Origin of the sequence: Nocardioides turkmenicus, from assembly GCF_011045035.1 — a bacterium.
Lineage (GTDB): Bacteria > Actinomycetota > Actinomycetes > Propionibacteriales > Nocardioidaceae > Nocardioides > Nocardioides turkmenicus.
The window spans coordinates 112292-225127 of the sequence record NZ_JAALAA010000008.1 but is presented as its reverse complement, the minus strand read 5'-3'; the positions used below and the strand labels follow the sequence as shown (position 1 = coordinate 225127).

The 112836-nt window shown below is 70.1% G+C and carries 110 protein-coding genes (2 of these 110 only partly in view); 66 read left to right on the top strand and 44 right to left on the bottom strand.

The window, feature by feature from the left end; all coding sequences use genetic code 11:
- The 3 genes from G5C66_RS11755 to G5C66_RS11745 all read right to left on the bottom strand — a co-directional run.
- Positions 1-561, bottom strand: partial view of an NACHT domain-containing protein gene (locus tag G5C66_RS11755; protein ID WP_420901739.1) — the 5' end (the start) only. 2613 nt of this gene lie to the left of the window's left edge; the window shows 561 of its 3174 coding nt (coding positions 1-561); it begins with the start codon at positions 559-561; its stop codon lies off the left edge, out of view.
- A gap of 313 nt (positions 562-874) precedes the next feature.
- Positions 875-1603 (bottom strand): response regulator, encoded by a 729-nt coding sequence (locus G5C66_RS11750; RefSeq protein ID WP_165111138.1) that lies wholly within the window; start codon positions 1601-1603, stop codon positions 875-877.
- Positions 1600-3267, bottom strand: a complete 1668-nt coding sequence (locus G5C66_RS11745; protein ID WP_165111137.1) for a sensor histidine kinase — start codon at positions 3265-3267, stop codon at positions 1600-1602. Before G5C66_RS11745 ends, G5C66_RS11750 begins: the two co-directional genes overlap by 4 nt.
- 202 nt (positions 3268-3469) lie before the next feature.
- Between G5C66_RS11745 and G5C66_RS11740 the strand changes: the two genes are divergently transcribed.
- From G5C66_RS11740 to G5C66_RS11690, 11 genes are all read left to right on the top strand, one after another.
- The gene (locus G5C66_RS11740) at positions 3470-4417 is read left to right on the top strand and encodes a Bug family tripartite tricarboxylate transporter substrate binding protein (protein WP_338144151.1); all 948 of its coding nucleotides are present in this window, start codon (positions 3470-3472) and stop codon (positions 4415-4417) included.
- Positions 4414-4947 carry a tripartite tricarboxylate transporter TctB family protein gene (locus G5C66_RS11735; protein ID WP_165111136.1) on the top strand — a complete coding sequence of 178 codons (534 nt, stop codon included), beginning with the start codon at positions 4414-4416 and terminating at the stop codon, positions 4945-4947. Before G5C66_RS11740 ends, G5C66_RS11735 begins: the two co-directional genes overlap by 4 nt.
- A 10-nt stretch (positions 4948-4957) precedes the next feature.
- Positions 4958-6481, top strand: coding sequence for a tripartite tricarboxylate transporter permease (locus G5C66_RS11730; protein ID WP_165111135.1), 1524 nt, complete (start codon positions 4958-4960; stop codon positions 6479-6481).
- Entirely contained in the window at positions 6481-6903 is a 423-nt protein-coding gene (locus G5C66_RS11725; protein ID WP_206443969.1) for a universal stress protein, read from the top strand. Before G5C66_RS11730 ends, G5C66_RS11725 begins: the two co-directional genes overlap by 1 nt.
- Positions 6904-7021: 118 nt before the next feature.
- Positions 7022-8425, top strand: a complete 1404-nt coding sequence (gene rimO / locus G5C66_RS11720; protein WP_206444000.1) for a 30S ribosomal protein S12 methylthiotransferase RimO — start codon at positions 7022-7024, stop codon at positions 8423-8425.
- Between the two features lie 10 nt (positions 8426-8435).
- A complete protein-coding gene (gene pgsA / locus G5C66_RS11715; protein ID WP_338144150.1) occupies positions 8436-9068 on the top strand; it encodes a CDP-diacylglycerol--glycerol-3-phosphate 3-phosphatidyltransferase in 633 nt (210 codons plus the stop codon).
- A gap of 153 nt (positions 9069-9221) precedes the next feature.
- Positions 9222-11195 carry an ExeM/NucH family extracellular endonuclease gene (locus tag G5C66_RS11710; protein ID WP_165111132.1) on the top strand — a complete coding sequence of 658 codons (1974 nt, stop codon included), beginning with the start codon at positions 9222-9224 and terminating at the stop codon, positions 11193-11195.
- A 206-nt stretch (positions 11196-11401) separates the two neighbouring features.
- Positions 11402-13828 carry a beta-N-acetylglucosaminidase domain-containing protein gene (locus G5C66_RS11705; RefSeq protein WP_165111131.1) on the top strand — a complete coding sequence of 809 codons (2427 nt, stop codon included), beginning with the start codon at positions 11402-11404 and terminating at the stop codon, positions 13826-13828.
- 19 nt (positions 13829-13847) lie between these two features.
- Entirely contained in the window at positions 13848-14333 is a 486-nt protein-coding gene (locus G5C66_RS11700; RefSeq protein WP_165111130.1) for a CinA family protein, read from the top strand.
- Positions 14334-14393: 60 nt separating this feature from the next.
- Positions 14394-14681, top strand: a complete 288-nt coding sequence (locus tag G5C66_RS11695) for a helix-turn-helix domain-containing protein (RefSeq protein ID WP_040754988.1) — start codon at positions 14394-14396, stop codon at positions 14679-14681.
- Positions 14682-14798: 117 nt separating this feature from the next.
- A complete protein-coding gene (locus G5C66_RS11690; RefSeq protein WP_165111129.1) occupies positions 14799-15035 on the top strand; it encodes a hypothetical protein in 237 nt (78 codons plus the stop codon).
- Here G5C66_RS11690 and G5C66_RS11685 read toward each other — a convergent pair.
- Positions 15032-15784, bottom strand: a complete 753-nt coding sequence (locus G5C66_RS11685) for an Fpg/Nei family DNA glycosylase (RefSeq protein WP_165111128.1) — start codon at positions 15782-15784, stop codon at positions 15032-15034. The two genes, G5C66_RS11690 and G5C66_RS11685, sit on opposite strands and share 4 nt — an antisense overlap.
- A gap of 4 nt (positions 15785-15788) precedes the next feature.
- Positions 15789-20453: an Lhr family helicase gene (locus tag G5C66_RS11680; protein ID WP_165111127.1), complete on the bottom strand. Its 4665-nt coding sequence runs from the start codon at positions 20451-20453 to the stop codon at positions 15789-15791.
- A gap of 50 nt (positions 20454-20503) precedes the next feature.
- On the opposite strand from G5C66_RS11680, the gene G5C66_RS11675 reads away from it, so the two are divergent.
- A complete protein-coding gene (locus G5C66_RS11675; protein WP_165111126.1) occupies positions 20504-21076 on the top strand; it encodes a P-loop nucleotide/nucleoside kinase family protein in 573 nt (190 codons plus the stop codon).
- Positions 21077-21115: 39 nt separating this feature from the next.
- The gene (gene pdxR, locus G5C66_RS11670) at positions 21116-22507 is read left to right on the top strand and encodes a MocR-like pyridoxine biosynthesis transcription factor PdxR (RefSeq protein WP_338144149.1); all 1392 of its coding nucleotides are present in this window, start codon (positions 21116-21118) and stop codon (positions 22505-22507) included.
- On the opposite strand, the gene G5C66_RS11665 is transcribed toward pdxR, so the two are convergent.
- From G5C66_RS11665 to G5C66_RS11645, 5 genes are all read right to left on the bottom strand, one after another.
- Positions 22430-23740 carry an amino acid permease gene (locus G5C66_RS11665; RefSeq protein WP_165111124.1) on the bottom strand — a complete coding sequence of 437 codons (1311 nt, stop codon included), beginning with the start codon at positions 23738-23740 and terminating at the stop codon, positions 22430-22432. The two genes, pdxR and G5C66_RS11665, sit on opposite strands and share 78 nt — an antisense overlap.
- 78 nt (positions 23741-23818) lie before the next feature.
- Complete coding sequence (locus G5C66_RS11660) at positions 23819-24649, bottom strand: SDR family oxidoreductase (RefSeq protein ID WP_165111123.1); 831 nt, start codon at positions 24647-24649, stop codon at positions 23819-23821.
- On the bottom strand, positions 24646-26193 hold the full coding sequence (locus tag G5C66_RS11655; protein WP_165111122.1) for a class I adenylate-forming enzyme family protein: 1548 nt from the start codon (positions 26191-26193) through the stop codon (positions 24646-24648). The genes G5C66_RS11660 and G5C66_RS11655 overlap by 4 nt, the downstream gene beginning before the upstream one ends.
- On the bottom strand, positions 26190-27779 hold the full coding sequence (locus G5C66_RS11650) for a succinic semialdehyde dehydrogenase (protein ID WP_165111121.1): 1590 nt from the start codon (positions 27777-27779) through the stop codon (positions 26190-26192). Before G5C66_RS11650 ends, G5C66_RS11655 begins: the two co-directional genes overlap by 4 nt.
- On the bottom strand, positions 27776-29128 hold the full coding sequence (locus tag G5C66_RS11645; protein ID WP_165111120.1) for a cytochrome P450: 1353 nt from the start codon (positions 29126-29128) through the stop codon (positions 27776-27778). Before G5C66_RS11645 ends, G5C66_RS11650 begins: the two co-directional genes overlap by 4 nt.
- A gap of 124 nt (positions 29129-29252) precedes the next feature.
- On the opposite strand from G5C66_RS11645, the gene G5C66_RS11640 reads away from it, so the two are divergent.
- Positions 29253-30416, top strand: a complete 1164-nt coding sequence (locus tag G5C66_RS11640) for an NAD(P)-binding domain-containing protein (RefSeq protein ID WP_338144148.1) — start codon at positions 29253-29255, stop codon at positions 30414-30416.
- Here G5C66_RS11640 and G5C66_RS11635 read toward each other — a convergent pair.
- The gene (locus G5C66_RS11635) at positions 30326-30745 is read right to left on the bottom strand and encodes a pyridoxamine 5'-phosphate oxidase family protein (protein ID WP_165111119.1); all 420 of its coding nucleotides are present in this window, start codon (positions 30743-30745) and stop codon (positions 30326-30328) included. The two genes, G5C66_RS11640 and G5C66_RS11635, sit on opposite strands and share 91 nt — an antisense overlap.
- 397 nt (positions 30746-31142) lie before the next feature.
- Between G5C66_RS11635 and G5C66_RS25985 the strand changes: the two genes are divergently transcribed.
- Both G5C66_RS25985 and G5C66_RS25980 read left to right on the top strand, forming a co-directional pair.
- Positions 31143-31841, top strand: a complete 699-nt coding sequence (locus G5C66_RS25985; protein ID WP_241248437.1) for a DUF222 domain-containing protein — start codon at positions 31143-31145, stop codon at positions 31839-31841.
- Positions 31760-32257, top strand: a complete 498-nt coding sequence (locus G5C66_RS25980; RefSeq protein WP_338144147.1) for an HNH endonuclease signature motif containing protein — start codon at positions 31760-31762, stop codon at positions 32255-32257. Before G5C66_RS25985 ends, G5C66_RS25980 begins: the two co-directional genes overlap by 82 nt.
- Positions 32258-32318: 61 nt before the next feature.
- On the opposite strand, the gene G5C66_RS11625 is transcribed toward G5C66_RS25980, so the two are convergent.
- A complete protein-coding gene (locus G5C66_RS11625) occupies positions 32319-32894 on the bottom strand; it encodes a CGNR zinc finger domain-containing protein (RefSeq protein ID WP_165111118.1) in 576 nt (191 codons plus the stop codon).
- An 81-nt stretch (positions 32895-32975) separates the two neighbouring features.
- Between G5C66_RS11625 and G5C66_RS11620 the strand changes: the two genes are divergently transcribed.
- Positions 32976-34151: an epoxide hydrolase family protein gene (locus G5C66_RS11620; protein WP_165111117.1), complete on the top strand. Its 1176-nt coding sequence runs from the start codon at positions 32976-32978 to the stop codon at positions 34149-34151.
- A 4-nt stretch (positions 34152-34155) separates the two neighbouring features.
- Positions 34156-34893: an aspartate/glutamate racemase family protein gene (locus G5C66_RS11615; protein WP_165111116.1), complete on the top strand. Its 738-nt coding sequence runs from the start codon at positions 34156-34158 to the stop codon at positions 34891-34893.
- Here the strand turns inward: G5C66_RS11615 and G5C66_RS11610 are convergent.
- Together G5C66_RS11610 and G5C66_RS11605 are read right to left on the bottom strand one after the other, a co-directional pair.
- Positions 34854-35441 (bottom strand): GNAT family N-acetyltransferase, encoded by a 588-nt coding sequence (locus G5C66_RS11610; protein ID WP_165111115.1) that lies wholly within the window; start codon positions 35439-35441, stop codon positions 34854-34856. The genes G5C66_RS11615 and G5C66_RS11610 overlap by 40 nt on opposite strands.
- Positions 35438-37477, bottom strand: a complete 2040-nt coding sequence (locus tag G5C66_RS11605) for a HelD family protein (RefSeq protein ID WP_165111114.1) — start codon at positions 37475-37477, stop codon at positions 35438-35440. Before G5C66_RS11605 ends, G5C66_RS11610 begins: the two co-directional genes overlap by 4 nt.
- Before the next feature lie 154 nt (positions 37478-37631).
- On the opposite strand from G5C66_RS11605, the gene G5C66_RS11600 reads away from it, so the two are divergent.
- The 8 genes from G5C66_RS11600 (at position 37632) to G5C66_RS25970 (ending at position 43283) form a co-directional block, all read left to right on the top strand.
- Entirely contained in the window at positions 37632-37988 is a 357-nt protein-coding gene (locus G5C66_RS11600; protein ID WP_338144146.1) for a hypothetical protein, read from the top strand.
- A gap of 53 nt (positions 37989-38041) precedes the next feature.
- Positions 38042-38971, top strand: a complete 930-nt coding sequence (locus tag G5C66_RS11595; RefSeq protein ID WP_478354318.1) for an ABC transporter ATP-binding protein — start codon at positions 38042-38044, stop codon at positions 38969-38971.
- Positions 38971-39801 carry an ABC transporter permease gene (locus G5C66_RS11590; protein ID WP_165111113.1) on the top strand — a complete coding sequence of 277 codons (831 nt, stop codon included), beginning with the start codon at positions 38971-38973 and terminating at the stop codon, positions 39799-39801. Before G5C66_RS11595 ends, G5C66_RS11590 begins: the two co-directional genes overlap by 1 nt.
- A 1-nt stretch (position 39802) precedes the next feature.
- Positions 39803-40615, top strand: a complete 813-nt coding sequence (locus tag G5C66_RS11585) for an ABC transporter permease (RefSeq protein WP_165111112.1) — start codon at positions 39803-39805, stop codon at positions 40613-40615.
- 71 nt (positions 40616-40686) lie between these two features.
- Complete coding sequence (locus G5C66_RS11580) at positions 40687-41829, top strand: DinB family protein (protein WP_165111111.1); 1143 nt, start codon at positions 40687-40689, stop codon at positions 41827-41829.
- Between the two features lie 25 nt (positions 41830-41854).
- Positions 41855-42049 (top strand): DUF3046 domain-containing protein, encoded by a 195-nt coding sequence (locus G5C66_RS11575; protein WP_165111110.1) that lies wholly within the window; start codon positions 41855-41857, stop codon positions 42047-42049.
- Complete coding sequence (locus G5C66_RS26795) at positions 42046-42798, top strand: MFS transporter (protein ID WP_165111109.1); 753 nt, start codon at positions 42046-42048, stop codon at positions 42796-42798. The genes G5C66_RS11575 and G5C66_RS26795 overlap by 4 nt, the downstream gene beginning before the upstream one ends.
- Entirely contained in the window at positions 42786-43283 is a 498-nt protein-coding gene (locus G5C66_RS25970; RefSeq protein ID WP_338144145.1) for an MFS transporter, read from the top strand. Before G5C66_RS26795 ends, G5C66_RS25970 begins: the two co-directional genes overlap by 13 nt.
- Positions 43284-43344: 61 nt before the next feature.
- On the opposite strand, the gene G5C66_RS11560 is transcribed toward G5C66_RS25970, so the two are convergent.
- Together G5C66_RS11560 and G5C66_RS11555 are read right to left on the bottom strand one after the other, a co-directional pair.
- Complete coding sequence (locus G5C66_RS11560; RefSeq protein ID WP_165111107.1) at positions 43345-43992, bottom strand: DUF305 domain-containing protein; 648 nt, start codon at positions 43990-43992, stop codon at positions 43345-43347.
- 50 nt (positions 43993-44042) lie between these two features.
- Positions 44043-44504 carry a DUF6153 family protein gene (locus G5C66_RS11555; protein ID WP_165111106.1) on the bottom strand — a complete coding sequence of 154 codons (462 nt, stop codon included), beginning with the start codon at positions 44502-44504 and terminating at the stop codon, positions 44043-44045.
- 132 nt (positions 44505-44636) lie between these two features.
- On the opposite strand from G5C66_RS11555, the gene G5C66_RS11550 reads away from it, so the two are divergent.
- From G5C66_RS11550 to G5C66_RS11515, 8 genes are all read left to right on the top strand, one after another.
- Entirely contained in the window at positions 44637-45374 is a 738-nt protein-coding gene (locus tag G5C66_RS11550) for a DUF4396 domain-containing protein (RefSeq protein ID WP_241248436.1), read from the top strand.
- A 252-nt stretch (positions 45375-45626) separates the two neighbouring features.
- Positions 45627-46676, top strand: a complete 1050-nt coding sequence (gene recA / locus G5C66_RS11545) for a recombinase RecA (protein WP_165111105.1) — start codon at positions 45627-45629, stop codon at positions 46674-46676.
- 58 nt (positions 46677-46734) lie between these two features.
- Positions 46735-47427 (top strand): RecX family transcriptional regulator, encoded by a 693-nt coding sequence (locus G5C66_RS11540; protein ID WP_165111104.1) that lies wholly within the window; start codon positions 46735-46737, stop codon positions 47425-47427.
- Positions 47424-47924, top strand: coding sequence for a phosphoribosyltransferase family protein (locus tag G5C66_RS11535; RefSeq protein ID WP_165111103.1), 501 nt, complete (start codon positions 47424-47426; stop codon positions 47922-47924). The genes G5C66_RS11540 and G5C66_RS11535 overlap by 4 nt, the downstream gene beginning before the upstream one ends.
- A 25-nt stretch (positions 47925-47949) precedes the next feature.
- On the top strand, positions 47950-48645 hold the full coding sequence (locus G5C66_RS11530) for a GNAT family N-acetyltransferase (RefSeq protein ID WP_165111102.1): 696 nt from the start codon (positions 47950-47952) through the stop codon (positions 48643-48645).
- Positions 48646-48685: 40 nt separating this feature from the next.
- Positions 48686-49528 (top strand): PPK2 family polyphosphate kinase, encoded by an 843-nt coding sequence (locus G5C66_RS11525; RefSeq protein ID WP_165111101.1) that lies wholly within the window; start codon positions 48686-48688, stop codon positions 49526-49528.
- Positions 49525-50307, top strand: a complete 783-nt coding sequence (locus tag G5C66_RS11520) for a HipA family kinase (protein ID WP_165111100.1) — start codon at positions 49525-49527, stop codon at positions 50305-50307. Before G5C66_RS11525 ends, G5C66_RS11520 begins: the two co-directional genes overlap by 4 nt.
- A complete protein-coding gene (locus G5C66_RS11515; protein WP_165111099.1) occupies positions 50307-50717 on the top strand; it encodes a DUF3037 domain-containing protein in 411 nt (136 codons plus the stop codon). Before G5C66_RS11520 ends, G5C66_RS11515 begins: the two co-directional genes overlap by 1 nt.
- 93 nt (positions 50718-50810) lie before the next feature.
- Here G5C66_RS11515 and G5C66_RS11510 read toward each other — a convergent pair whose 3' ends face one another.
- From G5C66_RS11510 to G5C66_RS11495, 4 genes are read right to left on the bottom strand one after another with little or no spacing between them, the layout of a single operon-like run.
- The gene (locus G5C66_RS11510; RefSeq protein WP_165111098.1) at positions 50811-51554 is read right to left on the bottom strand and encodes a sirohydrochlorin chelatase; all 744 of its coding nucleotides are present in this window, start codon (positions 51552-51554) and stop codon (positions 50811-50813) included.
- 55 nt (positions 51555-51609) lie between these two features.
- Positions 51610-52353: a phosphoadenylyl-sulfate reductase gene (locus G5C66_RS11505; RefSeq protein ID WP_008357240.1), complete on the bottom strand. Its 744-nt coding sequence runs from the start codon at positions 52351-52353 to the stop codon at positions 51610-51612.
- On the bottom strand, positions 52350-52520 hold the full coding sequence (locus tag G5C66_RS11500; RefSeq protein ID WP_165111097.1) for a hypothetical protein: 171 nt from the start codon (positions 52518-52520) through the stop codon (positions 52350-52352). Before G5C66_RS11500 ends, G5C66_RS11505 begins: the two co-directional genes overlap by 4 nt.
- Positions 52517-54241, bottom strand: a complete 1725-nt coding sequence (locus tag G5C66_RS11495; RefSeq protein WP_165111096.1) for a nitrite/sulfite reductase — start codon at positions 54239-54241, stop codon at positions 52517-52519. Before G5C66_RS11495 ends, G5C66_RS11500 begins: the two co-directional genes overlap by 4 nt.
- A 465-nt stretch (positions 54242-54706) precedes the next feature.
- On the opposite strand from G5C66_RS11495, the gene G5C66_RS11490 reads away from it, so the two are divergent.
- Genes G5C66_RS11490 through G5C66_RS11475 form a run of 4 tightly spaced genes read left to right on the top strand, consistent with a single transcriptional unit; the run spans position 54707 to position 57332 of the window.
- The gene (locus tag G5C66_RS11490) at positions 54707-56164 is read left to right on the top strand and encodes a glycine hydroxymethyltransferase (protein ID WP_165111095.1); all 1458 of its coding nucleotides are present in this window, start codon (positions 54707-54709) and stop codon (positions 56162-56164) included.
- Between the two features lie 4 nt (positions 56165-56168).
- A complete protein-coding gene (locus tag G5C66_RS11485) occupies positions 56169-56705 on the top strand; it encodes a GNAT family N-acetyltransferase (protein WP_165111094.1) in 537 nt (178 codons plus the stop codon).
- A gap of 20 nt (positions 56706-56725) precedes the next feature.
- Entirely contained in the window at positions 56726-57028 is a 303-nt protein-coding gene (locus G5C66_RS11480; protein WP_165111093.1) for a hypothetical protein, read from the top strand.
- A complete protein-coding gene (locus tag G5C66_RS11475; RefSeq protein WP_165111092.1) occupies positions 57015-57332 on the top strand; it encodes a hypothetical protein in 318 nt (105 codons plus the stop codon). The genes G5C66_RS11480 and G5C66_RS11475 overlap by 14 nt, the downstream gene beginning before the upstream one ends.
- Here the strand turns inward: G5C66_RS11475 and G5C66_RS11470 are convergent.
- Positions 57302-58045: a class I SAM-dependent DNA methyltransferase gene (locus tag G5C66_RS11470; protein ID WP_165111091.1), complete on the bottom strand. Its 744-nt coding sequence runs from the start codon at positions 58043-58045 to the stop codon at positions 57302-57304. The two genes, G5C66_RS11475 and G5C66_RS11470, sit on opposite strands and share 31 nt — an antisense overlap.
- Positions 58046-58195: 150 nt before the next feature.
- Between G5C66_RS11470 and G5C66_RS11465 the strand changes: the two genes are divergently transcribed.
- Entirely contained in the window at positions 58196-59557 is a 1362-nt protein-coding gene (locus tag G5C66_RS11465; RefSeq protein ID WP_165111090.1) for a cation:dicarboxylate symporter family transporter, read from the top strand.
- On the opposite strand, the gene G5C66_RS11460 is transcribed toward G5C66_RS11465, so the two are convergent.
- Both G5C66_RS11460 and G5C66_RS11455 read right to left on the bottom strand, forming a co-directional pair.
- Positions 59554-60246, bottom strand: a complete 693-nt coding sequence (locus tag G5C66_RS11460; RefSeq protein ID WP_165111089.1) for a response regulator — start codon at positions 60244-60246, stop codon at positions 59554-59556. The two genes, G5C66_RS11465 and G5C66_RS11460, sit on opposite strands and share 4 nt — an antisense overlap.
- A complete protein-coding gene (locus G5C66_RS11455; protein WP_165111088.1) occupies positions 60243-61847 on the bottom strand; it encodes an ATP-binding protein in 1605 nt (534 codons plus the stop codon). Before G5C66_RS11455 ends, G5C66_RS11460 begins: the two co-directional genes overlap by 4 nt.
- Positions 61848-61993: 146 nt before the next feature.
- On the opposite strand from G5C66_RS11455, the gene G5C66_RS11450 reads away from it, so the two are divergent.
- Complete coding sequence (locus G5C66_RS11450) at positions 61994-63346, top strand: cation:dicarboxylate symporter family transporter (RefSeq protein WP_165111087.1); 1353 nt, start codon at positions 61994-61996, stop codon at positions 63344-63346.
- Between the two features lie 55 nt (positions 63347-63401).
- On the opposite strand, the gene G5C66_RS11445 is transcribed toward G5C66_RS11450, so the two are convergent.
- Positions 63402-63737, bottom strand: coding sequence for a hypothetical protein (locus tag G5C66_RS11445; protein WP_165111086.1), 336 nt, complete (start codon positions 63735-63737; stop codon positions 63402-63404).
- A 256-nt stretch (positions 63738-63993) separates the two neighbouring features.
- Between G5C66_RS11445 and G5C66_RS11440 the strand changes: the two genes are divergently transcribed.
- Genes G5C66_RS11440 through G5C66_RS11430 form a run of 3 tightly spaced genes read left to right on the top strand, consistent with a single transcriptional unit; the run spans position 63994 to position 67126 of the window.
- Positions 63994-65295 carry an extracellular solute-binding protein gene (locus tag G5C66_RS11440; protein ID WP_165111085.1) on the top strand — a complete coding sequence of 434 codons (1302 nt, stop codon included), beginning with the start codon at positions 63994-63996 and terminating at the stop codon, positions 65293-65295.
- A complete protein-coding gene (locus tag G5C66_RS11435) occupies positions 65292-66287 on the top strand; it encodes a carbohydrate ABC transporter permease (RefSeq protein WP_165111084.1) in 996 nt (331 codons plus the stop codon). Before G5C66_RS11440 ends, G5C66_RS11435 begins: the two co-directional genes overlap by 4 nt.
- Positions 66287-67126, top strand: a complete 840-nt coding sequence (locus G5C66_RS11430) for a carbohydrate ABC transporter permease (RefSeq protein WP_165111083.1) — start codon at positions 66287-66289, stop codon at positions 67124-67126. Before G5C66_RS11435 ends, G5C66_RS11430 begins: the two co-directional genes overlap by 1 nt.
- 77 nt (positions 67127-67203) lie before the next feature.
- On the opposite strand, the gene G5C66_RS11425 is transcribed toward G5C66_RS11430, so the two are convergent.
- The gene (locus tag G5C66_RS11425) at positions 67204-68853 is read right to left on the bottom strand and encodes an acyl-CoA dehydrogenase family protein (protein WP_165111082.1); all 1650 of its coding nucleotides are present in this window, start codon (positions 68851-68853) and stop codon (positions 67204-67206) included.
- Positions 68854-68890: 37 nt separating this feature from the next.
- Here G5C66_RS11425 and G5C66_RS11420 point away from each other — a divergent pair, with 37 nt between their 5' ends.
- Positions 68891-69985, top strand: coding sequence for an NAD-binding protein (locus G5C66_RS11420; protein ID WP_165111081.1), 1095 nt, complete (start codon positions 68891-68893; stop codon positions 69983-69985).
- Positions 69986-70208: 223 nt separating this feature from the next.
- Positions 70209-70493 carry a DUF3263 domain-containing protein gene (locus G5C66_RS11415; protein ID WP_165111080.1) on the top strand — a complete coding sequence of 95 codons (285 nt, stop codon included), beginning with the start codon at positions 70209-70211 and terminating at the stop codon, positions 70491-70493.
- Positions 70494-70668: 175 nt separating this feature from the next.
- Here the strand turns inward: G5C66_RS11415 and map are convergent, their stop codons facing one another.
- Genes map through G5C66_RS11400 form a run of 3 tightly spaced genes read right to left on the bottom strand, consistent with a single transcriptional unit; the run spans position 70669 to position 73155 of the window.
- The gene (gene map, locus G5C66_RS11410) at positions 70669-71436 is read right to left on the bottom strand and encodes a type I methionyl aminopeptidase (protein ID WP_165111170.1); all 768 of its coding nucleotides are present in this window, start codon (positions 71434-71436) and stop codon (positions 70669-70671) included.
- Positions 71437-71473: 37 nt separating this feature from the next.
- The gene (locus G5C66_RS11405; protein WP_338144144.1) at positions 71474-72715 is read right to left on the bottom strand and encodes an RNA polymerase sigma factor; all 1242 of its coding nucleotides are present in this window, start codon (positions 72713-72715) and stop codon (positions 71474-71476) included.
- Entirely contained in the window at positions 72712-73155 is a 444-nt protein-coding gene (locus tag G5C66_RS11400) for a YciI family protein (protein ID WP_165111079.1), read from the bottom strand. The genes G5C66_RS11405 and G5C66_RS11400 overlap by 4 nt, the downstream gene beginning before the upstream one ends.
- Positions 73156-73269: 114 nt before the next feature.
- Here G5C66_RS11400 and G5C66_RS11395 point away from each other — a divergent pair, with 114 nt between their 5' ends.
- Complete coding sequence (locus G5C66_RS11395; RefSeq protein ID WP_165111078.1) at positions 73270-74040, top strand: GNAT family N-acetyltransferase; 771 nt, start codon at positions 73270-73272, stop codon at positions 74038-74040.
- A 9-nt stretch (positions 74041-74049) separates the two neighbouring features.
- Here G5C66_RS11395 and G5C66_RS11390 read toward each other — a convergent pair whose 3' ends face one another.
- Complete coding sequence (locus tag G5C66_RS11390) at positions 74050-74994, bottom strand: NAD(P)-dependent oxidoreductase (protein ID WP_165111077.1); 945 nt, start codon at positions 74992-74994, stop codon at positions 74050-74052.
- Positions 74995-75092: 98 nt separating this feature from the next.
- Between G5C66_RS11390 and G5C66_RS11385 the strand changes: the two genes are divergently transcribed.
- Positions 75093-75722: a ClpP family protease gene (locus G5C66_RS11385; RefSeq protein WP_165111076.1), complete on the top strand. Its 630-nt coding sequence runs from the start codon at positions 75093-75095 to the stop codon at positions 75720-75722.
- Positions 75719-76324 (top strand): ClpP family protease, encoded by a 606-nt coding sequence (locus G5C66_RS11380; protein ID WP_165111075.1) that lies wholly within the window; start codon positions 75719-75721, stop codon positions 76322-76324. Before G5C66_RS11385 ends, G5C66_RS11380 begins: the two co-directional genes overlap by 4 nt.
- 12 nt (positions 76325-76336) lie before the next feature.
- Here the strand turns inward: G5C66_RS11380 and G5C66_RS11375 are convergent, their stop codons facing one another.
- Together G5C66_RS11375 and G5C66_RS11370 are read right to left on the bottom strand one after the other, a co-directional pair.
- Complete coding sequence (locus G5C66_RS11375) at positions 76337-76657, bottom strand: helix-turn-helix domain-containing protein (protein WP_165111074.1); 321 nt, start codon at positions 76655-76657, stop codon at positions 76337-76339.
- A 328-nt stretch (positions 76658-76985) separates the two neighbouring features.
- Entirely contained in the window at positions 76986-77393 is a 408-nt protein-coding gene (locus G5C66_RS11370; RefSeq protein ID WP_165111073.1) for a hypothetical protein, read from the bottom strand.
- A gap of 137 nt (positions 77394-77530) precedes the next feature.
- Between G5C66_RS11370 and G5C66_RS11365 the strand changes: the two genes are divergently transcribed.
- Positions 77531-77992 carry a hypothetical protein gene (locus tag G5C66_RS11365; protein ID WP_165111072.1) on the top strand — a complete coding sequence of 154 codons (462 nt, stop codon included), beginning with the start codon at positions 77531-77533 and terminating at the stop codon, positions 77990-77992.
- Here G5C66_RS11365 and G5C66_RS11360 read toward each other — a convergent pair.
- Positions 77989-78690 (bottom strand): MBL fold metallo-hydrolase, encoded by a 702-nt coding sequence (locus G5C66_RS11360; RefSeq protein ID WP_478354317.1) that lies wholly within the window; start codon positions 78688-78690, stop codon positions 77989-77991. The genes G5C66_RS11365 and G5C66_RS11360 overlap by 4 nt on opposite strands.
- A 149-nt stretch (positions 78691-78839) precedes the next feature.
- Here G5C66_RS11360 and uvrA point away from each other — a divergent pair, with 149 nt between their 5' ends.
- Both uvrA and G5C66_RS11350 read left to right on the top strand, forming a co-directional pair.
- Positions 78840-81791: an excinuclease ABC subunit UvrA gene (gene uvrA / locus G5C66_RS11355; protein ID WP_165111071.1), complete on the top strand. Its 2952-nt coding sequence runs from the start codon at positions 78840-78842 to the stop codon at positions 81789-81791.
- 77 nt (positions 81792-81868) lie between these two features.
- Positions 81869-82306, top strand: a complete 438-nt coding sequence (locus tag G5C66_RS11350) for a Rieske (2Fe-2S) protein (RefSeq protein WP_165111070.1) — start codon at positions 81869-81871, stop codon at positions 82304-82306.
- 13 nt (positions 82307-82319) lie between these two features.
- Here G5C66_RS11350 and G5C66_RS11345 read toward each other — a convergent pair whose 3' ends face one another.
- Together G5C66_RS11345 and G5C66_RS11340 are read right to left on the bottom strand one after the other, a co-directional pair.
- A complete protein-coding gene (locus G5C66_RS11345; RefSeq protein ID WP_165111069.1) occupies positions 82320-83603 on the bottom strand; it encodes a tetratricopeptide repeat protein in 1284 nt (427 codons plus the stop codon).
- 61 nt (positions 83604-83664) lie between these two features.
- Positions 83665-84705 carry a LacI family DNA-binding transcriptional regulator gene (locus G5C66_RS11340; RefSeq protein WP_338144143.1) on the bottom strand — a complete coding sequence of 347 codons (1041 nt, stop codon included), beginning with the start codon at positions 84703-84705 and terminating at the stop codon, positions 83665-83667.
- 228 nt (positions 84706-84933) lie between these two features.
- Between G5C66_RS11340 and G5C66_RS11335 the strand changes: the two genes are divergently transcribed.
- The 10 genes from G5C66_RS11335 to G5C66_RS11290 all read left to right on the top strand — a co-directional run bounded on the left by G5C66_RS11335 (position 84934) and on the right by G5C66_RS11290 (position 98010).
- Positions 84934-88860 carry a GH92 family glycosyl hydrolase gene (locus G5C66_RS11335; protein ID WP_241248434.1) on the top strand — a complete coding sequence of 1309 codons (3927 nt, stop codon included), beginning with the start codon at positions 84934-84936 and terminating at the stop codon, positions 88858-88860.
- A 178-nt stretch (positions 88861-89038) separates the two neighbouring features.
- Positions 89039-91015 (top strand): excinuclease ABC subunit UvrC, encoded by a 1977-nt coding sequence (gene uvrC / locus G5C66_RS11330; RefSeq protein ID WP_165111067.1) that lies wholly within the window; start codon positions 89039-89041, stop codon positions 91013-91015.
- Positions 91016-91018: 3 nt separating this feature from the next.
- Complete coding sequence (gene rapZ / locus G5C66_RS11325; RefSeq protein ID WP_165111066.1) at positions 91019-91885, top strand: RNase adapter RapZ; 867 nt, start codon at positions 91019-91021, stop codon at positions 91883-91885.
- 2 nt (positions 91886-91887) lie between these two features.
- Positions 91888-92868 (top strand): uridine diphosphate-N-acetylglucosamine-binding protein YvcK, encoded by a 981-nt coding sequence (locus G5C66_RS11320; RefSeq protein WP_165111065.1) that lies wholly within the window; start codon positions 91888-91890, stop codon positions 92866-92868.
- Positions 92869-93013: 145 nt separating this feature from the next.
- The gene (gene whiA, locus G5C66_RS11315) at positions 93014-94000 is read left to right on the top strand and encodes a DNA-binding protein WhiA (protein ID WP_165111064.1); all 987 of its coding nucleotides are present in this window, start codon (positions 93014-93016) and stop codon (positions 93998-94000) included.
- A 187-nt stretch (positions 94001-94187) separates the two neighbouring features.
- Positions 94188-95186: a type I glyceraldehyde-3-phosphate dehydrogenase gene (gap, locus tag G5C66_RS11310; protein ID WP_165111063.1), complete on the top strand. Its 999-nt coding sequence runs from the start codon at positions 94188-94190 to the stop codon at positions 95184-95186.
- 38 nt (positions 95187-95224) lie between these two features.
- A complete protein-coding gene (locus tag G5C66_RS11305; RefSeq protein WP_165111062.1) occupies positions 95225-96448 on the top strand; it encodes a phosphoglycerate kinase in 1224 nt (407 codons plus the stop codon).
- Positions 96448-97257 carry a triose-phosphate isomerase gene (gene tpiA / locus G5C66_RS11300; protein WP_165111061.1) on the top strand — a complete coding sequence of 270 codons (810 nt, stop codon included), beginning with the start codon at positions 96448-96450 and terminating at the stop codon, positions 97255-97257. The genes G5C66_RS11305 and tpiA overlap by 1 nt, the downstream gene beginning before the upstream one ends.
- 30 nt (positions 97258-97287) lie before the next feature.
- Positions 97288-97518, top strand: a complete 231-nt coding sequence (gene secG, locus G5C66_RS11295; RefSeq protein WP_141780171.1) for a preprotein translocase subunit SecG — start codon at positions 97288-97290, stop codon at positions 97516-97518.
- Positions 97519-97650: 132 nt separating this feature from the next.
- On the top strand, positions 97651-98010 hold the full coding sequence (locus G5C66_RS11290; RefSeq protein WP_008357153.1) for an RNA polymerase-binding protein RbpA: 360 nt from the start codon (positions 97651-97653) through the stop codon (positions 98008-98010).
- 126 nt (positions 98011-98136) lie between these two features.
- Here G5C66_RS11290 and G5C66_RS11285 read toward each other — a convergent pair whose 3' ends face one another.
- The 6 genes from G5C66_RS11285 to tkt form a co-directional block, all read right to left on the bottom strand.
- A complete protein-coding gene (locus tag G5C66_RS11285; protein ID WP_165111060.1) occupies positions 98137-99105 on the bottom strand; it encodes a type IV toxin-antitoxin system AbiEi family antitoxin domain-containing protein in 969 nt (322 codons plus the stop codon).
- 169 nt (positions 99106-99274) lie between these two features.
- Entirely contained in the window at positions 99275-100465 is a 1191-nt protein-coding gene (locus tag G5C66_RS11280) for an endonuclease (RefSeq protein ID WP_165111059.1), read from the bottom strand.
- A 148-nt stretch (positions 100466-100613) separates the two neighbouring features.
- Positions 100614-101357, bottom strand: coding sequence for a 6-phosphogluconolactonase (gene pgl, locus G5C66_RS11275; RefSeq protein ID WP_165111058.1), 744 nt, complete (start codon positions 101355-101357; stop codon positions 100614-100616).
- On the bottom strand, positions 101354-103009 hold the full coding sequence (gene pgi, locus G5C66_RS11270; RefSeq protein ID WP_165111057.1) for a glucose-6-phosphate isomerase: 1656 nt from the start codon (positions 103007-103009) through the stop codon (positions 101354-101356). The genes pgl and pgi overlap by 4 nt, the downstream gene beginning before the upstream one ends.
- On the bottom strand, positions 103009-104112 hold the full coding sequence (gene tal, locus G5C66_RS11265) for a transaldolase (protein ID WP_165111056.1): 1104 nt from the start codon (positions 104110-104112) through the stop codon (positions 103009-103011). Before tal ends, pgi begins: the two co-directional genes overlap by 1 nt.
- Before the next feature lie 3 nt (positions 104113-104115).
- Positions 104116-106227: a transketolase gene (gene tkt, locus G5C66_RS11260; protein WP_165111055.1), complete on the bottom strand. Its 2112-nt coding sequence runs from the start codon at positions 106225-106227 to the stop codon at positions 104116-104118.
- Positions 106228-106411: 184 nt separating this feature from the next.
- Between tkt and G5C66_RS11255 the strand changes: the two genes are divergently transcribed.
- The gene (locus tag G5C66_RS11255; RefSeq protein WP_165111054.1) at positions 106412-107347 is read left to right on the top strand and encodes a heme o synthase; all 936 of its coding nucleotides are present in this window, start codon (positions 106412-106414) and stop codon (positions 107345-107347) included.
- 136 nt (positions 107348-107483) lie between these two features.
- On the opposite strand, the gene G5C66_RS11250 is transcribed toward G5C66_RS11255, so the two are convergent.
- From G5C66_RS11250 to G5C66_RS11240, 3 genes are read right to left on the bottom strand one after another with little or no spacing between them, the layout of a single operon-like run.
- Positions 107484-108386, bottom strand: coding sequence for a COX15/CtaA family protein (locus tag G5C66_RS11250; protein WP_206443967.1), 903 nt, complete (start codon positions 108384-108386; stop codon positions 107484-107486).
- Positions 108383-109174, bottom strand: coding sequence for an ABC transporter permease (locus G5C66_RS11245; RefSeq protein WP_165111052.1), 792 nt, complete (start codon positions 109172-109174; stop codon positions 108383-108385). Before G5C66_RS11245 ends, G5C66_RS11250 begins: the two co-directional genes overlap by 4 nt.
- The gene (locus G5C66_RS11240; RefSeq protein ID WP_478354316.1) at positions 109167-110126 is read right to left on the bottom strand and encodes an ABC transporter ATP-binding protein; all 960 of its coding nucleotides are present in this window, start codon (positions 110124-110126) and stop codon (positions 109167-109169) included. The genes G5C66_RS11245 and G5C66_RS11240 overlap by 8 nt, the downstream gene beginning before the upstream one ends.
- 259 nt (positions 110127-110385) lie before the next feature.
- Here G5C66_RS11240 and G5C66_RS11235 point away from each other — a divergent pair, with 259 nt between their 5' ends.
- Complete coding sequence (locus G5C66_RS11235) at positions 110386-111027, top strand: VOC family protein (protein ID WP_165111051.1); 642 nt, start codon at positions 110386-110388, stop codon at positions 111025-111027.
- Entirely contained in the window at positions 110993-111463 is a 471-nt protein-coding gene (locus G5C66_RS11230) for a PPOX class F420-dependent oxidoreductase (RefSeq protein ID WP_165111050.1), read from the top strand. The genes G5C66_RS11235 and G5C66_RS11230 overlap by 35 nt, the downstream gene beginning before the upstream one ends.
- Before the next feature lie 23 nt (positions 111464-111486).
- On the opposite strand, the gene G5C66_RS11225 is transcribed toward G5C66_RS11230, so the two are convergent.
- A complete protein-coding gene (locus tag G5C66_RS11225) occupies positions 111487-112083 on the bottom strand; it encodes a methyltransferase domain-containing protein (RefSeq protein ID WP_165111049.1) in 597 nt (198 codons plus the stop codon).
- 69 nt (positions 112084-112152) lie between these two features.
- Here G5C66_RS11225 and G5C66_RS11220 point away from each other — a divergent pair, with 69 nt between their 5' ends.
- Both G5C66_RS11220 and G5C66_RS11215 read left to right on the top strand, forming a co-directional pair.
- A complete protein-coding gene (locus tag G5C66_RS11220) occupies positions 112153-112536 on the top strand; it encodes a hypothetical protein (RefSeq protein WP_165111048.1) in 384 nt (127 codons plus the stop codon).
- A gap of 118 nt (positions 112537-112654) precedes the next feature.
- Positions 112655-112836, top strand: the start of a protein-coding gene (locus G5C66_RS11215) for a helix-turn-helix domain-containing protein (protein ID WP_165111047.1). The gene runs 550 nt beyond the window's last position; only the first 182 of its 732 coding nucleotides appear in the window; its start codon is at positions 112655-112657; its stop codon lies off the right edge, out of view.

Genomic DNA, 112836 nt, shown 5'->3' with positions numbered 1-112836 from the left:
TGGGGTTCGCGCGAGAACTTCGGTCAACTGGTCGGAGAGATTACTGGTTCGTCCAAGGATTTCTGCGAGAGCGTGATTGGCAAAGGGCTGGAGTTGAAGAACCACTTGGATCAAGTACCGGCAGGACTGGTCCAACGCGGTTTCGTAGAGTTGACAGGCGCCAGCGGACAGCGCAGCTTTGTCTGCTTGATCGGGTACTGTGGCGCGAACCTGCTTCGCAAGCGTATCGGGGTCGGCGTCGGCCGCGAAGATCATTGCGTCTGTGATCTCAACAGCGTTGATGGCGTCTGTCACTGCGAGAAGGGCTGCCTCCGTCTCGTGCGGGGGTAGGGCCGAAAATCTCTGTTCGAGTGTCTGACTCAGTTGGTCCGCTACGTTGGTGCCGACTTGGTTAACAAAGTTCGAAAACTTGTGCCTCTGAAGTGGTCCTTTGAGTTCGTGTGCGGCGATTTCGAGAAGGGTTGCGCCGCGTAGGAACTCTTTGTTTCGATGTTGGATCCATACCGTCATGCCGCGTGTCGCTATAGCGGCCCCCAACTTCAGCGCGAGACTCTCCAACATTTCCTTCGGACCCTTCGTCGGTTGTTCTTCCATGGTAAGGGACTGCTGCGGTAATGGGGGCCTATCGTTTAATGACAGGGAGGGACGCACAAGAGATCATAAGATGTATCCCTGATTTGGGGCATGGAATCTCTAGAGTCGGGTTGGGGTGACATATCCACTACGGCCAGGGTCAACGCATACCTGAAGCATCGCTAGTCTATGAGGTTGGTATGGCATGGGTGCTGCGATGTTTCCGAGGTCCCTTAGCACCGGCCGAGGTCGCGGCCCAGACCGGAGAGTCACAGCATGGTTGGCGCAAGCGCGCCCGGTACTATCCGTCGAACGTCGCCCGGTAGCGGCGCTCGGGCCGCCCGGCGGTGCCGTAGTTGAGACGTACGCCGATCCGGCCCGTGCTCGCGAAGTGCTCGAGATAGCGGCGCGCGCTGACCCGGGAGACCCCGATCGCGTCGGCGCACTCGGTGGCGCTCAGCTCGCCGGCCGACCGCAGCGCGGCCAGTACGGCCCGGGCGGTCTCGGCGCTGAGCCCCTTCGGCAGCCGCTCCCGTGCCTCGCGGGCGCCCTGGTGGCTGAACACCTCGTCGATGCCGGCCTGCACCACGTCGCGGTCGCCCGCGCCCTCGGACCCCTCGGTGCGTTGCCCGATCCGGGCGAGCGCCTCGCGGGAGCGGCGTACGTCGTCGAGCCGGGCCGCCAGGTCCTCGAACGGGAACGGCTTGACCACGTAGTGAGCGGCACCTCCGGCCGCCGCCGCGCGCACGGTGTCGGCCTCACGGGCGGCGGTGATGACGATGACGTCGGTGTCGTCGCCGCGTGCGCGCAGCCGGCGCAGCACCTCGATGCCGCTGAAGTCGGGCAGGTGCACGTCGAGCAGCAGCACGTCGGGGGAGAGGCGGGCGGTCTCCTCGAGCGCCTGGGATCCGGTGGCGGCCACGCCGACGACCCGGAACCCATCGACGCGCTCGACGAAGCGGGTGTGGATCGAGGCCACCATGAAGTCGTCCTCGACCACGAGCACGGTGAGCTCCGGTGTGGACGTCATCGGGTCTCCTCGGGGGCGGTGGTGGCGGGTGGTGCGAGCGGGACGGCGCCGGGGAGGGTGGCGATGAAGACCGCTCCGGGGCGCTCCGCCGACCCGGTATTCTCCACCTCGACCTCGCCTCCGCGCGTACGGCACACCAGCTGGACCAGCGCGAGTCCCACGCCGCGGCCGCTGGCATCGCGCGGCTTGGTGCTGAAGCCGCGCCGGAAGATCTCGGGCAGCCGCTCGGCCGGCACCCCGCCGCCGGTGTCGGAGACCCGGACGGTCACGGTCTCGCCCTCGGCCGTGAGGAGTACGCCGACGCGGCCGTCCATCGGTCCGACCAGCGCGGCCGCGTCGACGGCGTTGTCGACCAGGTTGCCGAGGACGGTGACGACGTCCGCGGAGCCGTCCGGGGTGAGCCGGGGGAGCGAGCTGGCGGAGTCGAGCTCGATGCTCACCCGCCGCTCGGCGGCCAGGCTGGCCTTGGCGATCAGCAGGGCCGCCACCGCCGGGTCGTCGATCCGCGAGGTGATGTGGTCGCTCAGAGCGGCCCGGCGGGCGGTCAGCCCGGTGACGAAGCGGCCCACCTCGGCGTACTCCTCCAGCTCGAGCAGCCCGGTGATCGTGTGCAGCTGGTTCGAGAACTCGTGGGTCTGCGCACGCAAGGTCTCGGTGACACTCTCGCGGGCGTTGAGCTCGCTCTGCAGCGCGACGAGCTCGGTGCGGTCGCGCAGGGTGGTGACGGTGCCGGCGGGGCGGCCGTCGTGGTGGACCCGGTTGCGGTTGAGCACGAGCACTCGGTCGCCGGCGACGAGCGGCGCGTCGTGCACCTCCTCGGTCCCGCTGAGCAGCGCGAGCGTCTCGGCGGGCAGACCGAGCCCGTCGAGGCGGCGCCCGGTCGGGTCCTCGCTCAGCCCGAGCAGCTCGCGGGCGCTGTCGCTCATCAGGCTGACCCGGCCGTCGGCGCCGACGGCCAGCACCCCCTCGCGGATCGAGCGCAGCAGGCCCTCACGGTGGTCGGCGAGGGCGGCGATGTCGCGGGGCTCCAGGCCACGCGTACGCCGCTTGATCAGCCGCGCCAGCAACCACGACCCCAGCACGCCGAGCGCGAGGCCGGCGAGCAGCACGGTCACGGCGTCGGCCCAGGTGCGCGCGATGCGCTCGGTGAGCGGCGGGTAGTCCTCGGTCACCACGACCACGCCGACGGGTCGTGGGGCCTGGGGGTCGGTGCCGGTCGAGCCGCCGCCGTAGACCGGGACCTGCGCCGCGATCGCGCGCCGGCCGGCGTCGTCGATGTCGCCCGACCAGGCCCGGCTCGCCTCGGCCCCGCCGAGATCGAGGGTCTCGCCGACGCGGGTCGGGTCGGTCGCGACGAGCACCTTGCCGTCCAGTCCGGTGAGGTAGGCGGTGTCGGCGCCGGCGTCGGCGGCGCGGGTCTGCAGGTAGAAGGCCAGCGCCAGCCGGTCGGGGGTGCCGGTCAGCCCGTCCTGCACGGCCGCGGTGCCGGCCAGGCTCTCCGCCGCGGCACGCAGCCGGTCCTCGCGGGAGTCACGGAAGTCGGCGTCGCTCTGCCGCAGCGACACGATGCTGGTCGCCACGACGACGAGCAGCAGCACCGAGAGCTGCAGCACCAGCACCTGCCCAGCCAGCGACAGGTGGCGGCGCGAACCCTGTGACCACAAGTTCCACAACCTCCTTTGGTTGCCCAATGGTGACGGCGGTCACCGCGGACTGTGACCATCGCCACTGACCGTTTCATCCCCTGAGTCTGGAGGCCAGCCGTTGTCGACGCCGACATCGCAGTCCCCGCCCGATCCGAGCCGGCAGAGGCCAACGCGTCGGGCAGCGAGCATACGCCGAACCCGCGCCCTCACCGTGGTGCTCGTGACCTGCCTGCTCGCCGCGGCATCCGCCTGCGGCGTGACCCGTGGCGAGGAGTCCCGTGACCTCGACATGTGGATCCCCAACAGCCCCGGCGGCGGCTACGACCAGACCGGCCGGGCGGCCGTGGGCGTCCTCGACCGCGACAACCTGACCGGCGGCGACATCCAGGTGACCAACATCCTGGGCGCCGGCGGCTCCGTCGCGATGTCCCGCCTCATGAGCGAGGAGGGCAACGGCAACCTGCTCATGACCATCGGCCTGGGCGTGGTCGGCTCGACCTACTCCTTCGGCGTGGACGCCCGCCCCCAGGACGCCACCCCGATCGCCCAGCTCATCGAGGAGCAGGAGGGCGTGCTGGTCCCGGCCGACTCGCCGTACAAGACCATCGACGACCTGGTGAAGGCCTGGCGCGAGGACCCCGACTCCGTCGTCGTCGGCGGCGGCTCCTCGCCGGGTGGCCCCGACCACCTCTTCCCGATGCAGCTGGCCGAGGCCGCCGGCATCGACCCGAAGGACGTCAAGTACGTCACCTACGACGGCGGTGGCCCGCTCACCAGCGCGCTGCTCGGCAACAAGATCGACGTCGGCTTCTCCGGTCTCGCCGAGTTCGAGGGCCAGGTGAAGGCCGGCGAGCTCCGGGTGCTCGCCACCTCCGGCGACGAGCGCGCCTCCGGCGTCTTCGCCGACGCGCCCACGCTGACCGAGAGCGGCATCGACCTGGTCTTCCTCAACTGGCGCGGCGTGCTCGCCCCGCCGGGCATCAGCGACGAGCGCCGCCAGGAGCTCATCGACCTGCTCACCCGCATGCACGACTCGAAGCAGTGGCAGCAGGCGCTGAAGGACAACGGCTGGACCGACGCCTTCGTGACCGGCGACGACTTCGACAAGCTGCTGGTCGAGCAGGACCAGCGCGTCGCCTCGACCCTGAAGGAGCTGGATCTGCTGTGAGCGTCCACGACACCCACCCCGAGACCCGACCCGAGAACCCGCCGGCCCGGCGCCGGGTCGACGTCGGCCAGTTCGGCCTGGCCGCCTTCATGGTCGTCGTCGGGATCTACACGATCATCGACGCCGCCGGCCTCGACGTCGGCTTCGCCGACCCGGTCGGACCCCGCGTCTTCCCGTACGTCATCGGCGCCGGCCTCGTCCTGGTCGGTGTGCTGCTTGCGGTCGCCACCGCCCGCGGCTCCCAGCCGGAGCCCGAGGAGGGCGAGGACGTCGACCTGAGCTCGTCGGCCGACTGGCTGACGGTCCTCAAGCTGGTCGCGGTCCTGCTGTTCACGGTCGCGACCGTCAACCTGCTCGGCTGGGCCATCTCGGGCGCGGTGCTGTTCGCCGGCGCCGCCTGGTCCCTCGGCAGCCGCACGATGGTGCGCGACGTGATCGTCGGGCTCGTCCTGGCGATCGGCAGCTGGTACGCCTTCTACGTCGGCCTGGGCATCCCGCTCACCCCTGGCGTACTCGACGGGATCCTGTGAGGACTGACTGATGGAGAACTTCGAACTGCTCATGGGTGGGCTCGAGTCCGCCCTGACCCCGATGAACCTGCTCTACGCCGCCATCGGCGTGCTGTTGGGCACCTTCGTCGGCGTGCTGCCCGGTATCGGGCCGGCGATGGCCATCGCGCTGCTGCTGCCGGTGACGTACCGGCTCGAGCCGACCAGCGCGTTCATCATGTTCGCCGGCCTCTACTACGGCGGCATGTACGGCGGCTCCACCACGTCGATCCTGCTGAACACACCGGGGGAGTCCGCCTCGGTGATGACGGCGCTGGAGGGCAACCGGATGGCCCGGGCGGGGCGTGGCGCGCAGGCGCTGGCGACCGCCGCGGTCGGCTCGTTCGTCGCCGGCACCATCGGCACGATCCTGGTGGCCTTCTTCTCGCCGGCCCTGGCCGACGTGGCCGTCGAGCTGGGTGCGCCGTCCTACTTCGCGCTGATGGTCCTGGCGCTGGTCATGACCACGACGGTGCTCGGTACCTCGGCCTTGCGCGGGTTCGCCGCGCTGTTCCTCGGGCTGACGATCGGCCTGGTCGGCCTCGACCTCAACACCGGTCAGCCGCGGCTCACCTTCGGGGTGACCCAGCTCGTCGACCGGCTCGACATCGTGGTCGTCGCGGTCGGCATCTTCGCCCTCGGCGAGGCGCTGTGGGTGGCCGCTCACCTGCGCCGGCGCCCGGCGCACGTGATCCCCGTCGGCCGTCCGTGGCTGTCGCGCGACGACTGGGGCCGCTCGTGGAAGCCGTGGCTGCGCGGCACCGCGTTCGGGTTCCCGTTCGGGGCGCTCCCGGCCGGTGGCGCCGAGATCCCGACCTTTCTCTCCTACCTGACCGAGCGGAAGCTCTCCAAGCACAACGAGTTCGGCAAGGGCGCCATCGAGGGTGTCGCCGGTCCGGAGGCGGCCAACAACGCCTCGGCCGCCGGCATGTTCGTGCCGATGCTGGCACTCGGGCTGCCGGTGACGGCCACCGCGGCGGTCATGCTCTCGGCGCTGCAGGGCTACGGCATCACCCCGGGTCCGCAGCTGATGACCGACCACGCCGACCTGGTGTGGACGCTGCTGGCCAGCCTGCTGATCGGCAACACCCTGCTGCTGGTGCTCAACCTGCCGCTGGCGCCGCTGTGGGCCCGGCTGCTGCGGATCCCGCGTCCGCAGCTCTACGCGGGGATCCTGTTCTTCGCCTGCCTGGGTGCGTACGCCACCAACCTGGACCCGTTCGACATCGGGCTGCTGGTCGCGTTCGGTCTGCTCGGCCTGATGATGCGCCGCTTCGGCCTGCCGGTGCTGCCGCTGATCCTCGGCGTCATCCTGGGCCCGCTGATGGAGACCAAGCTGCGTGAGGCGCTGACCATCTCGGGCGGCGACTACGGTGGGTTGCTGAACGAGCCGCTGGCGGTGGTCGTCTACGTGCTGATCGCGTTGTTCATCCTGGGCCGGCCGTTCATCGCCCGGGCCCGGGCACGGGCCGACGAGTCGGCCTCCGTCGAGGACGAGAAGGAGCAGGTGCACTGATGAGTGAGACTCCCGCAGGTGGCTGGGTGGTCGTGGCGTGGGCGCCTGACGTCTACGGCTCGGTCGCGCTCGACTGGGCGCTGGCCGACGCCGAGCGTCGCGACCGTGGTGTCGTGGTCGTCAACGCCTCCCGGGGCGACGCCCTGGTCGACGACCGGTTCGCGCTCGAGGAGCAGGTCAGCGAGCTCGAGCGCCGGCTGACCGAGTCCGGCCGGCCCCACGAGATCCGGCAGTCCATCGACCCGGATGTCGCCGGAGCCGTCCTCGACGCCGCCGAGCAGCTCGAGGCCAAGCTGATCGTGGTCGGTCTGCGGCGGCGTACGCCGGTCGGCAAGCTGCTGATGGGCAGCGTCGCCCAGCGGATCCTGCTCGGCGCGGCCTGCCCGGTCCTCTCCGTCAAGCCGGGCTCGGTGCCCGACTGATCCACCCGGCTCGACACAGGTCCCGGCGCGAGGGTTCGGTCTCAGGCGTGTGCGCCCGTCATACTTCACGGTGATGAGCACTGCGACCGAACCCTCCGCCGAGACCGACCAGCCCCTCCTGTCGGTCGCCATGGTGACCCTCGGATGCACCCGTAACGAGGTGGACTCCGAGGAGCTCGCCGGACGTCTGACCGCCGGCGGGTTCCGCCTGGTGTCCGACCCCGACGAGGCCGACACGGTGGTCGTCAACACCTGCGGGTTCGTCGAGCAGGCGAAGAAGGACTCCGTCGACACGCTGCTCGAGGCCGCTGACCTCAAGGAGACGGGCCGCGCTCAGGCGGTCGTGGCGGTCGGCTGCATGGCCGAGCGCTACGGCAAGGACCTGGCCGCCGAGCTGCCCGAGGCCGACGCCGTGCTCGGCTTCGACGACTACCCCGACATCGCTGCCAAGCTCCGCTCCATCCTCAGTGGCGAGACCCACCACCCACACACGCCCCAGGACCGGCGCCTGCTGCTCCCGATCTCCCCGGTCGAGCGCGACGCCTCCGCCATCTCGGTCCCCGGCATGGCCGCGGTCGACCAGGTGCCCGGCTTCGCGGGACGTACGCGGCTCGACGACGCCCCGTGGGCGCCGCTGAAGCTCGCTTCGGGCTGTGACCGGCGCTGCACCTTCTGCGCGATCCCGCAGTTCCGCGGCTCGTTCGTGTCGCGACGCCCCTCCGACGTGCTCCACGAGGCGCAGTGGCTGGCCCAGCAGGGCGTCAAGGAGCTCTTCCTGGTCTCGGAGAACTCCACCTCCTACGGCAAGGACCTCGGTGACATCCGGCTGCTCGAGACGCTCCTGCCGGAGCTGGCCGGCATCGACGGCATCGAGCGCGTCCGCGTCTCCTACCTGCAGCCCGCCGAGACCCGGCCCGACCTGCTGAAGGTCATCGCCACCACGCCCGGCGTGACGCCCTACTTCGACCTGAGCTTCCAGCACGCCTCCAACGCGGTGCTCCGGCGGATGAAGCGGTTCGGCGACCCGGAGAGCTTCCTGGGCCTGCTCGAGCAGATCCGTGCGTACGCGCCGGAGGCAGGGGTGCGGTCCAACGTCATCGTCGGCTTCCCCGGCGAGACCGAGGAGGACCTGCAGATCCTTACCGACTTCCTGGTCGCCGCGCGCATGGACGTCACCGGCGTCTTCGGCTACTCCGACGAGGAAGGCACCGAGGCCGCTGCGTTCTCCGACGAGATCAAGCTGGACGAGGACGAGATCCGCGCCCGCGTCGAGCACGTCAACGAGCTCGTCGAGGAACTCACCGCACAGCGCGCCGAGGAGCGGATCGGGGAGCAGGTCGTCGTGCTCGTCGAGGAAGTCGCCGACGGCGAGGTTCTGGGCCGAGCTGCCCACCAGGGCCCGGAGGTCGACGGGATGACGTCGCTCGAGGGTGATGTCGAGGACGTACGTCCGGGTGATCTCGTGACGGCCACCGTCGTCGCCTCCGAAGGCGTTGACCTGGTCGCGTCGGTGAACGGTTAGGGTGCAGCCCGTGAACGTCGAGCCCGAGAACGCTGCCGTGAAGACGAGCATCTGGAACATCCCCAACGCGCTGACCACGCTGCGGATCCTCGCTGTCCCGTTCTTCGCCTGGGCGCTGCTCGCCGACGGCGGCGACAACCCGACGCTGCGCTGGGTCGCCTTCGCGATCTTCGCGCTGGCCATGATCACCGACAAGATCGACGGCGACCTGGCCCGCAAGCACAACCTGATCACCGACTTCGGCAAGATCGCCGACCCGATCGCCGACAAGGCGGTCACCGGGATGGCGTTCATCGGGCTCTCGATCGTCGGCGACATCTGGTGGTGGGTCACCATCATCGTGCTGCTGCGCGAGTGGAGCGTGACGCTGCTGCGGCTCTCGATCCTCAAGAAGGTCGTGATCGCGGCCGACCAGCTCGGCAAGATCAAGACCACCGTTCAGGCGGTCGCGCTCGGCGGGCTCCTGCTGCCGCTGCCGCACGGTTCGGCTCACGGCGGGGCCTTCGGCGACACCCTGGTCTGGGAGCTGCTCTTCTACGCGTTCCAGGCCTGCCTCGCGGTCGCGGTCGCGCTGACGATGTGGTCCGGCGCGCAGTTCTTCCACGGCGTGTGGAAGCAGCGCGCGTCGCTCCGGTCCTCGTAGATCCTGAATTTCGGGTAGTTGTAACTCCGTTACCGGACGTTCATCGAAGATCCCCGCGAAGAAGGTGTACGCGGCGTTATTGTCGCGTCTCGGCCGGTGCTGAATCGGGCAGACCGCCATCGCCCTCTACCTTCCATACGCGGGGAGTCATCCATGTTCTCAGCACGTCAGGTGCTCGGCTCGATGGTCGGCCTGACGGCCGCCGTCGCCGGCATCGGCGCGGTCGCCATCCCGACCGCGCGCGCCACCACGACGGCCGATGCCGTCGCGATCTCCGACATCCAGGGCACGGGCACCACCAGCCCGCTCGCCGGCCAGACCGTCACCACCAGCGGCATCGTCACGGCGGCCTACCCGTCGGGCGGGTTCTTCGGGTTCTACCTGCAGACCCCTGGCACGGGCGGGTCGCTCGACCTCGGGTCCCACGACGCCTCCGACGCGCTCTTCGTCTACCAGCCCCGTTCGGCCGGTGCGGTCACCGTCAAGCCCGGCGACGCGGTGACGGTGACCGGTGAGGTGACCGAGTACGCCGGGATGACCCAGGTCTCGGTGCCCGTCGCGACCGGCATCGTCACCGACGGCACCGGCACCATCGAGCCGGTCGTCTCGCAGTGGCCGGCGACCGACGCCCAGAAGGAGTCGCTGGAGGGGATGCTCTTCGCTCCTCAGGGTGACGTCACGGTGAGCAACACCTACGGTGTCGAGAACTTCGGCGAGCTCGGCCTCGCCCACGGCGACCGCCCGCTGATCCAGCCGACCGAGGTGGCCCGTCCCGGGTCCGCCGAGGCCGAGGCCGTGAAGGCCGACAACGCCGCCCGCGGGATCATCCTCGACGACGGCTCCTCGACCACGCTGCGCCCGCCGACCAGCCGCACCATCCCCTACGTCTCCAACACCTCGCCCGTCGTGGTCGGCGCCTCCGTCGACTTCCGTGGCCCGGTGATCCTGTCCCAGGGCGGCTCGCCCTCGGCGCCCACCTACCGCCTCCAGCCGACCCAGGTCGCCACCGCCGACCCGGCGTCGTGGCCGGCCGACTTCGGTGCCGTACGCAGCGACGCCCCCGACGAGCGCAAGATCGGCCGCCGCGCCGATGTGAAGATCGCTTCCTTCAACGTGCTCAACTACTTCACCACGCTCGGCGACGCCGACGACGACAACGTCGGCGACGGTGGCTGCACCGCCTACAAGGACCGCGCCGGCGACGGCAACAACGTCAGCGGCGGCTGCGACCAGCGCGGCGCCTGGGACCCGGCCGACTTCGCTCGCCAGCAGGCGAAGATCGTCTCCGCGATCAACGCCCTCGACGCCGACGTCGTCGGCCTGATGGAGATCGAGAACTCCGCCCGCCTGGGCGAGACCGCCGACGAGGCGACCAACTCGCTGGTCGCAGCGCTCAACGCGGCCGCCGGCCGGAAGGTCTGGAGCGCCAACCCGTCCTCGGCCGAGCTGCCCGACGCCTCCGGCGCCGACGTGATCACCAACGCGATCATCTACAAGCGCTCGGCCGTACGTCGCATCGGCGAGTCCCGCGCACTCGGCGACCAGAGCGGCGACGACCAGGCCTTCGGCAACGCCCGGGAGCCGATCGGTCAGATCTTCAAGCCCGCCGACGGCGGTGCCCCGTTCCTCTTCGTGGTCAACCACTTCAAGTCGAAGGGCTCGCCCGGTCCGTGGCCGGGCGACGGCGACACCGGCGACGGCCAGGGCGCCTCCAACGAGTCGCGGGTCCGTCAGGCCACCGCGCTGGTCTCGTGGGTCTCCTCGATTCGTGCGGAGACCGGGGTCACCGACGTCGCGCTCGCCGGTGACTTCAACTCCTACACCCAGGAGGACCCGATGCAGGTCCTCTACGAGGCCGGCTATGCCGACTCCGAGACGCTGAGCGGCAACGAGGAGTACAGCTACTCCTTCTCGGGTCTGTCCGGGTCGCTCGACCACGTGCTGCTCAACCGGCACGCCCAGCGCCGCTTCACCGGCTCCGACATCTGGTCGATCAACTCGGGGGAGTCGCTGCTGCTGGAGTACAGCCGCTACAACTACACCGGCCTCGACCTGCACACCGACTCGCCGTTCCGCTCCTCCGACCACGACCCGGTCATCGTCGGGCTGACGCGCAACGCCGGCTAGCGCCACCTGCCGCCGAGTCGGCCCGTCTTGACAGACAAGACGCCGAGTCGACCCGTCTTGACGGGCCGACTCGGCGTCGATCTGTGTCAAGACGGGCCGAGTCGGCTGGGGTCGTCCGCACCGGACCGGTGCCCGGAACAATTTGCTCGGGCGCCTTGCTAAATCGGTTAAGGTCCTCGCGAGGTCATGTCGCGAGGGAGATTGCCATGCGTGAACGTTCCAGGAAGACCGTCGTCATCACCGCCTGCGTCGCCGCTGCGGCGGCGCTGGTCGCCACCGCAGCTTTCGTGCCGCCGAGTGCGGCCGGCGCCGGGTCGGGGCCGGTGAGCGCCGCGGCGCAACCGCTGCCGACGGTCTCACCGACACCACGCTCGATGACCCGGGCCGGAGCCGATCTGACGGTCCCCGAGCGGGTCGAGCTGGTCGTCGGTGACGACACCGACGCCCCCGCCCGGGAGCTGGTCGGCCGGCTGTTGCGCGAGCACGGGGCGACGCGTCTGGACGTGGTCGGCGAGGCGACCGGCACCGCCCCGCTGACGGTGCTGCTCGGCTCGGCGGACCGTGGTGACGTACGGGATGGGCTCGGGGGCGTCGAGGTCCCCGAGGTCGGCGAGGGCTATGCGCTCTTGGCCGACGCGTCCTCGGCCGGGGTCGGCACGGTGACGCTGGCCGGCCACGACACCACCGGGCAGTTCTACGCCGCGCAGACGCTTCGGCAGCTCTTCGTCGCCACCGACGACGGCTGGCGGATCGCCGGCGCCGAGGTGAGCGACGCGCCGCGGATGCCGCTGCGCGGCAGCATCGAAGGGTTCTACGGCAAGCCGTGGACCCACGCGGAGCGGGTCGACCAGCTGCGGTTCTACGGCCGGATCAAGGCCAACACCTACGTCTACGCGCCCAAGGACGACCCCTACCACCGCGAGCGCTGGCGGGAGCCGTACCCGGCCGACAAGCTCGCCGAGCTGAGCGACCTCGTCGACACCGCCACCGCCAACCACGTCCGGTTCACCTTCGCGCTCTCGCCGGGCAACACGATCTGCTACAGCGGCGCGAGCGACCGGGCGGCGCTGGTGGAGAAGTTCCAGGCGATGTACGACATCGGGGTGCGCGACTTCTCGCTGCCGCTCGACGACATCGCGCTCTCGTTCAGCTGTGCGGACGACACCGCGGCGTACGGTCAGGCCACTCAAGCCAGCGTCGGCCGTGCCCAGGCCGAGCTGCTGAGCTGGCTGCAGACCTCGTTCGTGGAGACCCACGAGGGGGCGCGGCCGCTGCAGACGGTGCCGACGCAGTACGGCGACCTGACCGAGACGCCCTACAAGCAGGCCTGGCGCGAGCACCTCGATCCCGAGGTCGTGGTGATGTGGACCGGCACCGACGTGGTGCCGCCGAGCATCACGGTCGACCAGGCCTCGGCCGCCAGCGACCTGTTCGGGCGCAAGGTGTTCGTCTGGGACAACTACCCGGTCAACGACTTCGGCCAGACCGCAGGCCGCCTGCTGCTCGGGCCGTACGCGAACCGCGAGGCCGGGCTCTCCGGTCACCTCGCCGGCATCGTCTCGAACCCGATGAACCAGGCGTACGCCAGCAAGCTCGTCGTCTTCACGATGATGGACTTCGCCTGGAACGACCTCGGCTGGGACCGGGCGACCTCCGCGCACCAGGCGGCTCGTGACCTCGCCGACGGCGACCCGCGGGTCACCGAGGCGGTGGAGATGTTCGTCGACCTCAACCATGCGGCGCCGACGTTCGGACCCGACCTGTGGCTGCCGCAGTCGCCCCGGCTGGCAGCGCGCACCGCCGCGTTCTGGCAGCAGTGGAAGACCCAGCCGCAGCGGGCGGTCCGCGGCCTGCGGCCGACGGCGCGGCTGATGGCCTCCACGCCCGAGACCATCCGGGCCGGTGTCGAGGACGGGTTCGTCGCCGACGCCGACCGCCACCTCCAGGCCACCGACCTGTGGGCGGACGCCATGGGTGCGGCGCTCGACGTGCTCGACGCGGTGCGTCGCGACGACGCGGATGCCGCCGGGGTCGCGCGGTCGCGGATGGAGGACCTGGCCGAGAAGGCGTCGCAGGTCCGCTCCGAACCCGGCAAGAACCGGGTCGAGGGTCTGGTGATGATCGGGGACGGAGTGCTCGACGCGTTCCTCGAGGACGTCGCCGCCGAGCACGACGCGTGGCTGGGCCTGCCGCCGCTGCGCAACGTCTCGGAGGGGAAGGCGGCCACCCAGGTCTCGGACTGGTCCGCGGCCTACGGCGCCGCCAAGGCGGTCAACGGCAGCATCTACGACTTCAGCACCACCTCGGGGCGCGAGGCGCAGCCGTGGTGGCAGGTCGACCTGGGGGAGTCCTTCGACCTCGAGGAGGTCAGGATCTACAACCGGGTGGACTGCTGCGCCGAGCGGGTCCGCGGCTACCACGTGCTCGTCTCCGACGCGCCGTTCCCGGCGACCCTGGCCGAGGCGCTGGCCGACCCGGCGGTGACCTCCCACTTCGAGGCCGACCAGGCCGGACGTCCGACGAGCATCGAGCTGCCGGCCCGAGGCAGGTACGTCCGGGTCTGGCTCTCCTCGCCGACCCCCACCGAGCTCAACGTGGCCGAGGTGCAGGTCTTGGGCCGGTCGGTGGGCTGAGGCCGCTACTGTCGGGTCCATGGAACAGGTCGAGGAGCTCCACGCCGCTCTCCGGGAGGCCGGCGCGACCCTGGCGACCGCCGAGTCGCTGACCGCCGGCCGCCTGGCCGCCATGCTCACCGATCCGCCAGGCGCGTCGAAGACATTTCGCGGGGGCTTCGTGACGTACGCGACCGAGCTGAAGCACCTCCTGCTGGGCGTCCCCGTCTCGGTGATCGAGACCGTCGGGGTGGTCTCGGCGGAGTGCGCGGCGGCGATGGCGGCGGGTGCGCGGGAGCGGTCGGGGTCGACGTACGGGCTCGCGACGACGGGCGTCGCCGGCCCCGAGGAGCAGGAGGGAAAGCCCGTGGGGACGGTATTTCTGGGTGTTTCCGGTCCGCACGGCGAAACAACGGCGCGTCTCGGGCTGTCGGGCTCGCGTGCGGAGATCCAGCGTGATACGTGTTTGTTCGCTGTTGATGAACTACTCGGACTACTTCGGCGGGAACATCGAAGGGTCAGGTAGCGTTGGAGCCAGACGTCACCCAGATGTCGGTGACTTGTGACCTGTAGGAGGCTGACCGCAATGGTGCTCTTCCGTCGACTTCTCGGCGAGGTGCTTCGTGCCCAGCGGCTCGAGCGTGGGATGACCCTGCGCGAGGTCTCCGCGGAGGCGCGAGTCAGCCTCGGCTACATCTCCGAGGTCGAGCGCGGTCAGAAGGAAGCCTCGTCCGAGCTCCTCGCCTCGCTCTGCAGCGCCCTCGACGTGGCTCTCTCCGACGTGCTCCGCGACGTCTCCGACGCGGTCGCCCTCGAAGAGGCCACCATTCTGCGGATGCCTGTTCGCGCTGCGGCCGACGCCGCTGCCGCCTGATCGTCCCCAATCTGGGGGACTTTCCCTCACCCGCGTCTCAAGCGCAACGCTGCCGTCTCCTTGGTGATGTGGGCCCGCGACGGGCCCGCGCATTCATGGGGAGATGGTGCGATGCGCATGGCAGTCGAGAACGAGCTTCCGGACCTGACGGTCCCGGGACCGCGATCCGGGGACGGCTCGGATTCCCCCGACCTGCTCGAGGCCGAGCTCTTCGGGCTGGAGGAGACGCTGAACATCCTTCGTGAGGAGTTCGCCTCGGTCGCGCCCGGTGAGCGCGCCCACGTCGCCCGCCACATGCGGGACACCCGGGTTCGGATCGCCCAGATCCGGATGCGGCTTCTGCGCGGACGCTAGGCCTGGCAGTTCGCGCAGTAGTAGGCCGGGCGCTCCTTGCCGGGCGGGCCGACCCGAGCGACGGTCACGGTGCCGCCGCAGCGTCGGCAGGCCCGGCGGCCGTAGACCCACATCTGGCGCGAGCGCGACCAGTCGGCCTGCATCAGGTCGCGGGCGCGTTGGAGGATCCTGGGGAGCCTGTCGTCGGCGTCCGCGACCGTACGCAGCGGGCTGATCCCGGCGATGAAGCAGGTCTCGGCGGCGTAGATCGTGCCGATCCCGGCGAGGTTGGTCTGGTCGCGCAGCGCCTCGAAGAGCAGGCGGTCCGGCTGGCTGCGGAGGCGTTCGAGGGCCGTGCCGGGGTCCCAGTCGTCGGCGAGGATGTCCGGGCCGAGGTGGGCGACCAGCCGTTCCTCCTGGTCGCGCGGGACGAGCTCGACGATGCCGAGCAGGAAGCCGACCGCCTCGGTCCGCTCGGTGCGGAGCACCACCCGCGCCTGGAACCCTGGTTTCGGCCAGCGGCGCCCCGCCTCGAGGACTCGCCAGGAGCCCTCCATCTTCAGGTGGGTGTGCAGCGTCCACGCGCCGGTGCGATGGTCGATCCGGGTCAGCAGGTGCTTGCCGCGGGTCACCGTGCCGAGGACCGTGCCGCCGGAGAGATCGGCGGTGGCCAGCTGCGGCACCCGGAAGTCCGTACGCGTCAGCAACTGCCCCGCCAGCCCCCGGTCGAGGGAGCGGGCGGTGCGGAGCACGGCGTCGCCTTCCGGCATGTCCTCACCTGCTCGTCGAGGTCAGGCGCAGGCCGCGCGGGGTGGCGATGAAACCGGCGTACTGCAGCGCCTGCCGCAACGGCGTCTCGCCGGACCCGAGCAGCGGGGCGCCGTCGGCCTTCTCGACCGTCAGCCGCCCGAGCGCTCCGCGGCGGACGGCGTCGGCGAGGGCCTCGGCGGCGGGCTCGAGGAGGTTGGGATCCTCGGACCACGTCAGCAGCGTGCGGCCGCCGCGCTCGACGTACATCGCCAGCTCGCCGTCGACCAGCACCACGATCGCGCCCGCCTTGCGGCCGGGCCGATGGCCCTCCTCCGAGACCGGCCAGGGGAGCGCGGCGCCGTAGGGGTTGGCGGGGTCGGTCGCGGCGAGCGCGAGGGCGACGGGCTTGTCGGAGGGTTCGACCCGGGAGAACGTACGCAGCCGGTCGACCGAGCCCGCGGTGCCGAACTGGGCGGCACCCAGGCCCTCGACGAAGTAGCCCCGCCGCGCCCGTCCGGACTCCTCGAAGGCGCTCAGGACCTTGTAGACGGCGGCGAAGCCTCCGGGGGTGCGCTCGGACTGGACCGCGCCGCGGGTGACCACGCCGTGGCGGTCCAGCAGCCGCTCGGCGGCGGCGTGGGCGCGCTTGGTCGGGTCGGGGTCCGGCTCGGGCAGGATCGTCCAGCGGCCGGCGGTCTCGGGAAGACTGGCCCGGGCCGGCATCCGTGCGCCGCCGGTGTAGCGACCGCCTCGGGCTCTGGGCGGTGGTCTCCGCGAGCGATGGGAGGGGGTGCCGGAGCGGGTCAGCGCCCGCAGCGGCAGCAGCGTGTCGTTGCTGACCCGGCCCGACCAGACCAGCTCCCACAGCGCCGCGCTCAGGTCGGCGTCGCTCGGTGTCTTCTCGTCGTCGGTCGTCACCGTCCGGGCGAGCTGATGGAAGAACCAGGCGCCGCCCGGCTCCAGGGCTTCGAGGAGCCGCTCGGCCAGCGGACCCGGCGGCATCTCGGCCGGCGGCGGCAGGGTCAGCTCGGCCGTGTCGGCCGGGTGCAGCGAGACCCAGCCGTCGGTGCCGGGCAGGGTGCCGTGGCCGGCCCAGAGCACCTCGCCGCCGGCGGTGAGCTCGTCGAGGAACGCCGGCTCGTAGTCGACCACCCGAGCCGGCAGGATCAGGCTCTCCAGCGCGCTCGCCGGGACCGGGCAGCCGGCGAGCTGGTCGACGACGCTCAGCACCCCGTCGACCCCGCGCAGCGCGCCCTTGCGTACGGATGTCTTCTGCCATGCCGGGAGGAATCTCCCCAGCGCGGCCGGCTCGACGGGCTCGACCTCCTTGCGCAGCCGGGCAAGCGAGCGCCGGCGCAGCATCCGGAGCACGTCGGCATCGCACCACTCCAGCCCGCTCCCACCCGGCCGGAACTCCCCGTCGAGCACCCGCCCGCGCGCCGAGAGCCGCGCCAGGGTGTGCCGGACCACCGCCTCGCCCAGCCCCAGCCTGGCTGCCACATCCGCTGCCGTGAACGGCCCGTGCGACCGCGCGTAGCGCGAGACCAGGTCGCCGACCGGGTCCTCGACGGGCTCGGTGAACGCAGACGGTACGCCCGGAGGGACCGCCACCCCCAGTCCGTCCCTGAGCCTGGCCACATCCTCGACCACCGCCCACCGGGCTTCTCCCGCGACCCGCACCTCGACCACCCGGCGAGCCGTCGCGAGGTCTGCGAGCACGACAGACACCTCACTGCCCACGCTGGTCGAGCCGGATTCGTGAGGTACGAACGAATCCGTGTCGAGACCAACACGGTCCATGTCGGCGCTCGAATCGACTGTGTTGGTCTCGACACCGCTCGCTTCGCTCGCGGGCTCGGCCGGAGTGGTCCGAGCGACGATCTCGTCGAGGGTGAGCGGGCCGATGGTGCGGATGAGATCGGTGATGCCCTCGGCGCCCCGGGCGCGACGGCCCGGAGCGAGTCGCTGGAGCTCGGACTCGACCTCGGCGAGGACCTCCGGGTCGAGGAGCTCCCGGAGCTCGGCACGGCCCAGGAGCTCGGCGAGGAGGCCCTGGTCGAGGGTGAGGGCGGCGGCGCGGCGCTCGGCGAGGGGCGAGTCGCCCTCGTAGAGGAACTGGGCGACGTAGCCGAACAGCAGCGACTGGGCATAGGGCGAAGGGGTCGGGGTGGCGACGTCGACGATCGAGATCTCGCGGCGCTCGATGCGCTGCAGCAGACCGACGAGCGAGGGGAGGTCGTAGACGTCGCGGAGGCACTCGCGTACGGCCTCGAGGATGATCGGGAAGCTCGGGTATTGCGAGGCGACCTCGAGCAGGGCGGCCGAGCGTTGGCGCTGCTGCCACAGCGGCGAGCGGCGGCCGGGGTCGCGGCGGGGGAGCAGCAGCGCTCGCGCGGCGCACTCGCGGAACCGGCTGGCGAAGAGCGCCGACCCACCGACCTCGGTGGTGACCAGGTCCTCGATCTCGTCGGGCTCGAAGACGATGATCTCGCCGGTCGGTGCCTCGGCATCGGTGTCGGGGAGCCGGATCACGATGCCGTCGTCGCTGTCGATCGCCTGCCCGTCGACGCCGTAGCGCTCCCGGATCCGGGCGTTGATCGCGAGCGCCCACGGCGCATGGACGGGGCGGCCGTAGGGGGAGTGGACCACCAGCCGCCAGTCGCCGAGCTCGTCGCGGAACCGCTCGACGACGATGTTGCTGTCGGAGGGGAGGACGTTGGTGGCCTCGGTCTGCTCGTGCAGGTAGGTGACCAGGTTGGCGGCGGCGTAGGCATCGAGACCGTCCTCCTGCGCCCGCGCCTCGGCCTGCTTCGCGGGCATCGCGGCGAGCTCGCGGGCGTAGGCGCCGACCGCCTCGCCGAGCTCGGCGGGCCGACCCAGCGAGTCGCCCTTCCAGAACGGCAGCCGGCCCGGGATCCCCGGAGCCGGGGTCACCAGCACCCGGTCGTGGGTGATGTCCTCGATCCGCCAGGACGTCGCGCCGAGCGCGAAGACGTCGCCGACCCGGGACTCGTAGACCATCTCCTCGTCGAGCTCGCCGACCCTTCGGCCGGTGCTCTCGCCCACCAGGTAGACGCCGAAGAGACCGCGGTCGGGGATGGTGCCACCGCTGGTGACGGCCAGCCGCTGCGCCCCCGGACGCCCGGTCACGGTGCCGGCGACGCGGTCCCACACGATCCGCGGCCGCAGCTCGGCGAACTCCTCGCTCGGGTAGCGCCCGGCGAGCAGGTCGAGGGTCGCGTCGTAGGCGGAGCGGGGGAGGGTTGCGTACGACGCCGTCCTCCGGACCAGCGCGAACAGCTCGTCGACGTCCCAGGTGTCCAGCGCCGTGGCGGCCACGATCTGCTGGGCGAGGACGTCGAGCGGGTTGGCCGGCAGGCTCATCGACTCGATCAGGCCGGCGCGCATCCGCTGCACCGAGACCGCGGTCTGGGCGAGGTCGCCGCGGTGCTTCGGGAAGAGCACCCCGCGGGACACCTCGCCGACCTGGTGGCCGGCCCGCCCGACGCGCTGGAGAGCCGAGGCGACGCTGGGCGGCGATTCGATCTGGACGACGAGGTCGACCGCGCCCATGTCGATGCCGAGCTCGAGGCTGGAGGTCGCGACCACCGCCGGCAGCCGTCCGGACTTGAGATCGTCCTCGATCAGCGCCCGCTGCTCCTTGGACACGCTGCCGTGGTGGGCCTTGGCGATCACCGGGGCGGCGCCGTGGGACTGCCCCGACTGCGCCATCACCTGCGCGGGCGGCGGCCCGGTCTGGAAGACCCGGTCGGAGGCGATCTCGTTGAGCCGGGCGGTCAACCGCTCCGCGATCCGGCGGGAGTTGGCGAAGACGATGGTGGAGCGGTGGGCGGTGACCAGGTCGGCGACGTGCTCCTCGACGTGCGGCCAGATCGAGGAGGCCCGCTGCGGATCGTCGTCGTCCTCCTCACCGTAGGGGCTCGGCGCGGTCATGTCCTCGACCGGCACGACGACGCTCAGGTCCCACCGCTTCTCCGCCGGAGGCGCGACGATGTCGACCGGCTGCGACCCGCCGAGGTAGCGCGCCACCTCCTCCAGGGGCCGCACGGTCGCGGAGAGCCCGATCCGCTGGGCCGGCCTCTCCAGCAGCGCGTCGAGGCGCTCCAGGGTCAGCGCCAGGTGGGAGCCGCGCTTGGTCGCTGCCACCGCGTGCACCTCGTCGACGATCACCGTCTCGACGCTGCGCAGTGTCTCGCGTGCCTGGCTGGTCAGCATCAGGAACAGCGACTCGGGCGTCGTGATCAGGATGTCGGGAGGCGTCGTGGTCAGGCGCCGCCGGTCGGCGGCGGTCGTGTCGCCCGACCGCACCCCGACGCGCACCTCGGGCGCCTCGACGCCCAGCCGCTCGGCAGTCTGCCGGATGCCGACCAGCGGGCTGCGCAGGTTGCGCTCGACGTCGACGCCGAGGGCCTTGAGCGGGGAGATGTAGAGGACCCGGCAGCGCTCCTTCTTCGGCGGCACCGGCTCGCTCAGCAGCTTGTCGATCGACCACAGGAACGCGCTGAGCGTCTTGCCCGACCCGGTCGGCGCGACCACCAGCGCGTTGCGTCCCGCACCGATCGCCTCCCAGGCACCGGCCTGCGCCGCGGTCGGCGCGGCGAAGGCAGCCGCGAACCAGGTACGTGTCGGGTCGCTGAACCGCGCCAACGCCGATGACGTGTCGCTCATGAGGACAAACCTAGTCGCGACCACCGACACTCAGCGGCCACACTGGCCTCATGCACCTCATCGTCCTCTTCGGCCCCCAGGCGGTCGGCAAGATGAGCGTCGGCCGGGAGATCGCGTCCCGGACGACGTACCGCCTCCTGCACAACCACGCCACGATCGAGCCGCTGCTGGAGGTCTTCGACTGGGGGACCGAGCCGTTCGACACGCTGAAGAGGGAGTTCCGCAGGCGGGTGATCGAGGAGGCGGTGGCCTACGACCTTCCGGGGCTGGTCCTCACCTTCGCCTGGGCGCTGGACGTCCCCGCGGACACCGAGGAGGTCGAGTGGATGATCGCGCCGGCGGTCGAGGCGGGCGCGCGGATCGACTTCGTCGAGCTGTACGCCGACGTGGCGATCCGGCTCGCCCGCGAGGGCACGCCCGAGAGGCTGGCCTCGAAGCCGTCCAAACGCGACACCGAATGGGCCCGCCGAGACGTCATCACGTCGAACGAGCGCTGGGTGCTCTCGACGGGTCCCGAGGTGCCGTTCCCGCTCGACCACCCGCACTTCGTCATCGACAACACCGATCTCTCGGCAGCCGAAGTGGCCGAGAAGATCATCGCGCGTCTGGGGCTGCCGACCTGAAAGCCCCCGTCACCGGCGGGGATGTGGTCCAATCCGGCTGTGGACCTCGCGCTTGACCTGACCGACCGCGCCGTACGATCCGCGTCGCTCTACGGGGCGCTGCGCGACGCCCTGGCCGACGGTCGGCTGAAGGTGGGCGACCGGCTGCCTGCGAGCCGCGCGCTGGCGTCCGATCTGGGGATCTCACGCAACACCGTCGCGACGGTCTACGAGCGCCTGGTCGCCGAGGGGTTCCTGGAGTCGCGCGTGGGCGCGGGGACGTACGTCACGACCGCCGCGCGGCGACCCCAGGGCGGCACCGTGGGAGCGCTGAGCCCGCGTCCGGGCTGGCGGTGGGCGCCGCGGCCGACGAGCGGGGAGGCGGCGGTCCCGGCGTACGACCTGCGGGTGGGCGTCCCCGACGCCGAGCTCTTCCCGTTCGACACCTGGCGGAGGATCCTCGCGGCCGAGTCGCGGCTGCGCGGCCACAGCCCCGGGACGTACGCGTCCCCGGCCGGTCTGCCGAGGCTGCGCGAGGCGCTCGCGCACACGGTCGCCTACCACCGCGGGGTGCGGGCCGACCCGGGGCAGATCGTGGTCACCAGCGGCACGCAGCAAGCGCTCGACCTTGTCGCCCGGGTGCTCCTCGAGCCGGGTGACGTCGTCGCCGTCGAGGACCCGGGCTACCCGTCCGCGATCGACCTCTTCGCCTCCCACGGCGCCCGCGTCGTGCCGGTCCCGGTCGACGAGGAAGGGCTGGTGGTCGACCACATTCCGGAGGAGACCAGGCTCGTCTACACGACCCCGAGCCACCAGTTCCCGCTCGGCGTACGCCTCTCCCTCCCACGCCGTCGAGCGCTCCTCGCCTTCGCGGAGGCCCACGACGTCGGCATCGTCGAGGACGACTACGACAGCGAGTTCCGGTTCACCGAGCGACCCCTCGAGCCGCTGCACGCCCTCGACGACCAGGGCCGGGTGATCTACGTCGGCACCTTCTCCAAGTCGCTGCTGCCCAGCCTGCGCACCGGCTACCTGGTCGCCCCGGGCTCCCTCGTCGACAGCCTCCTGGCCGCCAAGCAGCTCGGCGACGGCTTCGGCCCGGTCCAGCCACAGGCCGCCCTGGCCCGCTTCCTGGAGGAGGGCCTGCTCGCCCGCCACGTCCGCAAGGCGTCCAAGACGTACGCCGAGCGCCGCTCGATCCTGCTCCAGCACCTCGACTCCTGGCCGGTCGAGGTGCTCCCGTCGGCCGCCGGGCTGCACCTCTCGGCCTACGCGGAGCTCCCGGCCGACCTGTCCGAACGTGCCGCCACGGAAGGGCTGGCGCTGGACACGATCGCCACTCACCGTCTGCTGCCCGGTCGCGACGGTCTCTTCCTAGGCTACGGAGCCGTCCGGACCGACAGCCTCCCGCGCGGGCTCGAGCGCCTCGGCCAGCTCACGGGCTGGGCGTGAGGTGGCTCGGCGGGAGCGGGCCAGCGACCACACCAGCCCGGCGCCGCCGCCGAGCACCGGACCGAGCAGGTGAGCGCCGGTGAGGCCCAGCAGCACCAGTGCCGCGACCATCGAGCAGATCGCCGCCCACCAGGACCCGGTGCCACGGGGGAGCAGCCGCAGCGCGGCCGCCGCCCCCACCACGTAGAGCAGGGCGAAGGTCCCCGACGCCATCAGGAGGAGGGCGTCGGTCGACGCGCCGGCCGCCCAGATGGCGGTGAGGGAACCGAGCGCCACGGCAGCGATGGCGAGCAGGGAGCGGCGCGGGATGCCGGTCGCGGGGTCGGCCAGGAACCGGGGCAGCGCGCCCTCACGGGCCAACGACGCTCCCAGCCGGGAGCCTCCGGCGAAGTAGGCGTTGATCGCCCCGATGGTCAGCAACACGGCGACGACGGCGGTCACCGGCCGCGCGGGCTCGCCGAAGCCCAGGACGAGCAGGTCCGCCAGCGGCGCGGCGCCGGAGGTGGAGTCGAGCGAGGCGACGGTCGCGAACGCGATCCCGAGGTAGAGCACGGTCACGACGCCGAGCGCCAGGAACGTCGCCCGCCGGATGTCGCGCGCCGGGTCGCGATACTCGGCCGAGAGCGAGGACAGGATCTCCCATCCCGCGAACGCCCACACCAGCATCGCCGCGGCGGTGCCGACCGAGCCCCATCCGTGCGGCGCGAAGGGCGTCAGCCGCCCCAGCTCGGCGTGCGGCAGCGCCACCAGGACCGCCACGGCGAGCAGCACCGCGATCGCCCCGGCGATGCCGAGCTGCACGCCCCCGGACACCTTGATCCCGAACCAGTTCATGACCGTGACCAGCACGATGATCGCCGCCGTCGCCGCCAGCGACATGCCGTGGCCGCCACCGAAGGCGTCGGCGACGTACGCCCCGCCGAACCCCGCCGCGACCGGCGCCCCCACGCCGATGGTCAGGTAGAAGGCCCAACCCACCATGGTGGAGACGTGCGCGTTGAACGCGAGCCGGGCGTACGTCGCCACCCCGCCGCCGTCCGGGTGCCGGGCCCCCAGCGCGGCGAAGGTCGCCGCCAGCGGCACCGAGAGCACGATGAGCGCCAGCCAGGCCACCAGCGAGGCCGGTCCGGCCTCGCTCGCCGCCAGGGCGGGCAGGGAGATGACACCGGTGCCGAGCACCGCACCGAGGGTGAGGGCCGCGCCCTGGGGCACGGAGAGTCCGTCGTTCTTCACGACGGAGACGCTAGTGAGCGCGGAGCCCCTTCCGCCCGGCCAATCCGGCGCCGGTCTCCTGGGCCAATCCCGCCCCGCTCAACGGACGTTGCGCCGCACCCGTTCCTCGTACGCCGCCCGAGCCGCCGGGTCGACGCCGGCGAGCAGCTGCGAGGCGTTGGTCGCGCGGTCGACGAAGTCCTGGAACCGGCGCGGCATCGCCTGGGTGATCTTGGTCAGCGACTGGGCCCAACCAGGCACCCAGACCTCGGGCCGCGGCTCGCGGATGACCGACTCGATCGCCTCGGCGACGTCCTCGGCGGTGACCGGCTTCATCCCCTTGGCGGGCGGCACCCCGTCGGAGAGCTCGGTCTGCACGACCGCCGGCAGGATGAGCGAGACGTCGACCCCCGCGGGCGCCAGCTCGAGACGCAGCGCCTCGGAGAAGCCGACCACGGCGAATTTCGAGGCCGAGTAGGTCGCCGCGTCCGGCACCGGCACCCGGCCGACGGCCGAGGCCACGCTGACGATGTGGCCCTGGCCCCGGTCGACCATGGCCGGAGCGACGGCCTTGATCCCGTTGATCGGGCCGTGCACGTTGACCTCGAAGATCGCCCGGGTGAGCGCGTCGTCCTCCTTCAGGACCGAGCCGAGCGGCATGATCCCGGCATTGTTGACCAGCACGTCCCAGGGCCCCAGGTCGGCGACCGTGTCGAGGAAGCCGCGCCACGAGGCGGGGTCGGTGACGTCGAGGTGGGCCGCGCTGACGCGGGACCCGAACTCGGAGACCACGTCCGCGAGCAGGTCCGGGTCCAGGTCGCCCACGGCCACCCTCGCCCCGCCGCGCGCCAGCCGCTCCACGGTGGCGCGACCGATGCCCCGAGCGCCGCCGGTGACGATGACGGAGGTTCCCTCGATCTGGCGTGTCATGACTCTCCTTCGGTGGTGCGGACCATGCTGCGTACGGCTTTCCGGTCGGTCTTGCCCACGCTGGTGACGGGCACGGCGTCGAGGATCCGGACCTCGCGCGGGTACTTGTGGGCCGCGAGCCGCGTCTTCGCGAAGGCGATCAACTCCTCGGACGTGGTGCGGGCGCCGGGGTGGAGCGCGACGACCGCGACCACCTCCTCGCCGCGCTGGGCGTCGGGGCGGCCCACCACCGCCGCGGCCGTGACCGCCTCGTGGGCGAGGAGGGCGTCCTCGACGTCACGCGGGAAGATGTTGAACCCACCGCGGATGATCAGGTCCTTGATCCGGTCGTCGACGTAGAGGTAGCCGTCGGCGTCGAAGTGGCCGATGTCGCCGGTGTGCAGCCAGCCGTCGACGACGGTCGCGGCGGTCTGCTCCGGGTCGTTCCAGTAGCCCTGCATCACCCCGGGGCCACGCACCCAGATCTCGCCCTCCTCACCGGCGGGGACCGGCTCACCATCAGGGCCGGCGATGATCACCTCGGCGTGGGAAAGCGGCTTGCCGACACTGCCGGGCCGCGACTCCTCGATCGTCGAGGCGGCGATCACCGCGCTCGACTCGGTGCAGCCGTAGCCCTCCAGGATCGTCACCCCGAAGGCCTCCTCGGCCTTCTCCCGCAGGGCCGGCAGCAGCGGCGCGCCGCCGCTGCCGAAGGAACGCAGCGAGCTCAGGTCGTAGTCCTGGTAGGGCTGGTCGAGCAGCATCTGCAGCATCGACGGCACCACCGTGCTCGACTCCCCCCGGTGCTCCTGGGCGAGCTCGAGCCACCCCTTGGCGTCGAACCACCGCTGCAGCACCGAGGTCTGCGGGCGTGAGGAGTGCAGACCGCTGATGACCACGATCAGGCCGTACGCATGGGAGAGCGGCAGCGGCAGCAGCCACCGCGTCGTGCCCTGGCTCTCGCCGACACGGTGGAGGGCGTGCCCGGACTCCCACAGTCCGCGGTGGCTGAGCATCACGCCCTTGGCCCGCCCGGTCGTGCCGCCGGTGTAGAGCAGCGCCGCGAGGTCGTCGTCACCGCGAGGCGCGATGTCGATCGGGTCGGCGCTCTCCAGGCTCTCGTACGCCACCACGTCGGTCTCCTCGCCCGTGGGGCCGGCGACGATGACGGTGAGCCCGAGGCCGTCCCCGGCCGCCCGGACCAGCGGCAGCAGCTCGGGCGTGACGATGGCCGCCTTGGCACTGGAGTCCTCCAGGATGTGACGCAGCTCGGGCGGTGTCTGCAGGAAGATCACCGGCGTCACGACCGCGCCGACGCGCCACAGGGCGCGGTAGCTGACGAAGACCTCCGGGGTGTTCATGGTGAGCACCACGACCCGGTCGCCGGGCTCTATCCCGAGCTCCCGGAGGCCGCCGGCGACCCGCGCGGACCGCTCGGCGATCTCTGTGGAGGAGTGCCAGGTGCCCTCGAAGAAGACCATCGGGTGGTCGCCGTGGCGGGCATAGGACTGATCGGCCAGCACCGCCAGGTTGTGCTCGCCAGGTTGCGCGACGGGCGCGCTCATCGGACGCCCAGCTTCCGCAGCGCCTTGAGCTGGCCGTTGCCGAGCTGCACGAACTTCTCGATCGTCTGTCCCTTGAACGGCCCGATCGGCCCCATCCGGGAGGCGGCGAGGGTCTGGGCGTCGGTGAACTTGCGGATCCCGTCGGCGCCGTGGCGGCGGCCGAGCCCGCTCGATCCCATGCCGCCCATCCCGGCCTCGATGCTCCCGGCGGCGAGCGCGGCACCGTCGTTGATGTTCACCGCGCCCGCGCGGATCCGGCGGGCGATCATGTCGGCCTCGCGTACGTTCTTGCTGAACACGCTCGCCGAGAGCCCGGCCTCGCCCTGGTTGGCGATCCGGACCGCCACCTCGTCGGTGTCGGCGCGGTAGAGCGCGACGACCGGACCGAAGGTCTCGCCCAGGCACAGGTCCATCTCGGCGGTGACGCCTTCGAGAACCGTCGGGGCGAAGGCGAAGGGGCCGACCTCGGCGAGCGGCTCGCCCCCGGCCAACACGGTCGCGCCCTTCGCGACCGCGTCGGCGACGTGGGCGGTGACCTTGTCGAGCTGCGCCTGCGAGGCGAGCGACCCGACGTCGGCGGAGTAGTCGAAGGTCTGCGCGACCACCTGGCTCTCCGTCTCGGCGACCAGTGCCTGGCGGAAGGCGTCGTAGACGTCGGCGTGCACGACCACCCGCTCGATGTGGACGCACATCTGGCCGGTGTTGGCGAAGGCGGCCATCACCGTGCCGCGCGCGGCCTGGGCCAGGTCGGCGTCGCGGCGGACGATCAGCGGGTTCTTCCCGCCGAGCTCCAGAGAGGCGCCGATCAGCCGGCCGGCGGCACGCTGGGCCACGATCCGTCCCGTCGCCGTCGAGCCGGTGAAGGCGATGTAGTCGACGTTGTCGATGACCGCCTCACCGGTGGCCGCTCCCGGTCCGGTGACGACCTGCCAGACGTGCTCGGGCAGCCCCGCCTCGGCCATCAGCGCCCGTGCCCACAGCAGCGTCAGCGGCGCCTGTGGGTCGGCCTTGCTGATCACGGCCGCGCCGGCGAGGAGGGCCGGGATCGCGTCGCCGACCCCGAGGTAGAGCGGGTAGTTCCAGGGCGAGATGATCCCGACGACCTTCTTGGGGACCCGCACCTCCTTCACCGAGGTGACGCCGGGGACGGCCCCACGGACCCGCTTGTCGGCGAGGTAGGCCGGGCCGCGCTTGGCGTAGTGGCGGGCGATCGTGCCGACCTGCAGGATCTCCTGCCAGGCGTGGAAGCGGGCCTTGCCCATCTCCCACTGGATCAGGTCGAGCACCTCGTCCTGGCGCTCGACCAGCAGGTCGTGGAAGCGGAGCATGACCTCGGCCCGGTCCTGGAAGTCGAGCGTGGCCCAGTCCGGCTGGGCCGCCCGCGCGGCGGCTGCCGCCTCGGCGACGTCCGCGGCGGTGACCGACGGCACCGGGGCGGTCGGCTGCGCGTCGTAGGGTGCGACGGCGGTCAGGGTCCCGTCGCCGCCGGAGACCGGAGCCGACACCCACCGGGTCCAGGAGGCGAGCCGTGACTCGTCGATCCAGCCGGGACGTACGCTCGGGGCCTCGGTTGTCTTCGTCGTCATCGATCTCCTCGGATCCGGGTCAGGTGGATGGGGTTGCCGTCCTTCGGGAACGGCAGCGAGCTGTTGTCGAGGGGCGCGCGGTAGCCGGGGGCGACGCTCCACCGGTAGCCGCGCAGGAGCCGGTGGAGGATCGACTTGACCTCGAGGCCGGCGAAGTAGAGCCCGATGCACTTGTGCACGCCGCCGCCGAACGGCTCCCACGCCATCCGGTGGCTCTTGTCCTCGCGCAGGTGGGGCGCGAAGCGCTCCGGGTCGAAGACCGTCGGGTTGGTCCAGTAGTCCTCCATCATGTGGCTGAACTGGACCCCGACCATCACCGCGGTGTCCGCCGGGATGCGTACGCCGAGGAGGCGGGTCTCCTTGACCGTGCGCCGGATCAGCGCCGGCACCGGCGCGCGCAGGCGCAGCCCCTCCTTCATCACCAGGTCGAGGCTGGTGAGGCTCTCGAGCTCGGCCATCGTCGGCGCCGGGCCGCGAGCGAGGGACTCCTCGCGGCAGCGCTGCTGCCATCCCGGATGCTGGCCGAGGTACTGCAGCATCGTCGAGGTCGTGATGGTCGAGGTGTCGTGGGCGGCCATCATCAGGAAGATCATGTGGTTGACGACGTCCTCGTCGCTGAACCGCTCGCCATCGTCGGTCTCGATGTGGCACAGCACCGAGAAGATGTCGTCGGTCGCCTGCGCTCGTTTGGCCGGCAGGTAGTGGCGCAGGAAGCGCTCGAGCACCTTCCGGCCGCGGAAGGCGCGGCCCCAGCGGGTGAACGGCACGTCAGCGCGTACGACGCCCGCGGCTGCCTGCACGCAGGCGATGAACGCCCGGTTGACCCGGTCCATCTCCGCGCGGCTGGTCTCGGCCGCGCCACCCATGAAGATGTCCGCGGCGATGTCGAGGGTGAGCTGCTTGAGCCTCGGGTAGGCCGGGAACGCCGGCGCGTCGGGCCAGCCACGCATGCCCTGCGCGATCGCCGGGTGCATCGCGGTCGTGTAGGTGGCGAGCCGGTCGCGGGTGAAGGCCTCCTGCAGGATGCGGCGGTGGCTGTGGTGCTCCTCGAAGTCGAGCAGCATCAGACCCCGGTCGAAGAAGGGACCGACGATCTGCCCCCACGCCGGCCCGTTGGCGTACGCCTTGTCCTTGTTGCGCAGCACCGCCTCGCACGCGTCCGGCCCGAGCACGACCACGCCGGTCTCGCCGGCCCGGAAGAACGGCGAGACCGGGCCGTACGTCTCCCACTGGTGCCGGTAGAAGCCGACCGGGTCGCGGGAATAGTCCAGCAGCCGCCCGACCCAGGGGAGGCCGCGGTCGCCGGGCGCGAGTCGTGGGACCTCGCGAAGCGTCTCGGTGGCTGTCATGGCGTCTGATCCATCGTGTCCGACCTCCCGGTCCCGAGTGACGTGTCCGAGGTTAGTCAAGTAGAACGTGTTCCCGCAGGCGTTCGGCGGGCATGGATGCGACCCGGGCGTTGTTGAGGTGGACGTGGAGAGCTACGAGTCAGTGGTGATCGGTGCCGGTCAGGCCGGGCTGTCGGCGTCCTACCACCTCAACCGGCTGGGCGTACGCCACGTGGTGCTCGACGCCGAACGGCGCCCCGGTGGCGCCTGGCAGCACCGCTGGGACTCCCTGACCATGCACGACGTGCACGGCGTGGCCGACCTGCCGGACGGGCGGGCGCCGGGGGAGTCCGGTGAGCGGGCCAACGTGGCCGTGCCGAGCTGGTTCGGCATCTACGAGTCCCTGCACTCGCTGCCTGTGGTGCGTCCGGTCTCGGTGAGGTCGGTGACCTCGGTCGGGGATCTGCTCGCGGTGCACGCCGCCGACGGGCGGACCTGGTTCACCCGGACTCTCGTCAACGCGACCGGCACCTGGACGCGGCCGTTCGTCCCGCACTACCCGGGCGCCTCGACGTTCCTGGGGGAGCAGGTGCACACCCACGACTATCCGGGTGCTGCTCGCTTCGCCGGGAAGCGGGTCGCGGTGGTCGGCGGGGGCGCTTCAGCGGTGCAGTTCCTCGGCGAGCTCGCGCCGCTCACCTCGGTGCTCTGGATCACCCGGCGTGAGCCGGTCTGGCGCTCCGACTTCGACGCCGAGCGGGGACGCGAGGCGGTCACGCGGGTGGCCGAGCGCGTCGCGGCCGGCCTGCCGCCGGCGAGCGTCGTCAGCGTCACGGGGCTTTCCCTGCGCCCGCAGGAGCAGGAGGCCGCGCGGCTCGGGGTCTACGAGCGCCGGCTCCCGATGTTCGCCCGGATCGAGCCGACCGGGCTGCGCTGGGAGTCGGGCACCTTCGAGCCGGTCGACGCGATCCTGTGGGCCACCGGTTTCCGGCCCGCGATCACCCACCTCGCCCCGCTGCACCTGCGCAGCCCCCACGGCGGGATCCCGCTGCTGCGCGAGTCCGCCGACGTCCAGACCGCGGTCACGGCTGCGTACGACCCGCGCGTCCAGCTCGTCGGCTACGGGCCCTCGGCGAGCACCATCGGGGCGAGCCGCGCCGGCCGCGCCGCGGCGCTCGCCGTTCGGCGGCAGCTGACGGACTCCGGGAGTGGCGAGGCTCAGAAGGCGCCGAGGTCGGCGGAGAGCCAGTTCTCCGGCGACAGCCGCACTGTCACCTCGGGCGGGAAGTTCGCCGCCTCCGCCAAGTAGGCGTCGGCCGCTTCGGGAGGCAGGTACCGTCGCGCCATCGCCTCCGACTCGCTCGTGGTGGCATCGGCGATCCGCACCGGGCCCTCGACCGACACGTAGCGGACCGTCGGGTCTGTCCGCTCGACCATGATCGTGCACCGTCCGGCGGCCGCGAGCAGCCGGGCCTTCAGCGAGTCCTTCCCGGTCACGAACCACACGTCGCCGCCGGGGGTGTAGTCGTACCAGATCGGCACGGTCAGTGGCCCCTGTCCGTTCTCTCTGCTTACCGAGAGTGCTGCGATCAGGGGCTGGGTCAGGAGCTCTTGGCGGTCTGCTAGTGGGATTCCCATACTTTGACCGTACGTCGCGGGGGGTATCGCTGGTCGAGCCGCCGGAGCCGCTAGGCGGAGGCGTGTCGAGACCAACACAGTTCCCTGCCGGAACGTCCTGCCAAGGGCCGGTGTGGGCCGCCGACCCGTTCTCGAGGGTGTTCTCGCCGGACCCCGGAGTAAAGGACGGCCTTCGGCCGCCGGCTTCGCCGCCCGCTTACGCGGTCCTTGACACCGGGCCCGGCGAGAAAAAGATTTGGCTGGCTATCGGGGCGGCGGCCCGGGTGTGGCGCAGCAGAAGAGTGTCGTTCGCTGACCGCGAAAGTAGGCTTTGACCTGGGAAAATAGGTTCTCCCCGGGGGTGGTTCTGAAGTAGAATCAGGGCTACCGCAGCACACCCCTTGAAGGCGGGAAAGCGATGAGTCTCGGGCGCGGGATCGACCACTGGGGAACCAACCCCAGCGACTCGATCGACGCTGCCGTGACGGCCATTGAGTCCTCTGTTCAAGACCTGCTCGCCAGTGATCCGGCGTATTGGCGGACCGGGCAGAAGAAAGACCTCCTCCAGCGGCTCGAGAAGCTCCAAGCCCAACAGGCCGCGCTGAAGCTGCGGGTGCTCGCCGCGGCTGCTGACATCGTCGAGGAGACCGGTGCCCAGGACGCCTCCGGGTGGATGCGGACCGAACTGTTGGTCGACAAGACGGTCGCCCGCGCCCAGATCAAGCTGGCTGCCGGGATCGCGAAGTATGACCTCGTCGCCGAGGGTCTGGCCGAGGGTGTCGTGTCGCTGGACAAGGCGCGGGTGATCACCAAGGCCCTCGACAAGGTCGACAACGATCCGGTCGCCAGCGCCGACGACCTGACTCTCGCCGAGAAACTGATGGTCGACTACGCCACCCAGCTGACCGCCAACGAACTCCGGATCGTCGGCAACCGGATCCTGCGCGAGATCGACCCCACCCGGTTCGAGGACGCCGAAGCCAAAGTCCTGCTCGCTGAGGAAGAACGCGCCCAGCAGAAGACCGCGCTGCGGGTGTGGGACAACCACGACGGCACCATCGGATTCGACGGCGTCCTCCCGACCTGTGCGGGGATGCGACCACCATCAACGTCGTGATCTCCCTTGAGGAGCTCCGCAAAGACCTCGGAGTCGCCACCCTGGGTTACGACGAGACCAACGGCACGGTGATCTCCGCCGCCGAGGCCCGCAAGCTCGCGTGCAACGCCACCATCATCCCCTGGGTGCTGGGCGGCGACAGCGAAGTCCTCGACGCCGGTAGGGCCAGCAGGTTCTTCCAGCCCACCCAACGCAAAGCACTCCGGCTACAAGCCAAGTGCTGCCAAGCCGAAGGCTGTGACATGCCACCGGAGTGGTGCGACGCCCACCACCTCGAACCCTGGGCTGCCGGTGGGAAGACCAACCTCAACGAAGGGGCGCTGCTGTGCCCGCATCATCACCGCCTGGCGCACAACCCGGCCTACGTCCATGAGCGCCTTCCGGACGGCACCATCCGATTCACCCGCCGACCCTAGGCACGCGAGCAGGAAGCGGAAGGGTGGGCGCGGAGGGTGACAGGCCGCGTTTCGCCCGGCATCAGTCCGATGACGCGGGCTGCTTGCGGTGGGCGGCGTTGAAGCGGGCTTTCTTCTCGCGGTTGCCGCAGGTGTTCATCTCGCACCATCGGCGGGTGCGGCTCCTGCTGGTGTCGAAGACGGCGGCTTGGCACGTCGGCGACGCGCACAGGGCGAGTCGTCCGTCCCGCTCGCCGGAGATGATGCTGATCGCGTCGGAGGCGATCACTCCGAGTGTGTCCACGATCCCGGATCCCGATCGGAGCTGCCATCGGCGGGCGCCCTCGGCCGTCAGGATGGCTGAGGCCCGGCCGTCGGTGCTGCGCTCGTTGATGACACGGACCGCGGGCTCGGGGAGAGGCTCGTCGAGAGCGGCCGCTGTCGCCGCGGCGTGGATCGACTCCCGTAGCTCCACGGCGAGATCGAGCTGGGCGTGCGTGCAGGAGTCGACGGCGAGACCGCTCACGGCCAGCCAGTCGAGGAGTCGCTGCGGCGTGGGAATGCGCTCCACGGGATTGCCGCGACGCTCCGACAGGGTCCCGGTGAAGCTGGTCGCGAGGATGCTACCGAGACGGAACTCAGGGAATCCGGCGGGCATGGAACCACCATAGCCGGTTTTCGAGGTCCTTCCGCCGTGTTAGAACCATCTAAGACGGTTCAGCGAGTGCCAGGAGATCCCATGTCCGATCTGACCAGCGACGTACGTCCCTTCGAGCCCCACGCACCCGATGCCGATCTCGAGGATCTGCGGGCGCGACTGGGCGCGGCTCGGCTGCCCGAGGCCGAGACGGTCGATCGCACCGCTTCTGGCCGCCGACGATGGGACCAAGGCGTTCCGCTCGCCGACCTCGTCGATCTCGTGGAGCACTGGCGCACGGCGTACGACTGGCGGGCGTTCGAGGATCGCCTGAACCGGATCGGCCAGTTCCGGACGACCGTCGACGGGCTGGGGATCCACTTCCTGCACCGCCGGTCCCCGCGCGCCGACGCGACGCCGCTGCTCCTGACCCACGGCTGGCCCGACAGTGTCGTCCGGTACACCGACGTCGTCGACGAGCTGGCCGAACCGGCGGACGAGGACGCGCCGGCATTCCATGTCGTGGTGCCGTCGTTGCCGGGGTTCGGGTACAGCGACCGGCCGGGCTCGACGGGATGGGGGACCGAGAAGACCGCGGCGGCGTGGGTGGAGCTGATGGGGCGGCTCGGCTACGCCGAGTTCCTGGCCCATGGTGGGGACTGGGGCGGCAACATCACCACGGTGCTCGCCGGGCGGTTCCCGGACCACCTCCTCGGCATCCACTCCACGTTCGCGGAAGGGCCACCAGGGCTGACCATGGACGGGCTGACGCCCCAGGAGCGGGCCTGGGCTGAGGGGACACGTGACTTCTGGCGCCATCGGGCGGCGTACGCGAAGCAGCAGGCCTCCCGGCCGCAGACCATCGGCTACGCGCTCGTGGACTCGCCGGTCGGGCTGCTCGCCTGGCTCCTCGACAAGTTCGCCGAGTGGTCCGACACCGATGACAGCCCGTTCGAGACCATCTCCCGCGATCGCGTGCTCGACAACGTCACCCTCTACTGGCTGACCCGGACCGGGGCGTCGGCGGCCCGCATCTACCACGAGAGCCACAACGCGCTCGACCCCGGGCTCCGGGTCGACGTCCCGTCGGCGATCACCATCTACCCCGGCGACGTCGAGCGCTGTCCTCGTCCGTGGGCAGAGCAGCGCTACCGGCGGATCGTCCGCTGGGGGACGCCGGAGCGCGGCGGGCACTTCCCGTCGATGGAGGTCCCGGACGTGTTCGTCGAGGACCTGCGCGCGGGGCTCGCCGCCGTGTTGGCCGCCCCGGGAGACTGAAGGCATGCGACGGATCGGTGTGCTGGGCGGGATGAGCTGGGAGTCGACGGCGGAGTACTACCGCCTCCTCAACGAGATCGCCGCCAAGCGGCTCGGCGGGCTGCACTCGGCCGACCTGCTCGTACGCTCGGTCGACTTCGCCGAGATCGAGGAGATGCAGGTCGCCGGTGAGTGGGAGCGGGCCGGGGCGCGTCTGGCCGAGGAGGCGGCCACGCTCAGCGACGCCGGCGCGGAGGTGATCGTGCTGGCCACCAACACGATGCACAAGGTGGCCGGGGCGCTGGAGGAGACGTACGGGGAGCGGTTCCTGCACCTGGGCGACACCACCGCGGCCGCGGTGCGCGCGGCCGGTGTCGGCCGCGTGGGACTGCTCGGCACCGGCTTCACCATGTCGCAGCCGTTCTACGCCGACCGGCTCCGCGGCCACGGCCTCGACGTCGCCGTCCCGAACGAGCGGGACCAGGAGACCGTGCACCGGATCATCTACGAGGAGCTGTGCCTGGGGACGTTCCTGGACAGCTCCCGCGAGGCGTACCTCGAGGTCGTCGACCGGCTGGTCGCCGACGGTTGCGAGGGGGTCATCCTCGGCTGCACCGAGATCGAGCTTCTCCTGCCGATAGAGACGTACGCAGGTGTGCCGCTGTTCCCGACGACGCGGCTGCACTGCGAGGCCGCGATTGAGGCGGCCCTCAGGCCCCAGGATCAGCGCAGTGTCGCCCACTCCTCGGCGAGGATCGCGTAGGAGAGCCCGTCGAGCCAGCCGCGGGTGCGGTGCAGCGAGTCCTTGACGGTGTGGGACTCGCGGCGCATCCCGAGGCGCTCCATCAGTTTCCAGGAGGCCACGTTGTCGGCGAAGCACTCCGCGACGACGCGGCGCAGCCCGAGGGGTCCGAAGCAGACGTCGAGCACCGCGCGCACGGCCTCGGTGGCGTAGCCGTTGCCCTGGTGGTCGGGGGCGATGGTCCAGCCGAGCTCGGCCTGGGTGCCGCTGGCCTGCTCGCGCACCTCGGTCTGTGCCCACGGGTCGGTGATCCGCAGCATCAGGTCGCCGACGATGACGCCGTCGCGTTCGATCACCAGAGCGGGCTCGAGGACGTCGGGACGCTCGAAGATCCGGCGGTAGGCGTCGATGTCGGCGAACGCGCTCGTCACCCACTCGGACACCTCCGGAAGGCTCCGGAAGGCCCAGGTCGGCTCGATGTCGTCGAGGTCCATCCGGCGGATCACGAGCCGCTCGGTGTGCAGCGGCCACTCGGCCTTCACCAGCGGATCAGGGCGCGTGTCGATCATGCGCTCACCTTCGCATCTTCCTGCTCGGGGACGCCACCGAGTTCTTCGGGGAGCCCATCGTGGCGTACGACCAGGGAGGTGACCGCGCGGGTGAGACAGACGTAGAGGCGGCGCAGGCCGGTGTCGCGGTCGGGTTCGCCGGCGACGATCGCGGCCGGGTCGGAGACGACGACGTGGTCGAACTCCAGGCCCTTGGCGAGCGAGGCCGGCACCACGTCGAGATGCGCGTCGAACTCGGTCTCCTCATCCGCAGGCACCCCGATCTCGGCGAAGGCGAGCCCGGCCTCGGTCAGCTCGGCGCGCACCGCGGCCAGGGAGGCGTCGGGCACGATCAGGCCCACCGACCCGGGGCGCTCCAACGCCGCGGAGATCGCCTCGGTGACGGACGAGGTGGTGAACGCGAGGTCGCCGCGGGTGCGACGCACTGCCACCGGCGGCTCCAGGTCAGGCGCGATGTGGGGGAGGAGGCGCGCGGCGTAGGCGATCACGTCGGCCGGGACCCGGAACCCACGGGTCAGCTGCTCGACGTGGCCGTCCGGCTTGCCGAGATGGGCCAGGGCCTCCGCCCAGGACGAGGAGGCCCACGGCGTGGTCGCCTGGGCGAGGTCGCCCAGGATCGTCAGCGACCCGGTGGTCGAGCGGCGGCCGAGGGCGCGCAGCATCATCGCGGAGAGGTCCTGGGCCTCGTCGGCGACGATGTGGGCGACCGACGGGGTGCGGTCGAGGAGGTCGGCGATCTCGTCGAGGAGCACCAGGTCGGCCAGCGTCCATCGCGCCGCTCCTGCTGACCGCGGCACCTTCTCCCACAGCAGCGCCTCCTGCTCCGCCTCCGTCAGCACCCCGTCGGCGACCTCCGCCAGCCAGGCCGCGTCGGTGAACAGCCGGAAGAGCACCTTCCCCGGTTTGAGATCCGGCCACAGTGCAGCCGCATAGTCCTTGACCGGCTTGGCCCGCGCCACCGCGTCGTGCACCCGGTCGTCGGGGGAGTCGCCGGAGCGCTCCATCTGCACCAGCACCCGGTGGGCCAGGGCGCGCGGGAGCAGGGCCCGGCCAGCTGCGTACCTGAGGTCGTTGGCGCGCAGCCCCTCCAGCGCCTCCCGCGCCTCGTAGGACGGAACCCGCCAGCGCCGCGAGCCGCGTGGGACGACCAGGGCCTCCTCGGGCTCGCCGACGTGGGACCAGACCGCTCTGCGGAGCACCTCGGCCATGCGTACGTCACCCTTCAGCGTCGCCACCGGCGCGGACTCCTCCGCGCGGACGGTGCCATGCATGGCGACGAGCTCGGTGATCGTCGCCTGCTTGGCCTCGATCTCGCCGAGCGCGGGCAGCACGTCGCGGATGTAGCGCAGGAACGAGGCGTTGGGGCCGACGATCAGCACCCCGCGCCGGGTCAGCTGGTCGCGGTGCGCGTAGAGGAGGTACGCCGCGCGGTGCAGCCCCACGGCCGTCTTCCCCGTCCCCGGCGCACCCTGCACGACGATGGTCTGCGACAGGTCGGCGCGGACGAGGACGTCCTGCTCGGGCTGGATGGTGGCCACGATGTCGCGCATCGGCCCGACACGCGGCCGCTCGATCTCGGCCTCGAGGATCGCCGAGTGCTCCTGGGCGGGGCCGGCGTCGGTCAGCGACTCGTCCTCGAAGGCGGTCAGCTCCCCGTGGGAGAACCCGTAGCGACGCCTCCGCGTCAGGCCCATCGGCTCGGTCCGTGACGCCCGGTAGAACGGGACGCTGACCGGGGCCCGCCAGTCGACGACCATCGGGTCGCCGGCGCTGTCGGAGATGTGGCGCCGACCGATGTGGAAGCTCTCGCCACCCGCCGAGGCGGTCCGGTCGATGCGCCCGAAGAAGAGCGGCACCTCGGGATCGTCGGCGAGCTGCTCGAGCCGGTGCGCGAGGGTGGCGTCGAGGATCTCGGCGCTGACCCAGTTGCCGGCGGTGGAGGAGTCCAGCGACTCCACCCGCCGACGCATCCTGGCCAGGTCCTGCCGGGACGCGTCCAGGTGGGCACGCTCCGCGTCGAGGTCGTCTATGGGCATGGCTGGCTCATCGCTTCTCCGTCAGCTCTCGGTCGGCGGCCGGGTGGTTCGACCAGGGGAGTGGGGTCAAAGGCTCCAACATAGGTGACCACGAAGTGGCCGCCCAACAGGTTTATCGGCGCCACTGCTGGGCACGAGGATGCACACTTGCGTCGTGAGCCTGTTCGATCGTTTCCGACGCCGCAGCAAGATGAGCCGTCCCACGGGCGAGAGCCATACCGGGTCCACCAGGGTGCGTGCCTCGGACTCGACCGACCAGAAGCATCTCGAGCAGTTCGTCGCGACCCGGCGGGGAGTCGAGGGATTCGTCGAGCCGCGCACGGTCGTCAGCGAGGTGACCCTGCTGCTGGTCGCCCACGACGGCGAGTGGACCCGGCGGCGGGTGCCGTCGGCGCAGTGGGCGCACAAGTTCGCCAACAAGCACGGCGTCCCGTCCTACGACGCCGCGGTGGTCGGCATACCGCAGCGGATGCGCGACTACAACCGGCGCCAGAAGCAGCAGGGCTCCTAGCCGCTGCTCAACTCGCTCGAAACTGTCGGTGCCCGCATCTAGTCTTTGCCGACGTGGGTGAAGACCTGATGATCTCGGCGAGAGGGCTGCGCAAGTCGTTCGGCGACTTCGAGGCGGTGCGTGGCATCGACGTCTCGGTGCGGCCCGGGGTGGCCTTCGGCTTCCTCGGACCCAACGGCGCCGGCAAGTCCTCGACCATGCGGATGATCTGCTGCGTCTCCCCGCCGAGCGACGGAGAGCTCCGGGTCTTCGGGATGGACCCGGGCAAGGACGGGCCGAAGATCAAGGCCCGGCTCGGGGTGTGCCCGCAGGAGGACACCCTCGACGTCGAGCTCAACGTCTACGACAACCTCTACGTCTACGGCCGCTACTTCGGGCTGCCGCGGGCCGAGGTCAAGGGCCGGATCGAGGAGCTTCTCGACTTCGTCCAGCTCACCGAGAAGGCCAAGGCGAAGGTCGACGACCTCTCCGGCGGGATGAAGCGCCGGCTCACCATCGCCCGGAGCCTGATCAACCGGCCCGAGATCCTGGTGCTCGACGAGCCGACCACCGGTCTGGACCCGCAGGCCCGCCACGTCATCTGGGACCGGCTCTTCCGGCTCAAGCAGGCGGGCGTGACCCTGCTGCTGACCACCCACTACATGGACGAGGCCGAGCAGCTGTGCGATGAGCTCGTCGTGATGGACCAGGGCCGGATCGTCGCCCACGGCACGCCGCTGGGCCTGATCCAGGAGCACTCCACCCGCGAGGTCGCCGAGCTGCGCTTCGGCGTCGGCGAGCACGAGGCGCTCGCCGCCAAGGTCGAGGACCTCGCCGAGCGGATCGAGGTGCTGCCCGACCGGCTGCTGCTCTACAGCGACAACGGCGAGGCAGTCATCGAGGCCGTCCACAGCCGCGACCTGGCCCCCGTGGCGACCCTGGTGCGGCGCTCCTCGCTCGAGGACGTCTTCCTGCACCTCACCGGCCGGACGCTGGTGGACTGATGACCGACTACGCAGACGCGGGCCCGGCCACCGCGCCGACCGCGCCCTCGGGCCTGGTCGCCGGTGCGCTGAGGATGGGCGACTACTGGCTCACGGTCCTGGCGCGCACCTGGAAGGGCGGGGTGATCACCACCTTCGTGACCCCCTTCTTCTACGTCCTGGCGCTGGGGGTGCTGCTGGGTGGGTTCGTCGACGCCGACCCGGCCACCCTCGAGGGTGCCTCGACCTACCTGGCGTTCGTGGCTCCGGGCATGGTCGCCGCGCACGCGATGACCATCGCCTTCGCCGACCTCACCTATCCCGTCATGGGCATGCTCAAGTGGCAGCGGATCTACTACTCGATGATCGCCTCGCCTCTCGCGCCGTCCCACATCGTCCTGGCCCAGCTCGGCTGGGTGGTGCTGCGGGCGCTGTTCGCCTGTGGCGTGTTCCTGCTCGTCCTGGCTGCCTTCGGGGTCTTCGAGTCGGTGTGGGGCGTGCTGGCGGCCTGGCTGGTGCAGGGGCTGGTGGCGCTGGCCTTCGCCACGCCGGTGATGCTGTTCTCGCTCTCGATCAAGGGCGAGGAGTCCTTCGCGCTGATCTTCAGGCTGGGGATGATCCCGTTGACGCTGTTCAGCGGCACGTTCTTCCCGATCGGAAACCTCGGGCCGGTGCTCGAGGCGGTCGCGATGGCCTCGCCCCTGTGGCACGGCGTCGACCTGACCCGGATGCTCACCCTCGGCGAGCTCGACTGGGGACCGGTCGCGATCCACCTCGCCTACCTCGGCATCCTGGCGGCCGTGTGCTGGTGGCTGGCCATCCGCAAGCTCGCCGAGAGGCTGGTCTCCTGAGATGGCGATCTTGAATGCCGCGGTGAGCACCGCCGTCGCCCGTCCGCTGCGCGGGGGAGAGGCGGCCAGGCTGCTGCTGTGGCGCAACATCCTGGTCTACCGGCGGGCGTGGCTGGTGTTCGTCACCGGCTTCCTGGAGCCGGTCTTCTATCTGTTCTCGATCGGCATCGGCGTCGGCGCGATCGTCACCGGGTTCACCTACGCCGGCGAACCGATCGAGTATCGCGAGTTCGTCGCGCCCGGGATGATCGCGGCCTCGGCGATGAACGGGTCGCTGCTGGACGCGACGTTCAACTTCTTCTTCAAGCTGAAATACAACAAGCTCTACGACCAGATGCTGGCCACGCCGCTGCGCACGGTCGACATCGCGGTCGGCGAGATCCTCTGGAACCAGCTGCGCAGCGGCATCTACGTCGCCGCGTTCCTGGTGATCATGCTCGCGATGGACCTGGTGCACTCCTGGTGGGCGCTCCTCGTGGTGCCCGCGGCGCTGCTGATCGGGTCGGCCTTCGGGGCCGTGGGCATGGCCCTGACGACCTACATGACCTCCTGGCAGGACTTCGAGAAGATCACTCTCGCGATGATGCCGATGTTCCTGTTCAGCGCCACCTTCTTCCCGATCACGGCCTACCCGGAGTGGTTGCGCTGGATCGTCGAGCTCACGCCGCTCTACCGCGGGGTCGTCCTGTGCCGCGAGCTCACCCTCGGCGTGCCGTCATGGGGGTCACTGGTCTCGGTGGTCTACCTGCTGGCGTTCGGCGCGATCGGGCTCGTCGTCGTGCGGCGCCGGCTCGACGCCCTGCTCCTCACCTGAGTGACAGCAACTCGCGTCTCAAAGGCAGGATCTCCCTCGTGACGGCACGGGCGGGCCGTCAGGATTGACCCATGACCTATGACGCGATCACGCCCGACACCAAGGACTGGACCTGGGTCCTCGACCGGCCCTGCCCGGAGTGTGACTTCGTCGCCGGTGCCGTGACCGCCGACCAGCTTCCGGAGATCGTGCGCGACAACGCGACCTACTGGGAGATCTACCTCGCGGCGGAGAACGCGCGCGTCCGGCCGCGGCCGGGCGTGTGGTCGGCGCTGGAGTACGGCGCTCACGTACGCGACGTCCACCGCGTCTTCGGCGAGCGGCTGCGGCTGATGCTGGCCGAGGACGAGCCCCGGTTCGCCAACTGGGACCAGGACGCGACCGCCCGCGAGGACGACTACGCGAGCCAGGACCCGGCGGTCGTGGCCGAGGAGCTGATGGACGCCGCCGACGCGGTGGCCACCGTCTACGAGAAGGTCCCGCCGGACGCCTGGGGCCGCCGCGGGATCCGGTCCAACGGCGACGTGTTCAGCGTCGAGTCGCTGGGCCGCTACCACCTCCACGACGTCGTCCACCACCTGTGGGACGTACGCTCGGCCGCCAAGCAGGCGACCGTCGCCGCCTACGACGCCAGCGTCGCCACCTACGTCGCGGGCACCTCGTTCTCCGAGGAGAACCGTTCGGTCCTCGACCGGTTCCTGGCCGAGCTCGAGCCCGGCGACCACGTGCTCGAGATCGGCACCGGGCCGGGCCACGACGCGAAGGCCCTGGAGGCCGGGGGAGTGCGGGTGCGGCGCACCGACATCAGCGAGGGTTTCGTGGCCCACCTGCGCAAGCAGGGGTACGCCGCGGCCTGCCTGGACCCGCTGACCGACGACCTCCGTGACCCGGTGCACCCCGAGGTCCCCTACGCCGCGGTCTGGGCCTCGGCGACGCTGCTGCACGTGGCCCGCGACGACTTCGGGACCGTGCTCGGCCGGCTCGCGGAGGTCACCCGGCCCGGCGGCGCGCTGCACGTGTCGATGAAGGAGGGCGACGGCGAGGAGTGGACCAACCGCGGCCACGTCGAGGCGCCCCGGCTCTTCGTCTACTGGCGCGAGCCCGAGCTGCGGGCGGCGCTGGACGAGGCCGGCTGGGAGGTGCTCGAGGTCGGGCACGCCGACGGCCGGCTCGGCGACGTCTGGCTCGATGTGCTCGCCCGCCGTCGCGCCTGAGCGAGGCTGAGTAGCATTCGGGACGATGAGACACACGGAGTTCTGGGCGCGGATGGACGATGCGCTCGGCGAAGGCTACGCACGAGCGTGGGCCCGCCAGTTCGTGATGGGTGACCTGGACGGGCGCACCGCCCAGGAGGCCCTGGACGACGGCGTGCCGCCGAAGGAGGTCTGGGCCGCGGTCTGGAAGGCCCTGGAGCTGCCGGCGCGTGAGCGGTGACGCTCGTCGCGCCGACCGCGGTGGCCGCGGTCCAGAAGCGCACCATCCTCACCCTGGTCGCCACCCAGGCGGTCGGCGCGATGGGGATCACCATCGGCATCGCGACCGCCTCGCTGCTGGCGCGCGACCTGTCCGGCTCGGAGTCGATGGCGGGCCTCTCGCAGACGACCCAGGTGCTCGGGGCAGCCGTGGCGGCGTACGTCCTGGGGCGGGTGATGGATGCGCGCGGACGCCGCTTCGGGCTGCTGGCGGGCTACCTGCTCGGGGCGGCCGGGGGACTGCTCGCCGTGCTGGCCGGCGTGGTCGGCTCGATGACGCTGCTGCTGTTCGGCGCGGTGCTCCTGGGCGCGACCACCGCGGCCAACAACGGGGCGCGCTACGCGGCCACCGACCTGGCCCCTGCCCGGAGCCGGGCGCGGGCGCTCTCGGTCGTGGTGTGGGCGACCACGTTCGGAGCGGTGATCGGACCCAACCTGACCGGGGTGGCCGAGGTCTTCTCCGAGGCCGTGGGATCCCGGCGCTCACCGGCCCGTTCGCGATCGGGTCCATCGGGATGCTCGCCGCCGCGCTCGTGGTCGGGGTCTTCCTACGGCCTGACCCGCTGCTGGTCGCCCGGGAGGGCGCCCCGGTCGCGGAGAAGGCGACGGGGACGAGCTGGCGCCGGGCGCTCGCCGCGATCCGGGAGCGGCCGGCGCTCGCGGCGGCCGTCACCGGTCAGGCCGCGGCGCACGCCACGATGGTCGCGGTGATGGTGATGACCCCGCTCCACATGGAGCACGGCGGCGCCGGGCTGGAGGTCATCGGCCTGGTGATCAGCGGTCACGTGCTGGGCATGTTCGCCTTCGCGCCGGTCGCCGGCTGGCTCGCCGACCGCGTCGGCCGGGCCGACGTGATGGCGCTCGGCGGTGGGGTGCTCCTGGTCGCCCTGGTCCTGTGCGCGGCAGCGCCGCAGGGCAGCTCAGGGCGGATCTTCGCCGGGCTCTTCCTGCTCGGCCTCGGCTGGTCGTTCGCCATGATCGCGGCGGCCACCTCGGTCGCCGACCACACCCCGCTCGAGGTCCGCGCCGACGTGCAGGGCAGCGCCGACCTGATCATGGGCGTCGCCGCCGCGGGCGCGGGGGCGCTGTCGGGGGTCGTCGTCGACCTGGCCGGATATCCGGCGCTGGCGCTCGGCACGATCCTGCTGGTCGCGGTGCTGCTCGGGGCTGCGTACGTGGCTCGCCGGTCGGGCTGAGCCGGCCGGCCACACCGGTCGGACGGGCAGGGCCGCCAGGCGACCCTGCCCGCGTCAGGCGTCAGCCGAGGATCTTCTCCATCGTGTCGATCTCGGCCGACTGGGTCTCGATGATGGTGCCGGCCAGGTCGACGGCCGGCTTGAACCGGCCCTCGTCCTGCTGGGTCTCGGACATCTCGATCGCGCCCTCGTGGTGCTCGATCATCATCTCCAGCCACATGTCCTGGAACTCGGCGTCGGACGCCTTCTCCAGCGCCTCCATGTCCTCGGCGGACATCATCCCGGGCATGTCGTGGTCCAGGCCCTCCATCGAGTCGGACATGCTGCTCTCGTCCTCGTCGCCATGGCCCTCGTGGCCGCCGTTGACGTGGTCGCGCATCGTCGAGGGCACCTCCTCGCCCCACTCCTGGAGCCAGCCGGACATGGTCTCGATCTCGGGGCTCTGCGCCGCGCGGATCGCGTCGGCCAGCTCCTGCACCTCGGGGTCGAGGGGACGGTCCATGGTCAGGTCGACCATCGACATCGCCTGGGCGTGGTGCTGGATCATGTCGGTCGCGAAGGCGACGTCGGCCTTGTTGTGCTCGGTCTCCGAGAGCTTCTGTGGCGCCTCGGCCTCCTCGCTGCTGCCACCGCAGGCGGACAGCGTCAGCAGCACGGCCAGGCCGGCTGCGGCCCAGGTCGCGCGGAAGAGGGGACGTTGCGTACGCATCTGTTGTTTCTCCTTGTCGTGTGCTGTTGTCGGGGTCCGTGAAGGACCGCTCAGCACCTGATGACGGAGAAGGCCCACTCCGGCGGCGGGCCGTTCGCGGGATGCATGACGAACGGCGCCGTCCCGTCGATCCGGGACCGGTCGCTGGCTCGGGCGAACCACCAGGCAGGCGTACGCCGCCACAGCCCGCTCAGGAGCAGCACACCGGCCGCGAGCAGGAACGCGGCGCACAGCATCGTCGCCGTGTGCCCGTCGCCGCCCGGCTGTCCGGTGTGGTCGGCTGTGCCGCGGTCGGCGTGATCGGGGTGATCGGCGTGATCGAGGGTGTGGGCGTGGTCCACGTGGGCGGCGGGCAGGCTCAGCCTGCCGTGCTCGCCGTCGGTGCCCGTGCCGTGCAGGCTCAGTGCATGCATGGCCAGCAGGCCGGCCACCGTGACCACGACCGCTGCCAGCAGCGCGGTGCGCGCGACCGCTCGGGGCGTTCGCCGTCGTCGTCGCGCTGCCGTCCACACACCGCACACCCTAGGCAGTCTCGGGCGGTTGGACAAAGCGGGATCCGGGGTCGGATATCGCTTGCGTGCACATACCCCCATGGGGTATGAATTGAGACGTAGGCACCACGAACGATCGAGCAAGGGAGCGACATGACGTCGCATGACGAGCACCTGCACGCCGGGCACGACCACGCCGGACATCAGCACGCGATGCACGAGGGTCACGGCGACCACTCCGGGCATGCCGCCCACGGGGCCCATGGGGCCCACGGGGCGCACGGCGGCGCCGGCGTGAACGCGATGGCGGCCAGCGCCACGCTCCACTGCCTCACCGGGTGTGCGATCGGCGAGATCGCCGGTCTGATGATCGGCACCGCGATCGGACTGAGCACCGGGTGGACGATCGTCCTGGCGGTCGGGCTGGCGTTCCTGTTCGGCTATGCCCTCTCGACCCTGCCGCTGCTGAAGTCGGGTCTCGCGCTCGGTGCGGCGCTCAGCATCGTGCTCGCGGCCGACACGCTCTCGATCGCGACCATGGAGCTCGTCGACAACCTGGTCATGGCGCTGATCCCGGGGGCGATGGAGGCCGGCTTGGTCAACGTCGTGTTCTGGATCGCGATGATGATCGCTCTCTCAGTGGCCTTCGTGGCCGCCTTCCCGGTCAACCGATACCTGCTCCAGCGGGGCAAGGGGCACGCGCTGACGCACGAGTACCACGGCGCGGAGCCGGTCCAGGAGGGCTTCCGCCGCTACATCCCCGCGTTCTCGAGCGGAGCCCTGGCGGCGGTGATCTTCGCCTTCATGCTCGGCGGACTCGCCGTCTCGGCCGCCGCCGAGCTCGGCGACGACCCGGCCCCTGCCGGGCAGATGGAGATGCAGGGCCACTGACGGTCTGGCGGCCCCGACACGCCCGAACAAGTGTTCACATCGAACGCTTGTTCGGGCTAGTGTGTGTGCTAGGTGGAGCTTGGCCCGTGATCTCGTGATCGGCCCAGAAAATGCGGTCGTGAAACACCGTGCCGGAGGGTCCCGTTCAGAAACTGTCGGTGGTCCCGTCTAGCGTCTGCCTTGATGACGACGAAGACACGTGGACAAGCGGCAGGCAGGGGCAAGAAATCTGCTCCTCAGGAAGGAAAGAACATGGCGGCAGGTGACCGCGAGAAGGCATTGGATGCCGCTCTCGCCAACATCGAAAGGCAGTTCGGCAAGGGCTCGGTCATGCGGCTGGGCGACGAGACGAAGGCGCCGCTCGAGGTGATCCCCACCGGGTCGATCGCGCTCGACGTGGCGCTCGGTCTCGGCGGTCTGCCCCGCGGGCGGGTCGTGGAGATCTACGGTCCGGAGTCCTCGGGTAAGACGACGGTCGCGCTGCACGCCGTGGCCAACGCCCAGCGGGCCGGCGGCATCGTGGCGTTCATCGACGCCGAGCACGCGCTCGACCCGGAATACGCGAAGAACCTCGGCGTCGACACCGACGCCCTGCTGGTCTCCCAGCCCGACTCCGGTGAGCAGGCCCTGGAGATCGCCGACATGCTGATCCGCTCGGGCGCGCTCGACCTGATCGTCATCGACTCCGTCGCGGCGCTGGTGCCGCGGGCCGAGATCGAGGGCGAGATGGGCGACAGCCACGTCGGTCTGCAGGCGCGACTGATGAGCCAGGCGCTGCGGAAGATGACCTCGGCGCTCAACAACTCGGGCACGACGGCGATCTTCATCAACCAGCTGCGCGAGAAGATCGGCGTGATGTTCGGCTCGCCCGAGACCACGACCGGTGGTCGCGCGCTGAAGTTCTACTCCTCGGTGCGCCTCGACGTGCGCCGGATCGAGACGCTCAAGGACGGCACCGACATGGTCGGCAACCGCACCCGCGTCAAGGTCGTGAAGAACAAGGTGGCCCCGCCGTTCAAGCAGGCCGAGTTCGACATCATGTACGGGAAGGGCATCTCCCGCGAGGGCGGCCTGATCGACGTCGGTGTCGAGGCCGGCCTGGTCCGCAAGGCCGGCGCTTGGTACACCTACGAGGGCGACCAGCTCGGTCAGGGCAAGGAGAACTCGCGCAACTTCCTCAAGGACAACCCCGACCTGGCCAACGAGCTGGAGAAGCGGATCCTCGAGAAGCTCGGCGTCGTGCCGACGGTCGAGGCGGAGGCCGCGCCCGCGGCCGAGCCCGCCGGTGTCGAGGACTTCTAGGTCCGTCTGATCCGTGGCTTCGTCCAAGCGTGACCGCTCGTCCACCCAGGATCCCTGGGTGGACGAGCGACCCGCGCCCGACTGGCTGGGGGACGTGACCCTCGGTGTCGAGGCCTGGGCCGGAGCCGCGTCGTCGGCTGAGCCGGACTCGCGAGGGACGAGCGAGTCCGTGTCGAAGCCAACACAGTCCCGTCGGCGCAAACCTCGTCCGGCAGACCCAGCCGACCCCAAGAACGACCCCGAGCCCGACCACGAGGCGATCGCCCGCAAGATCCTCCTCGATGCCCTGACCGGCCAGGCGCGCAGCCGCAAGGAGCTCGCCGACAAGCTGGAGAAGAAGGAGGTCCCGCCGGCGCTGGCGACACGGCTGCTGGACCGCTTCGAGGAGGTCGGCCTGATCGACGACGAGGCCTTCGCGAAGGCCTGGATCGCCAGTCGACAGCCCGGCAAGGGCCTGGCCCGACGGGCGCTCGCCCAGGAGCTGCGCCGCAAGGGCATCGACGACGAGGTGGCCCGCGAAGCGCTCGACGAGATCGACCCCGAGGACGAGCGCGAGGCCGGCCGGCGGATGGTCCGGCGCAAGCTGCGCTCCCTGGAGCGCTTCGACGACCAGACCAAGACCCGGCGTCTGGTCGGCATGCTCGCCCGCAAGGGATACGGCGCCGGTGTGGCCTACAGCATCGTTCGCGAGGAGCTCTCGCTCGCCGATGACGATGCCGCCGGCGGTCTCGTGTCAGAATCCGACCTGTGAGTGAGCAGCAAGAGCGCGAGATCCTGACCTACGACCTCTTCGGCACCGCGGTGCGCGAGATCGCCCAGAAGGTCGTCGACAGCGGCTACGAGCCCGACATCGTGCTCTCCATCGCCCGCGGTGGCCTGGCCCTCGGGATGGGCCTCGGCTACGCCCTCGACGTGAAGAACCTCTCCGCGGTCAACGTGGAGTTCTACACCGGCGTCAACGAGCGTCTCGACGTCCCGATCATGCTCCCGCCGACCCCGGCCGCCGTCGACCTGACCGGGATGAAGGTGCTCATCGCCGACGACGTCGCCGACACCGGCAAGACCCTCGAGATCGTCCACGACTTCTGCGAGGGCCACGTCGCCGAGGCTCGCACCGCGGTGATCTTCGAGAAGCCGTGGACGGTGATCAACGCCGACTACGTCTACAAGAAGACCGACCGCTGGATCGACTTCCCGTGGTCCTCCCAGCCGCCGCTCGTCGACCGCCGCGGCGGCAAGGCCCACTGACTCCCCTCACCGCTAGCCTGGGGGCATGTTCACGCCGGTCGCCGTCCACACCGGGACACAGCGTCTCGGTGGCGTGACGCGCCCGGGGGAGAGCTGGGCAGCGGCGGCGACCAGGATCGCCGGGCGACCCGCGTACGCTGTGGACCTCTCCGGCGAGGTGAAGGAGTTCTCCTCCGACCCGATGCCAGTGGTGGCCCTGCGGCCGATGACGCGTGGCGACCTTCCACACCTCATCCGGTGGCTCAACGCCGAGCACGTCCACCGGTGGTACGCGGTCGACGGCGAGCCGACACCCGAGTGGGTCGCGGAGAACTACGGGCCGGACATCGACGGCAAGACGCCGGTGACCTTCTGGGTGATCGAGGTCAACGGGCGCTCGGTCGGCTTCTGCCAGGACTACCGGATCAGCGACGAGCCCGAGTACGCCCTGCTCACCCCCGACCCGGACGCGATCGGCTTCGACTACGCCATCGGGGAGCCGGCCTTCGTCGGCCGCGGCATCGGGCCGCGGATGGCCTGGGTCTGGCTCACCTCGATCCCGCGTCGCTACCCCGGCGCGACGGCCTGCTTCGCGGCCCCTGACCACCGCAACGCGGCCTCGCTGCGGATGCTCGCCAAGGTGGGGTTCGAGCAGGGCACCTGGTTCGACGAGCCGCAGCCCGACGGCTCGACGACCACGATGGTCGGCTGCTCGCTGGATCTGCGCCGCGTTCTCGGGTGAGCCGCTCCGCTGACCCCGGTCGCGGGCCTATCGTCGGGACATGAGCCTTCTCGACGAGCTGCGGCTGCCTGCCGGACCGGTGGACCTGCGGAAGTACGACACCAACTCCGCCCCCGGCGTCGGCGCGGACAAGGAGACCGGCAAGCAGGTGCTCGCCGAGCTCGGCCCGATGCTGCTCGAGCTGCAGACCAAGCTGTTCGCGTCGAAGGAGACCGACGACCCCAGGCGGGTGCTGCTCGTCCTGCAGGGGATGGACACCTCCGGCAAGGGCGGCGTGCTCAAACACACCGTCGGGCTGGTCGACCCGGTGGGCGTGAAGATCACCAGCTTCAAGGCGCCGACCGACGAGGAGCTGTCCCACGACTTCCTGTGGCGGATCGAGAAGGCCGTGCCGGAGCCCGGTTACCTCGGAGTCTTCGACCGCTCCCACTACGAGGACGTGCTGATCGGCCGCGTCCGCGAGCTCGCCACGCCCGTGGAGATCGAGCGGCGCTACGGCGCGATCAACCACTTCGAGAAACAGTTGGCCGACGACGGCACCGTCATCCTCAAGTGCATGCTGCACATCTCGCCCAAGGAGCAGAAGAAGCGGCTGATGGCCCGGCTCGAGGACCCGACGAAGCACTGGAAGTACAACCGCGGCGACGTGGACGAGCGCCAGCTGTGGGACAGCTACCGGGAGGCGTACGAGATTGCGCTGGAGCGCACCAACACCGAGTACGCTCCGTGGTACCTCGTGCCGAGCGACAAGAAGTGGTATCGCAACCTGGCCATCGGCGAGCTGCTCCTGGAGACCCTGGACCGCCTCGATCTCGACTGGCCCGCGCCCAGCTTCGACATCGCCGAGGAGAAGAGACGACTGGAAGAGGACACCATCTCGTGAGTCTGGAGACGGTGCGGGTGACCAGATATGTCACCCCGCTCCGGGAGGGCGGCAGCCTGCCCGGGATCGTGGAGGCCGACGACCTCGGCACCTATGTCTGCAAGTTCCGCGGCGCCGGACAGGGGCTGCGGGTGCTGGTCGCGGAGGTGATCGTCACCGGCCTGTGCCGGGCGCTCGACATCCCGACCCCGGACCAGGTGGTGCTCGACCTCGACCCCGAGATCGCCCGCTACGAGGCCGACGAGGAGGTGCAGGACCTCCTCAACGCGAGCGCCGGGCACAACCTCGGCATCGACTTCCTGGCCGGGGCGTTCGGCTATGACGCCGCCTATGCGCCCGACCCCGCGCTGGCGGGGCGGATCCTGTGGCTGGACGCGCTGATCGCCAACGTCGACCGCTCCTGGCGCAACCCCAACATGCTGCTGTGGAACGGTGCGCTCTACGTCATCGACCACGGCGCCTCGCTCTACTTCCACCACGTCTGGCCCGGCGGAGGCGGCGACCCGGCGCGCTACGCGGCGCAGCCCTTCGACACCTCCGAGCACATCCTGCGTGGCTTCGCCGGCGAGGCGCTCGACCAGAACGACGACCTCGCCGCGCGTCTGGACGACGCGGTGCTGGAGAAGGTGCTCGCCGACGTACCCGACGAGTGGCTCGAACCCGTCCCCGGCTACGACACCCCGGAGTCGCTGCGCGAGCGCTACGTCGCGTTCCTCCGGGCCCGCCTTGACGGCGGTCGTCCGTGGCTGCCCGCCGCCGAGTCCGCACAGGAGGCGTGATGGACGCCTACCAGTACGTCGTGCTCCGCTGCGTACCTCGCCCCGAGCGCGAGGAGTTCCTCAACGTCGGGGTCGTCCTCTACTGCCCCGAGCAGAAGTTCCTCGCCGCGCGGTGGACGCTCGACGAGCAGCGCCTGGCGACCTTCGCCCCCGGTCTCGACCTGTCCCTCGTCCGGGCCGCGCTGGAGTCGGTGGACCTGATCTGCGCCGGTGCCGCCCACGCCGGCTTCGGCGCGGGGATCCGCGCCACGGCGTACGGCAACCGGGCACTCTCCGACAACGAGTCGGCCCGCTTCGGCCTCCTCAAGGCCCCGAAGAGCACCGTCCTGCAGCCCGGCCCCGTCCACGGCGGGGTGACCACCGACGCCGCCGCCGAGCTCGACCGCATCTTCAGCCACCAGATCGCCTGACGGCCGAGACCGCAGTTCTGGCGGCCGAGAATGCAGTTGTGGGCGGCGAAACCACAGTTTCGTCGCCCACAACTACCTATTCGGCGGGATCGATCAGACCGGGACGAGCTCGACCGCGCCCACGGCGTAGCGAGCCAGGATGGTGCGCGCCACCTCGGGGTGGGCGCCCATCGGGTCGCTGACCGCGACGGCGCCGGCCTCGAGAGCCAGCTCCTTGGCGCGGTCGGGCAGCTGCCCGGGAGCCAGGAAGAGCATGCCGACGGCGATGTGGCGGCGGCCCTCGGCACGGAAGGCACGGACGGCCTCGCCGGTCGCGGGCGGAGCGGCCGAGGCGTACGCAGCCACGACCGGCAGCTTGTGGTGGGCACCCCAGATCCGGGCCAGCCGGGCGACGGACTGGTTGGCCAGCGAGTCCGAGGAGCCTGCGGCGGCCAGGACCAGCGCGTCGAGCTCGCGGACCCGGGCGGCCTTCAGGGAGGCCCGCAGGCGCTCGTCGAGCACCTGCAGGAAGACGCTCTCGAGGCCGAGGATCGCGCTGGTGTGGATCCGCAGGCCGGCGTGGCGGGCGGTGGCCTCGGCGATGACCGAGGGTACGTCGACACGGGCGTGGAACGCCTCGGTCAGCAGGAGCGGCACGACGACGATCTCGTCGTGGCCGGCCTTGACGAGCTTGTCGATGACGGCCTGGAAACGCGGCCGGGAGTGGTCGAGGAAGGCGGCTTCGATGCGGAGGTCGGGGCGCAGGGCGCGTACCTCGGCAACGAGGGCGTTGATGGTCGCGGCGGACTGCGGATCGCGGCTGCCGTGAGCCAGGGCTACCAGAGCGGGAGCTGCCATTGTCTTCATCCTTCGGGTGTTGCAGGGAAAGTCGGAAAGTCTGTGGTGGAGCGGATCAGGCGTGGATGCCGCACTCGGTCTTGCCGGTGCCGGCCCATCGCCCGCTGCGCGGGTCCTCACCGGGGGCGACCCGGCGGGTGCACGGCGCGCAGCCGATCGAGGGATACCCGTCATAGACGAGCGGGTTCACGAGCACTCCGTTGTCCTCGATATATCGCTCGACCTGCTCGTCGGACCATCGCGCCATCGGCGAGACCTTGACCTTCTGGCGCTTGGCGTCCCAGCCGATGACCGGGGCGATGACCCGGTTCTTCGTCTCCGCGCGGCGCAGGCCGGTGGCCCAGGCGTCGTAGGAGGCGAGCGAGTCGGCCAGGGGCTTGACCTTGCGCAGTGCGCAGCACAGGTCGGGGTCGGTCCGGTAGAGGTCCTTGCCGTACTCCGCGTCCTGCTCGGCGACGCTCTGCACGGGCGTGATCGTCAGCAGGTTGACCGGCATCGTCGCCGCGACGGCGTCACGGGTGCCGATCGTCTCGATGAAGTGGTAGCCGGTGTCGAGGAAGACCACGTCGATCCCGGGTACGACCTTCGAGGCAAGATGCGCGAGGACCGCGTCACCCATCGAGGACGTGATCGCGAACCGCTCGCCGAAGGTGGCGGCGGCCCACTCGATGATCGTCTCGGCCGGAGCGAGCTCGAGCTCGGCTCCCCAGTGGGAGACGATCTCGCGCAGCTCCTCGGGCGTACGTCCCTCGGTGTCCACCGCGCGGTTGGCCCGGGCGGCTGCTGTGCTGACGCTCATCCGTGAGCCTCCTTGGTGACGGTCCGAGAGATCTGTCCCAACGACTTCAGCTGGAAGGCCCGCAGGCAGGCGCGGCACTCCCAGGACCCGTGCGCCGCCTCGTGCGGCCACAGGTCGGTCTCGCCGCAGAAGGGGCAATGGAACGGCGTACCTGCTCGAGAGCTCATGCGGGCACCTCACTCAGGGTCTTCTCGCCGCGCAGCAGCACCTCGTCGGCCCGCGCGGTCCAGGCCGAGAACGTCTCGCCCTCGGTCCGGTCGGCCAGGTAGTTGACCACCAGCGCGGAGATGTAGTCGTCGAGCCCGGCCGAGGTGACCTTGTGGGCCCGCAGCTTGCGGCCGAAGTTGGCGGTCAGCCCGGTCGCGCCGCCGAGGTGGACCTGGAAGCCCTCGACCTGGTTGCCGTCGTCGTCGAGGACGAGCTGGCCCTTGAGCCCGATGTCGGCGACCTGGGTGCGGGCGCAGGCGTTGGGGCAGCCGTTGACGTTGACGGTGATGGAGGCGTCGAGCTCGGGGAACCGCGACTCGAGCGAGGCGATCAGGTCGCGGGCGCGGTCCTTGGTGTCGACGATCGCGAGCTTGCAGAACTCGATGCCGGTGCAGGCCATCGTGTTCTGGCGCCAGTTGGAGGGCCGGGCCGAGAAGCCGATCGCGTCCAGCGCGGTGACCAGGTCCTCGACGACCTCGGGCGAGACCCCGATCAGCACGATCTTCTGGTACGGCGTGAGCCGGGCGCCCTCGACGGCGAACCTCTCCATGACGTCGGCGAGCTCGACCAGGTGGGTGCCGGAGATGCGGCCGGCGATCGGGGCGACCCCGACGTACTTCTTGCCGTCCTTCTGGTCGTGTATGCCGACGTGGTCGCGATGGCCCAGCGGCGACTCGGGGGAGGGGTTGGAGATCAGCTCACGGTCGAGGTACTCGTTCTCGAGCACCTCGCGGAACTTCTCCTTGCCCCAGTCGGCGACCAGGAACTTCAGGCGCGCCCGCGAGCGCAGCCGGCGGTAGCCGTAGTCGCGGAAGATGCCGGCGACGCCGGCCCACACGTCGGCGACCTCCTCGAGTGGCACCCACACGCCGAGCTTCTCGGCCAGGCGCGGGTTGGTGGAGAGACCACCGCCGACCCAGACGTCGAAGCCGGGACCGTGCTCGGGGTGGACGGTGCCGACGAAGGCGACGTCGTTGATCTCGGGCGCCACGTCGTGCGACGGGTGGCCGGTCAGCGCAGTCTTGAACTTGCGCGGGAAGTTCGAGAAGGCCGGGTCGCCCAGGTAGCGCGACTCGATCTCGCGCAGCGCCGAGGTGCCGTCGATGATCTCGTCGGCGGCGACGCCGGCGACAGGGGAGCCGAGGAACGGGCGCGGCGAGTCACCGCAGGCCTCGGTCGAGTGCAGCCCGACCTCCTCCAGGCGCGACCAGATCTCCGGGACGTTCTCGATCTCGATCCAGTGGTACTGGATGTTCTCGCGGTCGGTGATGTCGGCCGTGTTCCGGGCGAAGTCGATGCCGATCTGACCGAGCGTGCGCACCGCAGCGGAGGAGAGCAGCTTGCCGTCGGAGCGGACCCGCATCATGAAGTAGCGGTCGTCGAGCTCCTCTTCCTCGAGGATCGCCGTCTTGCCGCCGTCGATCCCGGGCTTGCGCTGGGTGTAGAGGCCGAACCAGCGGAAGCGGCCGCGCATGTCCGCCGGGTCGATCGAGTCGAACCCGCGCTTGGAGTAGGTGTAGAGGATCCGGTCGCGAACGTTGAGCGGGTCGTCGTTCTTCTTCGACTCCTCGTTCTTGTTCAGCGGCTCGGTGTAGCCGAGAGCCCACTGACCCTCGCCCTTCTTGGGCCGGGGGATCTCGGTCCGGGTGGCGCGCTTGGCCTGAAACCGGTTGTCGCTCATGTCAGAGAAACCTTTGCGTCGGTCGTGGACGCACGGCGGAGCAGGGACGTGCTCGCGGCGAGCGCCCGGGATGTCTGTCGGGCGGCGGGCCAGCGGCTCGACGCGGTGGGATGCGGAGCGCTGGGCGTCAGTGGCGCCAACAGATCGAGCTGCGGATGCGGCAATAGTCCACGTGGCGTCGAACCACGAGGTGCGCATGTGTTGCAGCAGTGACCATGTCAAGGAGTCTCAGGTAGCGGACGGCCGTCACGCAATCTGGAATCCCGATATATGAGACGTCGGTCCGTTATGTGGGACGTTCTCGCTTGTTCACGCGTGCGATGTGTCGGAGGTCACCATCTGGTCACGCTTCCTTAACTCGGTTGAGGGCCCGGCCATTCCCGTGGGCGGTGATAGGGGACGTACGCAACGCACCGGGCGACCACGATGCTGCTCTCGTCCGCGGGGCTGACTAGGCTGTGATCCATGAGCGATCTGTCTGCCCCGGTGAATTCAGGCACTGTGAGTTCTGCCTACAACCAAGCCCTCGAGGTCATCGCCTCCGTGGAGCCCCGCATCGCCGAGGCGACCAAGCAGGAGCTCGCTGACCAGCGCGCCAGCCTCAAGCTGATCGCGAGCGAGAACTACGCGAGCCCCGCCACGCTGATGACGATGGGCACCTGGTTCTCCGACAAGTACGCCGAGGGCACCGTCGGCCACCGCTTCTACGCCGGCTGCCAGAACGTCGACACCGTCGAGTCGATCGCGGCCGAGCACGCCCGCGAGCTCTTCGGTGCCGAGTACGCCTACGTGCAGCCGCACTCGGGCATCGACGCCAACCTGACGGCGTACTGGGCCATCCTCGCCCACCGGGTCGAGGGCCCGTGGCTGGAGAAGATGGCCGTCAAGAACATGAACGAGCTCTCCGAGGCCGACTGGGAGACGCTGCGTGCCGAGCTCGGCAACCAGCGCCTGCTCGGGATGAGCCTGGACGCCGGCGGCCACCTCACCCACGGCTTCCGCCCGAACATCTCGGGCAAGATGTTCCACCAGAACCAGTACGGCACCGACCCCGAGACCGGCCTGCTCGACTACGACGCCCTGCGCGCCAAGGCCAAGGAGTTCCAGCCGCTCATCATCGTGGCCGGCTACTCCGCCTACCCGCGCCGGGTGAACTTCGCCAAGATGCGCGAGATCGCCGACGAGGTCGGCGCCACCCTGATGGTCGACATGGCCCACTTCGCCGGCCTCGTCGCCGGCAAGGTGTTCCAGGGCGAGGAGAACCCGGTTCCCTACGCCCACGTCGTCACCTCGACCTCCCACAAGTCGCTCCGCGGCCCGCGCGGCGGTTTCATCCTGGCCACCGAGGAGTACGCCCCGAGCGTCGACCGCGGCTGCCCGATGGTCCTCGGTGGCCCGCTCAGCCACGTCATGGCCGCCAAGGCCGTCGCGTTCGCCGAGGCGAAGCAGGAGAGCTTCCAGACCTACGCCCAGCAGGTCGCCGACAACGCGAAGTCGCTCGCCGAGGGCTTCCTCAAGCGCGGCGCCAAGCTCGTCACCGGCGGCACCGACAACCATCTGGTCCTCCTCGACGTCACCAGCTTCGGCCTCACCGGCCGTCAGGCCGAGTCGGCGCTGCTCGACTCCGGCGTGGTCACCAACCGCAACTCGGTCCCGGCCGACCCCAACGGCGCCTGGTACACCTCGGGCATCCGCCTCGGCACCCCGGCCCTGACCACCCGCGGCTTCGGTGCCGACGAGTTCGACCGCGTCGCCGAGCTCATCGTCGACGTCCTCTCGAAGACGACCCCCGGCACCACGAAGGCCGGTGGCCCCTCCAAGGCGTCCTACGCCATCGCCGACGGTGTCGCCGACAACACCAAGGCCGCTGCCGCGGAGCTGCTCGCGAAGTTCCCGCTGTACCCCGGTCTCGACCTGGCCTGATTCCATGAGTGCCCCGAAAAGGCCCAGCTCGCTCCCCGGCGTCGGGACCCCTGAGAAGGCGGTCCCGACGGCGGAGGTACGTGTCGTCGTCGAGGACGAGTGGCCGGCGCTCAAGCAGGTGCGCCTCGCCGCTCTGCAGGACACGCCCGAGGCCTACTGGGACTCCTACGCGGAGGTCGCCGCCTGGCCCGACGAGCGCTGGCGGCTCTGGGCGGCGTCCGGAGCCGCCGTCATCGCCTGGGTCGGGGAGAAGCCGTCCGGGATCGCCGCTGGGATCATCCACGACGACGAGCACCACATGATCTCGATGTGGCTGGCTCCCGATGCCCGTGGCCACGGCCTCGCCGAGGCTCTCGTCCACGGCGTCGCCGACTGGGCCCGCCGTGACGGAGCGACCGTCCTGACGCTGTGGGTCGTCGACGGCAACGAGTCCGGCCGCCGCCTCTACGAGCGTCTCGGCTTCGAGCCCACCGGCGACGTGCAACCCTTCCCCGAGGGCGACCCGCGCACGGAGTCGAAGATGGCCCTGCGCCTCACCTGACACGGATCTAGACTCGGCCCGTGACGACGGACGAGGTCGAGGTCAGCGCCCTGGCGATCAACGTGGCCATCCCGGACGAGCTGCAGTGGACGGACAGCAGGCGGGAGGTGACCTTCCGGCTCACCACCCTCAACGTACGCCTGCTGCCCGACGGCCGGCTTGCGGCCAAGGCCTACGGGCGGCCGGTCGATGGAGGCCGCGGCGCCTACACCTCGTTCCCGGTGCCCGACCGTCCCGAGCTGACCGGCCTCATCGGCGAGGCGGCGAAGGTCGCCGCGGAGCGCTGGCGGTCGGCGTACGCTCCGGAGCATGACGCCCGCTGAGGTCGACGCCTACCTGGCGACCCTGGAGGGTTGCCGCCACAAGCCGCGCGGCTGGTACGTCGATCACCATCGCCTTGTCGCCCGGTTCACCGACCCGACGACGCTGCTCGTCCGGGTGCCGAGGGAGAAGCGCGAGGAGCTGATCGAACGCTGGCCGGACGCGTTCGGCATCCCGCCGAGGCTGGAGGCGCACCACAAGATCGAGGCCTACGTCGATCGAGCTCCGGCAGAAGCCGTGCAGTCGGCGATCCGGCTCGCCTGGGAGTTCCAGCGCTACTCCGGCTTGCGCCACACGGAGACGTGACTCGTCGATTCGCTGGTGAGCTCGGAGCGGTCCCAGCCGGCGTACCTCGCCTCCAGGCTCATCCCGGCCAGCCGCGCCATCAGGTCGAGCTCGGAGGGCCACACGAAACGGAAGTTGTGCTGCCCGTAGCGGTAGCGGCCGTCGGGCTCGCGGGTGTAGTGGTGCGAGATGGCCTGCTGGGTGACCAGGTCGTAGGTGTCGAAACCGAGATGCCCGGGAGAGACGTCGAACGGGATCGCCGGGCTGCCCGGCGGGAGCCGCCGCAGGCCTGGCACGCCGACCTCGATCAGGAAGCGTCCGCCGGGCGCCAGGTGGCGGGCGGCGTTGGCGAAGCCGGCGACCTGCTCGTCCTGCGTACGCAGGTTGCCGATCGTGTTGAAGACCAGATAGACCAACGAGTACGTCCCGACCCCGGGCGCCTCGGCAGCGGCCATGTCGCCGACCACCACCGGAATCTCGTCCTCGGTGACCTTGCGCCGCAGGACGTCGACCATCGGCTGGGAGAGCTCGATGCCGGTGACCGGCACCCCCAGCTCCCGCAGCGGTACGCCGATCCGACCCGTCCCGATGGCCAGCTCGAGAGCCGGGCCGCCGTCGGCGACCTCGGCCAGGAAGCGGGCCACCGGCCCGGTCACCTCGGGCGAGTTGACCCAGTCGTCCGGGTCGTCGTAGCGCTCGGCCGTCTCCCTCGTCCACAGATCGCTGCTCGTCATGGGCATCGACTCTGCCGGGCCGCGGACCCCGAGCGCGAATGATTTACGCGGCCTGCCGATCGGCGCATCCGGGCGTGGGAGGCTGGCCGCGGCCCCGGGGGAGGCGGGATAGTGACCCAGGTCACCCCCACTGTCTCGAGGAGCCTGATCATGGCTGAAACAACCGCCGGTCCCGCCCCGGCACCGAAGAAGGACCGCACCCACTATCTCTACATCGCGGTGATCGCCGCGGTGGTGCTCGGCATCCTGGTCGGACTGATCGCCCCGTCGTTCGCGGTGGAGCTGAAGCCGATCGGCACCGCGTTCGTGAACCTGATCAAGATGATGATCCAGCCGATCATCTTCTGCACCCTGGTGATCGGCGTGGGCTCGGTCGCCAGCGCCGCGAAGGTCGGCCGGGTCGGTGGTCTGGCCCTGCTCTACTTCATCGTGATGTCCACGGTCGCGCTCGGTATCGGCGTGGTCGTCGGCAACCTGATCGACCCGGGCAGCGGTCTCCAGCTCGACCCGGAGTCCTCGCAGGCCGGCCAGGACGCGGCCGCGGAGGGCCACGCCAGCACCACCGACTTCCTCCTCGGGATCATCCCGACCAGCCTGCTCTCGGCGCTCACCTCCGGCGAGGTGCTGCAGACGCTGCTCGTCGCACTGCTCATCGGGTTCGCCCTGCAGCGGATGGGCCCGGCCGGTGCCCCGATCCTCAACGTCATCGTCTGGGCCCAGAAGCTGATCTTCCGGGTGCTGGCGATGATCATGTGGGTCGCCCCGATCGGTGCCTTCGGCGCCATCGCCGGCGTCGTCGGGGAGACGGGGCTCGACGCGCTCAAGAGCCTCGCGGTGATCATGGTCGCCTTCTACATCACGTGTGCGCTGTTCGTGTTCGTCGTGCTCGGGGTGCTGCTGAAGCTGGCGACCGGCGTCAGCCTCTTCAAGCTGCTGCGCTACCTCGCCCGCGAGTTCCTGCTCATCCTCTCGACCTCGTCGAGCGAGTCGGCGCTGCCGCGTCTGATCGCGAAGATGGAGCACGCCGGCGTCGAGCAGGCCACGGTCGGTGTGGTCGTCCCCACGGGCTACTCGTTCAACCTCGATGGCACCGCGATCTACCTGACGATGGCGTCGATCTTCATCGCGGACGCGATGGGTGATCCGTTGAGCATCGGTGAGCAGATCGGTCTGCTGCTGTTCATGATGATCGCCTCCAAGGGTGCCGCGGGTGTCACCGGTGCCGGTCTGGCCACTCTCGCGGGCGGGCTGCAGTCGCACCGTCCGGAGCTGGTCGACGGTGTCGGGCTGATCGTGGGCATCGATCGGTTCATGTCCGAGGCCCGTGCGCTGACCAACTTCGCCGGCAACTCGGTCGCCACCGTCTTGGTGGGCCACTGGACCAAGACCATGGACCGCGGCCAGCTCGACCGTGTTCTGGCTGGTCAGGACCCGTTCGACGAGACCACGATGGTCGACGACCACGCCGCCACCCCGCCGCCGGCGGCGGAGGGCGAGAAGACGACCGTCTAGCTCCAGGAGTAGCTGACCTCGGGCCGGCCGCCGCTGGGACCGTAACGGACCCCGCGCGCGGCCAGGCCCTTGTCGGCGAGATGCTCGAGGTAGCGGCGAGCGGTCACCCGCGACGCCCCGACCACCGCCGCGACCTCGCTCGCCGACAGGTCGCGCTCGGCATCGCGCAGCGCGGCCGTCACCGCCCGCAGCGTCTCCGCGCTCATGCCCTTGGGCAGCGGCGTGCTCCCGGTGGGCCGCAGCGACCCCAGCAGCTGGTCGACCTCGTCCTGGACGACCTCCTCGGGCGCCGCCTCGAGTCGGGCGCGATAGTCGGCGTACTGCTCCAGCTTGGCCCGGAAGGTCGCGAAGGTGAACGGCTTGAGCAGGTAGAGCACCACCCCCTGCACGACAGCCTGCCGCACCACCTTGGTGTCCCGCGCTGCCGTCACCGCGATCACGTCGCACAGGTGCCCGGCGGTACGCAGCCTGCCGAGCAGGCCGAGCCCGTGGCCGTCGGGCAGGTTCATGTCCAGCAGGATCAGGTCGACCGGAGCACCGGCGTCTCGGGCGGTGTCGAGCGTACGTACCGCCTCGCGCGCGGACCGCGCGATCCCGGCGAGCTCGAAGCCCGGCACCCTCCCGACGTACGCCGCATGGGCCTCGGCCGCCAGCGCCTCGTCCTCGACGACCAGCACCCGCACACTCATTCGGACACCTCCGTGGCGAGGGTGACGGTGAACTCGGCCCCACCGAGGTGGGAGCGGCCGACGCCGACCTCGCCGCCGTGGCGGCGGGCGACCTGGACGACCAGGGCGAGACCCAGCCCGCGGCCGGTGCCGGGCTCGGCCTTCGTCGTCCAGCCGCGGTCGAGGACGCGGGTCGAGGCGGTGTCGTCGAGGCCGGGACCGCTGTCGCCGACCCGGACCGTGAGGGTGTGGTCGTCGCCGGTGAGGTGGACCTCGACCTGACGGGACTCGAGACCGGAGACGGCGTCGAAGGCGTTGTCGACCAGGTTGCCCAGCACCGTCACCAGGTCGCGGGGCGGGATGCCGGTGCCCGGCGGGAGCTCACCGACGATCCGCAGCTCGACGCCCTGCTCGGCCGCCTCGGCGGACTTCCCGAGCAGGAGTGCCGCCACGACCGGGTCCTCGACCGCGCCGACGACCTGATCGGTGAGCAGCTGCGCGACCTGGAGCTCCTCGGTCGCGAACTCCACCGCGTCGTCGGGTCGGCCCATCTCGATGAGCGACACGACCGTGTGCAGCCGGTTGGCCGCCTCGTGGTTCTGCGACCGCAGCGACTCGGTGAGGCGGCGTACGACCTCGAGCTCACCGGTCACCGAGCGCAGCTCGGTGTGGTCGCGCAGCGTCACGACCGAGCCGACCTCACGGCCGTCCCAGAGCGCGGGCGCCGAGGAGACCACCAGGATCCGCTCGCCGGCGAGGTAGAGGTCGTCGGACTCGGCGGTGCGGCCGCGGGCGGCGGCGACCAGCCCGGGGGCCAGGTCGAGATCCTCGATCCGGGTGCCGACCACGTCGTCCGGAAGGGCCAGCAGGCGCCGCGCCTCGTCGTTGACCAGCTGCACCCGCCCCTCGCCGTCGAGCAGCAGCAGGCCCTCGCGGACCGAGTGGAGGACGGCTGAGTAGTACTCGTACATCCGGGCGAGCTCACGCTCGCCCAGGCCGTGGGTGAGCCGGTGCAGGCGTCGGCTCAGCAGCCAGGCGCCGGTCAGCCCGGCGACCAGCACAAGCCCGCCGCAGAGCAGCACGATCCCGACGTCGCGCTTGAGTCCGCGGTTGATGTCGCTGACCGTGATGCCGACAGAGACCAGCGCGACGATCTCGCCGCCGTCCTCGACCGGCACCACCGAGCGGACCGACGGCCCGAGCGTGCCGGTGTACTGCTGGGTGAAGACCTCGCCCTCGGGCGCACCGCCGAGGTCGCCGACGAACCTCCCGCCGATCTGGTCCGGGTCGGTGTGGGTGTAGCGGGTGCGGTCCAGGTCCATCACCACCACGAAGTCCGTGTCGGTGTCGTGGCGTACCTCCTCGGTCCAGGGCTGCAGGGTCGCCGTCGGGTCGTCGTCGCGAAGCGCGGCGCGGACGGTGGGGGAGTCGGCGACGGTCTGGGCGACCGCCACCGCGCGCTGAGTGGCGCGGCTGTAGGAGTCGCGCTGGGCGTCGTACGAGGCCATCAGGATGCCGGTGACCACGAGCAGCAGCACCGTGCCGAACTGCAGGAGCAGCACCTGCTGCGCCACCGGGCGGTCGCGCAGAGCGCGGGAGCGGAGCGGGCGGACGCGGGGCACCACCTCATTCTCACCCACCGCGGCGCGGCCGTTGTGACGGTGGCCACGAACACAACGAACACAACAGTGACGACCGTCACTTTGTGTCGGAGAGTTGCCCGAGTTGCCCCGAAGAGGGCGCCGGACACAGCGGACCAGGAGGAACGATGAGTACGACAACCAGCGAGACACGGCCCAAGAAGGACCGGACACACTATCTCTATATCGCCGTGATCGCCGCGGTGGTGCTCGGCATCCTGGTCGGGCTGGCAGCGCCGTCGTTCGCGGTGGAGCTGAAGCCGATCGGCACCGCGTTCGTGAACCTGATCAAGATGATGATCCAGCCGATCATCTTCTGCACGCTGGTGATCGGCGTGGGCTCGGTCGCAAGTGCGGCCAAGGTCGGCCGGGTCGGTGGTCTGGCCCTGCTCTACTTCATCGTGATGTCCACGGTCGCGCTGGCGATCGGTGTCGTGGTCGGCAACGTCATCGACCCGGGCACCGGTCTCCAGCTCAACCCGGAGACGTCCGACGCGGGCCAGGAGGCCGCCTCGGAGGGCCACGGGAGCACGACCGACTTCCTGCTGAGCATCATCCCGACCTCGCTCTTCTCGGCGCTCACCTCCGGTGTGGTGCTGCAGACCCTGCTCGTCGCGCTCCTGGTCGGCTTCGCGCTGCAGCGGATGGGGGAGTCGGGCAAGCCGATCCTCAACGCGATCACCTGGATCCAGAAGCTGATCTTCCGGGTGCTGGCGATGATCATGTGGGTCGCCCCGATCGGTGCCTTCGGCGCCATCGCCGGCGTCGTCGGGGAGACGGGGCTCGACGCGCTCAAGAGCCTCGCGGTGATCATGGTCGCCTTCTACATCACGTGTGCGCTGTTCGTGTTCGTCGTGCTCGGGGTGCTGCTGAAGCTGGCGACCGGCGTCAGCCTCTTCAAGCTGCTGCGCTACCTCGCCCGCGAGTTCCTGCTCATCCTCTCGACCTCGTCGAGCGAGTCGGCGCTGCCGCGTCTGATCGCGAAGATGGAGCACGCCGGCGTCGAGCAGGCCACGGTCGGTGTGGTCGTCCCCACGGGCTACTCGTTCAACCTCGATGGCACCGCGATCTACCTGACGATGGCGTCGATCTTCATCGCGGACGCGATGGGTGATCCGTTGAGCATCGGTGAGCAGATCGGTCTGCTGCTGTTCATGATGATCGCCTCCAAGGGTGCCGCGGGTGTCACCGGTGCCGGTCTGGCCACTCTCGCGGGCGGGCTGCAGTCGCACCGTCCGGAGCTGGTCGACGGTGTCGGGCTGATCGTGGGCATCGATCGGTTCATGTCCGAGGCCCGTGCGCTGACCAACTTCGCCGGCAACTCGGTCGCCACCGTCCTGGTGGGCCACTGGACCAAGACCGTCGATCACGGCCAGCTGAACCGCGTCCTCGCCGGTCACGACCCGTTCGACGAGACCACGATGGTCGACGACCACGCCACCGCCCCGCCCGCCGCGGAGGGCGAGAAGGCGCTCGTCTAGACGCCATGACGACAGGCCGTACGTCGCGCATGCACGCGCGACGTACGGCCTGTTCTCATTTGTTGCGGTAGAGGATCCGGGCCAGCTCGAACGGCGCGACACGCCAGGACCCGATCGGCTCGTCGTCGAGCCCGATCCGGCCGAGTGCGGCGATGATCCACGAGAACGCGAAGCAGCCGATGCCGGAGACGGCCCAGATCCCGACCGTACGCCACGACACGTCGCCGCCGAAGGCCCGGAAGACGCCGATCACGGCAGCGATGACGGCGATCGCCGCGATCAGCCAGAACAGGATCGAGCAGATGGCGGCCGCCAGCCGGCCGGCCACGGCCAGCGGGTCGCGGGGAGGCTGGTGATAGGGCCCCTGATGGGGTGACTGGGGATAGTTCATTTGGGCGCTGATTCTGGCGTACCTCGGCCTCCGGAGCCACTCCGCGCGGGCGGGTCGCCACGGCGCTCGAGCGTCTGACAGGTATGGTCCTGCGCGTTCTCGGGTGAATGTTCGAGCATTTGTCCGAGACATCGATGGACCGTAACGACTAGTGTTACGGAGATCACATAACGAGGCGCTGCCTCGTGGACCCGACGCGGCCTGCGTGGCACGACTCCGTGGATCAAACGACGATGGAGGGTGCAACCCAATGCACGTGCGCAAGTGGCAAATCGGAGCAGTAGTCGCAGGTCTGCTCGCCGTGACCGGCTGTGGGGTGCCGGGCGGCGGAGGCAGCAACGATGCCGGCGAAACCGAAGAGGGAGACGGCAGCATCCAGATCCTCGGCGCGATCCCCGAGGGCGAGGCAGTGGGGCTCAACGCGGCCCTCGACGCGTTCACCAAGGAGACGGGGATCGAGGTGACCTATACCCCCTCCACGGACTTCACCACCGAGATCCGCACCAAGGTCAACGGAAACGATGCCCCCGACATCGCGCTCTTCCCGCAGCCCGGTCTGGTCGGCGACCTGACCGAGTCTGGTGACACGCTTCCGCTCGACGACCTCATCGACGTCGACTCGCTCGACGACACCATGATCCCGGGCCTGATGGACTCGGTCGAGATCGACGACAAGACCTACGGCGTCCCGATCCGCGTCTCCATGAAGTCGCTGGTCTGGACCCCGAAGAACTTCGAGCAGTCGGGTTACAAGACGCCGACGACCTGGGACGAGCTGATGTCGCTCCAGGACGACATCATCGCCAAGGGTCAGACCCCGTGGTGCCTCGGCGCCGAGGCCGGTGCCGACACCGGCTGGGTCTACACCGACTGGGTCGAGGAGATCGTCCTCCGCCAGGAGGGCCCGGAGTTCTACGACGACTGGGTCAACCACGAGGTCCCGTTCAACGACCCGAAGATCGTCCAGGCGATCGAGACCCTGGGCGAGATCATCAACAAGCCGAAGAACGTACGCGGCGGCGCCGACGGCACCTTGAGCGAGCCCTTCGGCGACTCCCCGCTCCCGCTGTTCGACCAGAAGCCGGGCTGCCAGATGCACCGTCAGGCCAACTTCATCACGACCTTCTTCCCGAAGGACGTCCAGGCGGACCTGGCCGGCAACGTCAACGTCTTCGCGCTCCCGGGCGACATGGAGGGCGGCTTCGAGGGCACCCCGGTCCTCGGCGCCGGTGACATGGCGACCGCCTTCACCAACGACACCGACGTGGTCAAGCTGATGGAGTACTTCGCCAAGCCCGACTTCGGTGCCGAGTGGGCCAAGTCCGGAGGTTGGCTCTCGCCGAGCACCGAGTTCGACAACTCGCAGTACGCCGACCCGATGTTCGGAGAGATCGCGACCCTGTTGCAGGACGCCGACACCTTCCGCTTCGACGGCTCGGACCTGATGCCCGCGCAGGTCGGCGCCGGCACGTTCTGGAGCGAGATGAACGCCTACGTCGGAGGTGAGAAGAGCGCTCAGGAGGCTGCCGACGCTATCGAGGAGAGCTGGCGAGGATGAGCGATGATCCGTTCCTGAAGATCGTCAACGGCCTGGTCGCGATCGTCCTGGGGGTCGGCGGCACCGCCGCGCTCTACTGGGTGCTCAACCTCCTGGTGGGGCTGCTCCCCGGCAAGTGGGACAGGCGGATCAAGCCGTACGTCTTCGTCGGCCCGGCGGTCCTGGTGGTCACGGTCTTCCTGGTCTACCCGGCCGTGATGACGGTGATCTTCAGCTTCGCTGACGCGAACAGCATCAACTGGGTCGGGCTCGCGAACTACACGGCGCTGTTCCAGGACGACGAGTTCCTCGGCACGTTGTTCAACAACCTGCTCTGGATCCTCATCGTGCCGGCCGGCAGCGTCATCGTCGGCCTGCTCGTGGCGGTGCTGGCCGACCGGCTCAAGGCGCTGCCGGAGCGGATCGCGAAGTCGGTCATCTTCATGCCGATGGCGATCAGCTTCGTCGGGGCGAGCACGATCTGGGGTTTCGTCTACGCGACCAGGTTCGCGCAGGGGGACAAGCAGATCGGGCTCCTCTCGGCGATCTCGACGAGCCTGGGGTTCGAGCCGGTCGCCTGGCTCCGCATCCAGACCGGCAACCTCAACGACCTGCTGCTGATCGTCATCATGGTCTGGCTGCAGGCGGGGTTCGCGATGGTGCTGCTCTCCTCGGCGATCAAGGGTGTCCCCGACGACACCATCGAGGCGGCCCGCATCGACGGGGCCAGCGAGGTCCAGATCTTCTTCAAGGTCGTCGTGCCGCAGATCTGGCCGACGGTGATCGTGGTCTTCGTGACCATCCTCATCCTGGTCCTGAAGGTCTTCGACATCGTCTACGTCATGACCGGTGGCCGCTCCGGCACCTCGGTGCTGGCCAACACCTTCTTCGTCGAGCTCTTCGAGTTCGGTGACGCGGGTCGGGCGGCAGCGGTCGTGGTGGTCCTGATGATCGCCGTGATTCCGGTGATGATCTACCAGATGCGCCAGTTCAAGAAGCAGGAGGCACGCTGATGAGACAGTTCACCCTGGGCAGCCTCGCCGTCCGCGTCGCCATCGTCCTGCTGTGCGTCCTCTGGTTCATCCCGACCCTCGGGCTGCTGGTCTCGTCGTTCCGTGACGAGGCCGACGTCAAGACGTCGGGCTGGTGGACGGTCATCACCGACCCGTTCTCCCAGTGGACGCTCGACAGCTACTCCCAGGTCCTCGAGAGCGGGATGGCCAACGCCTTCGTGAACTCGATCGTCGTCTCCGTCCCCGCGACGGTGCTGCCGATCATGATCGCTGCGTTCGCTGCGTACGCGTTCACGTTCATGCGGTTCTGGGGACGCAACGTGCTGTTCATGCTGATCGTCGGGCTGCTGGTCGTGCCGTTGCAGGTGGCGTTCGTGCCGCTGCTCAACCTGTTCAGCGACTACGACCTCAACGGCACCTTCCTCGCGGTGTGGCTGGCCCACACCGGGTTCGGGATGCCGCTGGCGGTCTACATCCTGCGCAACTACATGGCGACCCTGCCGCACGAGATCATCGAGTCGGCCGAGATCGACGGGGCGTCCCACTTCCAGACGTTCTGGAAGCTGATCGTGCCGATGTCCGTGCCCGCGCTGGCGGCGTTCGCGATCTTCCAGTTCCTCTGGGTCTGGAACGACCTCCTCGTCGCGCTCATCTTCCTCGGGGCGGGTGACAACGAGGTCGTCACGATCACCCTGCGTGACCTCATCGGCGACCGTGGCCAGGAGTGGCACCTGCTCACCGCGGGTGCGTTCATCACCATGACGGTGCCGCTGCTCGTGTTCTTCTCGCTGCAGCGCTACTTCGTCCGTGGACTCACCGCTGGGTCCGTGAAGGGCTGAGATCCGTCCAGTACGCGGCGGGCGTCACGTCTCCTCGGAGGCGTGGCGCCCGCCACGTCGTTGCGTGGGCCGGCGGGTTAGACGATCGGCGTCGCCCGCTCCACGACCGCCTTCTGGTCGCCACCGGAGAGCATGCCGTACGTCCCTCCGTGCCCGGACAGCCGGCTGGCGCAGAAGATGTCGGCCACCTCCTCGGGGGCGTACCGGACCAGGAGGCTGCCCTGCAGGAGGGTCGCCATGTCGCCGGCCAGGCGCCGGGCGGAGCGCTCCAGCTCCTCGGGGCTGCCCATGGACTCGCCGAGCAGAGCGAGCGTGGAGTCCACCGCCCGGTCGTAGCGCCGGTCCGCGCCCTTGGCGCTGCCGACCTCGGTGATCCAGGCGTCGAGAACCGACGGCTCTCGCTGGATCGCGCGCAGGACGTCGAGGGCGTTGACGTTGCCGGAGCCCTCCCACACGGAGTTGAGCGGCGACTCGCGGAAGAGCAGCGGCATCACCGACTCCTCGACGTAGCCGTTGCCGCCCAGGCACTCCAGCGCCTCGGCGACGTGGGCAGGGGTGCGCTTGCAGACCCAGAACTTCGCCAGCGGCAGGCCGATGCGGCGCAGCGCCCGCTCGTGCTGGTCGTCCGGTCGGTCGACCGCGGCGGCCAGGCGCATCGCCAGGGCGGTGGCGGCCTCGGACTCGATCGCCAGGTCGGCGACCACGTTCTGCATCAGCGGCTTGTCGGCCAGGACCCCGCCGAAGGCGGAGCGGTGGGCGACATGCCAGCTCGCCTCCGCCACGGCACGGCGCATCAGGGACGCCGAGCCCAGCACGCAGTCGAGGCGGGTCGCGGCGACCATCTCGATGATGGTGCGTACGCCGCGCCCCTCCGCGCCCAGCCGGAAGGCCGTCGTGCCACGGAACTCGAGCTCGGAGCTCGCGTTGGAGCGGTTGCCGAGCTTGTCCTTGAGCCGCACCACGTCCAGGCGGTTGCGCTCGCCGCCGAGCAGCACCCGGGGGAGCAGGAAGCAGGTCAGGCCCTCCGGCGCCTGAGCCAGCACCAGGAAGACGTCGTTCATCGGGGCCGAGGTGAACCACTTGTGCCCGTGCAACTCATAGACGTCCTCGCCCACCGGACGGGCCTCGGTGATGTTCTGGCGTACGTCCGAGCCACCCTGCTTCTCGGTCATCCCCATGCCCGCCAGCGCACCGAGCTTCTCGGCAGGGTCGCGCAGGCCGAAGTCGTAGATCGTCGAGGCCAGCCTCGGCACCCACTCCGCGGCGAGGGCCTCGCTGGCGCGCAGCGCCGGGATCGCGGCGTACGTCATCGAGATGGGACACAGGTGGCCGGGCTCGGTCTGGGACCAGGCCAGGAATCCGGCGGCGCGACGTACGTGGGCGTGGTCCGAGGTGGCGTCGGCCGAGGCCCACGGAGCCGCGGCCAGGCCGTGGCCGACCGCACGCTCCATGAGCCAGTGCCAGGACGGGTGGAAGGTGACCTCGTCGACGCGGTTGCCGTAGCGGTCGTAGGGGACCAGCTCGGGGTGGAAGCGGTTGGCGAGGCGGCCGTGCTCCTGCGCCTCGGCAGTGCCGGCCTCGGCACCGAGCGCGGAGAGCGAGTCGAGGGTCTCCTCGTCGGCGTGCCGCAGCACCGCCGCCGAGAGCGCGGCGTCACCGGTGACCACGTTGTGACCGGCCAGCGGCGGGGCCTGGTTGGTGACACGACGGATGTCGGAGGCACTCATACGAGAGACGATAGAGGCTTGGCTATAGGGTCGGGACGTGTCCGAGACAAGCGCGTACGCCCCGAAATGGGCCGATGCCGGTCAGGTCTCTCTCCCGGAGACGGTGCGGTCGCCGTGGTGGCAGCTCGGGCGCCGGTTGCTGGCCGCTCTGGCGATCCTGGTCGGCACGGTCCTGCTGGTCTATCTCGACCGCGACGCCTACGCCGACAACAACGATCCCACGGGCCAGATCAGCCTGATGGACGCGATCTACTACACCACGGTGACGCTGAGCACGACCGGCTACGGCGACATCGCGCCGGTCGCCGACCACGCCCGGATGGTCAACGCGTTCATCATCACGCCGGCCCGCATCGCGTTCCTGGTGCTGCTGATCGGCACCACCCTCGAGGTCCTCACCAAGCAGGGCCGTGACCTCATCCGAGTCGCTCGCTGGAGGAAGAAGATGTCCCAGCACATCGTCGTCGTGGGCTACGGCACCAAGGGGCGCAGCGCCGTCGAGACGCTGCTCAGCAGCGGTGCCAACCCCGAGGAGTTCGTCGTCGTCGACCCCGACCCGGTGGCGCGCTCCGACGCCCACTCCGACGGGATCGCTGTGGTCACCGGCGACGCGACCCGGCGCGAGGTGCTGATGCGTGCAGGCGTCAAGGACGCCGAGCAGGTCATCATCACCACCAACCGTGACGACTCCAACGTGCTGACCATCTTGACGGTGCGGCAGATCAACCCCGAGGCCTGGATCGTCGCCGCCGCGCGCGAGCGCGAGAACGCCCCGCTGATGAAGCAGTCCGGCGCCGACTCGGTGATCACCTCCGCCGATGCGGTCGGCCGGCTGATGGGTCTGTCCACCATCTCGCCGACCCTGGGGTCCGTCATGGAGGACCTGCTCAACTCCGGCACCGGACTGGAGGTCGCCGAGCGCGACCTGCTGGTCAACGAGGTCGGCCGGCAGCCGCAGCAGCTCGCCGACCAGGTGATCGCGGTCGTACGCGACGAGAAGGTCTTCCGCTACTTCGACCCGGTCGTCGGCACCCTGTCGCGAGGAGACCGGCTGATCGTGGTCCGGGCCGCGAAGGAGGTGCCCTGGGCGCCGCGGCCGGGCACGCACGGCGAGGACACCGCGGACGCGTAGCCGGGGAAGCCCGCCAAAACAGAAGTCAGCCGCTGGCGTCTCGGGTCACCAGCGGCTGACGTGGAAAACATTAACCGACGGTTCGGCGAGCTTCAAAGAGTCGATCTGCAGTTTTCTGAAGATGGCCCAGATGGGCTATGCCCCGTAGTTAGTAGGCAGAGCGTTCGAGTCGGTGGCGCGTGGCGGTTTCGGCGGCGGATGTCGCGCCTGGGAAGATGTACGCATGACCGAGGCGCCCCACAGCCCCGGGTCTGCCGAGGAGCAGCCGGGACTTTCCGAGAACGAGAAGCGACTGCTCGACTTCGAGCGCTCCTGGTGGTCGGCCGGCATCGGTCGCGACGAGGCCGTCCGGGAGCAGCTGGGGATGAGCGCGGCCGACTACCACCGCGCCGTCAACGACCTGATCGACAAGCCCGAGGCGCTGGACTACGACGGCGTCCTGGTGCGCCGGCTGCGGCGCCAGCGCGACGCCCGGCGTACGCAACGCTCGAAGAACCCGCGCCCATAGCTCTCCTGAGCGAGTCTGGATAGCCCGCCCGGATTATTTGCAGTCTTTTGCATTGCAGGTGCTTGCACATGCTTGGATCCGTCGGCTAATGTTCATCTTGTCAGCCGCTGGTGACCCGAGACGCCAGCGGCTGACTTCTATTTTGCCGAGGAGTCAGACGCCTCGGCAGGGCTTGTCAGTCCCGCGCGGTCAGCACGAGCGGGCCTTCCTCGGTGATCGCGACGGTGTGCTCCATGTGGGCGCCACGGGAGCCGTCGGCGCTGCGCAGGGTCCAGCCGTCGGGGTCGGTGAAGATCTCGTCGGTGGTGTGCAGGAACCATGGCTCGATCGCGATGACGAGGCCGGGCTGCAGCTTGAAGCCGCGGCCGGGGCGGCCGTCGTTGGCGATGTGCGGGTCGCCGTGCATGGTGCGGCCGACGCCGTGGCCGCCGAACTGGGTGTTGATCTTGAGGCCCTTCGCGCGCGCCACGCTGGCGATCGCGTGGGAGATGTCGCCGACCTTGTTGCCGACGCGCGCCGCGTCGATGCCGGCCTCGAGCGCCTGCGTGGTGGTCTCGATCAGGTCGAGGTCCTCCTGGCGGGGCGTGCCGACGACGACGGAGAGGGCCGAGTCGGAGACCCAGCCGTCGACGCTGGCCGCGAAGTCGACGCTGAGCAGGTCGCCGTCCTGCAGCTTGTAGTCGAAGGGGAGACCGTGCAGCACGCCGTCGTTGACCGAGGTGCAGAGCACCTTGCCGAACGGCATCGCGCCGAAGCTCGGGTGGTAGTCGATGTAGCACGACTCCGCGCCACGGTCCTTGATCATCTTGTGCGCCAGCTCGTCGAGCTCGAGCAGGTTCACACCCACGGCGGCGTGCTCGCGGAGTGCGGTCAGGACATCGGCCACGAATCGGCCGGCGGGCTTCATCTGCTCGATCTGGGTCGGCGTGCGCAGTTCGATCACAGGCACAGCGTATCCTGAGAACGGTTCTCAGTAGAACTCAGCAGCGTGCATCTCGCAGCGCTGCGGCCTTCGATGTCAGGAAGCGGCGTTCGGCGAGATTGGTGGCGCGCGCCGCGGCCAGATCGTACGCAGCCGCAGCACCGTCCAGGTCGCCCGCGAGCTCCAGCAGGTGAGCGCGCACGGCGGGCACCCGGGGATGGTCCACGAACCCGTTGCCGGCGCAGTCGCGCAGCAGGTCGTCGAGCAGTGCCAGGGCGGGGCCCGGGCCGTCGGCGTACCCGACCGCGACGGCCTTGTTGAGCGTCACGATCGGACCGGGGGCGACCTTCTCCAGCAGCCCGTAGAGCGCGGTGATCTGCAGCCAGTCGGTGTCCTCCGCGGACGGCGCGCGGTTGTGCAGCGCGGCGATGGCGGCCTGGATCTGATAGGGCCCCGGCCGGCCGGTGCCGATGACGGCGTCGACCAGCGCGACTCCCTCGCGGGTGGCCTCGGCCCGCCACAGGCTGCGGTCCTGCTCCGCCAGCGGCACGACCGCGCCGTGCGCGTCGACCCGGGCGGGCCGGCGGGCGTCGAGCAGCAGCATCAGCGCCAGCAGTCCGCCGAGCTCGCCATGGCCGCTCCCCGTCATCCGGGTGAGCGCGGTGCGGGCGAGCCGGGTCAGCCGGATCGCCTCGGCACACAGGTCGACCCGCTGCAGGCGGTCGCCCTCGGTCGCGACGTACCCCTCGTTGAAGAGCAGGTAGAGCACCTTCAGCATCGCCGGGATCCGCGCGGCGAGGTCGGCGGTGCCGTCGATGCCCAGCGAACGGCCCTTGATCGTCGCCTTCGCCCGGGAGATCCGCTGCGCCATCGTCTTCTCCGGGACGAGGTAGGCGTGCGCGATCTCCCGGGTGGTGAGCCCGCCGACCGCCCGCAGGGTCAGTGCCACCGCCGAGGCCGGGGTGAGGCTGGGATGGCAGCAGAGCAGGAGTACGTCCAGGGAGTCGTCGACCGCCGACGTCTCCTGCCCTTCGGGCTCGGCGAGGTGGTCGGCACGCTCGCGGTCAGGTCGGCGTGACTCGCTGCGCTTGGCGTCGACGAGGCGGCGCATCGCGGTAGTGACGAGCCAGCCACGAGGCTCCGCGGGGATGCCGCGCTCCGGCCAGGTGCGTACCGCCTCGATCAACGCCTCCTGGACGGCGTCCTCGGCAGCGTCGAAGTCGCCCGATCGCCGGGTGACGATGGCGACGACCTGCGGCGTGAGGTCACGCAGCAGGTCAGCGGGCAGCGCCTCGGTCACTCGATGCTCGCCTCGCCGAAGGCGATGGTGTCCTCGACCGAGGAGCTGCCGGTGCCGTGGTACATCCGGCGCACCTGGATCGGCTGCTCGATCGGCCGCCCGCCCGGGCCCGGGGCGGCGGAGTAGAGGCCGGCGATCTCCAGCGCGCGCTCCTGAGTCTCGGCGTCGATGATCATGTAGCCGGCGACCCACTCCTTGAACTCCTGGAACGGTCCGTCGGTGACGGTCTTGTCGGCGCCGTCGGAGGTCACCACGAACGCTTGGTCGGGCGGGGTCAGCGCCTCGACGTGCACCAGCTCGCCGGACTCGGTCAGAGCCTTGTTGAGCGCTTCGTAGTAGCTCATGTGGTTCCGCACCTCCTCCGGCTTCCACCCGGCCATCCCACCGGGAGTGTCGTCGGTGCCGCCTTGGTAGTCGAGGATCATCAGGTAGCGAGGCATGTCCTCACCCTTCCACTTCGGACGCTCCTTGCAAGCGCCATTCACGAGGGGAACGGAGCCGGCCGCCGGATAACTACATGCTTCGGCGAATCTTTTCGGCGTAGGTTTCTCGCCGTGCTGAAGGCCTATGACGAACAGCTGCGAACCGATGCCGAGACTCCCGGGGCGGTGTCGGTGACCCGGCACGGACCGCTGCGGCTGATCAACTTCGACGGCGGTCGCGGATTCATCTCCTACCAGGACCTCGGCGGCGCCGATGCGGTCGGGATCGAGGCGCTGGTCGCGGCGGCGGTCGCCCACTTCGAGGCCGACCGGGCCATCGAGGAGGTCGAGTGGAAGACCCGCGGCCACGACGTCGCTCCTGGGCTGCACGAGACTCTGCTCCGGCACGGCTTCGAGCCGGAGGAGCCCGAGTCGATCATGATCGGCGAGGCCCGGCTGCTCGCCGTGGACGTACCGCTGCCGGAGGGGATCACCCTGCGCTCGATCACCACCGAGGAGGACGTACGCGCCGCCGGCATCATGCAGGACGGCGTCTTCGGATCAGCGACGTCCGAAGGACGGTTGGGCGACGTGGTGCGTCGGATCGCGGCAGGGGAGTGCGAGATGTGGGTCGCCGAGGCGGACGGTGAGATCGTCAGCGCCGGCCGGATCGACCCCGTCGCCGGCACCCAGTTCGCCGGGATCTGGGGCGGCGCGACGCTGCCGGAGTGGCGCGGCCAGGGCATCTACCGCGCCCTGACCGCGGCCCGTGCCCGCACCGCGATCGCGCGGGGCAAGCGCTACATCCACAGCGACTCGACCGAGTTCTCCCGGCCGATCCTGGAGCGCTCGGGGCTGGTCAAGGTCGGCACCACCACGCCCTACGTACGCCGCTTCGGCTGACTCGGCCGGTCAGTCGCTCTTCGGGGCCAGCCGGCGGATCGGGTCGCCGGCCAGCCAGGCCGCGATGTCCTCGACGGCGCCGCCGTAGAAGCGGCGGTAGTTGTCCTCGGTGACGTAGCCGAGGTGCGGGGTCGCGACCACGTTCGGAAGATGCCGCAGCACGTCGTCGGCGGGAAGCGGCTCGACGTCGTAGACGTCCAGGCCTGCGCCGGCGATCGTGCCGGAGCCGAGGTGGGCGACCAGCGCCTCGGTGTCGACCAGGCCGGCTCGCGAGGTGTTGACCAGATGGGCCGTCGGCTTCATCGCCGCCATGTCGGCATGCCCGACGATGTGCCGGGTGGACTCGGACAGGACCAGATGGAGCGAGACGATGTCGCTCGTCTCGAACAGGGTGGCCTTGTCGACGGCGCGCACCCCGACGGGCTCGGCGCGCTCGGCGGTCAGGTGGGGGCTCCAGGCGATCACGTCCATCCCGAACGCCTGCCCCACGGCAGCGACCCGGGACCCGATCTTGCCGAGCCCGAGCAGGCCGAGCGTACGGCCGTGGAGGTCGCTCCCGACCGTCCGCTGCCAGGTGTCGCTGGTCGCCTCGGTCAGGAGGTGACGGGTGAGCGCATGGATGAGCGCCCAGGTGAGCTCCACCGGCGGGTGCGGGCTCGACGGGGTGCCGCACACGGTGATGCCCAGCCGTTCTGCTGCGGCCAGGTCGATCGAGGCGTTGCGCATCCCGGTCGTGATCAGCAGCTTCAGCGCCGGCAGCCGTTCCAGCACGGCAGCCGGGAACGGCGTACGCTCCCGCATCGCCACCACGATCTCGGCGCCGTCGAGCGCCCGGACGAGAGCCTCCTGCCCGAGATGCTCGGTCACCGAGGTGACCTCGATGCCGTCGAGGGAGTCCCACGCGGCGTACGTCCTCGCCACGTCCTGGTAGTCGTCGAGAATCACGCAGCGCACGACCGCAACCTATCGGGTGGGTGGTGTTCTGCTGTGGGCAGATCTGCCTGCGGCGGATTCGCTTTCGCCCGGCTCCAGGGTCGGTCAGAGTCGAGGACATGACCCAGACACCCATCAGCGCCGGGCCGCTCGACGAGCAGCTGACCGCGCGGCTCCAGAACCAGCGCATCATCGTGCTCGGCCAGGAGGTGGACGACGCGATCGCCAACCGGATCTGCGCCCAGCTGCTCCTGCTCAGTGCCGAGGACCCTCACCGCGACATCTCCCTCTACATCAACTCGCCCGGCGGCTCGGTGACGGCCGGGATGGCGATCTACGACGTGATGCACCTGATCCCCAACGACGTCTCCACGCTCGGCATGGGGATGGCCGCCAGCATGGGGCAGTTCCTGCTCACCGCGGGCACGCCCGGGAAGCGCTACGTGCTGCCGCACACCGAGGTGCTGCTGCACAAGGGCTCCGCCGGGATCGGCGGGTCGGCGGCCGACATCGAGGTGCAGGCCGCGCGGCTGGCGCGGATGACCCAGCAGATGCTCGAGATCACCGCCGCGCACACCGGCCAGAGCGTCGAGCAGATCGACCAGGACTCGCTGCGGGACCGCTGGTTCACCGCCGAGGAGGCGCGCGACTACGGCTTCGTGGACGAGGTGCTCAGCGACGTGCAGTCGGTGACGCCGGTCCAGCAGCGCAGCGCCGCCTTCGGCCTCGCCGCCGGAGGTGCCCGATGAGCTCCTACACGATCCCCTCCGTCGTCGAGAAGACCCCGCGCGGCGAGCGGGCGCTCGATGTCTACAGTCGGCTGCTCTCCGACCGGATCGTCTATCTCGGTACGCCGATCGACGACGGCGTTGCCAACGTGGTGATCGCGCAGCTCATCCACCTGGAGTCGGACGCACCGGACACCCAGATCGAGCTCTACCTCAACTCGCCGGGCGGCGACCCGACCGCGATGTTCGGCATCTACGACACCATGCAGTTCCTGCGGTCGCCGGTCGCGACCACCTGTGTGGGCCAGGCGGCCGGCTCGGCCGCGGTGCTGCTGGCCGCGGGCGATCCGGGGCGGCGTACGGTCCTCCCGCACGCGCGGGTCGTGCTGCAGCAGCCGGGCCAGGAGGGTCAGCGGGGCGATGTCACCGACCTGCAGGTCGCGGCGAAGGAGATCGGCCGGCTCCGGGCCGAGATGGACACACTCCTGGCGCGCCACACCGGGCGGAGCGTCGAGGAGATCCACGCCGACACCGAGCGCGACCTCGTCCTCGGGGCCGACGGAGCGGTGGCGTACGGGCTGGTGGACTCCGTGCTGGAGAGCCGCAAGCTCACCTCGGTCTGAGGGAAGTCCGGGTCAGGCGGCGAGAGCCATCGGGCCGGTCGGGCGGGCGCTCGCGCGCAGCGTGCGGGTGACCCGCTCCGTCAGGTCGACGAGCCTCAGGCCCAGTGCACCGCCGACCGCCTCGAGCACCTCGGAGCTGGGCTCCTTGCGGCCGCGCTCGATCTCGGAGAGGTATTGCGTCGAGACCCCGGCGTCGCCGGCGACGTCCGCGAGCGTACGCTCCTGGCGGGACCGCTCCTCGCGGATCACCTGGCCCGCGGCCTCACGCCACAGCGGCGCCGGCTTGTCGTCGTCCGGCAGCGGGTGGCCGGGAAACCTGATCACTTCGCCCATGTGAACACAGTAGCGCCGCCTGGGATGGCCGAACCGGCCGTTCGCGCCGGGCGAACACGTCCCTTACCAGGGGTTATATCGGTCGAACGATAGATGATGAGGACTTGCCAGCGAGCCTCGACACTCCGATAGTGGTCGCACAGTTTCGATCTTTGTAGGTCTACTGTGCACGACCAGAGAACTTGTCGAGTCGTTCGTATCACGGGGGAATCGTGTTGCATCGCAAGCAGATCGCCTTGGCTGGAATGGCAACGGGACTGGCCATGACAAGCATCGGCATCGGTGGCCTGATCGTCGGGAACGCCGGAGCCGAGGAGCCGGGGCACAGCTACGCCACGGACGAGTCCGGGGTGAGCATGATCTCGCCGGTCGCGCCGCTGGAGAAGTCGTCCTCGACGCCGACCCAGTCCCGTCCGCCCAGCCAGACGGCCCCGGGGAGCGAGGCTCCCGAGATCGATGAGCCGGTCCCGGCGAGCCCGCGCTCGGTCGAGGAGTCCGCCGGGGGCACGGTGTACCCGACCCCCGCGCGTCCCACCCAGGTGCCCTCGGAGCCGCGGCCGACGGGCGTGCTCAGCGAGACTCCGAGCGATCCCGGTGAGTCGCCGAGCGAGCCGAGCGAGTCGCCCAGCGAGTCGCCGACCGAGAGCCCCAGCGAGCCGAGCGGGTCGCCGAGCGAGCCCACCGAGTCGCCGAGCGACCCGGAGACCGGTGAGCCGGACCCGTCCGGCACGCCCACCGACTGACGCTGGCTCCTGCTCCCCGGTGGCGATGCCCCGGGGAGGGTAACGCTCGACGCATCGCTGCCCTACGCTGTGCGCCACACCAGGCGCGGGGCGGGCACAGGGAGTCGAGTTGCAGAGCAAGCAGGTCGCCGTGGCAGGCATCCTGACCGGAGGGATCATGACCGGTCTCGGGGTGGTCGTCCTTCTCGCCGGTCTGGCGGAGGCCGAGCGGCCCGACCGGGACCCGGTCACCGGCTACGAGGACGTAGGGAACGCGTATCCCGACGTGGACCCGTTGCCGACGTCGCCTGCCTCGGAACGGTCTGAGGAGCCGTCCTCCGAGCGGTCGGCCCACCCCGGCACCGACCATGAGGGTGATCACGAGGGCGAGACATACGCGCCGGGCGAGTCCGTCCCGCCCGAGGCCGATGACCCGCGCGGTCCGACGCTTCCGCGGGAAACGGCGGCCCCTACCGAGACGGGCGGCCCGACGCCCACCTCCGGCCCGACGCGTACGACCGAGCCGGAGCCGACCCCTGAGCCGACGGAGACGGCCGACCCGACCTCCGAGCCGACGCCGACCGAGACGGCGACGCCGACCACGGAGCCCTAGCCCCCGCGGGCCGTCACCAGCCCCGCTCGCGCCACTCGGCGAGGTGTGGGCGCTCGGCGCCGAGCGTCGAGTCGTCGCCGTGGCCGGGATAGAACCAGGTGTCGTCGGGGAGGGTGCCGAAGATGCGCTCCTCGACGTCGTCGAGCAGCTGGGCGAAAACGTACGGGGTCCTGCTGGGTGTTCCCGACGCCGCCGGGGAACAGGCTGTCGCCGGTCCACAGGTGTGGCGTCCCCTCGGGGTCGCGGTAGAGGAGCGCGACCGATCCCGGGGTGTGGCCGCGCAGTGCGATGACCTCGAGGGTGCAGTCGCCGACGGTGACGGTGTCGCCGTTGGAGAGCGGACGAGAGATGGGTACGCCGGTGGCCTCCGTGATCGCGGCCGCGTCGGGCTCGCCGGCCAAGGTGGCGGCGCCGGTCGCCTCGACGACGTCCGCGAGAGCGCGGTGGTGGTCCCAGTGCTGGTGCGTGGTGACGACGGTGGCCAGCTGCCCGCCGACGAGGGGGAGCAGGGTCTCGGGCTCGGCGGCGGCGTCGACGAGGAGCTGCTCTCCGGTGGTCCGGCAGCGCAGCAGATAGCAGTTGTTGGACATCTGCGCGTCGACGGCGACCTTCGTGACGGTCATCCCGCCGAGCTCGCGCACGTCGGCCGGGCCGCCCGGTTTCACGGCGCCTGTATAAGTGGTAGGGGCATCGCTCATGCGTCTATGCAAGCACGTCGGACACGACCAGAAGTAAAATGTCGGTGCTCCGTGAGAGGGTGCCATCTGGGAGTCTTCCCAGCATCGTATGATGCGAACATCTGTTCGACGCGGTAGCGCGATGCGATAGCACTGGACGAGGAAAGAACGTGGCGGAGCAGCAGCTGATCATCCGGGGAGCCCGGGAGCACAACCTGAAGGATGTCTCCCTGGACCTTCCTCGGGACTCGATGATCGTGTTCACCGGCCTGTCGGGAAGCGGCAAGTCGAGCCTGGCGTTCGACACCATCTTCGCGGAGGGCCAGCGTCGCTACGTCGAGTCGCTGTCGGCGTACGCGCGACAGTTCCTGGGCCAGATGGACAAGCCCGACGTCGACTTCATCGAGGGGCTCTCCCCGGCGGTGTCGATCGACCAGAAGTCGACCTCGAAGAACCCGCGCTCGACCGTCGGCACCATCACTGAGGTCTACGACTACCTGCGCCTCCTCTACGCCCGCGCCGGACGGCCACACTGCCCGACCTGTGGAGCCCCGATCGAGCGGCAGACGCCGCAGCAGATCGTCGACCACGTGCTCACCCTGGAGGAGGGGCGCCGGTTCCAGGTGCTCTCGCCCGTGATCCGGGCGCGCAAGGGGGAGTACGTCGAGCTCTTCAGCCAGCTGCAGCAGCAGGGCTACTCCCGCGTGCGGGTGGACGGCGAGACCCACCAGCTCGACGCGCCGCCCAAGCTGGAGAAGCAGAAGAAGCACACCATCGAGGTGGTCATCGACCGGCTCGCGGTCAAGGAGTCCGCCAAGCGGCGGCTGACCGACTCGGTCGAGACCGCGCTGGAGCTGGCCGGCGGCCTGGTCGTCTTCGACTTCGTCGACACCGGGGAGCAGATGAAGTTCTCCGAGCGGATGTCGTGCCCCAACGACCACCTGCTCGACACCGACGAGCTCGAGCCGCGGTCGTTCTCGTTCAACTCGCCCTTCGGTGCCTGCCCGGCCTGCACCGGTCTCGGCACCCGGATGGAGGTCGACCCGGAGCTGGTCGTGCCCAACCCGGGCGCCACGCTGGCCGAGGGCGCGCTGCAGCCCTGGTCGCAGGCCCACGTCGCCGAATACTTCCTCCGGCTCCTGGAGGCGCTCGGCGGTGAGCTCGGCTTCGACCTCGACACGCCGTGGAACGAGATCCCGGCCGCCGGCCAGAAGGCGATCCTCGACGGTCACGGGCGCAAGGTGCACGTGGTCTCGGTCAACCGCTACGGCCGCCGCCGTTCCTACGACGCGGAGTTCGAGGGCGTACGCCGCTGGGTCGAGCGCCGCCACAAGGAAGCCGAGTCCGACACGACCCGGGAGCGCTTCGAGGGCTACATGCGCCAGGTGCCGTGCCCGACCTGCAAGGGCACCCGCCTCAAGCCCGTCTCGACCTCGGTGACGCTGGGGGAGCGGAGCGAGGGCGGCCTCAACATCGCCGAGCTGTGCGCGCTGCCGATCAACGAGGCGGCCGAGTGGCTCGAGCGGGTCGAGCTCACCGGCCGGGAGCGGCAGATCGCCGAGCAGGTGCTCAAGGAGATCCAGGCGCGGCTGCGGTTCCTGCTCGACGTCGGTCTCGACTACCTCTCCCTGGAGCGGCCCTCGGGCTCGCTCTCCGGTGGCGAGGCCCAGCGGATCCGGCTGGCCACCCAGATCGGGTCCGGTCTGGTCGGCGTCCTCTACGTCCTGGACGAGCCGTCCATCGGCCTGCACCAGCGCGACAACCACCGGCTGATCGAGACCCTGGAGCGGCTCAAGCGGCTGGGCAACACACTCATCGTCGTCGAGCACGACGAGGACACGATCAAGGTCGCCGACTGGGTCGTCGACATCGGCCCCGGCGCCGGTGAGCACGGCGGTCAGGTGATCCACTCCGGCACCGTCAAGGAGCTGCTCGCCAACGAGCACTCCGTGACCGGCCAGTATCTGGCCGGCCGTCGCGAGATCGCCGTCCCGGCCGTGCGCCGCCCGCGCACCGCTGGGCGTGAGCTGACCGTCCACGGGGCCCGGGAGAACAACCTCAAGGACATCGACGTCACCTTCCCGCTGGGACTCTTCCTCGCGGTCACCGGCGTCTCCGGCTCGGGCAAGTCGACGCTCGTCAACGACATCCTCTACACCGCGCTGGCCAAGGAGTTCTACCGCGCGCGCACCGTTCCGGGCCGGCACACCAAGATCTCCGGTCTGGACAACGTCGACAAGGTGATCCACGTCGACCAGTCCCCGATCGGGCGTACGCCGCGGTCCAACCCGGCCACCTACACCGGCGTCTTCGACCACATCCGCAAGCTCTTCGCCTCCACCCCGGAGGCCAAGATGCGGGGCTATCTGCAGGGCCGGTTCTCGTTCAACGTCAAGGGCGGCCGCTGCGAGGCCTGCTCGGGCGACGGCACGATCAAGATCGAGATGAACTTCCTGCCGGACGTCTATGTGCCGTGCGAGGTCTGCCACGGGGCGCGCTACAACCGCGAGACGCTCGAGGTGCACTACAAGGGCAAGTCGATCGCCGAGGTGCTCGACATGCCGATCGAGGAGGCGGTCGAGTTCTTCGCGGCTGTCCCCGCGATCGCGCGTCACATGAAGACCCTGGTCGAGGTCGGCCTGGGCTACGTCCGCCTCGGTCAGCCGGCGACCACCCTGTCCGGTGGTGAGGCGCAGCGCGTCAAGCTCTCCGCCGAGCTGCAGAAGCGCTCGACGGGCAAGACGCTCTACGTCCTCGACGAGCCGACCACCGGCCTCCACTTCGAGGACATCCGCAAGCTCATCGGGGTGCTCTCCTCGCTGGTCGACAAGGGCAACACGGTGCTGGTGATCGAGCACAACCTCGACGTCATCAAGACCGCCGACTGGATCATCGACATGGGACCGGAGGGCGGCAACCGCGGCGGCACCGTGATCGCCGAGGGCACCCCCGAGACCGTGGCCGCGACCCCCGGCAGCCACACCGGCAGCTTCCTCGCCCCGCTGCTCGACGGCAAGGCCGCCGAGCAGCCGCCGGCCAAGCCGGTGAAGGCGAAGGCCGCCCCGGCCAAGAAGGCAGCGGCCAAGAAGTCGGCGGCGCGGAAGAAGGTCAACGCCTCCTGACTCCGGGCTCGAGATTTCCCCGACGGCTTTCCGCTCGGCGAGCGACGTCGCCCGTCGGCGCGCCTATTCTGGACGACATGAGTGAATCTCGAATCACCCGGCGAGGAGTCGTCGGCGGCACCGCGGCCACCGTGGTCGGCGTCCCACTCCTCGTCGCATGCGGCGGCAGCGAGTCCGGTGGCTCCGGGAACGGCGACTCCGGGAACGGTGGCTCCGGGTCCACGCAGGACGGCCCGCTCGTCGCGACGAGCGAGGTCCCGGTCGGTGGCGGTGTGGTCATCGCCGACCGCAACCTGGTCGCGACCCAGCCGACCGAGGGCACCTTCAAGGTCTTCTCCGCGATCTGCACCCACCGGAGCTGCCCGGTCACCAAGGTCGCCGGCGGCACCATCGACTGCCCCTGCCACGGCAGCCGGTTCTCGATCGAGGACGGCTCGGTGACGCAGGGCCCCGCGACGAGTCCACTCGAGGAGGTGGCCTTCGAGGTCACCGACGGCGAGATCGTCCCCAGCTGAGGTTCGGTAGCCCTCAGATCCGTGCGAGCGCCTGTGCCCGCCACAGCTCGTCGCGCGGCGAGCGCCGGCGGTCGAGGCGGGCGTCGAGCAGCACCCGGGCCTCGTCCCAGCGGTCGGCACGCAGCAGAGCGGCGATACGAGCCTCCTCGATGATCTCCCGCTGGGCGTCCGAGCCGCCGAGACGGCGGATCGACGGCGCGAGCACGGCGAGCCGATCGGCGGCGGCGGAGTTCTCGTCGCGAGCCATCAGGCCCAGCGCCTCGGCGAGTGGGGAGACGACGGTGGCCATGGTCGGGTGTACGTGACCCGCGGCCCACGAGCGCAGCTCGTCGAGCGCGCCGGCATTGCCGGTGGCGAGATGGGTGACGGCGGTGTGCATGGCCAGGAACGGCGTGGCCGGGCGGATCATCGTCTCGCGGCCGGTCACGCGCACGACCTCGGCGATGTCGGGAACGTCGTGCGCGCCCGGCGTGAGCGCCCAGCGGAAGAGGAGGGAGCCGGAGTCGACCAGCGCCCGGCAGCCCAGCGCGCGGCCGGGCTGGAGCTGGGTCTCGTAGCGGCGGCGCACGGCCTCCAGGTCGCCGAGCGAGAGCTCGTGGAGCGCGGCGTGCCAGGAGAAGTGGGAGAGCGAGTCGATCTCGGCGCCATCGCCGAGCACCCACGACGACATCCAGGCGAGGCCCGCCTCGTGGTCGCCGGTCTCGTAGTGGGCGTGCGCACGGGCGTGGGCGGAGTGGCCGGCGCCGGGCTCGACAGCCAGCGACGCGCAGGAGAGCGACATCGCGTCGTCGAAGCGGCGCTGCTCCTGGCGTACGAACGCGAGCAGGCCGGCGAACCACCAGTCGTCGCCATAGGCGGGGGCCGCGCGCTCGACGATCGCCCACGCCTCCTCGGGCACCTCGGTGGCCCCGGCGAAGGCGATGGTCGGCACCGCCGTCGACAGGAGCAGTGCGTCGCGTGGGAACGCTGCGAGATGGTCGATCAGCGGTCGCGGGTTGCCACCGATGTGGGCCTCGATGGCGTGCACGTGGCTGCGCTCCCGCTCGGTCGCCCTGCGCGCGTGGAGCCGGGCCTGCTGGAGCCGCGCAGCGACGTCCACGGGCGCGCACATCTCGTGTCCGAGCAGGGCGAGCGCGGCGTGACCGAGGGCGAAGGTCGGGTCGAGGACGATCGCGGCCCCGAACGAGGACAGGGCGCCGTCACGCAGGCGGAGCACGTCGAGCAGCCCCTGGGAGTAGGCCAGGGCGGCTTCGTCACTGGTGGTCAGCGCGTATCCGTAGCGGTCACGACAAGGCACATAACCATACTAGACCACTAGACTTTAAAACCCAGGGTGACGCGGCGGGATTTCCCCAGACTCAGGGAGCCGCCAGCTCTCCGGAGCCGCGCGGGATCAGCCGGGTGCCGATGGTGACCGTCTGGGGCGGGGCGGCAGTCGGGCCGGGGGAGCCTCCGGCGATGCGCTGGAAGAGCAGCCGGGCGGCGGCCGCGCCCATGGCGCCGGGGTCCTGGGCGACGACGGTGAGCCCAGGCTGGAGGAGGTCGCCGAGCTCGACGTCGTCGAAGCCGACGAGGGCCAGTCGCGTCGAGCGGCGGGCGAGCTCGCGCAGCACGCTGACCGTCGTGCGGCTGTTGCCGCACAGCAGAGCGGTCGCCGGCGACGGTCCGCCGAGCAGCCGGTCGAGCGCCTCGGCGGTCGACGCAGCGGACGGGGGAGCCTGGGTGACGAGCTCGTCGGCGAAGGCGATACCGGCGGACTCCAGTGCCTCGCGGTAGCCACGCAGACGCTCGCCGGCGGTGTAGATCTCCGGCGCGTCGCCGATGAAACCGATGCGTCGGTGTCCGTGCGCGAGCAGGTGCTCCACGCCGCGCCGGCTGCCGCCGCGGTTGTCGGTGAGGATCACGTCGGCCTCGATGTCGCCGGGCGGTCGGTCGACGAACACGACCGGGATGCCGGCCTGCATCTCCGGGAGGAGGTAGGAGTGGCTGGAGCCGGCCGGCACGATGATCAGGCCGTCGACCCGGCGCTCGCAGAACGCGAGGGCGAGATCGCGCTCGCGGTCGGCGTCCTCGGCCGAGGATCCGGCGAAGACCATCGTCCCGTGCTCCCGGGCGACGTCCTCGACCGCCCGGGACAGGATCGAGTAGAACGGGTCGGCGACGTCCTCGAGCAGCAGCCCGATGGTGCCGGACCGCCCCTGCCGGAGCTCGCGTGCGCTGGCGTTGCGCCGGAATCCGAGCTGGGCGATCGACTCGAGCACCGCCGACCGCAGGTCGTCGTTGACGTTCGACTCGCCGTTGACGACCCGCGACACGGTCTTCAGGCTCACTCCGGCCGCCGCCGCGACGTCCTTCATGGTCGGGCGGCGCTGCTGACGGGTCTGGTCGGAGGGTGCCACGTGCTCAGCGTAGACGCAGATCTGAGCGTGACAACGCTGTCTCGAATCTTCTCGTGTGTCGGAGGGAATCCGGAGAGCCTCCACGTAAAAGCCTTCGGAAACTCGTTGACAACGTTGTCATCCCAGGGTTCCATCTGGGATGGCCCCCATGTGAAGGAGATCACACCGATGCACCGTTGGGACGCACCACCCAGAACCCGAGGCCGGTCTGCCCGCCGTCTGGCCGCGATGATCACCGCGACGGCGGCACTGATGGTCGGGATGAGCGGCACCGCGCCCGCCCTCGCGACTCCCGAGGCACCCGAGCCGTCCGCTCCGAAGAGCGACACCGCGGACCCCCAGCAGGCCGCCGAAGGCGGTGACTGGGAGACCTCCTTCGAGGAGGACGATCCCCAGCCCACCTGGGCAGACCTCGTCGACACGGACGAGGACGGCAACCCCCGCACCGCGGGCGTCGCCGGCCCCGACCCCTTCGGCATCCCCGGCGACATCGCCGAGCACATCACCGGCGTCACCGCCAGCGGGGAGAACACCGGCTCCGGGGAGGGCGCCGCCGAGCTCGTCGACGGTGACATCAACACCAAGTGGCTGACCTTCGCGACCACCGGCTGGGTGCAGATCAAGCTCGACCAGCCCATCAGCGTCGTCAGGTACGCCCTCACCTCGGCCAACGACGCGGCCGAGCGTGACCCCAAGGACTGGGTGATCCAGGGCTCCACCGACGGCCAGAGCTGGACGACCGTCGACCGCCGCACCGGCCAGTCCTGGGAGGAGCGCTTCCAGACGCGTGAGTTCGAGATCGCCTCCCCGCAGGCCTACTCCCACTACCGCATCGACATCTCCGCCAACCAGAGCGGCGGCATCATCCAGCTGGCCGAGTGGCAGCTCTCCGACGGCTCCGAGCCCCCGCCGCCGCTGAAGAACATGACCAGCCACCCCGACGACGGCCCCGCCTCGGCGTACGCCGCGAAGTCCAAGGTCGGCTTCACCGGGGTGCATGCCTTCGAGTACGCCGGCAAGATCACCGGCGACAAGGGCCACTCCTACAACCGGGTCTTCGACGTCGACATCCCGGTCGGCAAGGAGACCGAGCTGTCCTACCTGGTCTTCCCGGAGTTCATCGAGGGCGACCTGAGCTACCCGAGCACCTACACCGCGGTCGACCTGGTCTTCACCGACGGCACCCTGCTCTCCGAGCTGGGCGCGCTCGATGCTGAGGGCTACGTACTGTCGCCGAAGGGGCAGGGCGAGTCCAAGTCGCTCTACACCAACCAGTGGAACAAGAAGAGGTCCGTCATCGGCGAGGTCGCGGCCGGCAAGACCATCGACCGCATCCTGGTCGCCGTCGACGCGCCGAGCGGCCCGACGAAGTTCCGCGGCTGGTACGACGACATCGCGATCACGGCCTCCCCGGAGGAGCCGGAGGTCACCAGCAGCGTCGACTACGCCGTGACGACCCGTGGCACCCACTCCAGCGGCGGCTTCTCGCGCGGCAACAACATCCCGGCGACCGCGGTCCCGCACGGCTTCAACTTCTGGGCCCCGATGACCAACGCCGGCTCGCTGTCCTGGTTCTACCGCTACCACCAGGACAACGACGCCCAGAACCGGACGAGCCTGCAGGCGCTGACGCTGAGCCACGAGACCAGCCCGTGGATGGGAGACCGGCAGACGTTCCAGGTGATGCCGTCCTCCGCCGAGGGCGTCCCCGACCCGGGCCGCAAAGCACGCGCGCTCACGTTCGAGCACGACAACGAGATCGCCCGGCCCTACCACTACAAGGTCGGTTTCGACAACGGCCAGAGCGCCGAGATCGCACCGACGGACCACGCCGCCGTCTTCCGGTTCACCTACCCGGGTGACTCCGCGCGGCTGGTGTTCGACAACGTGAACAACAACGGCGGGCTCACGCTCGACCCGGCCGCAGGGACGCTGTCGGGCTTCACCGACACCCGCAGCGGCCTGTCCAACGGCGCCACCCGGATGTACGTCTACGCGACCTTCGACCAGCCCGTCACCGGCGGCGGTAAGTACGCCGGTGGCGAGCGCCCGAACGTCCAGGGCCATCTCGCCTTCGACACCGGTGCGGACCGGACCGTGACGATGCGCATCGCCACGAGCCTGATCAGCGTCGACCAGGCCAAGCGCAACCTCCAGCTCGAGGTCGCCGACGACTCCTTCGACACGGTCAAGGAGAAGGCGAAGGCGCTGTGGCAGGACAAGCTCGACGTCCTCGACATCCAGGGCGCGACCAAGGACCAGAAGACCACCGTCTACTCCAACCTCGCCCGTCTGTTCCTCTACCCCAACTCGGGCCACGAGAACACCGGCACCGAGGACGCGCCGGTCTGGAAGCACGCCGTGCAGTCCACCTCCAGCGACACCAACCCGCCGGGCACCACGCCCACCCACACCGGGGCGGAGATCAAGGACGGCAAGGTCTATGTGAACAACGGCTTCTGGGACACCTACCGCACCACCTGGGCGGCCTACTCCCTCCTGGAGCCGAGCCAGGCGGCCGAGATGGTCAACGGGTTCGTGCAGCAGTACAAGGACAACGGCTGGATCTCGCGCTGGTCCTCGCCGGGCTACGCCAACCTGATGACCGGGACCAGCTCGGACGTCTCCTTCGCCGACGCGTACGTCAAGGGCATCGAGGGCATCGACGCCGAGGAGGCATACGCCGCCGCCGTGAAGAACGCCACGGTCCGTCCGCCCGGCTCGGCGACCAACTCCAACGTCGGTCGCAAGGGCATGCAGACCTCGGTCTTCCTCGGTTACACGCCCGCGGCCGTGAGCGAGGGCGTCTCCTGGGGGCTCGAGGGCTACATCAACGACTACGGCATCGGGAACATGGCCGCGAAGCTCGCCGAGCGTGACGGGATCTCGCCGGCCGAGCGGAAGCGGCTGCGGGAGGAGTCGGAGTACTTCCTCAACCGGGCTCGCAACTACGTCAACACCTTCGACAGCAAGGTGGGCTTCTTCCAGGGCCGCAACGCCGACGGCACCTTCAAGAAGTCGCCGGCGGACTACAACCCGCTGGTGTGGGGCAGCGACCACGACTACACCGAGACCAACGGGTGGAACTTCGCGTTCCACACGCCGCAGGACGGCCAGGGTCTGGCCAACCTCTACGGCGGTCGCGATGGGCTGGCGAAGAAGCTCGACACCTTCTTCGCCACGCCTGAGACGGGGGAGTACCCCGGTTCCTACGGCGGCATCATCCACGAGATGCGAGAGGCTCGTGACGTACGCATGGGGCAGTGGGGCTTCTCCAACCAGGTCAGCCACCACATCCCGTGGATGTACACCTACACCGGCCAGCCCTGGAAGACGCAGGAGATCGTCCGCGAGACGCTGCGCCGGATGTACACCGGCTCCGAGATCGGGCAGGGCTATGCCGGCGACGAGGACAACGGCGAGACCTCGGCGTGGTACCTCTTCGCCGCGCTCGGCCTCTACCCGCTCCAGATGGGCAGCGAGAACCTCGTGCTCGGCTCGCCGCTGTTCACCGAGGCCACCCTCCACCTCGAGGGCGGCAAGGACCTGGTGATCAAGGCACCGGACAACTCCGCGGAGAACGTGTACGTGCAGGGCGTCACCATCGACGGCAAGGCCTGGGACAAGACGTACGTCTCCCACGAGGAGCTCGCCGACGGCGGCACCATCGAGTTCGACATGGGCTCGAAGCCGTCGAGCTGGGGTACGTCGGCGAGCTCGGTGCCGCCGTCGCTGACCACCGGCTCGGCTCCCGCCAGGCCGATCGCCGACAAGTCCGGCGCCGGCAAGGGCACCGTCTCGGCCAGCGGCAACGACGGCGAGCGGCTGGTCGACAACGACTCCGGCACGCAGACCACCGTGGCCGGCGACGGCTGGGTGGAGTACCGGTTCTCCGGGACCAAGGTGCCGGTGTCCTTCTACACCCTCACCAACGGCGCCGACGGCCGCTCGCCGAGCGGTTGGGTCGTCAAGGGATCCAACGACGGCACCGACTGGAAGGTCCTCGACCGGCGCTCGGGTGAGAAGTTCGACTGGCAGCAGGCGACCCGTCCGTTCAAGCTCGAGTCGGAGTCGCGGTTCAACCGGATCCGGATCGAGTTCACCGGGTCCGCCGCCGAGCAGATCACGCTCTCGGAGGTGGAGCTGCTGGGCTGACAGGTGTGATGCCCGGCCGTCCCGGCCGGGCATCACGGCTCCTCGAAAATTGATCAGGTCTCGACCCGCTTCGCGGGTTCGCAGGCTCACCCGCTGCGCTCGCTCGACCTCCTCCCGTTGGCCCGGCGCAAGCGCCGAGCCAGGCTCGGATGTCGGTCCTCGCCGATAGGCTGGCGGCGTGCCCGATCCGCAGAGCTATCGCCCCAGAGCTGGAGACATCCCCACCCAGCCAGGGGTCTATCGGTTCCGCGATCCCAAGGGGCGGGTGATCTACGTCGGCAAGGCGATCAACCTGCGTCAGCGGCTCGCGAACTACTTCCAGCCGATCCCCAGCCTCCACCCGCGTACGGCGACGATGGTCACCACCGCGGGAAGCGTGGAGTGGACGACGGTCAACAACGACATCGAGGCGCTCCAGCTCGAATACACCTGGATCAAGGAGTTCGACCCGCGGTTCAACGTCAAATACCGCGACGACAAGTCCTACCCGTGGCTCGCGGTCACCGTCTCCGAGGAGTTCCCGCGGGTCATGGTCGGCCGCGGCGCCAAGCGCAAGGGCACCCGCTACTTCGGCCCCTACGGGCACGCCTGGGCGATCCGCGAGACCGTCGACATCCTGCTGCGCGTCTTCCCGATGCGGTCGTGCAGCAACGGCGTCTTCAAGCGCAGCCAGCAGATCGGCCGGCCCTGCCTGCTCGGCTACATCGACAAGTGCACCGCGCCCTGCGTCGGCAACATCTCGCCCGAGGAGCACCGTGAGATCGTCGACGACTTCTGCGACTTCATGGCCGGCCACACCGCGACCTTCACGAAGCGGATCGAGAAGGAGATGTACGCCGCCTCTGAGGCTCTCGACTTCGAGAAGGCCGCGCGGCTGCGTGACGACCTGGCCGCGATGCAGCGTGCCCTGGAGAAGCAGGCCGTGGTGCTCGGCGACGGCGCCGACGCCGACGTGATCGCGCTGGCCGAGGACCCGCTCGAGGTCGGCGTGCAGATCTTCTACGTACGCGGCGGCCGCATCAAGGGACAGCGCGGCTGGGTCGCCGACCGGATGGACGACGCCGACACCGCCGGCCTGGTCGAGCACTTCCTGCTCCAGCTCTACGCCGGCGAGGACGCAGAGGCGATCCCGCGCGAGATCCTGGTCCCGGCGCTGCCGCCCGACCACGAGACGCTCGAGGAGCTCCTCTCCGACGTCCGCAAGGCGAAGGTCCGGATCCGGGTCCCGCAGCGCGGCGACAAGAAGACGCTCCAGGAGACCGTTGCCAACAACGCCAAGCAGGCCCTGGCGCTCCACAAGACCAAGCGGGCCAGCGACCTGACCACCCGCAACCGGGCGCTCGAGGAGATCCAGGAGGCCCTCGAGCTCGACGAGGTGCCGCTGCGGATCGAGTGCTACGACATCTCCCACCTGCAGGGCACGGAGATCGTGGCCAGCATGGTGGTCTTCGAGGACGGTCTGGCGCGTAAGTCGGAATACCGGCGCTTCATCATCAAGGGTCAGGATGGCTCCGACGACGTCCGGGCGATGCACGAGGTGATCACCCGGCGGTTCAAGCGGCTGCTGGACGAACAGTCGACCTCGATCGTCTCCACCGACGTCGAAGGGGCGAACGGCCCGATGCTGGTCGACCCGGAGACCGGCCGGCCGCGCAAGTTCGCCTACGCCCCGGGGCTGGTCGTCGTCGACGGCGGCGCGCCCCAGGTCGCGGCGGCCCAGAGGGCGCTCGCCGAGCTCGGCATCGACGACATCCCGGTCGTCGGCCTGGCCAAGCGCCTGGAGGAGGTCTGGGTGCCGGACGAGGAGGACCCGGTGATCCTGCCGAGGTCCTCGGAGGGGCTCTACCTGCTGCAGCGCGTCCGCGACGAGGCCCACCGGTTCGCGATCACCCACCACCGCGGCCGCCGGTCGAAGTCGATGGTGGAGAGCCTGCTCGACGACGTACCCGGCCTCGGCGAGGTGCGCCGCAAGACGCTGATGAAGCACTTCGGCTCGCTGAAGAAGCTCCGCGCCGCGACCGCCGAGGAGATCGCCCAGGTGCCCGGCATCGGACCCGCCACCGCGACAGCGATCAAGACCGCTGTGGAGCAGTCGTCGAAGAATGGCAAGGTTAGCGGCATCAACGTCACCACCGGCGAGATCATCGAGGAGTAGGTCATGCACAAGGGGGAGGTCGTCGTCATCACCGGCATGACCGGTGCCGGGCGGAGCACCGCCGCCAAGGAGCTGGAGGACCTCGGCTACTACGTCGTCGACAACCTGCCGCCGAGCCTGCTCCCGCAGGTGGTCGAACGGGTCGACGCAGCCCGCGGACCGGAGCAGCCGGTGGCGGTCGTCACCGACGTACGTTCGGGGTCGTTCTTCGCCGAGCTCGAGGAGATCGTGGCCAAGAAGGCGACCGGGCGGCGTACGACGCTGGTCTTCCTCGACGCCGCCGACGACACGCTCGTGCGCCGCCAAGAGGCGGCCCGGCGGCCCCACCCGATGCAGCGCGGAAACGAGCGGCTGCTGGACGCGCTCGAGCGCGAGCGGGTGGTGCTGGCCAGCCTGCGCGGCGCCGCCGACCTGGTCATCGACACGACCCAGCTCAACGTCCACCAGCTCACCGCTCGGATCGCCGAGGCGTTCGGCACCCCGGAGCGCACGACCCTGAAGGTGTCGGTGGTCAGCTTCGGGTTCAAGTACGGGATCCCGGTCGACGCCGACTTCATGGCCGACATGCGGTTCCTGCCGAATCCGCACTGGGTGCCGGAGCTGAAGGCGGGCAACGGACGCGACAACCCCGACGTCGCCGCCTACGTCTACTCACGCCCTGGTGCGGAGGAGTTCCTGAGCGGGTATGTTCCGGTGCTCATCGGAGTGACCAAGGGCTACCTCCACGAAGGAAAGAGGTTCATGCGCGTGGCGATCGGGTGCACGGGCGGCAAGCACCGTAGCGTGGCGATGGCGGAGGAGATCTCCAGGCGACTGCGAGATGCCGGCCTCGATGCGAAGGCGATCCACCGAGACCTCGGGCGGGAGTGAGCGTGGCCGGGGCCGACCGACCCGGGGCAGATGCCCAGGCCGTCGTCGCCCTGGGGGGAGGGCACGGACTGCACGCGTCGCTGAGCGCGCTGCGGCTGCTGGTCGACGACCTGACCGTCGACCAGCTCACCGCGATCGTGACGGTCGCCGACAACGGCGGCTCGAGCGGGCGGCTCCGCCGCGAGTTCGGCGTGCTGCCTCCCGGCGACCTGCGGATGGCGCTGGCCGCGCTGTGCGGCGCCGACCGCTGGGACGACACCTGGGCGCAGGTGCTGCAGCACCGCTTCGCCGGCGAGGGCGAGATGCGTGGCCACAACCTCGGCAACCTGCTCATCGTCGGGCTGTGGGAGCAGCTCGGCGACCACGTCGAGGCGCTCGACTGGGTGGGGCGCCTGCTCGGCGCCAAGGGCCGGGTCCTGCCGATGGCGCTGGTGCCGATGGACATCGTCGCGGACGTACGCGGCCTGGTGCCGGGTGACCCTGAGGCTCTGACCTCGGTGCAGGGTCAGGTCGAGGTGGCCAGCACCGACGGGATGATCGAGTCGATCCGGCTCATCCCCGACAACCCGCCCGCCGCGCCGGACGCCGTCAAGGCGATCCGGGAGGCGGAGTGGGTGTTCCTGGGGCCGGGGTCGTGGTTCACCTCCGTCCTGCCACACCTGATGGTCCGTGCGCTGCGGGAGGCCCTGGTCGCCACCACCGCGAAGATCGTCGTCGTGCTCAACCTCGGCGAGCAGCCGGGGGAGACGACCGGCTTCGGCCCTGCCGAGCACCTCTCGGTCCTCCTCGAGCACGCCCCCGACCTCCGCATCCACACCGTCCTCGTCGACTCCTCCCTCGACGGCCTCGACGAGCTGTCGCGGGTGGCCGAGAAGTGCGGTGCGCAGGTCGAGGTGGCCGACGTCGCCGTCGGCGACGGGACCCCTCGCCACGACCCGGAGCGGTTGGCGGCTGCGTACGCGAGGGTGATCGGGGCGGGTTGAGGGCATCCGGCAGGATGCTCGTGTCGCGTCATGAGGCCGGGCCTACACCGTCCCACCGTCCGTAAGCCTCGCTCTGGCCCCACACAGAGTGCTCTGACGTGGAACCGATTCGAGGGTCGTTGACAACAATGAAAGACTCTCCGACATGGCGATGACGGGACAGGTGAAGGCCGAGCTGGCCTCCACTCAGATCACCAAGACATGCTGCCGGAAGGCAGAGGTTGCCTCGACGTTGAGGTTCGCTGGGGGGATCCACATCGTGGCCGGCAGGATCGTGGTCGAGGCTGAGCTCGACACCGGTCTGGCGGCGCGGAGGCTGAAGCGAGACATCGCCGACGTCTTCGGTCACGAGGCAGAGGTGGCTCTCATCCAGGCGAGCGGGCTTCGCAAGGGCAGCCGCTACATCGTGCGCGTGGTCAAGGACGGTGAGGCGCTGGCGCGCCAGACCGGCCTTCTCGACCAGCGTGGCCGGCCGGTGCGGGGCCTTCCGCCGGCCGTCGTCTCTGGCGGGGCCTGCGACGCCGTCGCCGCCTGGCGCGGCGCCTTCCTGGCCCACGGCTCGCTCACCGAGCCGGGCCGCTCCTCCTCGATGGAGGTGACCTGTCCGGGCTCGGAGTCGGCCCTGGCGCTCGTCGGTGTCGCCCGTCGGATCGGCATCTCCGCCAAGCCCCGTGAGGTACGCGGCGTCGACCGGGTCGTCATCCGCGACGGCGACGCGATCGGCCAGCTGCTGACCCGCTTGGGCGCCCACGAGTCGCTGATGGCCTGGGAGGAGCGCCGGATGCGCCGCGAGGTCCGGGCGACCGCCAACCGACTCGCCAACTTCGACGACGCCAACCTGCGCCGCTCGGCCCGTGCCGCCGTCGCTGCCGGGGCCCGCGTCGAGCGCGCGCTGGAGATCCTCGGCGATGACATCCCCGACCACCTGCGCCAGGCCGGCAAGCTCCGTCTGGAGCACAAGCAGGCCTCGCTCGAGGAGCTCGGCCAGCTGCACGACCCGGTGCTGACCAAGGACGCCATCGCGGGCCGGATCCGCCGGCTGCTGGCGATGGCCGACAAGCGTGCCGAGGAGCTCGGCGTGCCCGACACCGAGGCGTCGCTCACCGCCGAGATGCTCGCCGAGGACGCCTAGACAACACGTTCACATCCTGAGAAGTAGGCCCGAGCCCCTCGTGTAGGCGAGGGGCTCGGGCCATTTGCTACTCGTCCGTCTTTTGGAACGATCCAACCCAGTCTCCCGCAGTTCAGAGGGGCTGGGTAGTGTCGGCGTCAGCGGGTGATCCCGCGCACAATCTTTTCGACGCGAACCAGGAGTCCACGTGACAGTTCGAGTAGGCATCAACGGGTTCGGCCGGATCGGCCGCAACTTCTTCCGCGCGGTGCGCGCCTCCGACCTCGACATCGAGATCGTCGGAGTCAACGACCTCAGCGACAACGCAACCCTCGCGACGCTGCTGAAGTTCGACTCGATCCTCGGCCCGCTCGACGCCGACGTGTCCGCCACCGAGGACGCGATCGTCGTCGACGGCAAGGAGATCAAGGCGTACGCAGAGCGTGACCCGGCCAACCTCAAGTGGGCCGACCTCGACGTCGACGTCGTGGTCGAGTCCACCGGCTTCTTCACCGACGCGACCAAGGCCCGCGCCCACGTCGACAACGGCGGCGCGAAGAAGGTCATCATCTCCGCGCCGGCGAAGAACGAGGACGCCACCATCGTCCTCGGCGTCAACGAGGACGTCTACGACCCGGAGGCCCACACGGTCATCTCCAACGCGTCCTGCACCACCAACTGCCTGGCGCCGCTGGCGAAGGCGCTCCACGAGGGCATCGGCATCAACCAGGGCCTGATGACCACGGTCCACGCCTACACCGCCGACCAGAACCTGCAGGACAACATCCACAAGGACCTGCGCCGCGCCCGCGCCGCCGCGATCAACGTGGTCCCCACCTCGACCGGCGCCGCCAAGGCAATCGGCCTGGTGCTGCCGGAGCTGAAGGGCAAGCTCGACGGCTACGCCCTGCGCGTGCCGACCCCGACCGGCTCGATCGTCGACCTCTCCTTCGAGGCGTCGCGCGAGACCTCGGTCGAGGAGATCAACTCGATCATGGAGAAGGCCGCCGACGGGAAGTACCTCGTCTACTCGACCGACCCGATCGTCTCCTCCGACATCGTCACCAACCCGGCGTCGTCGATCTTCGACGCACCGCTCACCAAGGTGATCGGCAACCAGGTCAAGGTCGCGGCGTGGTACGACAACGAGTGGGGCTACTCCAACCGCCTCGGCGACCTGGTGGCGTACGTTGGCGCGAGCCTGTGACCCAGCGGCGCTCGTCACAGGTTAGTGTCTAGCCCGTTATGTCTCTGAATCTCACGCAGCTCATCGAGCAGGGAGTCGCGGGCAAGCGAGTTCTCGTGCGCTCCGACCTCAACGTCCCGCTGGAAGGCACCACGATCACCGACGACGGTCGCATCCGTGCCTCGGTGCCCACGATCAAGACGCTGGCCGACGCCGGCGCCAAGGTCGTCGTGGTCGCCCACCTCGGTCGCCCGAAGGGTGAGCCGGACCCGGCCTACTCGCTGGCGCCCGTGGCCACCCGCCTCGGTGAGCTGCTCGGTGCCGAGGTCGCCTTCGCGACCGACACCGTCGGCGACTCGGCGCGCTCGGTCGTCGACGGCCTCGGCGACGGACAGGTCGCCCTGCTGGAGAACGTACGCTTCAACGCCGGTGAGACCAGCAAGGACGACATCGAGCGGGCGACCTTCGCCGCCGAGCTCGCCGCCCTGGCCGACGCCTTCGTCTCCGACGGCTTCGGCGTGGTCCACCGCAAGCAGGCCTCGGTCTACGACGTCGCCAAGATCCTCCCGAGCGCGCAGGGTGACCTGGTCGCCACCGAGATCGAGGTGCTCAAGCGGCTCACCGAGACCCCGGAGCGCCCCTACGTGGTCGTCCTCGGCGGCTCGAAGGTCTCCGACAAGCTCGGCGTGATCGACAACCTGCTCGGCAAGGCCGACAAGCTGCTCATCGGCGGCGGCATGGTCTTCACCTTCCTCAAGGCCCAGGGCTACGAGGTCGGTCAGTCGCTGCTCGAGGAGGACCAGATCCTCACCGTGCTCGGCTACCTCGAGCGCGCCGAAGAGATCGGCGTCGAGATCCTGCTGCCGACCGACATCGTCGTCGCCGACTCCTTCGGCGACGAGGCCTCGGCCCGCGTGGTCCCGGCCAACGCGATCCCGGCCGAGTCCCTCGGCCTCGACATCGGCCCGGAGTCCGCCCAGACCTACGCCGCCGCTCTCGAGGGCGCCAAGACGGTCTTCTGGAACGGTCCGATGGGCGTCTTCGAGCAGGCCGCGTTCGCCGAGGGCACCCGTGCGGTCGCTCAGGCGCTCACCACGGTCGACGGCCTCTCGGTGGTCGGCGGCGGTGACTCGGCCGCAGCGATCCGCCAGCTCGGGTTCTCCGACGACCAGTTCGGTCACATCTCGACCGGCGGTGGCGCCTCGCTCGAATACCTGGAGGGCAAGACCCTTCCGGGCGTCGCGGTGCTCGACGAGACCACCGTGGTCGGAGGGCTCGGCTGATGGCGACCAAGAAGCCGGCAGCGGGGCGCACGCCGCTCATCGCGGGCAACTGGAAGATGAACCTCAACCACCAGGAAGCGGTGGTGCTGGTCCAGAAGCTCGCCTGGACGCTCTCCGACAAGCGGCACGACTTCGCCGCCGTGGAGGTCGCGGTCTTCCCGCCGTTCACCGACATCCGCTCGGTGCAGACGCTGGTCGACGGCGACAAGATGCGGATCACCTACGGCGCGCAGAACGTCTCGACCCACGAGTCCGGCGCCTACACCGGCGAGGTCTCGGCCTCCATGCTGGCCAAGCTCGGCTGCTCCTACGTGATCGTGGGTCACTCAGAGCGTCGTGAGCACTACGGCGAGACCGACGCGATCGTCGCCCAGAAGGCCAAGATCGCGCTCAAGCACAAGATCACCCCGATCGTCTGCGTCGGCGAGGGCCTGGAGATCCGCCAGGCGGGCGACCACCTCGAGCACTGCACCGGTCAGACCGAGGCTTCGCTGGCCGGCCTCACCGACGCCGAGGTGGCCGAGGTCGTGATCGCCTACGAGCCGGTCTGGGCGATCGGCACGGGGGAGACCGCGACCGCGCAGGACGCCCAGGAGGTCTGTGCCGGCATCCGGGAGCGGCTCGAGAAGCTCTACGGGGCCGAGGTGGCCGGCGGCGTACGCATCCTCTACGGGGGCTCCGTGAAGCCCAACAACGTGGCCGCGCTGATGCAGGAGGGCGACGTCGACGGTGCGCTGGTCGGCGGTGCGAGCCTGTCGGTGGAGGACTTTGCGGCGATCTCGCGCTACTACGACCTACCGGTGCTGTAGGTTTCAGGGCCTCTAGATAGGATTTCAGACGTGGAACTTCTCTTCACCATCATCCTGGTCATCGCGAGCGCGCTGATGATCCTGCTCGTGCTGCTCCACAAGGGTCGCGGTGGCGGCCTCTCCGACATGTTCGGTGGCGGCGTCTCGAGCTCGCTGGGTGGATCCTCGGTCGTCGAGCGCAACCTCGACCGGCTCACCGTCGGTATCGGCGTCATCTGGTTCGCCTGTGTGATCGCGCTCGGCCTGCTGATGGCCTACTGAAACATTTCCCTTCAACGCGCGCGCGATAGCGTCTAAACTCGTTCGACGCTGGACGGAGATTTTGCCGTCCGATCCCCCAAAGTGGCCTCTCGGGGCTGCGAACTTTAAGTTGAGAGAGGACACCGCAGCACCATGGCAGGTGGAGGGAACGCGATTCGGGGCTCCCGAGTCGGTGCTGGCCCGATGGGTGAGGCGGAGCGTGGCGAAGCCGCGCCACGAAAGGCCGTCACCTACTTCTGCGCCAACGCACATCGCTCGGTCATCACCTTCGCCGTCGAGGCGACACCGCCGGACTCCTGGGACTGCCCGAAGTGTGGGCTCCCCGCGGGTCTCGACGAGGAGAACGCGCCCCCGGCGCCGAAGATCGAGCCTTACAAGACCCACCTCGCCTACGTGAAGGAGCGCCGCTCCGACGCCGAGGCCGAGGACATCCTGGAGGAGGCCATCGCCCTCCTCCGCTCCCGCCGCAAGTCCGGCGAGATCATCTTCTGAAACCCCGCCGAGTCGGCGCGTCTGCTTCACGCAGAGGCGCCGACTCGGCGCATTTGTCCCGCGCATAGAGCGCGAGTCGGCACGTCAGTCTCGTCTGAGACGAATGAGTCGGCGCAACTGTCCCGCTCAGCCCGCCAGCCAGCCACCGCGCCGCCGGAGCGCCCGATGGTGCAGTTGCCGGATGCGTACATCTGCGTCTCCGGTACGCGTAAAGAGATCGCCCTTGGTGAACGCCTCGACCAACCATCCTTCTCGGCCAACGTCCAGACGCCTTTGCCGATCGCGTGCCAGTTGACCGGGGGAGGAGTGCCACTCCGCGCCGTCGTACTCGACAGCCGCGAGAAGGTCCTCGTTGGCCAGATCGAGACGCGCGACGAACTCACCGGCCACGGTGGACACCTCGACCTGCGGCGTCATCGGGAACCTCGCTTGATGGCAACGCAGGCCGAGCACCGCTTCGGGCGGTGACTCGAACCGGCCGTCCGCGAGCGGGCCGATCCCGCGAAGCGTGGTGACCCACCGTTGGCCACGGAACCGCTCGATTCCCTCGATGAACTCCTCCGGCTCGTACGCACCGAGTCGGTGCATCATCGAGACTCCGGCGATCGCCTCGTCAGGCCAGCGGACGCGTCCGAGATCCCAGGCCGTACGCAGAGGGGTGGTGACCCGCAGACCTCCGATCTCGTTCGTCTCACTGTCTTGCACGTCGCGTTCGCCGCTGCTGGCGATGTCGTTGCGGAGGCGGCCGCGACCGGCAGGCCGAAAGAACGAGAGCGGCCGAAGGCTGATGTGCTCGCCAGGAGCGAGGATCATCTCGGCTCCGAGGAGCCAGCCGGCATGCCGGTCGACGACGATGCAGTCGGCAGGCGCGACCAGTCTCAAGCACGCAGCGCGCACGGCGAGAGAGTCGCCCGCCTCGGTGGCCAGATATACGCCCTTGATGGGTCGGCGCACGAGGCCCGTCTCGAGAAGCTTTCCGAGCCGCCTCCGTGAGATCCCGGCTTCCCGGGCCATTTTGAAGGTGAACGGCTCGGTCGACGGCAACGGGAAGGTGCTCCCGAGGCTTCCGTTGAACAGCATCTCGTTGATGTCCATGCCCAGAGTCTGGAAGCCCCTCTTCGACACCGCCACCGGACATCGGCGGGCTGTGGAAAAGTCTGTGGACAACGTGGAGCTGACGCGCCGACTCGGGTCGTTCGAGTGGGACTGATGCGCCGAGTCGGCGCGTCTGCCTGGGACAGATGCGCCGACTCGGCGGGTGGGGTCAGCAGGTGGCGCCGAAGATCGAGTCCGCGTACTCCGGGTGGTCGATGAAGGGGTTCCGGTTGTGCTGGTAGGTCGAGTAGATCTTGTTGTTGCGGGTGCGCTCGGCGGTGGTGACGGGGTCGGCGTTGTGCCAGCCGAGGAGGATGCAGACCTTGCCGAGGTAGTTGGTCGATCCGTTGATGGAGTTGTTGACCTCCAGGTCGGCGAAGCCGTCGTCGCCGTTGTAGCGCACGGCCATGTAGAGGATGCCGCGGGCCAGGTCGCCCTTCACGCTGTCACGGGGCTCGAAGGAGTCGGCGTCGGTCCAGCAGTCGCTGCACTCGGCGACGGCCGACCCACCGAGGTCGAAGTCCTTGCTGCCGCGGGTGGCGTTGACGGTGACGTCCTCGGGGCGGAGGTGGTGTACGTCGGTGCCGGGGCCGTTGCTGGTGCCGAAGTCGCCATGGCTCTGCGGCCAGGTGTGCTCGCGGTTCCAGTTGTCGGCGTCGCCGCCGTTGTTGGTCTTCGGCGTGGAGACGCCGGAGTAGAACTCGATCACGTTCGCGGAGTTGTTCGGGTCCTGGTCGAGCACCTTCAGCGCCTCCCATACCGCGCTGTAGGACATCGTGGTGTGGCCGTCGATGATGTTGTGCAGGGCCGACTTCAGCGACGCGCCGGACAGGCCGGCGGCCGAGTCGTAGTAGCCCGCTGGGATGTTGGGGTCCGCGGTCGGGCTGGCGGTCGGGGTCGGGGTGGGAGTCGGGCTCGGCGTGGAGCCGGAGAACGCGAAGGCGGTGGCGTTCTTGTGCCCCGGGTGGGAGAAGTACGCCGTCAGGGTGCCGGTCACGTCGATCTGGCGTCCCTTCAGGCTCGGGTTGGAGCGCAGGCCCCACGAGCTGCGGAAGGCGTCGGGGATCTGCACGTAGAGCATCCTCGATGTGCTGGTCTCCGCGGCCGAGTCGGCGATCGCGAGGGCGTAGTCGTTGGGGTAGTTGCTGGTCACGACGGTGTTGGTCGCGGTCGGCTGGCCGACGACGTAGCCGCGTACGGTGGCCGTCGAGCCGTTCTGGGTGGCGATCGCCGTGGAGACGGAGATCGTGGCCGCCTGGGCCGGGGCGGTCGTGATGACGACCGCCATGAAGCTCGCCAGGGCGAGGGCAACGAGACTGGCCAGGGTCAGGCGCAGCCGCCGAGAAGCGCTGAGGGACATGCTCGGATGGTGGCAGCCGGCAGGTACGGGCGGAACCTGCTGCGGCAAAGATTTACCTGCCGTTAGCACCCTGGGTAACGGAGTTTCCGGGACATTTGCGCCGACTCGGCGCTTCTGGGTGGGACAGTCGCGCCAAGTCGGGAGGGGGTCAGAGCTTGGACGCGGCCGCGCGGTCCAGGAACCAGGTCGTCTCGTTGGTGCCGATGACGCCGGTGGCGGGGATCTCGCTGACCGGGGCGCCGGCGTGGGCCTTGGCCACCGCCTCGGCCTTGCCCTCGCCGCTGACCAGGAACCAGACGGTCGAGGACCGTCGCAGGGCCTCGAAGGTGAAGGTGATCCGCTCAGGCGGAGGCTTGGGCGAGTCGGTCACGCCGACGGCGATCGCGTCCTTCGCGTCGAGCTGCGGGAAGCCGGGGAAGAGCGAGGCGATGTGGCCGTCGGGGCCGACGCCCAGCATCAGGATGTCGAAGCCGCCCGAGCCGTGGCTGCGTACATCCTCGGAGAACTGCGCCGCGGCCTCGTCGACGCTCAGGCCGGAGTCGGTGGACGGCATCTCGTGGATGCGGTGGTCGGGGACGCCGACCTCGGTCAGGAAGGCGGCACGGGCCTGGCCGGCGTTGCGGTCGGGGGAGTCGGCGGCGACGTAGCGCTCGTCGCCGAAGAAGAACTCGACCGCGCCCCAGTCGACGCCGGACTCGGGGGCCAGGCGTGCGATCTCGCGGTGGATGGCATCGGCGATGGTGCCGCCGGTGAGGCCGATGGTGGGTACGTCGCCGGCCGCCTGGAGGTCGGCGAGGCGGCTGAGGAACTCCCCGGCCACCGCCGAGGCCAGCGCCTCGGCGGTGTCGTGGACCTCGATGAGTGACTCGGGATGACCGTCGCGGGTCGTCACGTGCGCTTCTCTCTGTAGTAGGCGATGAGGGACTGGGTGGAGGTGTCCTGCTGCTCGGCGGTCTCGGTGTCGCCGGAGACCGCCGGACTGATCTGCAGGGCGAGCTGCTTGCCGAGCTCGACGCCCCACTGGTCGAAGGAGTCGATGCCCCACACCACGCCCTGGGTGAAGGTGATGTGCTCGTAGAGGGCGATCAGCTGACCCAGCACACCAGGGGTCAGCGACGGAGCCATGATCGACGTGGTCGGCCGGTTGCCGGAGAAGACCCGCGCGTTGACGATGTTCTCCGCGGTGCCCTCGGCGCGCACCTCCTCGGCGGTCTTGCCGAACGCCAGCGCCTGGGTCTGGGCGAAGAAGTTGGCCAGGAACAGCTCGTGCACGTCGATGTCGCCGTCGGCGAGCGGATAGGCGGGGTTCGCGAACGCGATGAAGTCCGCCGGGATCACCCGGGTGCCCTGGTGGATGAGCTGGTAGAACGCGTGCTGGCCGTTGGTGCCGGGCTCGCCCCAGAACACCTCACCGGTCGCCGACGTCACCGCGGTGCCGTCCCACCGCACCGACTTGCCGTTGGACTCCATGGTCAGCTGCTGCAGGTACGCAGGGAATCGGTGCAGCAGCTGGGAGTAGGGCAGCACGGCGTGGGTCTGAGCGTCGAAGAAGTTGACGTACCAGACGTTCAGCAGACCCATCAGCGCCGGTACGTTCCGCGCGAGCGGTGTCGTACGGAAGTGCTCGTCGATCGCGTGGAAGCCACCGAGGAACTCGGTGAAGCCCTCGGGTCCGATGGCGATCGCCAGGGAGGTGCCGATGGCGGAGTCGACCGAGTAGCGGCCGCCGACCCAGTCCCAGAAGCCGAAGGCGTTCTCCGGGTCGATCCCGAAGTTCGCGACCTTGTCGAGCGCCGTCGAGACCGCCACGAAGTGCTTCTTCACGGCGTCGGCGGCGTCCACGTCGTCGCCCAGCGCGTCGAGAAGCCAGGCGCGCGCCAGGCGGGCGTTGGTCAGCGTCTCCAGCGTCGAGAAGGTCTTCGAGGAGACGATGAACAGCGTGGTCGCCGGGTCGAGCCCCTTGAGCTTCTGTCCCGCGTCGGTCGGATCGATGTTGGAGATGAATCGGCACTCGATCTCCGGGTGGCGGAACGGCTCCAGCGCCTCGTAGGCCATCACCGGACCCAGGTCGGAGCCGCCGATGCCGATGTTGACGACGGTCCGGATCCGCTCCCCGGTGACACCCTTCCACTCGCCGGACCGGACCCGGTCGGCGAAGGCGAAGACCTTCTTCAGGGTCTCGTGGACCCCGGGCACGACATCGGTGCCGTCGACCGTGAGGGACGCGTCAGCAGGGAGGCGGAGCGCGGTGTGGAGCACCGCGCGGTCCTCGGTGACGTTGATGTGCTCGCCCGCGAGCATCGCGTCCCGCCGCGCTTCCAGGCCGACCTGCTCGGCGAGGGCCAGCAGGTCGGCGAGGATCTCGTCGGTGAGGAGGTTCTTGGAGAGGTCGACGTGGAGATCGGCCGCCTCGAAGGTGAAGCGTGAGGCCCGGCCGGGGTCATCGGCGAACCACGAGCGCAGGTCCGGCTCCAAGCCGTCCCGTCGCCCGGTGAGTGCCTTCCAAGCGTCCGTCGTCGTCGCGTCGACCGGGCCCCCGCTCACTACTTGACCGCCTCGATCTGGCCCTTGACGGTGTCGACGAGCTCGACCCAGGAGGCCTTGAACTTGTCGACGCCCTCGGTCTCGAGCACGAGGAAGACGTCGTCGAGGTCGACCCCGACCGAGCGCAGCGACTCGAAGACCGCAGCGGCCTCGGCCCCCTTGCCGGTGACGACGTCGCCCTTGACCTCACCGTGGTCGGCGAAGGCCTCCATGGTCTTCTCCGGCATGGTGTTGACCGTGTCGGCCACGACCAGGTCGGTGACGTAGAGGGTGTCGGGGTAGTCCGGGTTCTTGACGCCGGTCGAGGCCCACAGCGGCCGCTGGGCGTTCGCTCCGGCCTCGGCCAGAGCGGTCCAGCGCTCGCTGTTGTGGACCTCCTCGAAGGCGGCGTACGCCGAGATGGCGTTGGCCACCGCGGCCTTGCCGAGCAGCGCGCGGGCCTCGGGGGTGCCGATGGCCTCGAGGCGCTTGTCGATCTCGGTGTCGACGCGGGAGACGAAGAACGAGGCGACGCTGCGGATGGTGGAGAGGTCCTTGCCGGCCGCCTTGGCCTGCTCCAGACCGGTCAGGTAGGCGTCCATCACCGCGCGGTAGCGCTCGACCGAGAAGATCAGGGTCACGTTGACCGAGATGCCCTCGGCGATCACCGCGGTGATCGCCGGCAGGCCCTCCAGGGTCGCCGGGATCTTGATGAGCGCGTTGGGACGGTCGACCTCGGCCCACAGCGCCTTCGCCGAGGCGATGGTCGCGTCGGTGTCGTTGGCCAGCGTGGGCTCGACCTCGATCGAGACCCGGCCGTCGTCCTTGGTCGACTCGGCGACCGGGGCGAGGATGTCGCAGGCGTTGCGTACGTCACGGGTGGTGAGGCCGAAGATGACCTCGTCGACGTTCTTGCCCTCGGCCACGAGCGAGCGGAGCTGCTCGTCATAGCGCTCGCCGTTGGCGATCGCGGCGGCGAAGATGGTCGGGTTGGTGGTCACTCCGACGACGGACTTCTCCTTGACGAGGTCAGCGAGGTTGCCGGTCTCGATCCGTTCGCGGGAGAGGTCGTCGAGCCAGATGGACACGCCGGCGTCGGCCAGCGCCTTGAGACGGTCAGACATATTTCATGCTCCCTTGTTGATGGCGGCGAGGCTCTCCTTGGCGGCCGTGACGACCGCCTCCGGGGTGAAGCCGTACTCCTTGAACAGCAGCGAACCGGACGCCGAGGCGCCGAAGTGCTCGAGCGAGACGATCCGGCCCGCGTCGCCGACGTACTCCCGCCAGCCCTGCTTCACGCCGGCCTCCACGCTGACCCGCGCCTTGACGCTGGGCGGGATCACCGAGTCGCGGTAGTCCTGCTCCTGGGCCTCGAACCACTCCAGGCACGGCAGCGAGACGACGCGGGCACCGATGCCCTCCTTGGCCAGCTCCTCGCGGGCGGCCACGGCGTACTGCACCTCCGAGCCGGTGCCGAGCAGAACGACGTCGACGTTCTCGGTGGGGGAGTCGAGGAGTACGTAGCCACCCTTGGCCACACCGCTGGTGTCGGCGAAGCCGTCGACCCCGCGCGGGAACGTCGGCAGCGCCTGACGGGTCAGGATGAGCGCCGAGGGGCGGTCGTGGTGCTTGAGCACCTCGAGCCAGGCGGCGGCGGTCTCGTTGGCGTCGGCGGGACGGACCACGTCGAGGCCCGGGATGGCCCGGACCGCGGCGAGGTGCTCGACCGGCTGGTGGGTGGGGCCGTCCTCACCCAGGCCGATGGAGTCGTGGGTCCAGACGTGGATCACCGGCAGCTTCGACAGCGCCCCGACGCGTACGGCACCGCGCATGTAGTCGGAGAACTGGAAGAACGTGCCGCCGAAGGCCTTGGTGGGCGAGTGGGCCACGATGCCGTTGAGGATCGCGCCCATGGCGTGCTCGCGGATGCCGAAGTGGAGGACGCGGCCGGCGTAGGGGTCGCCCTTCCACTCGTGGGTGGAGCGGTCCTCGGGGACGAAGCTCGGGGCACCGGAGATGGTGGTGTTGTTTGAGCCGGCGAGGTCGGCCGAGCCGCCCCACAGCTCGGGCAGCACCGGGGCGAGGGCGTTGATCACCTTGCCGGAGGCGGCGCGGGTGGCGATGCCCTTGGCGTCGGCCTCGAAGAACGGCAGCGCCTTCTCGATCCCGTCGGGGAGCTCCCCGGCCTGCATCCGCTCGAGCAGCTTCGCACCCTCCGGGTTGGCCTCGGCCCAGGCCGCCTTGTCGGCGCGCCAGTCCTCCTGGGCCTTCTCGCCGCGCTCGACGAGCTTGCGGGTGTGGGCGAGCACCTCGGGGTCGACGTCGAAGGTCTTGTCCGGGTCGAAGCCCAGCACCTTCTTGGTCGCGGCGACCTCCTCGGTGCCGAGCGCCGAGCCGTGGGCGGCCTCGGTGTTCTGCGCGTTGGGGGCCGGCCAGGCGATGATCGTACGCAGCACGATCAGCGACGGCTGGTCGGTGACCTCGTTGGCGGCGTTGATGGCATCGAACAGCGCCGGCACGTCCTCGGAGTACTCGGTGCCGTCGTGGGTCCAGTCGACCTCCTGGACGTGCCAGCCGTAGGCCCGGTAGCGGGCGGCGACGTCCTCGGTGAACGCGACGTTGGTGTCACCCTCGATCGAGATCCGGTTGGCGTCGTAGATCATCGTGAGGTTGCCGAGCTTCTGGGTGCCGGCGATCGAGCTCGCCTCGCCGCTGACGCCCTCCTGCAGGTCACCGTCACCGGCCAGGACGTAGGTCTTGTGGTCGAACGGGCTCGGTTGGTCGACCGGGGTGTCCGGGTCGAGCAGGCCGCGCAGCCGGCGCTGGGCCATCGCGATGCCGACGGCGTTGGCGACACCCTGGCCGAGCGGGCCGGTGGTCACCTCCACGCCGCGGGTGTGGCCGCGCTCGGGGTGGCCCGGGGTCAGCGAGCCCCAGGTGCGCAGGCTCTCCAGGTCGCCGAGCTCGAGGCCGAAGCCGCCGAGGTAGAGCTGGATGTAGAGGGTGACACTCGAGTGGCCGACGGACAGCACGAACCGGTCACGGCCGAGCCAGTCGGTGTCGGCCGGGTTGTGCTTCATCACCTTCTGGAAGAGCAGGTACGCAGCCGGGGCCAGGCTCATCGCGGTGCCAGGGTGGCCGTTGCCGACCTTCTGCACGGAGTCCATGGCGAGGACGCGGACGGTGTCCACGGCCTTGCTGTCCAGATCGGTCCACTCGAGTACAGGTTTGGTGCTCACGAGGTGCCTTTTCAAGGTAGTAGAGCCAAATTCGTAGAGTCCACTTGGAACTGCTTGGGCTGGCCGTGGGGGGCTGCCGAATCCGAGCCTACTCACGCCCCGGGTTAGACTGCGAGCCGCATGCTGTGAACTGCTTGCATGAGCCGCATGTGACGCCTCAACCCGATCGAGAAGGATCTTCTCAGTGACGCACGTCGAACAGCCGGTCCCCGACCTCGACCAGCGTAGCGACCGCGCGTCAATGCGCGATGTCATCTCGGCGTACGTCTCCCTGACGAAGCCCCGCGTGATCGAGCTGCTGCTGCTGACCACCGTGCCGGTGATGTTCTTCGCCGCGCAGGGCGTCCCGGGTGTCGGCCTGGTCGCCGCCACCGTCGTCGGCGGTATCTTCTCGGCCGGATCGGCCTCGGTCTTCAACTGCGTCTACGACCGCGACATCGACGAGCAGATGAGGCGTACGCGACGCCGGGCTCTGCCGCGGCACGTGGTCACCCCGCGTGCGGCCCTGATCTTCGGGTCGGTGCTGGCCGTGCTCTCGGTGCTGGTGCTCGGCTTCTTCGTGAACTGGCTCTCCGCGGGCCTCTCCCTGGCCGCCAACGCGTTCTACGTCTTCGTCTACACGATGCTGCTCAAGCGGCGTACGACCCAGAACATCGTCTGGGGCGGCATCGCCGGCTGCTTCCCGACCCTGATCGGCTGGACCGCGGTCACCAACCAGGTCTCCTGGGAGCCGCTGATCCTGTTCATGGTCGTCTTCTTCTGGACCCCGCCGCACACCTGGGCGCTGGCACTGCGCTACCGCGAGGACTACGCGCAGGTCGACGTCCCGATGCTTCCGGTGGTCAAGTCCGCCCGCCACGTCGGCGGCCAGATCGTGGCCTACTCCTGGGTCATGGTCGCCACCTCGCTGCTGATGTGGCCCGTCGCCTCCACCGGCTGGCTCTACCCGGTCGCCGCCATCGGCCTCGGCGCCGTCTTCCTCGTCCAGGCCCACCAGCTGCACGCGCGGGCCAAGGGCACCGAGGACCTCACCAAGATCCGCCCGATGCAGCTCTTCCACTCGAGCAACCTCTACCTGAGCCTGCTCTTCGTGGCTCTGGCCGTAGACCCGCTGTTCTGATTGCGATTGCTTCGCAATTCGCGCAGCGCTTTCGCTTGATCCTCGTCTTCCTCCGCTCCGTTCGTCGCTGGCGCTCCTCACTGCGCTGCGTCCAGACGAGGAGCGCTTCAGCGCTGGGCGCTGAAGACTGCCAGGGTCAGGCGGTGTGGGCGCGGGTGGAGACCAGGACGCGGGCGAGGCCGGCGGAGATGAGGGCGGCGCCGAGCATGTGGAAGCCGACGAGGACGACCGGCAGGTCGGTGAGGTACTGCACCCAGCCGATCAGGCCCTGGGCGAGCTCGATGACCAGCAGGACGATCGTGACCCGACGGACGTACGCGTGCTTGCGGCCGAGCCACAGGGTGAGCAGCGTCGCGGCGATGAGCGCGTAGACGGCGTACGCGTGGACGTGGGACATCAGGGCCGGGTCGAGGCCGGTACGCCGGGAGTCGAGGTCGCCGGAGTGGGGGCCGGAGCCGGTGACGACGGTGCCGAGCCAGAGCGAGAGCCAGCCGACGACGAAGGTGACCACGGCCGCGATGCGTACGTCGCGCGCAGCCGCCTCGCGCACGGGCGAGCGGAGCTCGTCGAGCAGCCAGACGCACAGGCCGACCATCGCCATCGAGGCGAGCAGGTGTAGCGCGACGACGTAGGGGTTGAGCTCGGTGAGCACCGTGATGCCGCCGATGACTCCCTGGAGCGGCACGCCGCAGGCGATGATGATCGCCAGGTTGCGGATGACCCCGCGACGGTTCCAGACGGCGACGACGACCGTGATGGCGATGGCAGCCAGAACGTAGGTCAGCAGCCGGTTGCCGAACTCGATGACCCCGTTGATCCCGAGAGCCTCGTGAGCCACGTAGGACTCCTCGGTGCACTTGGGCCACGTCGGGCAGCCGAGGCCGGAGCCGGTCAGCCGGACGACCGCGCCGGTCACGACGATCCCGATGTTGGCGACCAGGTTGGCGATGGCCAGACCGAACGCGTGGGCGCGGAGCCAGGCGAGGACCTTGTCCTTGGCCGAGGGAGCCGGGCCGGTGGAGGGTTCGGTGGTGGTCATTCCCACTTGAAGGTCCTAGCTGTGAGGGTGGAGCCGAGAAGGGCCCAGATCAGGAGTACGCCGAGGTCCCGCCAGGCCGGTACGCCGTCGAGGAAGGCGGTGCGTACCGCCTCTCCCAGCGCGCCCGAGGGCAGCCAGCGGGCGACGTCGCCGTAGGCGCCGTAGGCCGTCAGGGGCAGCACCACGGCGCCGCCGGCGAGGAGAAGCAGGTAGATGAGGTTGGCCGCGGCCAGGGTCGCCTCGGCGCGCAGCACGCCGGCGACGAAGAGCCCGAGCGAGGCGAAGGCGAGCGTCCCGGCAGCGATCGCGAGGAAGAAGGCGAGGACGGTGCCGAAGCCCGCGGCCGGGGTCCAGCCGAGGATCTGGCCGACGCCGCCGATGATGAACAGCTGCACGAGCTGTACGCAGCCGAGCGCGAGCACCTTGCCGGCGAGCAGTCCGGTGCGGGGAAGCGGGGAGGCGCCGAGCCGCTTGATCACGCCGTAGCGCCGCTCGAACCCGGTGGCGATCGCCAGGCTGGTGAAGGAGGTCGACATGATCGCCAGCGCGAGGACACCTGGAGTGAGGATGTCGACCAGCGCGCGGTCGGTGCCGAGGTCGAGCTCGATCGCGTTGCCGGCGGTGACGCCGCCGATGAGCACCATCACCGGGATCACCACGGCGAGGAGGAGCTGCTCGCCGTTGCGGAGCATCAGCTTCGCTTCCATCAGCGCCTGCGCGACCACCTGCCGGGTGATCGGGGCGCCGCCAGGCTTGGGGGTGAAGGTCCCTGTGGCCACCTCAGACATGCTCGACCCCCTCCGTGAGAAGCCCTCCGGTGAGATCGAGGAAGACATCCTCGAGGGAGCGCCGACCGAGCGTCAGCGACTCTGGGAGGACGTCGTTCTCCTCGCACCAGCGGCTCACCTTGGCGAGCGTGGTCGGGTCGGCCTTGCCGGTGACCCGCATCGACCGCTCGTCGAGCAGTGTCACCTCGGTGTCCTCGCCGAGCGCCGCGCGCAGAGACTCGCGGGCACCAGGTGGGAACGGCTTGGTGACGACCAGCCGCACGGTCGCGGTCGCGCCGCCGCGGGTCAGCTCCAGCGGGCTGCCCGAGGCGATCATCCGGCCGCGGTCGATGATGTGCACCTGGTCGGCGAGCTCCTCTGCCTCCTCCAGGTAGTGGGTGGTCAGCACCACGGTCACCCCGTCCGCGCGCAGCTCGCGCAGCAGCTCCCAGGTCGTACGCCGCCCCTGCGGGTCCATCCCCGCGGTCGGCTCGTCCACGAAGACCAGCTCCGGGCGGCCGACCAGCGCCATCGCCAGGCCGAGCCGTTGCTGCTGTCCGCCGGAGAGCCGCCGGTAGGGGGTGCGGCCGCACTCGCCCAGACCCAGCCGCTCGGCCAGGGAGTCGACGTCGAGGGGATGAGCGTGCAGCCGGGCGATGTGCTTGAGCATCTCCATGGCGCGTACGCCGCTCCAGGCACCCTGCCCCTGCAGCATCACCCCGATCCGGGGGAGCAGCTGCTTGCGGTCGGCGATGGGGTCGAGCCCGAGGACGCGGACCGTCCCCTGCTGAGGCCGACGGTAGCCCTCGCACGTCTCCAGGGTGGTCGTCTTGCCGGCGCCGTTCGGGCCGAGCACGGCCGTGATCGAGCCCTCCGCGACGCTCAGGGTGAGTCCGTCGACGGCCGTCTTGTCGCCGTAGGTCATGCGCAGGTCGCGTACCTCGACAGCAGGCCTGGCGACGGAAGATTCCACGGCGGCAGTCTAAGAAGGCGCGTGCCACCGGCCCAATCGCGTGGCGGTGATCCTGTGGATTCTTAGCTGTCTGTCAGGCTGCCGACAAAAGACGTTGGCCGCCCAACTCCCACCGAAGGACGGCCAACGCGGGGATGAGACGGGATGCCCCTGGGGCCATGACGCGGTGTCTCAGGAACAATTTCTGCTCAGAAGAGCAACAACCGAGCCGGTCAGGAATCGAGAAGCCCCGCGGCCCCGGGGTTCCTAGGGTCAAGACATGTTCACTCTTCAGACCATCACCCTCGACGCCACCGACCCCACGGACGCCCGCGCGTTCTACGAGAAGGCCTTCGGCCTCACCGACCAGATCTCCGTACGCCAGGGCCCCGGCACCGGCCCCGGCCGGCCGTTCACGATCTCGCTCGTCGTCAGCCAGCCCTCGACCGTCGACAGCCTCGTCGACTCGGCCCTCGCCGCCGGGGCGACGTCCCTCAAGCCGGTCGAGAAGTCCTTCTGGGGCTACGGCGGCATCGTCCAGGCCCCCGACGGTTCCGTCTGGAAGGTCGCGACCTCCGCCAAGAAGAACCGCGGCCCCGCCACCCGGGAGATCGACGACATCGTGCTGCTCCTCGGCGTCGCCGACGTCAAGGCGAGCAAGAGGTTCTACGCCGAGCGCGGGCTCGGCGTGAAGCGGAGCTTCGGCGGCAAGTACGCCGAGTTCGAGGCCGCTCCCGGAGCCGTCCAGCTCGCGATCTACCCCCGGCACGCCCTGGAGAAGGAGACCGGCGTCCCGCTCGACCCGAGCGCTGCGTACGGGATCGTCCTGGGTGGAGGCAGCGAGGCCTTCACCGACCCGGACGGCTTCACCTGGCAGGCTGGGGACCATGGCACGCACGATCGCGACGAACACGACCGTTGATCTCGAGGGGCTGCTGGAGTTCGTGCGCCCCCGCCACCAGATGATCCTGGTGACCAGCAGAGCCGACGGGTCCCCGCAGCTCTCGCCGGTCACCGGGGGCGTCGACGACGACGGACGGATCGTCATCGCGACCTACCCCGAACGGGCCAAGACCCGCAACGCCCGACTGCGGCCCCAGGTCAGCGTGATGGTCCTCTCCGACGAGTGGAACGGCGCCTGGGTCCAGGTCGACGGCGACGCCGAGGTGCTCGACGCGACCGAGGGAGAGGCGGCCCTGGACGCCTTCGTCACCTACTTCCGCAACATCTCCGGCGAGCACTCCGACTGGGACGAGTACCGCCAGGCCATGGTCGACCAGGGCAAGTCCCTCCTCCGGATCACCCCGAGGCGCTGGGGCCCGGTCGCCACCGGCGGCTTCCCCGCCCGCCTCGCCTGAGCCAGTGCCGTAGCCGGGCGGACTCAGCGGCGCTGCCAGATCCCGAGGCGATGGCTCCACGGCAGCCGTGGACTCAGCCGGCGCGGCTCGGTGAGGTGGACCAGGTCGAAGTCGGGGCCGAGGGTGCGGGTCATGTCCTCGGGGACGTACGCCCACGGCGGGCCCGGCTCCTCTGTCGGGCGGTCGACGGGGAAGACCCCCGACGCGACTCGCCCGCCGGGGCGTACGACCGCGCGGGCGAGGTCGCCGACGCGGCCGCGCCAGGCGGGCGGAAGCGCACAGAAGAAGGTGTGGTCCCACATCAGGTCGACCGACCCGCCGGTCGCGCCCAGGACGACGTCGATGTCGAGGGCGTCGCCGACCACATAGGTGAGATCCGGGTAGCGCTCTGCTGCGTGGGCGGCTGCGGTGGGTGAGAGGTCGACGACGGTCGTACGCCATCCGGCAGCCGCCAGCCCCGCCGCATCGTGCCCGCGGCCGGCGCCCGGCGCGAAGGCGGTGCCGGGCTCGCCGAACAGCGCGGCGTCCTCCTCGATGTAGGCCAGGGGAGCGCCGAGGTCCCAGCCGGTCGTGCCACGGACGTACGCGGACTCCCAGTCCGTGGGGTCGTTGACGGTCATGGCCACAGTCTCTCAGCCCAGCGCGACGGACGGTTCCGTGTGCCGTCGCCGAACGGTACGCTTTCGAACATGAGATCGACTGGCGGCTCGTCCCGGCGTGACGTACCGCTGCCGTTCGATGTCGCTCCCGAGGCGGCATCGGCGCCGGTGAGGCGATCACCTGCGTCCGCGCCGGGAGACACGACGCAGGTCCACCGTCTCGTCGGCGCTCACCTCACCTCGCGCGGGCTGCCGCCCGGGTCCGACCTGCTGATCAACCCGCGTCGGCCCAAGCGCGGCGAGGTGGCGGTCGTGCGCTCCGGCGGGCGCACCCGGGTCGGCATCTTCGACCTCGAACGCGGCCGCGCGGTCCTGCGATCCGACCGCGGCACCCGCTGGCTGCCGCCCGACACCGTCTACGTCGGCGTCGCGGCGCTCGCCTCCCCGACCCTCGACGGGATGCCCACAGGCTGATCGCGGGTTCGCGGCCGTGTGGACGGGGCCGTGACGTACGACACGTTCTCGCTGCGCTGTGGGCAGGTAAGGGTTGCCTTCGTTGAATCGCCTGGGGGAATAACGTCACAATGGTGTTGTGAAATTCGACGAGACCACTCTGCAGCCCGCAGAGACCAGCGAGGAGAGCACCCGCCAGCGGGTCGCTCGGTCGCTGCTCGTCGACGGTCCGCAGACGGCTGCGACGCTGGCCAAGAGGCTCGACCTCACGCCGGCGGCGGTCAGGCGACACCTGGACGCCCTGGCCGAGGAGGAGGCGGT

Excerpts from the sequence above, each read along its gene's own strand:
- G5C66_RS11700 (WP_165111130.1), top strand. The coding sequence starts at position 13,848 with ATGGAACAGGTCGAGGAGCTCCACGCCGCTCTCCGGGAGGCCGGCGCG.
- G5C66_RS11400 (WP_165111079.1), bottom strand. The coding sequence starts at position 73,155 with ATGCCTCGCTACCTGATGATCCTCGACTACCAAGGCGGCACCGACGAC.
- rapZ (WP_165111066.1), top strand. The coding sequence starts at position 91,019 with ATGCACAAGGGGGAGGTCGTCGTCATCACCGGCATGACCGGTGCCGGG.
- G5C66_RS11635 (WP_165111119.1), bottom strand. The coding sequence starts at position 30,745 with ATGGGAATCCCACTAGCAGACCGCCAAGAGCTCCTGACCCAGCCCCTG.
- whiA (WP_165111064.1), top strand. The coding sequence starts at position 93,014 with ATGGCGATGACGGGACAGGTGAAGGCCGAGCTGGCCTCCACTCAGATC.
- G5C66_RS11360 (WP_478354317.1), bottom strand. The coding sequence starts at position 78,690 with ATGAGCGATGCCCCTACCACTTATACAGGCGCCGTGAAACCGGGCGGC.
- G5C66_RS11525 (WP_165111101.1), top strand. The coding sequence starts at position 48,686 with ATGAGCCTTCTCGACGAGCTGCGGCTGCCTGCCGGACCGGTGGACCTG.
- G5C66_RS11415 (WP_165111080.1), top strand. The coding sequence starts at position 70,209 with ATGACCGAGGCGCCCCACAGCCCCGGGTCTGCCGAGGAGCAGCCGGGA.
- G5C66_RS25985 (WP_241248437.1), top strand. The coding sequence starts at position 31,143 with ATGAGTCTCGGGCGCGGGATCGACCACTGGGGAACCAACCCCAGCGAC.
- G5C66_RS11645 (WP_165111120.1), bottom strand. The coding sequence starts at position 29,128 with ATGACAGCCACCGAGACGCTTCGCGAGGTCCCACGACTCGCGCCCGGC.
- G5C66_RS11235 (WP_165111051.1), top strand. The coding sequence starts at position 110,386 with ATGTTCACTCTTCAGACCATCACCCTCGACGCCACCGACCCCACGGAC.
- G5C66_RS11350 (WP_165111070.1), top strand. The coding sequence starts at position 81,869 with ATGAGTGAATCTCGAATCACCCGGCGAGGAGTCGTCGGCGGCACCGCG.
- G5C66_RS11305 (WP_165111062.1), top strand. The coding sequence starts at position 95,225 with ATGTCTCTGAATCTCACGCAGCTCATCGAGCAGGGAGTCGCGGGCAAG.
- G5C66_RS11460 (WP_165111089.1), bottom strand. The coding sequence starts at position 60,246 with ATGAGTGTGCGGGTGCTGGTCGTCGAGGACGAGGCGCTGGCGGCCGAG.
- G5C66_RS11220 (WP_165111048.1), top strand. The coding sequence starts at position 112,153 with ATGAGATCGACTGGCGGCTCGTCCCGGCGTGACGTACCGCTGCCGTTC.
- G5C66_RS11660 (WP_165111123.1), bottom strand. The coding sequence starts at position 24,649 with ATGACACGCCAGATCGAGGGAACCTCCGTCATCGTCACCGGCGGCGCT.
- G5C66_RS11710 (WP_165111132.1), top strand. The coding sequence starts at position 9,222 with ATGTTCTCAGCACGTCAGGTGCTCGGCTCGATGGTCGGCCTGACGGCC.
- G5C66_RS11585 (WP_165111112.1), top strand. The coding sequence starts at position 39,803 with ATGGCGATCTTGAATGCCGCGGTGAGCACCGCCGTCGCCCGTCCGCTG.
- G5C66_RS11705 (WP_165111131.1), top strand. The coding sequence starts at position 11,402 with ATGCGTGAACGTTCCAGGAAGACCGTCGTCATCACCGCCTGCGTCGCC.
- G5C66_RS11605 (WP_165111114.1), bottom strand. The coding sequence starts at position 37,477 with ATGCCCATAGACGACCTCGACGCGGAGCGTGCCCACCTGGACGCGTCC.
- G5C66_RS11530 (WP_165111102.1), top strand. The coding sequence starts at position 47,950 with ATGTTCACGCCGGTCGCCGTCCACACCGGGACACAGCGTCTCGGTGGC.
- G5C66_RS11690 (WP_165111129.1), top strand. The coding sequence starts at position 14,799 with ATGGCAGTCGAGAACGAGCTTCCGGACCTGACGGTCCCGGGACCGCGA.
- G5C66_RS11495 (WP_165111096.1), bottom strand. The coding sequence starts at position 54,241 with ATGAGCGACAACCGGTTTCAGGCCAAGCGCGCCACCCGGACCGAGATC.
- G5C66_RS11725 (WP_206443969.1), top strand. The coding sequence starts at position 6,481 with ATGAGTGAGACTCCCGCAGGTGGCTGGGTGGTCGTGGCGTGGGCGCCT.
- G5C66_RS11430 (WP_165111083.1), top strand. The coding sequence starts at position 66,287 with ATGAGACAGTTCACCCTGGGCAGCCTCGCCGTCCGCGTCGCCATCGTC.
- G5C66_RS11550 (WP_241248436.1), top strand. The coding sequence starts at position 44,637 with ATGACGTCGCATGACGAGCACCTGCACGCCGGGCACGACCACGCCGGA.
- G5C66_RS11465 (WP_165111090.1), top strand. The coding sequence starts at position 58,196 with ATGGCTGAAACAACCGCCGGTCCCGCCCCGGCACCGAAGAAGGACCGC.
- G5C66_RS11285 (WP_165111060.1), bottom strand. The coding sequence starts at position 99,105 with ATGGACATCAACGAGATGCTGTTCAACGGAAGCCTCGGGAGCACCTTC.
- G5C66_RS11470 (WP_165111091.1), bottom strand. The coding sequence starts at position 58,045 with ATGACGAGCAGCGATCTGTGGACGAGGGAGACGGCCGAGCGCTACGAC.
- tal (WP_165111056.1), bottom strand. The coding sequence starts at position 104,112 with ATGTCTGACCGTCTCAAGGCGCTGGCCGACGCCGGCGTGTCCATCTGG.
- G5C66_RS11385 (WP_165111076.1), top strand. The coding sequence starts at position 75,093 with ATGACCCAGACACCCATCAGCGCCGGGCCGCTCGACGAGCAGCTGACC.
- G5C66_RS11290 (WP_008357153.1), top strand. The coding sequence starts at position 97,651 with ATGGCAGGTGGAGGGAACGCGATTCGGGGCTCCCGAGTCGGTGCTGGC.
- G5C66_RS11450 (WP_165111087.1), top strand. The coding sequence starts at position 61,994 with ATGAGTACGACAACCAGCGAGACACGGCCCAAGAAGGACCGGACACAC.
- G5C66_RS11485 (WP_165111094.1), top strand. The coding sequence starts at position 56,169 with ATGAGTGCCCCGAAAAGGCCCAGCTCGCTCCCCGGCGTCGGGACCCCT.
- G5C66_RS11610 (WP_165111115.1), bottom strand. The coding sequence starts at position 35,441 with ATGATCGACACGCGCCCTGATCCGCTGGTGAAGGCCGAGTGGCCGCTG.
- G5C66_RS11575 (WP_165111110.1), top strand. The coding sequence starts at position 41,855 with ATGAGACACACGGAGTTCTGGGCGCGGATGGACGATGCGCTCGGCGAA.
- G5C66_RS11335 (WP_241248434.1), top strand. The coding sequence starts at position 84,934 with ATGATCACCGCGACGGCGGCACTGATGGTCGGGATGAGCGGCACCGCG.
- G5C66_RS11680 (WP_165111127.1), bottom strand. The coding sequence starts at position 20,453 with ATGAGCGACACGTCATCGGCGTTGGCGCGGTTCAGCGACCCGACACGT.
- G5C66_RS11280 (WP_165111059.1), bottom strand. The coding sequence starts at position 100,465 with ATGTCCCTCAGCGCTTCTCGGCGGCTGCGCCTGACCCTGGCCAGTCTC.
- tpiA (WP_165111061.1), top strand. The coding sequence starts at position 96,448 with ATGGCGACCAAGAAGCCGGCAGCGGGGCGCACGCCGCTCATCGCGGGC.
- G5C66_RS11245 (WP_165111052.1), bottom strand. The coding sequence starts at position 109,174 with ATGTCTGAGGTGGCCACAGGGACCTTCACCCCCAAGCCTGGCGGCGCC.
- G5C66_RS11445 (WP_165111086.1), bottom strand. The coding sequence starts at position 63,737 with ATGAACTATCCCCAGTCACCCCATCAGGGGCCCTATCACCAGCCTCCC.
- G5C66_RS25970 (WP_338144145.1), top strand. The coding sequence starts at position 42,786 with ATGGTCGCGGTGATGGTGATGACCCCGCTCCACATGGAGCACGGCGGC.
- G5C66_RS11560 (WP_165111107.1), bottom strand. The coding sequence starts at position 43,992 with ATGCGTACGCAACGTCCCCTCTTCCGCGCGACCTGGGCCGCAGCCGGC.
- G5C66_RS11685 (WP_165111128.1), bottom strand. The coding sequence starts at position 15,784 with ATGCCGGAAGGCGACGCCGTGCTCCGCACCGCCCGCTCCCTCGACCGG.
- G5C66_RS11615 (WP_165111116.1), top strand. The coding sequence starts at position 34,156 with ATGCGACGGATCGGTGTGCTGGGCGGGATGAGCTGGGAGTCGACGGCG.
- G5C66_RS11505 (WP_008357240.1), bottom strand. The coding sequence starts at position 52,353 with ATGAGCGTCAGCACAGCAGCCGCCCGGGCCAACCGCGCGGTGGACACC.
- G5C66_RS11655 (WP_165111122.1), bottom strand. The coding sequence starts at position 26,193 with ATGAGCGCGCCCGTCGCGCAACCTGGCGAGCACAACCTGGCGGTGCTG.
- G5C66_RS11750 (WP_165111138.1), bottom strand. The coding sequence starts at position 1,603 with ATGACGTCCACACCGGAGCTCACCGTGCTCGTGGTCGAGGACGACTTC.
- G5C66_RS11510 (WP_165111098.1), bottom strand. The coding sequence starts at position 51,554 with ATGGCAGCTCCCGCTCTGGTAGCCCTGGCTCACGGCAGCCGCGATCCG.
- recA (WP_165111105.1), top strand. The coding sequence starts at position 45,627 with ATGGCGGCAGGTGACCGCGAGAAGGCATTGGATGCCGCTCTCGCCAAC.
- G5C66_RS11475 (WP_165111092.1), top strand. The coding sequence starts at position 57,015 with ATGACGCCCGCTGAGGTCGACGCCTACCTGGCGACCCTGGAGGGTTGC.
- G5C66_RS11695 (WP_040754988.1), top strand. The coding sequence starts at position 14,394 with ATGGTGCTCTTCCGTCGACTTCTCGGCGAGGTGCTTCGTGCCCAGCGG.
- G5C66_RS11625 (WP_165111118.1), bottom strand. The coding sequence starts at position 32,894 with ATGCCCGCCGGATTCCCTGAGTTCCGTCTCGGTAGCATCCTCGCGACC.
- G5C66_RS11580 (WP_165111111.1), top strand. The coding sequence starts at position 40,687 with ATGACCTATGACGCGATCACGCCCGACACCAAGGACTGGACCTGGGTC.
- G5C66_RS11435 (WP_165111084.1), top strand. The coding sequence starts at position 65,292 with ATGAGCGATGATCCGTTCCTGAAGATCGTCAACGGCCTGGTCGCGATC.
- G5C66_RS11675 (WP_165111126.1), top strand. The coding sequence starts at position 20,504 with ATGCACCTCATCGTCCTCTTCGGCCCCCAGGCGGTCGGCAAGATGAGC.
- G5C66_RS11650 (WP_165111121.1), bottom strand. The coding sequence starts at position 27,779 with ATGACGACGAAGACAACCGAGGCCCCGAGCGTACGTCCCGGCTGGATC.
- G5C66_RS11225 (WP_165111049.1), bottom strand. The coding sequence starts at position 112,083 with ATGACCGTCAACGACCCCACGGACTGGGAGTCCGCGTACGTCCGTGGC.
- G5C66_RS11490 (WP_165111095.1), top strand. The coding sequence starts at position 54,707 with ATGAGCGATCTGTCTGCCCCGGTGAATTCAGGCACTGTGAGTTCTGCC.
- G5C66_RS11375 (WP_165111074.1), bottom strand. The coding sequence starts at position 76,657 with ATGGGCGAAGTGATCAGGTTTCCCGGCCACCCGCTGCCGGACGACGAC.
- G5C66_RS11500 (WP_165111097.1), bottom strand. The coding sequence starts at position 52,520 with ATGAGCTCTCGAGCAGGTACGCCGTTCCATTGCCCCTTCTGCGGCGAG.
- G5C66_RS11230 (WP_165111050.1), top strand. The coding sequence starts at position 110,993 with ATGGCACGCACGATCGCGACGAACACGACCGTTGATCTCGAGGGGCTG.
- G5C66_RS11250 (WP_206443967.1), bottom strand. The coding sequence starts at position 108,386 with ATGACCACCACCGAACCCTCCACCGGCCCGGCTCCCTCGGCCAAGGAC.
- G5C66_RS11425 (WP_165111082.1), bottom strand. The coding sequence starts at position 68,853 with ATGAGTGCCTCCGACATCCGTCGTGTCACCAACCAGGCCCCGCCGCTG.
- G5C66_RS11620 (WP_165111117.1), top strand. The coding sequence starts at position 32,976 with ATGTCCGATCTGACCAGCGACGTACGTCCCTTCGAGCCCCACGCACCC.
- G5C66_RS11590 (WP_165111113.1), top strand. The coding sequence starts at position 38,971 with ATGACCGACTACGCAGACGCGGGCCCGGCCACCGCGCCGACCGCGCCC.
- G5C66_RS11515 (WP_165111099.1), top strand. The coding sequence starts at position 50,307 with ATGGACGCCTACCAGTACGTCGTGCTCCGCTGCGTACCTCGCCCCGAG.
- G5C66_RS11380 (WP_165111075.1), top strand. The coding sequence starts at position 75,719 with ATGAGCTCCTACACGATCCCCTCCGTCGTCGAGAAGACCCCGCGCGGC.
- G5C66_RS11730 (WP_165111135.1), top strand. The coding sequence starts at position 4,958 with ATGGAGAACTTCGAACTGCTCATGGGTGGGCTCGAGTCCGCCCTGACC.